The sequence below is a fragment of the Cytobacillus sp. C11.1 genome (genome assembly GCF_058145115.1).
On record NZ_CM176935.1, the window covers coordinates 2,130,570 to 2,245,912 of the forward strand.

Annotated in this window: 117 protein-coding genes, 3 pseudogenes and 1 other annotated feature (1 of these 121 only partly in view); of the genes and pseudogenes, 98 read left to right on the plus strand and 22 right to left on the minus strand. The window is 40.6% G+C overall.

Annotated features, from left to right (window positions below; genetic code table 11):
- The first annotated feature begins 91 nt into the window (after positions 1-91).
- From alaS to AC3ZVC_RS10540, 13 genes are all read left to right on the plus strand, one after another.
- Positions 92-2,725 (plus strand): alanine--tRNA ligase, encoded by a 2,634-nt coding sequence (gene alaS / locus AC3ZVC_RS10480; protein ID WP_490068308.1) that lies wholly within the window; start codon positions 92-94, stop codon positions 2,723-2,725.
- Between the two features lie 34 nt (positions 2,726-2,759).
- Positions 2,760-2,969 (plus strand): hypothetical protein, encoded by a 210-nt coding sequence (locus AC3ZVC_RS10485; RefSeq protein ID WP_490068310.1) that lies wholly within the window; start codon positions 2,760-2,762, stop codon positions 2,967-2,969.
- Positions 2,970-2,999: 30 nt separating this feature from the next.
- Positions 3,000-3,266, plus strand: coding sequence for an IreB family regulatory phosphoprotein (locus tag AC3ZVC_RS10490; protein WP_009333061.1), 267 nt, complete (start codon positions 3,000-3,002; stop codon positions 3,264-3,266).
- 2 nt (positions 3,267-3,268) lie between these two features.
- Entirely contained in the window at positions 3,269-3,685 is a 417-nt protein-coding gene (ruvX, locus tag AC3ZVC_RS10495; RefSeq protein WP_490068312.1) for a Holliday junction resolvase RuvX, read from the plus strand.
- Positions 3,686-3,698: 13 nt separating this feature from the next.
- A complete protein-coding gene (locus tag AC3ZVC_RS10500) occupies positions 3,699-3,983 on the plus strand; it encodes a DUF1292 domain-containing protein (RefSeq protein ID WP_026583774.1) in 285 nt (94 codons plus the stop codon).
- A 463-nt stretch (positions 3,984-4,446) separates the two neighbouring features.
- Positions 4,447-5,580, plus strand: a complete 1,134-nt coding sequence (gene mltG, locus AC3ZVC_RS10505; protein WP_490068315.1) for an endolytic transglycosylase MltG — start codon at positions 4,447-4,449, stop codon at positions 5,578-5,580.
- Between the two features lie 443 nt (positions 5,581-6,023).
- The gene (locus tag AC3ZVC_RS10510; RefSeq protein ID WP_490068318.1) at positions 6,024-6,713 is read left to right on the plus strand and encodes an O-methyltransferase; all 690 of its coding nucleotides are present in this window, start codon (positions 6,024-6,026) and stop codon (positions 6,711-6,713) included.
- 5 nt (positions 6,714-6,718) lie between these two features.
- Positions 6,719-7,648, plus strand: a complete 930-nt coding sequence (locus AC3ZVC_RS10515) for a peptidase U32 family protein (RefSeq protein ID WP_490068320.1) — start codon at positions 6,719-6,721, stop codon at positions 7,646-7,648.
- Positions 7,649-7,702: 54 nt separating this feature from the next.
- Entirely contained in the window at positions 7,703-8,971 is a 1,269-nt protein-coding gene (locus AC3ZVC_RS10520) for a peptidase U32 family protein (RefSeq protein ID WP_490068323.1), read from the plus strand.
- A gap of 4 nt (positions 8,972-8,975) precedes the next feature.
- Positions 8,976-9,611 carry a uridine kinase gene (gene udk, locus AC3ZVC_RS10525; protein ID WP_214724843.1) on the plus strand — a complete coding sequence of 212 codons (636 nt, stop codon included), beginning with the start codon at positions 8,976-8,978 and terminating at the stop codon, positions 9,609-9,611.
- A 360-nt stretch (positions 9,612-9,971) separates the two neighbouring features.
- The gene (gene greA, locus AC3ZVC_RS10530) at positions 9,972-10,448 is read left to right on the plus strand and encodes a transcription elongation factor GreA (RefSeq protein WP_490068325.1); all 477 of its coding nucleotides are present in this window, start codon (positions 9,972-9,974) and stop codon (positions 10,446-10,448) included.
- Positions 10,449-10,513: 65 nt separating this feature from the next.
- A complete protein-coding gene (locus AC3ZVC_RS10535) occupies positions 10,514-12,304 on the plus strand; it encodes a peptidoglycan D,D-transpeptidase FtsI family protein (RefSeq protein WP_490068326.1) in 1,791 nt (596 codons plus the stop codon).
- A 245-nt stretch (positions 12,305-12,549) separates the two neighbouring features.
- Positions 12,550-13,233 carry a YrrS family protein gene (locus tag AC3ZVC_RS10540; RefSeq protein WP_490068327.1) on the plus strand — a complete coding sequence of 228 codons (684 nt, stop codon included), beginning with the start codon at positions 12,550-12,552 and terminating at the stop codon, positions 13,231-13,233.
- A gap of 101 nt (positions 13,234-13,334) precedes the next feature.
- On the opposite strand, the gene AC3ZVC_RS10545 is transcribed toward AC3ZVC_RS10540, so the two are convergent.
- Positions 13,335-13,541, minus strand: coding sequence for a YrzA family protein (locus tag AC3ZVC_RS10545; RefSeq protein ID WP_214724834.1), 207 nt, complete (start codon positions 13,539-13,541; stop codon positions 13,335-13,337).
- Between the two features lie 266 nt (positions 13,542-13,807).
- Here AC3ZVC_RS10545 and mtnN point away from each other — a divergent pair, with 266 nt between their 5' ends.
- The 4 genes from mtnN (at position 13,808) to sigK (ending at position 16,964) form a co-directional block, all read left to right on the plus strand.
- Positions 13,808-14,512 carry a 5'-methylthioadenosine/S-adenosylhomocysteine nucleosidase gene (mtnN, locus tag AC3ZVC_RS10550; protein WP_490068888.1) on the plus strand — a complete coding sequence of 235 codons (705 nt, stop codon included), beginning with the start codon at positions 13,808-13,810 and terminating at the stop codon, positions 14,510-14,512.
- Positions 14,513-14,673: 161 nt separating this feature from the next.
- A complete protein-coding gene (locus AC3ZVC_RS10555; protein ID WP_490068330.1) occupies positions 14,674-14,934 on the plus strand; it encodes a YrhC family protein in 261 nt (86 codons plus the stop codon).
- A 387-nt stretch (positions 14,935-15,321) separates the two neighbouring features.
- Positions 15,322-15,462: a YrzI family small protein gene (locus tag AC3ZVC_RS10560; RefSeq protein ID WP_490068332.1), complete on the plus strand. Its 141-nt coding sequence runs from the start codon at positions 15,322-15,324 to the stop codon at positions 15,460-15,462.
- Between the two features lie 785 nt (positions 15,463-16,247).
- Positions 16,248-16,964 carry an RNA polymerase sporulation sigma factor SigK gene (gene sigK, locus AC3ZVC_RS10565; protein WP_110066085.1) on the plus strand — a complete coding sequence of 239 codons (717 nt, stop codon included), beginning with the start codon at positions 16,248-16,250 and terminating at the stop codon, positions 16,962-16,964.
- A gap of 21 nt (positions 16,965-16,985) precedes the next feature.
- On the opposite strand, the gene AC3ZVC_RS10570 is transcribed toward sigK, so the two are convergent.
- Entirely contained in the window at positions 16,986-17,963 is a 978-nt protein-coding gene (locus AC3ZVC_RS10570; protein WP_490068333.1) for a F510_1955 family glycosylhydrolase, read from the minus strand.
- A gap of 475 nt (positions 17,964-18,438) precedes the next feature.
- Here AC3ZVC_RS10570 and AC3ZVC_RS10575 point away from each other — a divergent pair, with 475 nt between their 5' ends.
- Together AC3ZVC_RS10575 and AC3ZVC_RS10580 are read left to right on the plus strand one after the other, a co-directional pair.
- Positions 18,439-18,588 (plus strand): hypothetical protein, encoded by a 150-nt coding sequence (locus AC3ZVC_RS10575; RefSeq protein ID WP_490068334.1) that lies wholly within the window; start codon positions 18,439-18,441, stop codon positions 18,586-18,588.
- A 280-nt stretch (positions 18,589-18,868) separates the two neighbouring features.
- Positions 18,869-20,668 (plus strand): M3 family oligoendopeptidase, encoded by a 1,800-nt coding sequence (locus AC3ZVC_RS10580; protein WP_490068336.1) that lies wholly within the window; start codon positions 18,869-18,871, stop codon positions 20,666-20,668.
- Positions 20,669-20,706: 38 nt separating this feature from the next.
- On the opposite strand, the gene pssA is transcribed toward AC3ZVC_RS10580, so the two are convergent.
- Positions 20,707-21,246, minus strand: a complete 540-nt coding sequence (gene pssA / locus AC3ZVC_RS10585) for a CDP-diacylglycerol--serine O-phosphatidyltransferase (protein ID WP_490068338.1) — start codon at positions 21,244-21,246, stop codon at positions 20,707-20,709.
- Between the two features lie 189 nt (positions 21,247-21,435).
- Between pssA and AC3ZVC_RS10590 the strand changes: the two are divergent.
- A pseudogene (locus AC3ZVC_RS10590) lies at positions 21,436-22,213 on the plus strand (phosphatidylserine decarboxylase).
- A gap of 334 nt (positions 22,214-22,547) precedes the next feature.
- On the opposite strand, the gene AC3ZVC_RS10595 reads toward AC3ZVC_RS10590, so the two are convergent.
- The gene (locus tag AC3ZVC_RS10595) at positions 22,548-22,688 is read right to left on the minus strand and encodes a sporulation histidine kinase inhibitor Sda (protein WP_026584554.1); all 141 of its coding nucleotides are present in this window, start codon (positions 22,686-22,688) and stop codon (positions 22,548-22,550) included.
- Positions 22,689-23,487: 799 nt separating this feature from the next.
- Here AC3ZVC_RS10595 and AC3ZVC_RS10600 point away from each other — a divergent pair.
- The 8 genes from AC3ZVC_RS10600 to AC3ZVC_RS10635 all read left to right on the plus strand — a co-directional run bounded on the left by AC3ZVC_RS10600 (position 23,488) and on the right by AC3ZVC_RS10635 (position 28,756).
- Positions 23,488-24,003: a YqeG family HAD IIIA-type phosphatase gene (locus tag AC3ZVC_RS10600; RefSeq protein WP_490068341.1), complete on the plus strand. Its 516-nt coding sequence runs from the start codon at positions 23,488-23,490 to the stop codon at positions 24,001-24,003.
- Between the two features lie 3 nt (positions 24,004-24,006).
- On the plus strand, positions 24,007-25,113 hold the full coding sequence (gene yqeH, locus AC3ZVC_RS10605; RefSeq protein WP_490068342.1) for a ribosome biogenesis GTPase YqeH: 1,107 nt from the start codon (positions 24,007-24,009) through the stop codon (positions 25,111-25,113).
- Between the two features lie 217 nt (positions 25,114-25,330).
- Positions 25,331-26,170, plus strand: a complete 840-nt coding sequence (gene aroE, locus AC3ZVC_RS10610) for a shikimate dehydrogenase (protein WP_490068344.1) — start codon at positions 25,331-25,333, stop codon at positions 26,168-26,170.
- Positions 26,164-26,454, plus strand: coding sequence for a ribosome assembly RNA-binding protein YhbY (yhbY, locus tag AC3ZVC_RS10615; protein WP_214727634.1), 291 nt, complete (start codon positions 26,164-26,166; stop codon positions 26,452-26,454). The genes aroE and yhbY overlap by 7 nt, the downstream gene beginning before the upstream one ends.
- Positions 26,455-26,493: 39 nt before the next feature.
- Positions 26,494-27,063 (plus strand): nicotinate-nucleotide adenylyltransferase, encoded by a 570-nt coding sequence (locus AC3ZVC_RS10620; RefSeq protein ID WP_490068345.1) that lies wholly within the window; start codon positions 26,494-26,496, stop codon positions 27,061-27,063.
- Positions 27,053-27,619 (plus strand): bis(5'-nucleosyl)-tetraphosphatase (symmetrical) YqeK, encoded by a 567-nt coding sequence (gene yqeK, locus AC3ZVC_RS10625; RefSeq protein WP_490068346.1) that lies wholly within the window; start codon positions 27,053-27,055, stop codon positions 27,617-27,619. Before AC3ZVC_RS10620 ends, yqeK begins: the two co-directional genes overlap by 11 nt.
- Positions 27,620-27,623: 4 nt before the next feature.
- Positions 27,624-27,980, plus strand: a complete 357-nt coding sequence (rsfS, locus tag AC3ZVC_RS10630) for a ribosome silencing factor (RefSeq protein ID WP_490068347.1) — start codon at positions 27,624-27,626, stop codon at positions 27,978-27,980.
- On the plus strand, positions 27,977-28,756 hold the full coding sequence (locus AC3ZVC_RS10635) for a class I SAM-dependent DNA methyltransferase (RefSeq protein ID WP_490068349.1): 780 nt from the start codon (positions 27,977-27,979) through the stop codon (positions 28,754-28,756). The genes rsfS and AC3ZVC_RS10635 overlap by 4 nt, the downstream gene beginning before the upstream one ends.
- Before the next feature lie 99 nt (positions 28,757-28,855).
- Here AC3ZVC_RS10635 and comER read toward each other — a convergent pair.
- Positions 28,856-29,679 (minus strand): annotated as a pseudogene (comER, locus tag AC3ZVC_RS10640) (late competence protein ComER).
- Positions 29,680-29,771: 92 nt separating this feature from the next.
- Here comER and AC3ZVC_RS10645 point away from each other — a divergent pair.
- From AC3ZVC_RS10645 to AC3ZVC_RS10655, 3 genes are all read left to right on the plus strand, one after another.
- Positions 29,772-30,410 (plus strand): helix-hairpin-helix domain-containing protein, encoded by a 639-nt coding sequence (locus AC3ZVC_RS10645; protein WP_490068350.1) that lies wholly within the window; start codon positions 29,772-29,774, stop codon positions 30,408-30,410.
- Positions 30,411-30,540: 130 nt separating this feature from the next.
- Positions 30,541-31,104, plus strand: a complete 564-nt coding sequence (locus AC3ZVC_RS10650) for a ComE operon protein 2 (RefSeq protein ID WP_490068352.1) — start codon at positions 30,541-30,543, stop codon at positions 31,102-31,104.
- 87 nt (positions 31,105-31,191) lie between these two features.
- A complete protein-coding gene (locus tag AC3ZVC_RS10655; protein WP_490068354.1) occupies positions 31,192-33,510 on the plus strand; it encodes a DNA internalization-related competence protein ComEC/Rec2 in 2,319 nt (772 codons plus the stop codon).
- 144 nt (positions 33,511-33,654) lie between these two features.
- Here AC3ZVC_RS10655 and AC3ZVC_RS10660 read toward each other — a convergent pair whose 3' ends face one another.
- Positions 33,655-33,789 carry a YqzM family protein gene (locus tag AC3ZVC_RS10660; RefSeq protein ID WP_019382872.1) on the minus strand — a complete coding sequence of 45 codons (135 nt, stop codon included), beginning with the start codon at positions 33,787-33,789 and terminating at the stop codon, positions 33,655-33,657.
- A 305-nt stretch (positions 33,790-34,094) separates the two neighbouring features.
- Between AC3ZVC_RS10660 and holA the strand changes: the two genes are divergently transcribed.
- Entirely contained in the window at positions 34,095-35,135 is a 1,041-nt protein-coding gene (gene holA, locus AC3ZVC_RS10665; RefSeq protein ID WP_490068355.1) for a DNA polymerase III subunit delta, read from the plus strand.
- Between the two features lie 78 nt (positions 35,136-35,213).
- On the opposite strand, the gene rpsT is transcribed toward holA, so the two are convergent.
- Positions 35,214-35,480: a 30S ribosomal protein S20 gene (gene rpsT, locus AC3ZVC_RS10670; RefSeq protein ID WP_026584475.1), complete on the minus strand. Its 267-nt coding sequence runs from the start codon at positions 35,478-35,480 to the stop codon at positions 35,214-35,216.
- Positions 35,481-35,748: 268 nt separating this feature from the next.
- Between rpsT and gpr the strand changes: the two genes are divergently transcribed.
- The 13 genes from gpr to deoC all read left to right on the plus strand — a co-directional run bounded on the left by gpr (position 35,749) and on the right by deoC (position 51,106).
- Positions 35,749-36,876, plus strand: a complete 1,128-nt coding sequence (gene gpr, locus AC3ZVC_RS10675; RefSeq protein WP_490068356.1) for a GPR endopeptidase — start codon at positions 35,749-35,751, stop codon at positions 36,874-36,876.
- Positions 36,877-36,945: 69 nt separating this feature from the next.
- Positions 36,946-38,151, plus strand: a complete 1,206-nt coding sequence (spoIIP, locus tag AC3ZVC_RS10680; protein WP_490068357.1) for a stage II sporulation protein P — start codon at positions 36,946-36,948, stop codon at positions 38,149-38,151.
- A gap of 14 nt (positions 38,152-38,165) precedes the next feature.
- A complete protein-coding gene (locus AC3ZVC_RS10685; RefSeq protein ID WP_490068360.1) occupies positions 38,166-38,510 on the plus strand; it encodes a YqxA family protein in 345 nt (114 codons plus the stop codon).
- 224 nt (positions 38,511-38,734) lie between these two features.
- Complete coding sequence (lepA, locus tag AC3ZVC_RS10690; protein WP_490068361.1) at positions 38,735-40,570, plus strand: translation elongation factor 4; 1,836 nt, start codon at positions 38,735-38,737, stop codon at positions 40,568-40,570.
- Between the two features lie 227 nt (positions 40,571-40,797).
- Entirely contained in the window at positions 40,798-41,931 is a 1,134-nt protein-coding gene (gene hemW, locus AC3ZVC_RS10695; RefSeq protein WP_490068364.1) for a radical SAM family heme chaperone HemW, read from the plus strand.
- Between the two features lie 124 nt (positions 41,932-42,055).
- Entirely contained in the window at positions 42,056-43,087 is a 1,032-nt protein-coding gene (gene hrcA / locus AC3ZVC_RS10700; RefSeq protein WP_490068365.1) for a heat-inducible transcriptional repressor HrcA, read from the plus strand.
- 163 nt (positions 43,088-43,250) lie between these two features.
- Entirely contained in the window at positions 43,251-43,811 is a 561-nt protein-coding gene (gene grpE, locus AC3ZVC_RS10705) for a nucleotide exchange factor GrpE (RefSeq protein WP_490068892.1), read from the plus strand.
- A gap of 26 nt (positions 43,812-43,837) precedes the next feature.
- Entirely contained in the window at positions 43,838-45,664 is a 1,827-nt protein-coding gene (gene dnaK / locus AC3ZVC_RS10710) for a molecular chaperone DnaK (RefSeq protein WP_490068366.1), read from the plus strand.
- A 314-nt stretch (positions 45,665-45,978) separates the two neighbouring features.
- A complete protein-coding gene (dnaJ, locus tag AC3ZVC_RS10715) occupies positions 45,979-47,097 on the plus strand; it encodes a molecular chaperone DnaJ (RefSeq protein WP_490068367.1) in 1,119 nt (372 codons plus the stop codon).
- 20 nt (positions 47,098-47,117) lie between these two features.
- Positions 47,118-48,056, plus strand: a complete 939-nt coding sequence (gene prmA / locus AC3ZVC_RS10720; protein ID WP_490068896.1) for a 50S ribosomal protein L11 methyltransferase — start codon at positions 47,118-47,120, stop codon at positions 48,054-48,056.
- Positions 48,057-48,151: 95 nt separating this feature from the next.
- A complete protein-coding gene (locus AC3ZVC_RS10725) occupies positions 48,152-48,901 on the plus strand; it encodes a 16S rRNA (uracil(1498)-N(3))-methyltransferase (RefSeq protein WP_490068369.1) in 750 nt (249 codons plus the stop codon).
- Positions 48,902-48,907: 6 nt separating this feature from the next.
- On the plus strand, positions 48,908-50,260 hold the full coding sequence (gene mtaB / locus AC3ZVC_RS10730) for a tRNA (N(6)-L-threonylcarbamoyladenosine(37)-C(2))-methylthiotransferase MtaB (protein ID WP_490068370.1): 1,353 nt from the start codon (positions 48,908-48,910) through the stop codon (positions 50,258-50,260).
- Positions 50,261-50,434: 174 nt separating this feature from the next.
- A complete protein-coding gene (gene deoC, locus AC3ZVC_RS10735) occupies positions 50,435-51,106 on the plus strand; it encodes a deoxyribose-phosphate aldolase (RefSeq protein ID WP_490068371.1) in 672 nt (223 codons plus the stop codon).
- Positions 51,107-51,336: 230 nt separating this feature from the next.
- Here the strand turns inward: deoC and AC3ZVC_RS10740 are convergent, their stop codons facing one another.
- Complete coding sequence (locus AC3ZVC_RS10740; RefSeq protein ID WP_490068373.1) at positions 51,337-52,257, minus strand: Na/Pi symporter; 921 nt, start codon at positions 52,255-52,257, stop codon at positions 51,337-51,339.
- A 234-nt stretch (positions 52,258-52,491) separates the two neighbouring features.
- Here AC3ZVC_RS10740 and rpsU point away from each other — a divergent pair, with 234 nt between their 5' ends.
- Both rpsU and AC3ZVC_RS10750 read left to right on the plus strand, forming a co-directional pair.
- Complete coding sequence (gene rpsU / locus AC3ZVC_RS10745; RefSeq protein WP_057771617.1) at positions 52,492-52,665, plus strand: 30S ribosomal protein S21; 174 nt, start codon at positions 52,492-52,494, stop codon at positions 52,663-52,665.
- Positions 52,666-52,680: 15 nt separating this feature from the next.
- Complete coding sequence (locus AC3ZVC_RS10750) at positions 52,681-53,124, plus strand: GatB/YqeY domain-containing protein (protein WP_490068374.1); 444 nt, start codon at positions 52,681-52,683, stop codon at positions 53,122-53,124.
- 77 nt (positions 53,125-53,201) lie between these two features.
- Here the strand turns inward: AC3ZVC_RS10750 and AC3ZVC_RS10755 are convergent, their stop codons facing one another.
- From AC3ZVC_RS10755 to AC3ZVC_RS10770, 4 genes are all read right to left on the minus strand, one after another.
- Positions 53,202-53,723, minus strand: coding sequence for a hypothetical protein (locus AC3ZVC_RS10755; protein ID WP_490068375.1), 522 nt, complete (start codon positions 53,721-53,723; stop codon positions 53,202-53,204).
- A 15-nt stretch (positions 53,724-53,738) separates the two neighbouring features.
- On the minus strand, positions 53,739-54,161 hold the full coding sequence (locus AC3ZVC_RS10760) for an alpha-helical endospore appendage domain-containing protein (protein ID WP_490068376.1): 423 nt from the start codon (positions 54,159-54,161) through the stop codon (positions 53,739-53,741).
- Between the two features lie 155 nt (positions 54,162-54,316).
- Positions 54,317-55,129 (minus strand): alpha-helical endospore appendage domain-containing protein, encoded by an 813-nt coding sequence (locus AC3ZVC_RS10765; protein WP_490068378.1) that lies wholly within the window; start codon positions 55,127-55,129, stop codon positions 54,317-54,319.
- Between the two features lie 149 nt (positions 55,130-55,278).
- Complete coding sequence (locus AC3ZVC_RS10770; RefSeq protein ID WP_490068379.1) at positions 55,279-55,638, minus strand: alpha-helical endospore appendage domain-containing protein; 360 nt, start codon at positions 55,636-55,638, stop codon at positions 55,279-55,281.
- A 300-nt stretch (positions 55,639-55,938) separates the two neighbouring features.
- Between AC3ZVC_RS10770 and AC3ZVC_RS10775 the strand changes: the two genes are divergently transcribed.
- The 25 genes and pseudogenes from AC3ZVC_RS10775 to AC3ZVC_RS10895 all read left to right on the plus strand — a co-directional run bounded on the left by AC3ZVC_RS10775 (position 55,939) and on the right by AC3ZVC_RS10895 (position 81,368).
- Entirely contained in the window at positions 55,939-57,270 is a 1,332-nt protein-coding gene (locus AC3ZVC_RS10775; RefSeq protein ID WP_490068380.1) for an NfeD family protein, read from the plus strand.
- 20 nt (positions 57,271-57,290) lie between these two features.
- On the plus strand, positions 57,291-58,289 hold the full coding sequence (gene floA / locus AC3ZVC_RS10780) for a flotillin-like protein FloA (protein WP_214727911.1): 999 nt from the start codon (positions 57,291-57,293) through the stop codon (positions 58,287-58,289).
- Positions 58,290-58,322: 33 nt separating this feature from the next.
- Entirely contained in the window at positions 58,323-58,796 is a 474-nt protein-coding gene (locus tag AC3ZVC_RS10785; RefSeq protein ID WP_490068382.1) for a YqfB family membrane protein, read from the plus strand.
- Between the two features lie 65 nt (positions 58,797-58,861).
- The gene (gene yqfC, locus AC3ZVC_RS10790; RefSeq protein WP_490068383.1) at positions 58,862-59,152 is read left to right on the plus strand and encodes a sporulation protein YqfC; all 291 of its coding nucleotides are present in this window, start codon (positions 58,862-58,864) and stop codon (positions 59,150-59,152) included.
- A gap of 18 nt (positions 59,153-59,170) precedes the next feature.
- Positions 59,171-60,364 carry a sporulation protein YqfD gene (gene yqfD / locus AC3ZVC_RS10795; protein ID WP_490068385.1) on the plus strand — a complete coding sequence of 398 codons (1,194 nt, stop codon included), beginning with the start codon at positions 59,171-59,173 and terminating at the stop codon, positions 60,362-60,364.
- Complete coding sequence (locus AC3ZVC_RS10800) at positions 60,361-61,323, plus strand: PhoH family protein (RefSeq protein WP_490068386.1); 963 nt, start codon at positions 60,361-60,363, stop codon at positions 61,321-61,323. Before yqfD ends, AC3ZVC_RS10800 begins: the two co-directional genes overlap by 4 nt.
- 273 nt (positions 61,324-61,596) lie before the next feature.
- Positions 61,597-63,789, plus strand: a complete 2,193-nt coding sequence (locus tag AC3ZVC_RS10805) for an HD family phosphohydrolase (RefSeq protein WP_490068388.1) — start codon at positions 61,597-61,599, stop codon at positions 63,787-63,789.
- Positions 63,786-64,256 carry an rRNA maturation RNase YbeY gene (gene ybeY / locus AC3ZVC_RS10810; RefSeq protein ID WP_490068389.1) on the plus strand — a complete coding sequence of 157 codons (471 nt, stop codon included), beginning with the start codon at positions 63,786-63,788 and terminating at the stop codon, positions 64,254-64,256. The genes AC3ZVC_RS10805 and ybeY overlap by 4 nt, the downstream gene beginning before the upstream one ends.
- Entirely contained in the window at positions 64,234-64,626 is a 393-nt protein-coding gene (locus tag AC3ZVC_RS10815; protein ID WP_490068390.1) for a diacylglycerol kinase family protein, read from the plus strand. Before ybeY ends, AC3ZVC_RS10815 begins: the two co-directional genes overlap by 23 nt.
- 293 nt (positions 64,627-64,919) lie before the next feature.
- Positions 64,920-65,312, plus strand: a complete 393-nt coding sequence (locus AC3ZVC_RS10820; protein ID WP_490068899.1) for a cytidine deaminase — start codon at positions 64,920-64,922, stop codon at positions 65,310-65,312.
- Positions 65,305-66,225, plus strand: coding sequence for a GTPase Era (era, locus tag AC3ZVC_RS10825; protein ID WP_490068391.1), 921 nt, complete (start codon positions 65,305-65,307; stop codon positions 66,223-66,225). The genes AC3ZVC_RS10820 and era overlap by 8 nt, the downstream gene beginning before the upstream one ends.
- A 160-nt stretch (positions 66,226-66,385) precedes the next feature.
- Positions 66,386-66,529, plus strand: a complete 144-nt coding sequence (locus AC3ZVC_RS10830) for a YqzL family protein (RefSeq protein ID WP_214727896.1) — start codon at positions 66,386-66,388, stop codon at positions 66,527-66,529.
- Positions 66,530-66,559: 30 nt separating this feature from the next.
- Positions 66,560-67,312: a DNA repair protein RecO gene (recO, locus tag AC3ZVC_RS10835; RefSeq protein WP_490068394.1), complete on the plus strand. Its 753-nt coding sequence runs from the start codon at positions 66,560-66,562 to the stop codon at positions 67,310-67,312.
- Positions 67,313-67,389: 77 nt separating this feature from the next.
- Positions 67,390-67,573 (plus strand) — a binding site (T-box leader).
- Positions 67,574-67,720: 147 nt separating this feature from the next.
- Positions 67,721-68,611: a glycine--tRNA ligase subunit alpha gene (glyQ, locus tag AC3ZVC_RS10840; RefSeq protein WP_490068395.1), complete on the plus strand. Its 891-nt coding sequence runs from the start codon at positions 67,721-67,723 to the stop codon at positions 68,609-68,611.
- A complete protein-coding gene (gene glyS / locus AC3ZVC_RS10845) occupies positions 68,604-70,676 on the plus strand; it encodes a glycine--tRNA ligase subunit beta (RefSeq protein ID WP_490068397.1) in 2,073 nt (690 codons plus the stop codon). Before glyQ ends, glyS begins: the two co-directional genes overlap by 8 nt.
- A 285-nt stretch (positions 70,677-70,961) precedes the next feature.
- Positions 70,962-71,596: pseudogene (gene ccpN / locus AC3ZVC_RS10850) on the plus strand (transcriptional regulator CcpN).
- A 31-nt stretch (positions 71,597-71,627) separates the two neighbouring features.
- Complete coding sequence (locus AC3ZVC_RS10855) at positions 71,628-72,446, plus strand: pyruvate, water dikinase regulatory protein (protein ID WP_490068398.1); 819 nt, start codon at positions 71,628-71,630, stop codon at positions 72,444-72,446.
- A 456-nt stretch (positions 72,447-72,902) separates the two neighbouring features.
- Positions 72,903-73,343: a YaiI/YqxD family protein gene (locus tag AC3ZVC_RS10860; RefSeq protein ID WP_214988533.1), complete on the plus strand. Its 441-nt coding sequence runs from the start codon at positions 72,903-72,905 to the stop codon at positions 73,341-73,343.
- 40 nt (positions 73,344-73,383) lie between these two features.
- On the plus strand, positions 73,384-75,198 hold the full coding sequence (dnaG, locus tag AC3ZVC_RS10865) for a DNA primase (protein ID WP_490068399.1): 1,815 nt from the start codon (positions 73,384-73,386) through the stop codon (positions 75,196-75,198).
- A 128-nt stretch (positions 75,199-75,326) separates the two neighbouring features.
- Positions 75,327-76,451 carry an RNA polymerase sigma factor RpoD gene (gene rpoD / locus AC3ZVC_RS10870; RefSeq protein WP_026583852.1) on the plus strand — a complete coding sequence of 375 codons (1,125 nt, stop codon included), beginning with the start codon at positions 75,327-75,329 and terminating at the stop codon, positions 76,449-76,451.
- A 154-nt stretch (positions 76,452-76,605) separates the two neighbouring features.
- Positions 76,606-77,073: a hypothetical protein gene (locus AC3ZVC_RS10875; RefSeq protein WP_490068400.1), complete on the plus strand. Its 468-nt coding sequence runs from the start codon at positions 76,606-76,608 to the stop codon at positions 77,071-77,073.
- Between the two features lie 100 nt (positions 77,074-77,173).
- Positions 77,174-78,313 carry an acyl-CoA dehydrogenase gene (locus AC3ZVC_RS10880; protein ID WP_490068401.1) on the plus strand — a complete coding sequence of 380 codons (1,140 nt, stop codon included), beginning with the start codon at positions 77,174-77,176 and terminating at the stop codon, positions 78,311-78,313.
- Positions 78,314-78,785: 472 nt separating this feature from the next.
- The gene (gene cccA / locus AC3ZVC_RS10885) at positions 78,786-79,151 is read left to right on the plus strand and encodes a cytochrome c550 (protein WP_490068402.1); all 366 of its coding nucleotides are present in this window, start codon (positions 78,786-78,788) and stop codon (positions 79,149-79,151) included.
- Positions 79,152-79,548: 397 nt separating this feature from the next.
- On the plus strand, positions 79,549-80,256 hold the full coding sequence (locus AC3ZVC_RS10890) for a tRNA (adenine(22)-N(1))-methyltransferase (protein ID WP_490068403.1): 708 nt from the start codon (positions 79,549-79,551) through the stop codon (positions 80,254-80,256).
- Entirely contained in the window at positions 80,253-81,368 is a 1,116-nt protein-coding gene (locus AC3ZVC_RS10895; protein ID WP_490068405.1) for a Nif3-like dinuclear metal center hexameric protein, read from the plus strand. Before AC3ZVC_RS10890 ends, AC3ZVC_RS10895 begins: the two co-directional genes overlap by 4 nt.
- Positions 81,369-81,412: 44 nt before the next feature.
- Here the strand turns inward: AC3ZVC_RS10895 and AC3ZVC_RS10900 are convergent, their stop codons facing one another.
- Complete coding sequence (locus AC3ZVC_RS10900) at positions 81,413-82,363, minus strand: 4-hydroxy-3-methylbut-2-enyl diphosphate reductase (protein ID WP_490068406.1); 951 nt, start codon at positions 82,361-82,363, stop codon at positions 81,413-81,415.
- A 268-nt stretch (positions 82,364-82,631) separates the two neighbouring features.
- The gene (vrrA, locus tag AC3ZVC_RS10905) at positions 82,632-83,189 is read right to left on the minus strand and encodes a VrrA/YqfQ family protein (protein WP_490068407.1); all 558 of its coding nucleotides are present in this window, start codon (positions 83,187-83,189) and stop codon (positions 82,632-82,634) included.
- 364 nt (positions 83,190-83,553) lie between these two features.
- Here vrrA and AC3ZVC_RS10910 point away from each other — a divergent pair, with 364 nt between their 5' ends.
- Together AC3ZVC_RS10910 and AC3ZVC_RS10915 are read left to right on the plus strand one after the other, a co-directional pair.
- The gene (locus AC3ZVC_RS10910) at positions 83,554-84,864 is read left to right on the plus strand and encodes a DEAD/DEAH box helicase (RefSeq protein ID WP_490068408.1); all 1,311 of its coding nucleotides are present in this window, start codon (positions 83,554-83,556) and stop codon (positions 84,862-84,864) included.
- A gap of 29 nt (positions 84,865-84,893) precedes the next feature.
- A complete protein-coding gene (locus AC3ZVC_RS10915) occupies positions 84,894-85,787 on the plus strand; it encodes a deoxyribonuclease IV (protein WP_490068409.1) in 894 nt (297 codons plus the stop codon).
- A gap of 71 nt (positions 85,788-85,858) precedes the next feature.
- Here the strand turns inward: AC3ZVC_RS10915 and AC3ZVC_RS10920 are convergent, their stop codons facing one another.
- Entirely contained in the window at positions 85,859-86,113 is a 255-nt protein-coding gene (locus AC3ZVC_RS10920; RefSeq protein WP_490068411.1) for a DUF2624 domain-containing protein, read from the minus strand.
- A 172-nt stretch (positions 86,114-86,285) separates the two neighbouring features.
- Here AC3ZVC_RS10920 and AC3ZVC_RS10925 point away from each other — a divergent pair, with 172 nt between their 5' ends.
- From AC3ZVC_RS10925 to zur, 3 genes are all read left to right on the plus strand, one after another.
- On the plus strand, positions 86,286-87,071 hold the full coding sequence (locus tag AC3ZVC_RS10925) for a metal ABC transporter ATP-binding protein (protein WP_490068412.1): 786 nt from the start codon (positions 86,286-86,288) through the stop codon (positions 87,069-87,071).
- Complete coding sequence (locus tag AC3ZVC_RS10930) at positions 87,068-87,910, plus strand: metal ABC transporter permease (RefSeq protein ID WP_490068415.1); 843 nt, start codon at positions 87,068-87,070, stop codon at positions 87,908-87,910. The genes AC3ZVC_RS10925 and AC3ZVC_RS10930 overlap by 4 nt, the downstream gene beginning before the upstream one ends.
- Positions 87,911-88,011: 101 nt before the next feature.
- A complete protein-coding gene (gene zur, locus AC3ZVC_RS10935; RefSeq protein WP_110066145.1) occupies positions 88,012-88,422 on the plus strand; it encodes a zinc uptake transcriptional repressor Zur in 411 nt (136 codons plus the stop codon).
- Between the two features lie 58 nt (positions 88,423-88,480).
- On the opposite strand, the gene AC3ZVC_RS10940 is transcribed toward zur, so the two are convergent.
- Complete coding sequence (locus AC3ZVC_RS10940; RefSeq protein WP_490068417.1) at positions 88,481-89,044, minus strand: 5' nucleotidase, NT5C type; 564 nt, start codon at positions 89,042-89,044, stop codon at positions 88,481-88,483.
- 390 nt (positions 89,045-89,434) lie between these two features.
- Here AC3ZVC_RS10940 and AC3ZVC_RS10945 point away from each other — a divergent pair, with 390 nt between their 5' ends.
- Positions 89,435-89,776, plus strand: a complete 342-nt coding sequence (locus AC3ZVC_RS10945) for a hypothetical protein (protein ID WP_490068902.1) — start codon at positions 89,435-89,437, stop codon at positions 89,774-89,776.
- Positions 89,777-89,825: 49 nt separating this feature from the next.
- On the opposite strand, the gene ispG is transcribed toward AC3ZVC_RS10945, so the two are convergent.
- The 3 genes from ispG to AC3ZVC_RS10960 all read right to left on the minus strand — a co-directional run bounded on the left by ispG (position 89,826) and on the right by AC3ZVC_RS10960 (position 92,396).
- On the minus strand, positions 89,826-90,938 hold the full coding sequence (gene ispG / locus AC3ZVC_RS10950; protein ID WP_490068903.1) for a flavodoxin-dependent (E)-4-hydroxy-3-methylbut-2-enyl-diphosphate synthase: 1,113 nt from the start codon (positions 90,936-90,938) through the stop codon (positions 89,826-89,828).
- Positions 90,939-91,065: 127 nt separating this feature from the next.
- Entirely contained in the window at positions 91,066-91,392 is a 327-nt protein-coding gene (locus AC3ZVC_RS10955; RefSeq protein ID WP_490068418.1) for a hypothetical protein, read from the minus strand.
- A gap of 233 nt (positions 91,393-91,625) precedes the next feature.
- A complete protein-coding gene (locus AC3ZVC_RS10960; RefSeq protein ID WP_490068419.1) occupies positions 91,626-92,396 on the minus strand; it encodes a DUF1189 domain-containing protein in 771 nt (256 codons plus the stop codon).
- Positions 92,397-92,644: 248 nt separating this feature from the next.
- On the opposite strand from AC3ZVC_RS10960, the gene AC3ZVC_RS10965 reads away from it, so the two are divergent.
- Together AC3ZVC_RS10965 and AC3ZVC_RS10970 are read left to right on the plus strand one after the other, a co-directional pair.
- A complete protein-coding gene (locus AC3ZVC_RS10965; protein ID WP_490068420.1) occupies positions 92,645-94,273 on the plus strand; it encodes a Na/Pi cotransporter family protein in 1,629 nt (542 codons plus the stop codon).
- Between the two features lie 73 nt (positions 94,274-94,346).
- A complete protein-coding gene (locus AC3ZVC_RS10970; RefSeq protein WP_490068421.1) occupies positions 94,347-94,829 on the plus strand; it encodes a DUF456 domain-containing protein in 483 nt (160 codons plus the stop codon).
- A gap of 61 nt (positions 94,830-94,890) precedes the next feature.
- Here AC3ZVC_RS10970 and AC3ZVC_RS10975 read toward each other — a convergent pair whose 3' ends face one another.
- Positions 94,891-95,586: a Crp/Fnr family transcriptional regulator gene (locus tag AC3ZVC_RS10975; protein ID WP_490068423.1), complete on the minus strand. Its 696-nt coding sequence runs from the start codon at positions 95,584-95,586 to the stop codon at positions 94,891-94,893.
- Between the two features lie 403 nt (positions 95,587-95,989).
- On the opposite strand from AC3ZVC_RS10975, the gene AC3ZVC_RS10980 reads away from it, so the two are divergent.
- The 8 genes from AC3ZVC_RS10980 to phoU all read left to right on the plus strand — a co-directional run bounded on the left by AC3ZVC_RS10980 (position 95,990) and on the right by phoU (position 105,149).
- Complete coding sequence (locus tag AC3ZVC_RS10980; protein WP_490068424.1) at positions 95,990-96,598, plus strand: superoxide dismutase; 609 nt, start codon at positions 95,990-95,992, stop codon at positions 96,596-96,598.
- A 128-nt stretch (positions 96,599-96,726) separates the two neighbouring features.
- Positions 96,727-97,944, plus strand: a complete 1,218-nt coding sequence (locus tag AC3ZVC_RS10985) for an MFS transporter (protein WP_490068425.1) — start codon at positions 96,727-96,729, stop codon at positions 97,942-97,944.
- A gap of 270 nt (positions 97,945-98,214) precedes the next feature.
- On the plus strand, positions 98,215-100,395 hold the full coding sequence (locus AC3ZVC_RS10990) for a peptidoglycan D,D-transpeptidase FtsI family protein (protein WP_490068427.1): 2,181 nt from the start codon (positions 98,215-98,217) through the stop codon (positions 100,393-100,395).
- A gap of 244 nt (positions 100,396-100,639) precedes the next feature.
- The gene (locus AC3ZVC_RS10995; protein ID WP_490068430.1) at positions 100,640-101,593 is read left to right on the plus strand and encodes a PstS family phosphate ABC transporter substrate-binding protein; all 954 of its coding nucleotides are present in this window, start codon (positions 100,640-100,642) and stop codon (positions 101,591-101,593) included.
- Between the two features lie 126 nt (positions 101,594-101,719).
- Complete coding sequence (gene pstC, locus AC3ZVC_RS11000; RefSeq protein ID WP_490068432.1) at positions 101,720-102,694, plus strand: phosphate ABC transporter permease subunit PstC; 975 nt, start codon at positions 101,720-101,722, stop codon at positions 102,692-102,694.
- A 1-nt stretch (position 102,695) separates the two neighbouring features.
- The gene (gene pstA, locus AC3ZVC_RS11005; protein ID WP_214723111.1) at positions 102,696-103,580 is read left to right on the plus strand and encodes a phosphate ABC transporter permease PstA; all 885 of its coding nucleotides are present in this window, start codon (positions 102,696-102,698) and stop codon (positions 103,578-103,580) included.
- 27 nt (positions 103,581-103,607) lie between these two features.
- Complete coding sequence (gene pstB, locus AC3ZVC_RS11010; RefSeq protein WP_490068904.1) at positions 103,608-104,426, plus strand: phosphate ABC transporter ATP-binding protein PstB; 819 nt, start codon at positions 103,608-103,610, stop codon at positions 104,424-104,426.
- Between the two features lie 63 nt (positions 104,427-104,489).
- Positions 104,490-105,149, plus strand: coding sequence for a phosphate signaling complex protein PhoU (phoU, locus tag AC3ZVC_RS11015; protein ID WP_214723141.1), 660 nt, complete (start codon positions 104,490-104,492; stop codon positions 105,147-105,149).
- Positions 105,150-105,179: 30 nt separating this feature from the next.
- Here the strand turns inward: phoU and AC3ZVC_RS11020 are convergent, their stop codons facing one another.
- Positions 105,180-105,650: a hypothetical protein gene (locus AC3ZVC_RS11020; RefSeq protein ID WP_490068434.1), complete on the minus strand. Its 471-nt coding sequence runs from the start codon at positions 105,648-105,650 to the stop codon at positions 105,180-105,182.
- Positions 105,643-106,035 carry a hypothetical protein gene (locus AC3ZVC_RS11025; RefSeq protein ID WP_490068436.1) on the minus strand — a complete coding sequence of 131 codons (393 nt, stop codon included), beginning with the start codon at positions 106,033-106,035 and terminating at the stop codon, positions 105,643-105,645. Before AC3ZVC_RS11025 ends, AC3ZVC_RS11020 begins: the two co-directional genes overlap by 8 nt.
- Positions 106,036-106,676: 641 nt before the next feature.
- On the opposite strand from AC3ZVC_RS11025, the gene AC3ZVC_RS11030 reads away from it, so the two are divergent.
- From AC3ZVC_RS11030 to AC3ZVC_RS11075, 10 genes are all read left to right on the plus strand, one after another.
- Positions 106,677-107,318, plus strand: a complete 642-nt coding sequence (locus AC3ZVC_RS11030; RefSeq protein ID WP_490068438.1) for a DUF4912 domain-containing protein — start codon at positions 106,677-106,679, stop codon at positions 107,316-107,318.
- 3 nt (positions 107,319-107,321) lie between these two features.
- The gene (locus tag AC3ZVC_RS11035; RefSeq protein WP_490068440.1) at positions 107,322-108,557 is read left to right on the plus strand and encodes a glycosyltransferase family 4 protein; all 1,236 of its coding nucleotides are present in this window, start codon (positions 107,322-107,324) and stop codon (positions 108,555-108,557) included.
- A gap of 88 nt (positions 108,558-108,645) precedes the next feature.
- Positions 108,646-109,275: a hypothetical protein gene (locus AC3ZVC_RS11040; protein WP_490068442.1), complete on the plus strand. Its 630-nt coding sequence runs from the start codon at positions 108,646-108,648 to the stop codon at positions 109,273-109,275.
- Between the two features lie 64 nt (positions 109,276-109,339).
- The gene (gene rpmG / locus AC3ZVC_RS11045) at positions 109,340-109,489 is read left to right on the plus strand and encodes a 50S ribosomal protein L33 (RefSeq protein ID WP_053434400.1); all 150 of its coding nucleotides are present in this window, start codon (positions 109,340-109,342) and stop codon (positions 109,487-109,489) included.
- A gap of 119 nt (positions 109,490-109,608) precedes the next feature.
- Positions 109,609-110,184 carry a 5-formyltetrahydrofolate cyclo-ligase gene (locus AC3ZVC_RS11050; protein ID WP_490068444.1) on the plus strand — a complete coding sequence of 192 codons (576 nt, stop codon included), beginning with the start codon at positions 109,609-109,611 and terminating at the stop codon, positions 110,182-110,184.
- Complete coding sequence (locus tag AC3ZVC_RS11055) at positions 110,153-110,965, plus strand: DUF92 domain-containing protein (protein ID WP_490068445.1); 813 nt, start codon at positions 110,153-110,155, stop codon at positions 110,963-110,965. Before AC3ZVC_RS11050 ends, AC3ZVC_RS11055 begins: the two co-directional genes overlap by 32 nt.
- Before the next feature lie 79 nt (positions 110,966-111,044).
- On the plus strand, positions 111,045-111,998 hold the full coding sequence (locus tag AC3ZVC_RS11060; protein ID WP_490068448.1) for an L-lactate dehydrogenase: 954 nt from the start codon (positions 111,045-111,047) through the stop codon (positions 111,996-111,998).
- Positions 111,999-112,104: 106 nt separating this feature from the next.
- On the plus strand, positions 112,105-112,305 hold the full coding sequence (locus tag AC3ZVC_RS11065) for a hypothetical protein (RefSeq protein WP_490068451.1): 201 nt from the start codon (positions 112,105-112,107) through the stop codon (positions 112,303-112,305).
- Between the two features lie 117 nt (positions 112,306-112,422).
- Positions 112,423-113,967, plus strand: a complete 1,545-nt coding sequence (locus AC3ZVC_RS11070) for a rhomboid family intramembrane serine protease (protein WP_490068452.1) — start codon at positions 112,423-112,425, stop codon at positions 113,965-113,967.
- Positions 113,968-114,144: 177 nt separating this feature from the next.
- Positions 114,145-115,343, plus strand: the 5' portion of a protein-coding gene (locus AC3ZVC_RS11075) for a spore germination protein (RefSeq protein WP_490068453.1). 262 nt of this gene lie beyond the right edge of the window; only the first 1,199 of its 1,461 coding nucleotides appear in the window; it begins with the start codon at positions 114,145-114,147; the stop codon falls past the right edge of the window.

Below are 115,343 nucleotides of genomic sequence, written 5' to 3' on the forward strand. Positions count from 1 at the left end.
CTCGTCCCTGTCCAGGGATTAGGGCTTTTTTTGTTGCCTTTTTTCAAGGCATGTGCAATAACTAGTACATAATTTTAGGAGGATGGATAAAATGAAACAATTATCTGGTGCAGAAATACGCCGAATGTTCTTAGATTTTTTCAAGGAGAAAGACCATGCTGTTGAACCCAGCGCATCACTTGTTCCGCATGACGACCCTTCCCTACTATGGATTAATAGTGGAGTAGCAACGCTAAAAAAGTATTTTGATGGGCGTGTTATACCTGAAAATCCACGGATTACGAATGCACAGAAGTCAATCCGTACAAACGATATTGAGAATGTCGGCAAGACAGCAAGACACCACACCTTCTTTGAAATGCTTGGGAATTTCTCGATTGGCGACTATTTTAAAGAGGAAGCAATCATTTGGGCTTGGGAGTTTCTGACAGATGAAAATTGGATTGGATTTGATGAAGAAAAACTTTCTGTTACGATTCATCCGGAAGATGATGAAGCTTTTAAAATTTGGCAGGAGAAAGTTGGAGTGCCTGAAGAGAGAATAATCCGCCTGGAAGGAAACTTTTGGGACATCGGGGAAGGGCCAAGCGGTCCGAATACAGAAATTTTCTATGATCGCGGACCTGAATACGGAGATGACCCAGAAGATCCTGAATTATATCCTGGCGGGGAAAATGAACGCTATTTAGAAGTCTGGAACCTCGTGTTCTCTGAATTTAATCATAATCCTGATGGTACCTATACGCCTCTCCCAAAGAAGAATATTGATACTGGAATGGGACTTGAACGAATGGCATCGGTTGTTCAGAATGTTCCAACCAACTTTGACACAGATCTGTTTATGCCAATCATCCGAGGAACAGAGGGGATCTCAGGCATAAAGTATGGTGCAGCAAAAGAAACGGATGTTGCTTTTAAAGTAATTGCTGACCATATACGTACTGTAGCCTTTGCAGTAGGAGACGGTGCACTGCCTTCAAACGAAGGGCGCGGTTATGTATTGAGGAGGTTGCTTCGCCGAGCAGTACGTTATGCAAAACAAATTAATATAAATGAGCCGTTCATGTTCGAGCTCGTTCCTGTAGTAGGAGAAATCATGCAGGACTACTACCCGGAAGTAAAAGAAAAAACAGAGTTCATTCAGAAGGTAATCAAGAATGAAGAAGAACGTTTCCACGAAACACTTCACGAAGGTTTGTCTATACTTTCATCTGTTATAAAGAAAGAGAAGGAAAAAGGAAACCGCACGATTCATGGTGAAGATGTTTTCCGCCTTTATGATACTTACGGATTCCCGGTAGAATTGACAGAGGAGTATGCAGAGGAAGAAGGCATGAAGGTTGACCATGAAGGCTTTGAAAAGGAAATGGAAAGGCAGCGTGAACGTGCACGTTCAGCACGTCAGGATGTAGATTCCATGCAGGTTCAAGGCGGTGTTTTAGGTGAATTGAAAACAGAAAGTGAATTTGTAGGGTATGATAAGCTCCAAACAGAAGCTACAGTGGCTGCAATTGTTAAAGATGGGCAATTGATTAAAGAAGCACCGGCAGGGGAAGAAGTTCAGCTGATCCTTAACGCAACGCCATTTTACGCAGAGAGCGGCGGCCAGATTGCCGACCAGGGGACTCTTGAAGCAGAAGGTCTAAGAGTTGCCATTAAGGATGTCCAAAAAGCTCCAAACGGGCAAAACCTTCATAGAGCAGTTGTGGAAGAAGGTACAATAAAAACGAATGCATCCGTATTTGCTTCTGTAAATGAGCAAATCCGTTCAAAGGTAATTAGGAACCATACAGCTACCCACTTACTTCATCAGGCTTTAAAGGATGTATTAGGCAGCCATGTAAACCAAGCAGGTTCATTAGTTGGCCCTGAGCGTCTTCGCTTTGATTTCTCTCATTTTGGGCAAATTTCGGCAGAAGAACTTGAAAAAATTGAGGCAATTGTTAATGAGCAAATTTGGCATAGTCTTGATGTAGATATAAATTACAAAGAGATTGAAGAAGCAAAGGCAATGGGAGCTATGGCTCTATTCGGCGAGAAGTACGGAAAAATTGTCCGTGTTGTACAGGTAGGAGACTACAGCCTGGAGCTATGCGGCGGATGCCATGTTCCTAATACAGCGTCAATTGGGTTGTTTAAGATTCAATCAGAAAGTGGTATTGGTGCAGGGACACGCAGAATTGAGGCGGTCACAGGTGAAGCTGCATACAAGCTGATGAATGATCAGATCAACATTTTGAAAGATGCTTCCGGCAAACTTAAAACAAATCCAAAAGACTTGTCTTCTAGAATTGATGTATTACTTGGAGAAATTAAACAGCTTCAGCGCGAGAACGAATCATTAGCAGCAAAATTGGGTAATATTGAAGCAGGAAGCCTTGTATCTAAGGCGAGGGAAATCAATGGCGTAACAGTTCTTGCTGAACAGGTTCAGGCAGCGGATATGAATAACCTCCGCAATATGGCTGATGATTTAAAACAAAAACTGGGATCAGCTGTAGTTGTATTGGGTACCGTAAATGAAGGCAAAGTGAATATCATTGCAGGTGTAACAGAGGATCTGATTAAGAAAGGTTTCCACGCCGGCAAAGCGGTTAAAGAAGTGGCTTCCCGATGTGGAGGAGGCGGCGGTGGCCGTCCTGATATGGCACAAGCTGGCGGCAAAGATCCTGAAAAACTTGAAAGTGCACTGCAATTTGTAGAAGAATGGGTAAAATCCGTTTGATATCCCGGAAAAGTAGTGTAAAATGTAGGTAACCATGAGAGATTGTTCAAAATCAGGAAGAGGGCAGCTTGTTCTACACCATGTTTTCCTGTCAGGAACAAAATCATTAAAGATCGCTCTGTATTTTCAAACGGCTTCCACAGGCCAAACCGTTATGAAGGCATGGATGTTTAAAAGGCTGAAAGCTGACCGGACATTGCAGTCAGGAACAACTGAAATAAATCCGGTGAGATTAGGCTCCTAACCCTTCATACAGAAAAGCGAGGTGTAAGAAGTGAGCTCATTTGATAAAACAATGAGGTTCAATTTTCCTGAAGAACCAATCGAACAAGATGTGAATGAAGTCCTTTTTCAGGTTTATGGCGCGCTTCAGGAAAAGGGGTATAACCCGATTAACCAAATTGTCGGTTACCTGTTGTCCGGGGATCCAGCCTACATTCCCCGCCATAAGGATGCACGTAATATTATCCGCAAACTTGAAAGGGACGAGATCATCGAAGAATTGGTTAAATCATACTTAAAACAGCAGCGTGAGGGATAAACATGCGGACTATGGGATTGGATGTCGGCTCTAAAACAGTCGGTGTCGCTCTAAGTGATGCGCTGGGATGGACGGCGCAAGGCTTGGAAACCATCAAAATCAACGAAGAAGAAAAAAAGTTTGGTTTTGAAAGAATTGGTGAAATAATAAAAGAGCATGAAGTCAGTAAAATTGTCGTCGGCTTTCCTAAAAACATGAATGGAACCATTGGTCCGCGCGGAGAGGCAAGCAAGTTCTATGCTTCAGAGCTGGAAAAGATATTCGGCCTGCCTGTTGTGCTATGGGACGAGCGTTTATCCACAATGGCAGCTGAAAGAGTTTTACTTGAAGCTGATGTCAGCCGCAAAAAAAGGAAAAAGGTCATTGATAAAATGGCAGCCGTCATGATTTTACAAGGCTTTTTAAATAGCCAAATTTAATGAGGTGAAAAGAATGAACCACGGAGACAACAACATTACAGTAATTGATGAAGAAGGCAACGAACAGCTGTGTGAAGTATTGTTCACGTTTGATTCTGATGAATTCGGAAAATCATATGTCCTTTACTATCCAGTAGGGGCAGATGAAAATGATGATGAAGAAATTGAAATCCACGCATCTGCTTTCAGTCCTAGCGAAGACAGCAAGGACGGAGAATTGCAGCCAATCGAAACAGAAGAGGAATGGGACCTGATTGAAGAAATGCTTAACACATTCCTTGAAGAGCAAGAAGACTAAAAAACCGGCCTGCGGGCCGGTTTTTTTATGGTCATAAAAGCTAATTATTGATTTTGGCACATTGTTGATAGGTACTGAAGATGAAGAACTTCTATAAAGCATTCGCAATTCCTTCATGATGAATTCATTATAATTATTCAATGTCCGCCAAGAGGCACCAGCAGCGCTCGCTGTTCGTTTAGCGTGGAGCGGCAATCAACAAACATATATAACAGACCTTTTTAATTATCTTCTATCAAAAGTTGTGGAAAAAAATGGCGAATTATATGGTTTTTTGTTATATCCTGCGACTTCAAAAAGAAAATATAGTATAATAATCCGAGATGTATTGGAAATAAAGAGAACTATTACGCAGTTTTTTCTTAGGCCTGTTGGCAAGCATTACTGGAAAGATCAAATAAGAGATAAGGATATATCCTGTCTTTTGATAGAGCCAACGTCTATGGAACGGAGGGGATTTGTGATGTCTACAGAAGAGAAAAAAGGAAAGAAGGAAGTCATTCGAGAGAAAATGATTGAGCGGCAAAGTGAAGCGAAAGTTGTCCGGAAGATTGTTCTTATTGTTGCAATCATTTTATTTATTTCAGCTATTGCGGTCATCGGCGGAGGTTATTTTTATATTAATTCCGCTTTGAAGCCTGTCGATCCGGAAAGCGATCAGCAAAAGAAAGTGGAGATTCCCATCGGTTCCTCTGTTACAGGAATCGCAAATATTCTTGAGGAAAATGGGATCATTAAAGATGCCCGCGTTTTTAAATACTATGTGAAATTTAAAAACGAAGCTGGATTCATGGCCGGAGAATATGAATTGAAGCCTTCCATGACCATGCCGGAAATTCTGGATAGCCTAAAAACAGGGAAAGTCATGGAGGAGCTGGCCTTTAAGATTACCATTCCAGAAGGAAAACAGCTTGAACAGATCTCCGGAATAATTGGCGAAAAAATTAATCAGCAGCCTGAAGAAGTTTTTAAGAAGCTTAACGATAAGGCTTTCATTGAATCATTAATGGCTGAGTATCCTGATTTGCTGACAGATGAGATATTAGCTGAAAATATTAAATATCCACTGGAAGGGTATTTATTTCCTGCAACTTATCCTTTCTATAAAGAAGATCCGGCAATAGAAGATGTTGTAAAAGTAATGCTGGATAAAACAGACGCAGTCATCAATGAATACCGTGGAGAAATGGAACAGCAGAAATTCACTCCGCATAAATTACTGACAATGGCCTCGTTGATTGAGGAAGAAGCAACAGAAAAAGTTGACCGTGACCAGATAGCCAGTGTGTTTTATAATCGGATCGAAACGGGCATGCCGCTGCAGACAGACCCAACTGTCCTTTATGCCAAGGGAGAACACAAATCAAGGGTTCTATATAAGGACTTAGAAGTTGATTCTCCATACAACACATATAAGTATCCAGGCCTGACACCAGGACCTATTGCAAATGCGGGCGTTTCATCCATTGAAGCAGCTTTGCTGCCGGCTGAAACAGATTACTTGTACTTCCTTGCTACATCTACAGGAGATGTATTATTCTCTAAGACACTTAATGAACATAATCAAAAGAAATCACAGCACATTACTAACAATTAGATGCCAAAAAAGGGGAACGCTGAAATATAGCATTCCCCTTTTAATTATGGTAAAATAGATCAGGTGTTTTAATAAAGCATTGCAATAGCGTGAATCACGGACAAGCATGGATAAGGCTAAACGGCCGGAATGCAGCACTGCGCATTTTGACATCCTATCTGTGAACGCTATTTTTTCATGTCTAAATTGAAAGAGTTTTATCAAAATGTACTCTAGCTTTAATATAAGCTTTGATAATGCTAAATAATTATTTGCACAGTGTTGATTGGAGCGGAAGGCGCGACACTCCTCTAAAATGCATTCGCATTTTCTTCGTGCGGGGTTTATTCGGTGGAGAGTTATTCAAAGTCCTGCAGGAGAAGCGAACCCGAGGAGGCTCCCGGAAGCCCGCGGAAAGGGAGTGCCAAAAGCGTAAATCACCACCAAGGGTAACAGCAGGCTAAATGATTTTTAAAGGTGATAATAAAATTACGTTTAATCGAGGTGATGCCAGCTTGATGAACGATAAGCTGCATGAGTATATAGAGGAAATGGTACCGGAAAGGCCTGAATTGTTAAGCAAAATGGAACACTATGCCAAAGAGCATAATGTGCCAATTATGGAGCTGGCAGGAATAGAGGCTATGCTTCAGCTATTGCGCATACAAAAGCCAAAGACTATTTTAGAAGTAGGTACTGCAATTGGCTATTCCGCACTAAGAATGGCATATGCACTCCCTGAAAGCAACATTGTTACGATTGAGCGGGATGCTGAACGCTACCAGCTTGCAGAGCAGTATATAAATGAGTCGGGTAAAAATGGACAAATTCTCATTATAAAAGGAGATGCTCTGGAAGTAGAGGAAGACGTTCAGAAACATGGTTTATATGATGCCATTTTTATTGATGCGGCAAAAGGTCAATATCAGCGCTTTTTTGAAATGTATTCCGGTTATCTTGCTCAGGATGGAATGATTATTACAGATAACGTCCTTTTTAAAGGCCTTGTGTGCGAGCCTGAAATTGAGAGTAAGCGTATCCGGAATCTTGTAAAAAAGATAGATGGTTTTAACAAATGGTTAATGAGTCATCCTGAATACTACACAGTCATACTGCCTGTAGGGGACGGAGTGGCAATTAGTAAAAAGAGGTGAAAGAAGTGAAAAAACCTGAACTGTTAGTGACACCAACAAGTGTCGAAGATATTCTTCCATTAGCTTCTGCTGGTGCAGACGCCTTTGTGGTTGGAGAACAGCGATACGGCTTGCGGCTTGCAGGAGATTTTTCAAAAGAAGATATGAAAAGAGCAATAGAAATCGCCCATGGTCATAGAAAAAAAGTATATGTGGCCATGAATGCATTATTCCATAATGATAAAGTGCCGGAGCTTGAGGGATATATCAGCTTTTTAAAAGAGATAAATGCTGATGCGATTATCTTTGGAGATCCAGCAGTTTTAATGGCTGCCCGATCTGCTGCACCTGACATGAAGCTTCATTGGAATACTGAAACGACAGCCACAAACTGGTATACATGCAATTACTGGGGAAGAAAAGGTGCTGCACGCGCAGTTCTTGCACGCGAGATTAATATGGATGCCATCGTTGAAATCAAAGATAATGCTGAAGTTGAAATTGAGGTGCAGGTTCATGGTATGACAGCGATGTTCCAATCCAAACGTTCCCTTCTTGGAAATTATTATGAATATCAGGGGAAGGCACTGGAAGTAGAGAACCGCCAGCAGGAAAAAAATATGTTCCTTCATGACAAAGAACGTGAAAATAAATATCCGATTTTTGAGGACGAAAACGGCACTCATATTATGAGCCCAAACGACATCTGCATTATTGATGAGCTGCAGGATATGATGGAGGCCGGCATAGATTCCTTTAAAATTGATGGGGTATTAAAGAGTCCCGAATATATTATTGAAGTCACTAAACTATATAGAAAAGCAATCGATACATTTGTCAAAGACCCGGATCAATATGATGAAATAAAAGATGATCTTTTAACAGAAATAGAAAAGATTCAGCCGGCTAACCGCCCGCTTGATACAGGGTTCTTCTTCAAAGAAACCGTATATTAATCCGTGCTGGATGTAGAAATTTAAATAAATCAATATGAAAGAGGAGGCAGCTTTATGACAGCGGTTAAAGCTAATATTTCTGAAATTGTCAATGGCAAAAGGGTTATTGTGAAGAAGCCTGAATTGCTAGCTCCGGCTGGAAACCTTGAAAAGCTGAAAATTGCCGTTCACTATGGTGCCGATGCTGTGTTTATTGGCGGGCAGGAATACGGGCTGCGCTCAAATGCCGGCAATTTCACCTTTGAAGAAATGAAAGAAGGCGTAGAGTTCGCCAAAAAATATGGAGCAAAGATTTATGTGACAACAAATATTTTTGCACATAACGAAAATATTGAAGGTCTGGAGGATTATCTTCTTGGACTTAAAGAAGCGGGAGTTGCCGGAATTATTGTAGCAGATCCGCTAATAATCGAAACCTGCCGCCGTGTTGCTCCTGAAATCGAAGTGCATTTAAGCACACAGCAATCCTTGTCCAACTGGAAAGCTGTTGAGTTCTGGAAGGAAGAAGGCTTGGAACGAGTTGTTCTTGCACGTGAAACAAGTGCAGAGGAAATTAAAGAAATGAAGGAAAAAGTTGATATTGAAATCGAAACCTTCATCCATGGTGCAATGTGTATTGCTTATTCTGGTCGCTGTACGCTCAGCAACCACATGACAGCCCGTGATTCTAACAGGGGAGGCTGCTGTCAATCATGCCGCTGGGATTACGACTTGTATCAGCTTGAAGGCGAAAATGAAGTTCCTTTATACACAGAAGGGGATGCTCCATTTGCTATGAGCCCTAAAGATTTAAAGCTAATCGAGTCTATTCCGCGTATGATTGAACTGGGAATTGATAGCCTGAAAATCGAAGGACGCATGAAATCCATTCATTATATTGCAACAGTAGTAAGTGTATATCGAAAAGTGATTGACGCTTATTGCGCAGATCCAGACAACTTTATAATTAAGCAGGAGTGGCTTGAAGAGTTGGACAAATGTGCTAATCGTGAAACTGCTCCAGCGTTCTTTGAAGGGGTTCCGGGGTATAAAGAGCAAATGTTTGGAAATCATAGCAAAAAGACGAATTTTGATTTCGTTGGTTTAGTATTGGATTACAATCCAGACACACAGATGGTTACTCTTCAGCAGCGAAATAATTTTAAGCCGGGGCAGGAAGTTGAGTTTTTTGGCCCTGAAATTGAGAACTTTACACAAGTCATCGATAAAATTTGGGATGAAAAAGGCAATGAATTGGATGCAGCACGCCACCCGCTCCAAATTGTTAAATTCAAGGTTGAAAAGCCGGTATACCCTAACAACATGATGCGAAAGGAGCTCTAACCGAATGAAACGCAAACCCGTTGTAATTGGGGTAGCCGGCGGTTCCGGCTCCGGAAAAACGAGTGTAACAAAATCGATTTACGATCGCTTTAAAGGGCATTCTATCTTGATGATCGAACAGGATTACTATTATAAAGACCAGACGCATTTGCCATTTGAAGAAAGATTGAAGACTAATTATGATCATCCGCTTGCATTTGATAACGATTTGCTGATAGAGCATGTTGAAAGCCTGCTGAGGTATGAGCCAGTGAACAAGCCAGTATATGATTATGCGATGCATACAAGATCCGAAGAAGTGATCAAAGTCGAGCCAAAGGATGTCATTATCCTTGAAGGGATCCTTGTTCTGGAGGATGAAAGGCTCCGTAACTTGATGGATATTAAATTATATGTCGATACGGACGCAGATTTGCGTATTATCCGCCGCCTCTTTAGAGATATTAAGGAGCGCGGCCGTACAATGGACTCAGTCATTGAACAGTATGTAAATGTAGTACGTCCGATGCATAATCAATTTATCGAACCAACGAAAAGATATGCGGATATCATTATCCCTGAAGGCGGACATAATTATGTCGCTATCGATTTAATGGTCACAAAAATTCAAACAATTCTTGAACAAAAGTCATTTTTATGAAACAATAGCATAGAAAATGTTCAATAGGATTCATTATTTTTAACACTTAGGCTGTGTTAAAGCTTCTTGATGATTTTGGCACCCTGGTGATTGGAGCGAAAGAAACTCCAGCGGGAGAAGCGAGTCAAAGGGAGACCCTTCTGACGGGAATGCGCCTTGGAGGCTCCCGGACCGCCTGCGATTCGCTAAGCACCGAGCGAAATCAACAGGCAAGGTTAACAAAGCTAAAAATATTTCATGCGCGCCCTTTAACGAGGACGCGCTCCTATTCATTTTCCTAAAAATCTGATATAAAGAAGTACATACACATTATAGAAACACAAACCATAAAGGAATGTGTAATTCGAAGGAGTGAAGGTTTTGGCTACAGAAAAAGTTTTCCCTATGACACAAGCAGGTAAAGAAAAGCTTGAGCAGGAACTTGAGTATTTAAAATCGGTTAAACGTAAAGAAGTAGTTGAACGTATAAAAATCGCTAGAAGCTTCGGCGATCTTTCCGAAAACTCTGAGTATGATTCTGCTAAAGAAGAGCAGGCTTTTGTAGAAGGCCGTATTACAACACTTGAAAATATGATCCGCAATGCGAAAATCATCCAAGAGGAAGAAATGGCTGGAGATACTGTTGCACTTGGCCGTTCTGTTACTTTTGTTGAACTTCCAGATGGAGACGAAGAAACGTATACTATCGTAGGAAGTGCAGAGGCAGATCCTTTCGAAGGAAAAATCTCAAACGATTCACCCATCGCAAAAAGCCTGATTGGGCGTACGATTGGGGACGAAGTAACTGTACAGACTCCTGGGGGAGAAATGAACGTACGTATTGTATCCATTAAATAATATTTTTAAATTCGAATAGTTTGAAATCAGAAAACCTCGTCAAGACTTTTGACGAGGTGTTTTTTATGTGGAGAAAAAGAGCAGTTGGCTGGCTTATTATAAGTTTTGCAGGTCTATTTTTGCTGGTGGGAAGGCTGATTCAGCTTCAACTCATATCGACTGAACATTTTACAGACAGGGGAATAAATCTGCTCGAAGCAAGCGTTCGCCAAAGATCACAGGAAATGGTCATTGATACTGGAAGGGGAAACTTTTTGGATCGCAACGGCAAGCCCCTCACTCATAAAAATATTCCTGTCCTTATTTTATTTCCGTTCCTGGCAAAAATGGATTGGGATATAGAACGGGTTTCGGAAATTACAGGTGCATCGGATTATTCTCTCCGATATTCAGTTGAAAACGCCAAGGAGCCTTTCGCTTTTGGCAAGCCTGAACCGCTCCAGTTGACTGAGGAACAAATGGAGAAAATAAATGCGCTAAAGATCCCAGGAGTTTTTGCTGTTGAGAAGAAGTACAACATTTTAGAGAGTCCAGCTGCACAGTTAATCGGAATTACAGGAGAAAATCAAAATCTCGTTAAGGAAAGGTACCCCGATAAAGAGTTATCCATCAGCACAATGGTGGGTATAACAGGCATGGAGAAGAGCTTCGATGAATTTTTGCTTCCTGAAGGTGCTTCTAAGCTAGTCTACCATGTTGATGCAACTGGAGGCCCCTTATTCGGCATCAATGTGAAATATGTAGAGCCTGCTAATCCTTTCTATCCTGTCAATATAAAGACAACCTTGGACTATGATCTTCAAATGATGGCGGAAAATTTGGCTGATCAGCATGGCATCAAAAAAGGAGGAATTGTTCTCCTGGATATTGAGACGAATACTGTATTGGCGATGGTATCGCGCCCTGCCGTTAATAAAGATAATCCATTTGAGAAAGAAAGCGGCGGAGCCGTCAATCAAATGATAAAACAGCAAATTATGGGGTCAGTATTCAAAACTGTCGTTGCTGCAGCAGCCATTGATCATGGATTGGATGATCCTGCAAGGCAATTTGATTGCAGCAAGAAAATTAATGGGCAGCCAGACCTGAAGTACCAGCATGGAATGCTTAATTTCAATGATAGCTTTGCAAGAAGCTGCAATAATACATTTGCTACCGTAGCAAATGAATTAAAAGATATTGATTCCGAATTGCTGGAGGTTTATGCAGAGAGGTTATCGCTGACGGGTCCTGTAAGCTGGCAAGGCGATATATACCATTTTAATGACTTTAGGCAGCTCCAGGATGAAGAAAAGGGCCGTGTGTTTTTATCAGAAGATGCCAAAAAGGACCGCAATTATGTTGCCTTAACAGGGATTGGCCAGCACGAAGTCAGAGCCACCCCTCTTGCTGTTGCCAATATGATGGCAACAATAGCGCGAGGCGGACAGAAAGAAATGGTTCGGGTTGCTTCAGAAATTGAATATAAAAACAGTACATCTCTTTTGGAGTTTAAGAAACAAAAGCTGATCGGAGAAACGGTTGCTCCTTATACAGCTATGAAACTTCAAAAACTTCTAAGAGAGGTTGTGATTAATGAGGATGGAACCGGGAGATGGTTCAAAGAACTTCCGTATGAGGTAGCCGGCAAATCCGGTACTGCCGAGACAGGAAGAATAGTGGGCGGCAAGCAGCTCCATAATAAATGGTTTGCGGGTTATTTCCCTTATAAAAACCCGAAATATGCGCTTGTTACAGTAAATCTTGGCGTAACAGAGGATACAGGCGGTGTGAATCCCCTATTTGCAGACTTGGTGAAAGGGATATACAACTTTAATCATAAAGAAGAAGTTCCGCCCTTTGGCTCTGCAGATTAATAAACAACTATGATATATTGTAACTTTCCAAATGGCTTCAGCGTCCATTTTATTGAAAGAAATAAACGTACTGCTGCTTTTTTCATGGAAAAGGTTATTTCTTTTAAGATAACCTTATGTCGTGTTAGAATGTTCACAGCCGCAGTTTGGGAAGTAACGACTTAAATGAGGCGTGGCTAAATAGTTTTATGCCTTTCATTAGCATTATTGTGTAATCCTGATAAAAGTTTGGGGAGGAGAAAGCCTTGAAAGGGAATGAGCATTCATCAAGAGAGTCCCGGTTAGGTAAACGGGAAAAAAGAAAAAAAACCAATATCATTTTAAATAGTTTAATCGCGCTTGTTGTATTACTAATAATCGTTGTGTCAGCTAAAATTTTCTTTGGCGGGAACAATGATGAAGAGCTACAGGCGGAGGAACAAACAGCATCTGAGAATGAGATAAAAGAAAATGAAAAGAATAAAGATAATCAAGCCAGTGATTCTGAACAGGAAGAAGCAGAAATAGATAAGGCTAAAGAAGACGAAGAAAAAGCAGCAGCAGAGAAGGAAGAAGCTGAGGAAGCTGAAGATAAATCAAAAGAAGAAAATGAAAAAGTTGTAACGGAAGGCGGAAGCTCGCCGGATGTTGAAAAAACAATCGAAAATCCAGCATGGAAACCGGTCGGCACGTCCCAATCAGGTGAACATACTGCAGTCTATGACCAGAATGCCGTAGACTGGCAGGAAATGCTTCAGGCAATCTCTTATGCTACTGGAGTCGATCAAAGCAATATGACGGTATGGTTTCTTGGCAATAATGGACAAAACAAATCTGTAGGAACCATATCAACAAAGGACCAAAGCGAAAAATATCGTGTCTATATTGACTGGGTGGACGGTCAAGGCTGGAAGCCGGTAAAGGTAGAAGTGTTAAATGAAATTAATTAAAAAATAGACTAGGTTATTGTTAATTGCTGCTCCTGGCACTATGCACCTAAAATCAACAGACATGTTTAACATAGCAAAAAAATAAGGACGTCTAAGCGCCCTTATTTTTTTGCCTTGAAATGTACAACGGCAGAGTAATAAGTTCTTCCATTCTCGTCAAGGTGCATTTGATGGGAAACATGATGGACAGATAAAAGAATCGCCTTGTTATGTTCGATTTGGCTATTTATCTTCTTTTCAAGCTCCTTTAATGAAGGAGCCTCATAAAATTCAACTTTATCTTCAATTAAATCAAACTGAAAATTCATAAACAAAATCATCCTTCCTTATGCAAAGTTCAAACAAAGATTTTCTATCATTTATTTTAGAGCCGGCAGACTGTTCTGGCAAATATCTGCAGTATTTATTTCTTGGGAGCGGTTTGCACATTCGATAGATGGAAAAATTCCTGGCAGTGATGGTAGAATAGTCTTTGCAGAAGCAAATAGCACGTTCCTGAAGTTTTTACATAAAGCATGGTGCGTTCCACCCGGCTATAGAAAAAGCCATAGAAAATATGAAAAGAGGTTTTATGATGAAAATAGCGATTATTGGAGCTATGGAAGAAGAAGTTACTTTACTCAGAGATAAAATAGAAGGCAAAGGACAGGAAACCATCGCCGGCTGCGAGTTTACAACAGGAAAGATGAATGGAACGGAAGTAGTCCTGCTGCGTTCTGGAATTGGGAAAGTGAATGCTGCCATGTCTACCGCTATCCTTTTAGAGCGGTTTAAGCCGGATTATGTTATTAACACTGGATCGGCTGGCGGTTTTAACCCTGATTTAAATGTGGGGGATGTTGTAATTTCCACAGAGGTAAGGCATCATGATGTAGACGTTACCGCTTTTGGCTATGAATATGGACAGGTGCCGCAACTGCCGGCCGCGTTTGAAGCTGATAGCAGTCTGGTTAAAATTGCAGAGGAGTGCGCGAAGGAGATCCAGGATATTCAGGTTGCGAGAGGATTGATTGCGACGGGTGACTCCTTTATGAATGATCCGGCAAGAGTCGACTATATCCGTGATAAATTCACAGATCTGCAGGCGGTAGAAATGGAAGCAGCGGCTATCGCCCAGGTCTCTTACCAATTTAAAACTCCTTTTGTAGTCATTCGCTCTCTGTCAGATATTGCAGGAAAAGAGTCCGATATTTCTTTTGATCAATTTTTGGAAAAGGCCGCACTCCATTCGGCCAGTCTGGTTATGAAGATTGTTGAGGCCATTAGCCAAAATAAATAAGAAAGCAAGACAAATTATTAGGCGGTTTTCATTGAGAACCGCTTTCTCTTATTGGATGATCCTAAAGTGCTTACAATATTTACATCACCTGGACTACTGCTTTCTATGTTAAAGTAGGATTATAGTCTTAAAAAAGATCTATAAAATAGAAGGTGATAAAAATGAAAAAGGAAGCAAAGCTCTTGTTTGAAAAAATGGTGGACTTCAAGCGGTTTGCTATTGCTCTGCTTGCTGTCGGTTCATTTTTTTACCTGGGTTTAATTATTCCCGACACTGCAAATACAATGTTGGATTTATATATAATGGCTGGATCTTCTTCCGTTTTCCTGTTTGGATCCATTTATTTCTTTGCGCTCTCCAAGCGTTTCCGCGCTAAGCTTAACGAAATGGACGAAGGCCAGGAATTCCTGATGAAAAAATAAAAGGATGTAAACGCCCTGCTTCAGGGTGTTTTTTTTTATCGACTTATACTTTCTAAAAAAAAATTTAAAAAATATCCAAAAAAAGGTTTACAAACCATTTGTGCGTGGATATAATTACCAGTGTAAGTGAAAAATTCAAACAAGGAGGTCGAATGAAATGATGATCAAAGGTATTGCATTAGAAGCAGAATTAAATATTTATTTTACCGAATTCGACCTACATGGAATGGATCGCTTGACTTTTTGACAGTACATATCCATGCCGCAGGGAGGAATCGTGCTCTGCGGCTTTTTTATGCCTTCATGATCAAGCTGCAGAGAGTGTATATCTCTTTGCGGCTTTTTTGTGCCTTTAGGCGGGATATGAAAGAGGAGGTGGAAAATCTAATGACCTTAAATATATTATTTTTGACTGTAACCATTAAAAAACGTAAATTATCTGCAGAAGATATTATGCATGAACAAATGGTCAAAAAAATTCAGGACCAAAACCGTGACCGTCAGTTTTCAATGTATCGCCCGTTTTAATAAAAATGACTTTAAAAAAACATGAAAGGTGGTTAGGAAAATGATTTTTCGTATTCAAGGACGTCAGGCAATTTTCTGGGTGGAGAAAGACTCCACCTAACAATACTGTGTTAGGAGGAAATTGGGTATGTCACTGCATGTTTTAATTTTGACTCTTCGATTCCGGAAAAAAAAGAAATAACCTTTTCTGTTGCTGTGATTAACAGAATGTTCACATTCACCTGCTATTTAGAAGGGAAAAACATGGTACATTAAAGGAAACCAGGAATTTCTAAAGGGGTGTGGGAGATGTTCTCGATTGTTATGGGATTGGTTATTTGCGGAGCAATTGGCTGCATCATTGCCGCGGAGGTAAGCGTAACAGAGTAGCAAGATAAAAAGAGCCAGGCAATTGCCTGAAAAAAGGACTGACTGCTAATTTGTCAGTCCTTTTTACTTGGAAATAACCATAGAAATACTACAATTGCGGCTGTTGCCAGTAATAAAAGTAAAGGCTTTAAAGAAAAGCCGTCAAAAATGAATTTTGCCAGGCTATCCAGCAAAACAATGAAAAAAACGAGTGCCAAAATTATACGCTGCGCGTTCAAAAGTAAGACCTCTTTCTCTTTTTATATAATCTCATCATAAAAAAAAACCTATTAAATGTCCATTGGATGACCGCGAAGTAGAAAGGGGAAATTTTCCTTTTGAAAATATCTATATGGGACAGACAAAAACAACTCCATGCTTACATAGGAATTAGTTATAGGCCTTTTTGAACACGCATTAAAAGCGGGGGTGGAACAATGTCCGGAATTTTAACTGCACTTGGTTATTTGGTTAAGGAAATTGTGTTCCTTGTATCTTATGTAAAAAATAATGCATTTCCTCAACCGCTGTCACCTGCAGATGAAAAAAAATACCTGCGATTGATGGCTGCTGGAGATGCGCATGCCCGTAATATGCTGATCGAACATAATCTCAGGCTGGTTGCTCATATCGTAAAAAAGTTTGAAAATACCGGAGAAGATTCTGAAGATCTGATATCTATAGGGACGATCGGGCTGATAAAAGCAATTGAGAGCTATTCAGAAGGCAAAGGAACAAAACTGGCCACATATGCAGCCCGGTGTATAGAGAATGAAATCCTTATGCATTTGCGGGCTTTAAAAAAGACAAAGAAGGATGTATCGCTTCACGATCCAATTGGACAGGACAAAGAGGGTAATGAAATATCCCTTATTGATGTACTCAAGTCAGAATCCGAAGATGTTATAAATACGATTCAGCTTAATATGGAACTTGAAAAAGTGAAGGAATATATTGATGTTTTGGATGACAGGGAAAAAGAGGTCATTGTCGGCAGGTTTGGGCTGGACTTGCAAAAAGAAAAAACCCAGAGAGAAATTGCAAAAGAACTTGGCATTTCAAGGAGCTATGTTTCCCGCATAGAGAAGCGGGCACTAATGAAGATGTTCCATGAGTTTTATCGGGCAGAAAAAGAAAAGCGTAAAAATAACTAAAGGGACAGCCTGGCTGTCCCTTTAGTTATTTATTCTGCCATTTTTTAATAAAAGCTCCCAGTTCTCGCCGTTGTCTGCTGACTCATATAAATCCTTCAGGTAGGTCGAGAAAGCAACCCTGCCGCTATTATTATAATCTGCTGCAATATATGTAATAGGGTTGTCATAGCTAAGAAATGGAATTTCGACCATGGAGGTTTCCATTGTTTCAAGATTCAGCTTGTTCAGTAATACCTTTTCCTGCTTAACAAATGCATAGTACAAACTGTCTTCCGTGAATGCCAAAGCTGTAGCCATGATTGGTTCAGACACTAAGTCTACTGTTTCTCCTTTATCACGGGAAAAAAAGATTCCGCTTCTCGTAGACATTGCCATTATATTTGCATAATCAGGGTGGGCTGCTATCATCCCGAGTGTGTCAGCATCCAATCCTTTTAAACTGACTGGGTCCCAGGTTTGCCCTTCATTTTCTGAACGATATACCCCGGCATCAAGCTCAGTGTTTTCCTCCTGATTGATAATATAAATTATACCCGTGTTGTAGCCAGCTGATAAAAAAGGAAATGTACTCTCACCGTAAAACATCAGATCTTCAATCGATTTGCCTTTATCTGTGCTTTTTACAATGCCAAGGGGGTCTTTTAAATCAGAATCTTCGTCTGGATGGCCACTGGCAATATAACCGTCTTTTACTGCCTGAAACCCCATATAGTCGTGGTTCTGGGTGGAAGTTTCATGCCATGCCCCATCTTTGAAAAGCTTTAATCCGTCACTGGATGAGAGGTATAGCCCTGTATCATTTCCAGGATAGCCTATCCCCTGGATGTGTTCAATTTGCTGGGCTGAGGCACTGGTAAATTCATAGGGAGTTTCTTCAACAGCCTTTTTAGAAGGTAGCTCCTTTGGACTTTCACTTTTTTGCTCCTCTAAAGAACAGCCCGCTGCAAACAAGACAAGTAAGGTTATTAAAAGAAGTACCCCATTCCTGCAGAGTTTCATTTTTTTCACTCCAATTGACCGAAATAAAGATGTTTCTATCCGTTGTCATTATAAATCATTTAAAGTCAAAATAAAAAACCCTTGCCTGCGGAAAGGGTCCATAGCTGATATAAATTCAATGTTATGCTTCCTAATGGGGAATAAGCGAAATTTTTTGTCTTTTCTCTTTCTTGATATCCGAAATGTTTTTTGTCATTTTTCCTTTTCCATTACAGACAGGGCAAGTTTTCTTTATAAATTTATAAGCTTTTATGCTGCCTGTTCCTTTGCATTTATTGCAGATGGATATGATTTTCATTTAACACTCCTCCCTTAATTTTCCTCTTGCTATTATTATATGATGCGTTTTTTTAGCGGTGCTCAGGAAAATATGGATTTTGCTAATCTATCGCAGTGAATTTGATGTAATCGCCTAAACGCTCCTCCTGTTTGACACATATCTTAATAATAGAAGACGAAGGGAGGTAGAAGCATTATGCCTTATGGTTATTACGGCTATCCGGTTCCACCTTATACTGGAGGATATTACGGGGGTGGAGGATTCTGGCTGGCACTGTTGGTGGTGCTGCTGATTCTGCTGCTAGTCTTTGGAGGATTTGCCTATTATGGCGGTTATTATAAATAGTGAATTACAGCCTAGCTCATACCGCAGTCGGTATGGGCTTCTTTTATCAGGATAAAAGATTTTGCTATGTTACAGCCATTGTTGATTTTGGCACCCTGTTGATTGGAACGTAAGGTGCGAATAAACAGGCAAGTCCAGTTTTTTTAGAGCCAATATTTTAGATGCACTGAGTTCTAATGCTTCGTTTTTTAATAAACTATTCGGTCATTTTGATAGAAATTTCCGAAAAATTAATTTATAATACTTCTGTATACGAAATATTTTTTACAGGGGGAAAATCATGACTGCTACAGCATATTCGACAGTTTGGGATTTGGATGCCTTTTTTAAAGGCGGAAGTGCTTCAGAGGAGTTTGGACAGCACTTGCAAGAAACAAGAAAATATATAGAATCATTCTATAATCAGGTACATAAATGGCAGCCTTCTAATTCAGCTGCAGATGCACAGGCAATCAGTGAGTTTATAGATTTATTCCAGCAAACTGCTAAAAAGCTTCGTCAGGCAGGAGCCTTTGTCAGCTGCCTGCAGGCTCAAAATACAGAAGATAAGAAAGCAAAAGCCCTTAGAGGATCTACTACTGAGTTAAGTGCATCTTTTCAAACTGCCTTAACGATTTTTGATCAGAAGCTCGCGGGTTACGGTCAGGAAGTATGGGCCGAAATTCTGAAGGACGATAGCTTGAATGAACTGGCATTTGTATTAACAGAGCGGCGTGAGAGTGCAGCAGAAAAGTTATCTCAAGAGGAAGAATCTGTGATTAATGCTTTAGCAATTGATGGTTACCATGGCTGGGGCCAAATGTATGATGTGATTGTAGGGAATATAAAAATCCCCCTACTTGAAAATGTGGAGGAAAAGCAGCTTTCAGTGGGCCAGGCAGCGAATAAATTTTCAAATCCGGACAGAGCTCTCCGGAAGGAAGTTTTTGAAAAATGGGAAGAAGCATGGAGCGGCCAGGCTGATTATCTATCCAAAACTTTGAATCATTTAGCTGGCTTTAGATTAAATACTTATAAATTAAGAGGATGGGATGATTTCCTGAAAGAGCCCCTTGATCTGAACAGAATGAAAAAAGAAACCTTAGATACAATGTGGGAGGTTATCTCTAAAAATAAATCTCCTCTTGTTAAATACCTAAATCGAAAGGCAGAGCTTCTGGGCATTAAGAAATTAAGCTGGTATGACCTGGATGCACCGCTTAGTAAAACAGAGACGAAAGTATCCTATCAGGAGGGTGCAGAATTTATCCTGGAACAGTTTTCTCTTTTTGGGGAGGAAATGACGGCTTTTTCCAAAAAGGCATTTGAAGATAAATGGATTGAGGCAGATGATCGCCCAGGAAAGGCCCCTGGCGGTTTCCATACCTACTTCCCGGAAAGCAGCCAGTCAAGGATCTTTATGACCTACTCGGGAACACCCTCTAACATTTCTACCTTGGCCCATGAACTTGGACACGGATTCCACACTTATGCAATGAGAGACCTCCATTTATTGAACCGCAGCTATGCGATGAATGTAGCGGAGACAGCATCCACTTTTGCTGAAATGATTGTTGCAGATGCAGCCGTTAAAAATGCCAAGTCAGAGGAGGAAAAACTTGCACTTCTGGAAGAAAAGGTTCAAAGATCGGTAGCTCTTCTAATGAACATCCATGCCCGTTTCCTTTTCGAATCCCGTTTTTATGAAGAAAGAAAACAGGGCAATGTGAGTGCAGAACGATTGAATGAGTTAATGGGCGAAGCTCAAAAAGAAGCTTATGGAAACGCGCTGGATGAATACCATCCATCTTTCTGGGCTTCAAAGCTGCATTTTTATATTACAGGCGTTCCATTCTATAATTTCCCATACACCTTTGGCTATTTGTTCTCACTGGGCATTTATGCACAGGCTCTTACAGAGGGAAAAGGATACGAGGAAGATTATATTGCTTTATTAAAGGATACGGCTTCCATGACGGTTGAGGAATTAGCGATGAAACATTTAAATGCTGACTTAACAAAACCGGAATTCTGGGAAAGTGCAGTTCAATTGTGCATTGATGATGTAGAGGAGTTCCTTTCATTAACGGAAAAAAAGTAAAAAAGAAAGAAGCCGTGCTCAATTGAGACCGGCTTCTTTTACATTTTTTTTAGTTTAAAAGGACTTATCATTAAAAAGGAAAGGGTCAGCATGATAAACAGAAATAAAGGTTCGGGCCAATAAGGGACAGCAAGAAAACTCAATGTAGCAAGACAGCCGGCAGCAGTAATGGGAAGGCCGGTAAAATATCCGTTATTTTCACTAATGTTGAACCGTGCAAGCCGAAATGCTCCGCACCCGATATAAAGGATTGTGAAGAACGAACCAGGTGCTCCAAATTCAGACAATAACCCCTGATACAATAAAAGTGCAGGAGCTACTCCGAATGATATGATATCACTCATAGAATCAAGCTGCTTTCCCAATTCCGATTCAATATTCATTTTCCTTGCTGCCATCCCGTCAAAACGATCAGCAAGAGCAGCCACAAAGATAAGCAGCACACTTAAATTCAAATTTTCATTAATAGCAAATAAAATGGCGAAGCCTCCTAAAGACAAATTAGCCAGTGTAAGGACATTGGCTGTCTGTGTCTTTAGCTTCTTGATGGTTAAATCAAGAACATCAGATAAAAACATTTTATACACTCCTTGTAATGTTAAAGGGATAGCAACAGGTTTGACAGATAGATATACATTCTACAAAATGGTGGCAAAGCTGGGGGAGTTTGTGGCAAACTTAGTTTAATTTGTTATATAATAATATTTTACTCTATGTTTTTTATGCCTGTTCGTAAAGAACATATTTCATTTTAGGGGGCCTGCCAGTTGATTAAGTCTTTATATCGCCTGATGATTGAGCTTACAAATGGGAGATGGACATCCGCACTGCTGCAAAGTTTTGCACGATCAAAATGGAGCAGATGGGCCATTCCTTCATTTTCAAAGATCTATAACATAAAAGAGAGTGAGATGGAAAGGGAGTTAAAGGAGTACCCTTCCCTTCATGAGTTTTTTATCAGGAGGCTAAAAGCAGGGGCACGAATCACGGATGAAAGCCCTGATTCGGTTGTCAGCCCTGTAGATGCTGTTATTGAGGATATAGGGAGCATCCAAGCCAGGCGTATTATCACTGTGAAAGGAAAAGATTACTCCATCTCAGAGATGCTGGGTGAGAATAAAGCGAAAAAATATACCGATGGCACTTTTATGATATTTTATTTAAGTCCCAGTCACTATCACCGGATTCATAGCCCTGTAACCGGAAAGGTAGCAGACCAATGGGTACTCGGTTCAAAATCTTATCCGGTGAACAAATGGGGATTGAAATATGGAAGGAGCACCCTTTCAAAGAATTATCGAAGCATCACAGAGGTAATGCATGGAACTGCATCTATTGCAATTGTAAAAGTGGGTGCCATGTTTGTTAATTCCATTGAGCTTATCCATGAAGGAGATCGAGCTGGAAAAGGGAAAGGAAATGGCTTATTTTTCATTCGGTTCAACTGTCATTCTTCTTTTCGAGAAAGGAAGGTTTAAGCTGAATCCATCCATTAAGGCACCGGCTCACATAAAAGTAGGGGAGCGAGTAGGAAATATTTTATAGAAGAAGGCTGTTTTCGCAAACTTTGTTGCTTTTTAAAAAAGTAGTAAGGAGTGGTCGATTTCCGCTCCAGGATGCACAGTGAACCCCGGGGCGAGCGGTGAGCATCCTCGGTGCGCAGCACCTGTGGGGTCTCACCTGTCCCACTCCTCCCGCTGGACTTTGAATAAACACCGCACCAAGGAAATACGAATTTTCATTTTCGAGGAGTCTCGCACCTTGCGCTCCAATCAACCAACCTTATTTATCAAGGTTCTTATTTACAACATCAACTTAAAAACAACAATCTTTTGGAAAAAGAGCCTAGAAAAAAAGCCCTGTTCAGGGCTTGTACTTTTTAAGAAGAGACTTTTATTCTGTTAGATAATGAGCGCCGGTGGATTTCTGTTTCTATTAAACGGATAAAGTCTTTGCTGAGCTGCAGTTCCCTTGCTTTATGATAGGATTCAATAAGTAATTCATCTGACAGTTTACGCATGCCTGCCCCACCTCCAGGAAAAAGGAATATACGGTTCTAACTGATTATTTTTATACATATAATGTAAGATTTTATGTTGTACCCCTACTCTAGCAAAATTAAACGATTAGAACAACTGTTCTGTTATCCACAGGTGATGGTGGATAACCTGTGATTATTTTGTTTATAAAAAGGGGAAAAGTATAAGAATCACATTGGATTATGTGCATAAAGTTATCCACAGCTATCAAAGGAAGTTGGGTTTTGTCGAAAAATTTTTAAATTTAGGTAAAAAATCCTATGTTTCTCATAGAAATTCCCTTTGTTTGAGTGTCTTTCACCTTTTTGTGGAATCGTATAAAATAGTACTCGCTGGAATAGTGCTGGTTTTCTTGGTGTGGATAAGTGTTTTTTATACATTGATGGAAGGCATATTGGTGTTTGTTTTTGAAAGAGCGGATAAAATTGGTTATGATGTAATCGGTAATTGTCTTTTGTGAACAATAATAAGGAAATACTCTTTTCAAAAAGTTGTTGTTTTTAACTAGCTTTAATGAATAACATGGATAAATAAGGTTGTTTGATTGGGGCGTAAGGTGCTAATCCCGCGAAAATGCATTCGCGTTTCCTTCGTGCGGTGATGATTCGAGGACTGCTTATTCAAAGTCCAGCGGGAGGCTCCCCGCCCACCCCGCGGTTCGCTGAGCATCCTGGGGGGAAATCAACCTCGCCTCACTACTTGTTTAAAAAGTAACAAAGTTTGTGAAATCAGCTTATGGAAAAAATGGACAATACGAATAATGATTGAGGTGTAAATACAGTGTTAAAGCATTTTTTGCCTGACCAGCATGTGAAAAGTATCTTTGAGATTACTCCGCATAGTTTAAAGGAAAAAGGTATTAAAGGAATTATTACGGACCTGGACAATACTTTGGTGGAATGGGACAGGCCCAATGCAACTCCCAAACTGATTAGCTGGTTTGAAGAAATGAAGCAAAGCAATATAATGGTAACAATTGTATCAAATAATAATGAAAGCCGTGTAAAGGCATTTTCCCACCCTCTTAATATTCCGTTTATTTATCAGGCAAGAAAGCCAATGGGGCGGGCATTTCGAAGAGCTCTTTCAGAAATGGGGCTTAAAAAAGAAGAAACTGTGGTCATAGGTGACCAATTGCTGACGGACGTACTGGGCGGAAACCGCAGCGGCTTCCATACCATATTAGTTGTGCCTGTTGCACAAACAGATGGATTCATTACAAGGTTTAACCGCTTAGTTGAAAGAAGAATTTTAAATTGGTTTAGAAAAAAGGGAATGATTCAGTGGGAGGATTAAAAAGTGAGTGAAGAGCAATATGTTTGTATAGGATGCGGGGTTAAAATTCAAACGGAAAACCCTGAAGATTTAGGCTATGCCCCTCATTCAGCGCTGCAAAAGGAAGCGATCATATGCCAGCGCTGCTTCAGGCTAAAACATTATAACGAGGTTCAGGATGTGAGTCTCACTGATGATGACTTCCTGAAAATCCTGAACGAAATTGGACAAAGTGATGCGCTCATTGTCAAGATTGTTGATATCTTTGATTTTAATGGCAGCTGGCTTCAGGGGCTGCACCGTTTTGTTGGAAATAATAAAATTCTTTTAGTCGGAAACAAGGTGGATCTGCTTCCGAAATCAGTGAAGACAAATAAGCTGATTAATTGGATGAAGCAGGAGTCAAAGCAGCTTGGATTAAAGCCCGAAGAGGTGTTTTTGGTAAGTGCGGCGAAAGGCCAATTCATCACCGAGGTTACAGAGGCTATTGACCAATACCGTGAAGGCAAAGATGTGTATATAGTTGGCTGTACAAATGTAGGAAAATCTACTTTTATTAACCGGATTTTAAAAGAAGTAACAGGTGAGGGAGATGTCATTACCACTTCTCATTTTCCTGGTACCACATTGGACATTATTGAAATTCCTTTATCGGACGGAAAAGCTCTGGTCGATACACCAGGAATTATAAACCATCATCAGATGGCCCACTATGTTGATAAGCGGGATTTAAAGGTTATTACACCCAAAAAGGAAATTAAGCCTAAAGTTTACCAATTGAATGAAGGCCAGACTCTGTTCTTTGGAGGGCTTGCAAGGTTTGATTATATTTCAGGAGGCCGCAGTTCATTTGTTTGCCATTTTTCTAACGAAATAAATATACATCGCACAAAAATGGAGAATGCTGATGAATTATATCAAAACCATGCAGGTGAAATGCTTACCCCTCCAAGAAGGGAACAGATGGATACTTTTCCGGAGCTTGTTAGGCATGAGTTTACAATTAAGGAACCGAAAACAGATATCGTTTTTTCCGGGCTGGGGTGGATTACAGTTAACGAAGCAGGTGCAAAGATAGCTGCATATGTTCCTAAAGGTGTTCATGCAATAGTGAGAAAGTCTTTGATATAGTTTATTTCCATACATCAAAAGCTGCATGTGTTACCTATGATAACAGTCTAGCTCCATTGGTACTACATTGGAGAATTATCTACGCACGACAAAAAGCGCTAGCTTTTAGGAGGAGGCGCCCAGCTCGAGGTCTTAAGCGAGGCTAGCTGCGGCTTCCAGGGACTAGAAGTCATGGGCGATTAGCGGCGCCTTACGCTTTTCAAAAGGGGAGAGGAATTTGAAAAAGTTCTATGGTGTTATAGGCGATCCTATATCACATTCAATGTCGCCTGCCATGCATAATGATTTATTTCAAGCTTATGGCATTGATGCCCATTATCAGCCGTTCCATGTAAAAAAAGAAAACCTGGGGGATGCGATAAAAGGGCTCAGGGCGATAGGGATATCGGGATTTAATGTTACTGTACCGCATAAAGAGGCGATCATACCTCTTTTGGATGAGCTGGATCCCTTGGCAAATGCCATTGGAGCTGTCAATACGGTTGTTAACCATAATGGCAGGCTTAAAGGCTTTAACACAGATGGAAGCGGATATGTGAAAGGGTTGCTAAAGGAAATTTCGACTTTAAAGGAAAAGAAGGTGTTAGTAGTGGGTGCAGGTGGAGCTGCCAGAGCCATCTATTTTACAATGGCTAAAGAAGGGCCTCCATTGCTGGATATCTGCAACCGTACTGTTACTAAAGCTGATCTTATCGTGAAGGATTGTCCTTATCCTGTCCCAACTCGGGCATTCGATATACAGGAAGCTGAGGGGAATTTAGAGGCATACGATCTAATCGTTCAGACTACGCCAATTGGAATGCATCCGGACATTCAAAAGAGTCCGCTTTCCATACATAATCTTAAATCCGGATCCTTTGTGAGTGATATTATTTACAATCCGCTTGAAACACAGCTTTTGCGGGAAGCCAGGAAAAAGGGAGCCGGAACCCAAAATGGACTGGATATGTTTGTTTATCAGGGAGCCCTGGCTTTTGAAAAATGGACTGGCATTTCACCGGATATAAAAAGAATGAGAGATAAAGTCTTAAAACAACTGGGAGGATTATTATGCTAACAGGAAAGCAAAAACGTTTTTTACGTTCTAAAGCCCATCATTTAAACCCGATTTTTCAAGTAGGCAAGGGCGGGGTAAATGAAAACATGACTAAACAAGTAGGAGAAGCCTTGGAGGCACGTGAATTATTGAAAGTCACTGTCCTGCAAAATTGTGATGAAGACAGAGATACAGTTGCAGAGCAGCTGGTAAAAGGCACAAAAGCGGAGCTTGTTCAAGTTATTGGGAATATTATTGTTTTATATAAAGAATCAATAGAAAACAAACAAATCGAACTGCCATAAGAACAGTTTCATTCGGCATGCGGAAATGGAGGGGCGCAAATGGACAAAGTAGGCATACTGGGAGGTACCTTTAATCCTCCTCACCTGGGACATCTTATTATTGCAAATGAGGTTATGTGCTCACAAGGCTTGGATGAAGTATGGTTTATGCCGAACCAGGAGCCACCTCATAAGGAGAAATCCAATGCTGCCAGCAACCGTGACCGGATAGAAATGCTTAAGCTTGCAGTGGATGACCATCCAAGATTCAAATTGGAACTGATTGAGCTGGAAAGGCAAGGGCCTTCATTTACCTATGATACGATTAAGCTTTTAAAGGAAAACTATCCTCAAAAGCAGTTTTACTTTATTATCGGAGCTGACATGGTAGAGTATTTGCCTAAGTGGCACAACATTGATAAGCTTCTTGAAATGATTACTTTCATCGGCGTGCAGAGGCCTTCCTACAATCTCGTAACTTCCTATTCCCTTCTTTATTCAGAGGTTCCGGAAATGGGGATTTCATCGAGTATGATCAGGAGCAGGCTGAAGAAAGGCGGATCGATCCGCTATCTAGTCCCTGATCCAATTAGGAACTATATAAAGGAGAATCATTTATATGAATCGTGATCAGGCCCTGGCTATTGTTAAAGAACAATTAACCGAACATCGCTTTCTTCATACTATTGGTGTAATGGAAACGGGCATAAAGCTTGCGGAAAAGTATGGTGCAGATGAAAAAAAAGCAGAATTGGCTGCAATCTTCCATGATTATGCAAAATTTCGGCCAAAAGATGAGATGAAGGAAATCATTATTAGCAATCGTATGCCCGTTGAGCTCCTTGCATACAACAGTGAGCTTTGGCATGCTCCTGTCGGCGCTTATTTGGCTGAAAAAGAAGCGGGAATTACTGATAGCGAAGTTCTCGACGCAATTAGATACCATACTTCTGGAAGGGTAGGGATGTCATTGCTTGAAAAAGTCATCTACCTTGCTGATTACATTGAGCCCGGAAGGCATTTCCCAGGTGTAGAAGAGGTGCGTGAGTTGGCCAATTCTAGTCTGGATAAAGCACTAATAAAATCTGTACAGAATACCATTATGTTTTTAGTAAAAAAGGGGCAGCCTGTTTTTCCGGCTACCTTCCATACCTATAATGATCTTTTAATGAAAACGGAGGATTGATTGAATGAGTGAGAATACATTGCTGATGACTGCAGTAAAGGCAGCGGATGATAAAAGAGCAGAGGATATTACTGTCCTGAATATGCAAGGTATTTCCTTAATCTCTGACTACTTTATTATTTGCCATGGGAACTCTGACAAACAGGTGCAGGCCATTGCGCGGGAAATGAAAGAGAAATCGGAAGAAGAAGGATTTATTGTTAAAAGAATGGAAGGCTTTGATGAAGCCAGGTGGATTCTTGTTGATATGGGGGATGTCGTAGCACATGTTTTCCATCGTGACGAAAGAAGCTATTATAACCTGGAAAGGCTTTGGGGCGATGCGCCAGTTGAAAACGTCCAAAGCATGCTTAATCAATGAGCTATGGCAAGTTTGCTTATCTTTATGACCAGCTAATGGAGGATGTCCCATACGATAGCTGGGTGGAATTAATCAGCCAAAAGGTGGGTAAGTATGGTGTTCCAGGCAAAAAGCTGCTGGATCTGGCATGCGGAACAGGTCAGCTTGCGATTAGGCTTGGAAAACGGGGATATGATGTTACTGGTGTGGACCTGTCAGTGAATATGCTGGCTGTAGCTCAGGCTAAGGCCGAACAAAGCGGCCTGCGAATTCCTTTTTATCAGCAGAATATGGCTGAGTTGGAGGGATTTGGAGAATTTGATGTTATTGGGATTTTTTGCGATTCATTAAACTATCTAGAGACAGAATCAGAGGTCCAAGAAACCTTTCAGCGCGTTCATGGACACCTTAAAGATAATGGCCTCTTTATATTTGATGTTCATTCTATTTATAAAATTATGCAAATCTTTATGAATCAGACATTTGCTGAGAATGATGAAGAAATTTCTTATATATGGCATAGCTATCAGGGGGAATACCCCAACTCTGTTGAGCATGATCTCTCCTTTTTTGTTTTGGATGAAGCAACGGGAAGATACGATCGTTATGATGAACTTCACTTTCAGCGGACCTACCCTGTTGAAACCTATGACGGATGGCTACGGGAATGCGGTTTTGAGCTTTTGGAGGTTTCAGCTGATTTCCAAGATGCAGCTCCGGGAAGCCAGGCGGAACGGATTTTCTTTATTTCTAGAAAAAGTGCAGACACTAAAGGTGAAAAAGGTTCCGCTTCTTAGAATATCCATGATCATTAAAAAGGCCAGATTGCCAAAAGGCAATCTGGCTATAATTTTTTATTTGAATAGGAAGGATTTTTAATAGCTGATAAAGAATTATTATTGGAGTGTGTACTGTTTTTTTACCTGTATAGATCCTCGTCAAATTTCGAATGTGTTGCCTGAAACAAGTGTTCAAATACTTTTCCAAGCTCACTTTCAAGCACCCGGATTCCTTCACCGGTAATTCCGCCTTTGACACATACCTTCTCCTGCAATGTCGGCAAAGTATAAAACCCTTTCTTTAGCAAATCCCCCAGTCCGATTAACATTTCGCCTGCAAGCTTAGTGGCAGTTTCCTGGTCAATTTCTGTTTCCGAAACTGCTGCGTTTATGAAGCGCTGTGTCAAATAGCTGAAAAAGGCTGGTCCGCAGCTGACGATATCAGAAGAAACCCTTGTGATGTTTTCCTCAATAGATACCGGCGTTGAAATACTCTCAAAAAGCTCCTGGAGTCGTCTTTTCCATTCCTCCTGGCATTGTTCCCCAAATGATAATAATGAGACCCCCGATAAAGCCCGATTAGTGATACTGGGAATAGCTCTTGCAGCAGAACAAGGCAGTACAGATTCAAGCTGTTCTACGCTTATGGGACTTGTGATTGATACCACACACTTATCTTTTGACAGGAACGGCTGGATATCCTGAATCACCTCATAAACATCATGGGGCTTTACGCATACGAAAATAAGAGTAGAGTGCCGTGCAGCCTCCCTTGCATCTTTCGCAACCGCAATATCAGGGTATGTTACCTTTATATCCATCGCTTTCGCAATTGTCCTATTGGTAATAGTCATGGAGGAAGGGGAAACGGCTCCTCCGTCGAGGAATGCCTCTGTCAATATTCTCCCCATATTACCTGTACCAATGATTCCGATTTTCACTGTTCCATCCCTCCTTCAAAAAAGCAGGCTCTCTCGTATAACGATATGTGTTGAAAAAAACAATTATGCCAAAAAGAAAGGATAGGACGCCTATGGTTGAATGGGTAAAGAACAATAAAGCATATTTTTTTGGAGGTGCGTTTGCAATCTGTGCTTTCCTATATTATTTATTTATGCCCCCTCAAGAAACAAAAGCCCTTCCTGATATTGATCAAGCGGTATTAGCAGAAAGGGAGGAAAGTGTCAATACTGGCCTTGAAGATAAAGTTTCGGCAAATGGACAGCCTCAAGTGATAATAGTCGATTTGAAAGGGGCAGTTAAAAAGCCGGGTGTTTATGAAACACTGGAGGGCGACAGGGTTATAGATGTTTTAGAAAAAGCAGGCGGGCTGCTGGAAAATGCTGATCGCAATCAAATAAACTTTGCATTAAGGGTAGCGGATGAAATGGTTATTTATATTCCTGAAAAAGGAGAGGGACTCTCTGAAACGAATAGGGCTGAGGGAATGACTTCAATATCAGTCCAACAAAATGATGGGAAAATTAATCTGAATAAAGCAAGCGAGGCTGAATTGCAAACGCTGCCGGGAATTGGTCCTTCCAAGGCTGCTGCCATTCTTGAGCACCGGGAAACAAATGGATCATTTAAGGCTATAGAGGATCTGAAATTAATTGCAGGGATTGGGGAAAAGACCTTCGAAAAACTGAAAGAACGGATAGAGATAAAGTAGAAATTCTTCCTTCCATTGACCTTGTATCATTTGGGGCTTAAACTTATGTTGAGAAAATTAGAATTTCCTATAAGATTATAGCAGTGACTGGCAACAGCTTGCGAAAAGATGGAAGGGAGAGGCAAACAAAATGGAACGTATATCCTGGAATCAATACTTTATGGCTCAAAGCCATTTGCTTGCTCTAAGGAGTACATGTACAAGACTGGCGGTAGGCGCAACAATAGTCAGGGATAAGAGAATTATTGCAGGGGGATATAATGGTTCAATTGCAGGCGGTGAACATTGCATGGATGAAGGCTGCTATGTTATTGATAACCATTGTGTACGCACTATACACGCAGAAATGAACGCGATTTTGCAATGTGCTAAATTTGGTGTGCCTACAAGTGATGCAGAAATCTATGTAACACATTTTCCTTGTCTTCAATGCTGCAAAGCTATTATCCAGGCAGGTATTAAAACAGTCTACTACGCACAGGACTATAAAAATCACCCTTATGGTATTGAACTCTTTGAGAAGGCCGGGGTTAAAACGGTTCAGGTTGAAGCTGAAAAGGTTTCATTTGATGAAAGCAGGCAAGAAAAACGTGATCTTATCGAAGAGATGATGAGCGAACTTGAGAAGAGTGGAACAAATCGGGAATTATTGAAAGTTTACAAGGGAAAAAAGGACAAGCTATTTACTCCATGATTTGATTGCAGGAGTAAAACCCAAGAAAGAGCGGATTTTATTCCTGCATTTTAAACGGAAGAAATTAGTAGAAAAGGAGCAAATTTCATGAAAGGCAGATGGATTTATGCAGCTGCTGCCTCACTCTCTGGAATATTAACAGCTTTTTTCAAACCGGTTATTATTATTTTCATTATGTTTGTCTCAGCGTTTTTGTTATATAAAAGAAGTATCCTCACAAAAAAACAATCTGGCCTGCTCTTAATCCTCTTCCTTCTCTTTCTCATTCGAAGCGTAATAGCGGAAGACCATAATTTAACCAGTCTGGCTGGCGGCGAAACACTTTTTGAAGTAAGGATTAAAGAATCTGCTAGAATAGATGGAGACCAACTTACCGTCCTTGTTGAAACAGTTTCGAATGAACGATTAATGGCTAAATATAAAATTAAATCTGATAAAGAAAAAAAGATCCTCAGCAACTATTTGCGGGTTGGACTTTCATGCAAGGTAAACGGAACTTTGCAGACGCCGCCAATAGCCACAAATCCCAACGCATTCAGCTATAAAGAGTACCTCAATCATAACAAAATCTTCTGGATACTTGAAATTAAGCAGTTAATCCTCTCCGATTGCAGTTACCGTGAAAATAGCCTCCCATTATCACTTCTGAAAATAAGAGAAACAGGAATAAATTACCTGATGGGAAATTTTCCTGAAAAGACAGCTTCCATAGCAGCTGCCCTCATATTTGGTGATCGAAATTTCATTGAACAAGATATTCTTGAATCTTATCAAAAACTGGGGATAATCCATTTACTTGCTATTTCCGGCCTGCATGTAGGATTGCTTGCCGGCATGTTTTTTCTTGCGGGAATTCGGGCAGGGATAACGAGAGAGAAAATGACGAGCGCTCTAATTCTGATTTTGCCAGGATACGCGCTTATTACAGGTGCAGCACCATCTGTCATCAGAGCTGTTTTTATGATGCTTTTAGTGTTGTTTGCCAGGAAGTTAAAATCAGCTGTGCTGATCATTGATATATTCTCCATTGTGTTTATTATCTATGTCTTTATTTCCCCTTATATCCTATTTAATGCCGGCTTTCAGCTTTCATTTGCTGTTAGTTTATCGCTCATCCTGTCAGCACCGCTCCTATTAAAACGATTTACCAACCCCCTTGTCATCATTGTCGCTGTGTCCTTTATTTGCCAAATCGCAGCAATGCCGATATTGTTCTGGCATTTCTTTGAAATGTCCATTATTTCTGTATTTGCCAATTTAATTTTTGTTCCATTATTTTCCTCTGTTGTTCTGCCGGCCATACTAATTATTTTTCTGCTTCATTTATTAACAGGCGGGAAGTCTGCTTTTTTGCTTGCTCCTTTTGATGAATTTATAAATCTCATTGATTATATAGCAGGAAAACTTTCAGATGTCCCTCATACATCTATTGTTTTAGGGCGTCCTTCATTACTGGTCCTGCTCCTATATGTTTTGCTCATACCCGCATTTTTCGCCTTATGGGAAAGGGGAAAGGGAAAGAAAGCGTTTTTCTTAAGTTGTTTACTCCTCGTATTTGCGTTATTGCTTCATTTCTTTACCACTTCTATTTCCCCAAAAGGAGAAGTCACATTTATTGATGTTGGACAGGGGGATAGCATATTGGTTAAGCTTCCATATGGAAAAGGGAACTATTTAATTGATACAGGCGGCACAGTCAGTTTTCAAACGAAAGAATGGAAGATACGGAGCAATCCATTTGAAGCAGGGAAGGACATAGTTGTCCCTTTTCTTAAGAGTAAAGGAATCAGTTCAATTGATAAGCTTATTTTGACTCATGGGGATATGGACCACATTGGCGGAGCTGCAGCGGTCATTGACGAAATAAGGGTTAAAGCCGTTATTTTGCCAATAGTCAGTGAGATTTCTGAGCTCGAGCAAGAAGTTATTCATAAAGCAAAGAGGAGAAATAGTAAAGTCGAATTCAGTAAAGCTGGAGACAGATGGACAGAGGGAGAAGGCTTTTTTCAAATTCTTTCTCCGCAAGAAGATATTAAAACAGAGAGAAATGACGGGTCCATTGTGCTATTTGCCAAATTGGGCGGCTTAAGCTGGCTTTTTACCGGAGATATTGAAGCGGAAGGAGAAGAAAGGCTGGTTCAAAATTATCCCAACTTAAAAATTGATGTATTAAAAGCGGGGCATCATGGAAGTAAAACCTCATCAACAGATCTATTCCTCTCAAGCGTTGAGCCGAAGATAGCCATAATTTCAGCAGGGGATAACAACCGATACGGGCATCCCCACACAGATGTAATTTCCAGGTTTCGCAGCAATGATATTCGAATTTTAAGAACAGATGAGCATGGGGCAGTTACCTATATTTTTAAAGGCAATTTAGGAACCTTTTATGTTCAGCTTCCATAGTATATCTTAGAAAGTACTTGAGCCCGCTACTAACAACAATCTTTTAGATAGCAGCCAAAAGTAAAAAAGAGACTGCAAATATGCAGCCTCAATGTTTTGGCCTGGCACAAAAAATTGCCTGGACAATACATTTTTATGTAGCCATTAAGCTCCTAAAAATTTAATGACTGTTGCAATAACAAATAACGTTGCGAAGAAACCGAATGATACGATAAATCCTACGCCAGAGTCGATAGCATCATTTCGTTTACTTTGGACGTTCTTTTCAAATTCGTTCACAGTCTACCCCTCCTATTTCCTATATAGTATAAGACATTCAAATAAAAAAATCTAGCGTTCCCCTGCCCTTTTCCTGGATTAACAAGAGTTGTCACAAATAAGGCTGAACATCAAGGGGAAAATAACCAAACAAAGGGTGCACCGCAGCTTCCTGAGTATCCCGGGTCTCAGGTAGCTGCGTTCTATATAGATCAGGAATTGGCGTTCGTAGCGGACGCCAATTTCTTATGAATAACTTGTCAAAACGTTTTAGCTTCTTTAGGATAGAAAGAGAATAAAATGCAAATTGAACGGAGCGAAAGAAATTGGTTTTTGATATATGGAAACAAATAAAAGCAAAGCGGTTTGCTCCTGTATATTTATTATATGGAACAGAACCCTATCTTATAAACGAAACAAAACAGCTGCTTATCAATTATGTGTTAAGCCCAGAAGAAGCTGATTTTAATTTATCCTCTTATGACCTTGAAGAAACGGCAATTGATACAGCGCTGGAAGATGCCGAAACATTTCCTTTTATGGGGGAAAGAAGGCTGATTTTTTTACATAACCCAGTATTTTTGACCTCTGAAAAGTCTAAAGCGAAAATAGAGCATAATCTGGCTAAGCTTGAAGCCTATATTAAGGAACCTGCTCCATACTCGGTTGTGGTTTTGGCAGCTTCCTCTGAAAAGCTGGATGATCGGAAAAAATTAACAAAACAATTAAAAAAAACGGCTGCTGTTCTTGAAGCAAAGAAGCTAAACGAAGGTGAGCTGAAAACATGGATTAGGGAACGGGCGGCTTTAAACGGGGTTCAGATTGATGAAGCTGCAGTTGAACTGGTATTGACCCTTGCAGGAACCAACTTGTTTATTCTGACTAGTGAAATAGATAAATTAGCTTTATATGCAAATGATACAAAGCGAATAGACGAACAGATGGTTGAAAAGATGGTTTCACGGTCACTGGAACAGAACATTTTTTCTCTTGTGGATAAAATAGTCCATCGCAAAATAGAAGAGGCGTTAAGAATTTATTATGATTTACTTAAGCAAAATGAAGAACCGATAAAAATTTTATCCGTGATAACCGGGCAGTTCAGGCTTATATATCAGGTGAAAGAGCTCGCAAGACGGGGGTATGGACAGCAGCAGATCGCGGGCTATTTAAAAATCCACCCTTTTCGCGTAAAGCTGGCTGCGGGGCAGGCGCAGCTTTTTGGCGATGAAGAACTAACGATCATCATGAGCTTGCTTGCAGATGCCGATTACCAAATGAAAACGGGGGGCATGAATAAAACCATGCTGATTGAAATGTTCCTGTTTCGCCTTCAAAGCCAAGCTTTGCAAAAACATACGCAATAAAAAAGCGGTCCTGGCAAGGACCGCTTTTTAGTGCATTATAAAAGGCTATCCCTTAAAGATAGCCGATATCTTTAAACATTAAGCGTTTAAAGAGTTCATTTTTTTCATTAAACGAGACTTTTTACGAGCAGCAGCGTTTTTGTGGATTAGACCTTTTGCAGCAGCTTTGTCTAGTTTACGAGCAGCATCAGCGAAAGATTCAGTTGCAGCAGCAGCATCGTTGTTTACGATCGCAGCATCAACTTTCTTAACAGCTGTACGCATTGAAGATTTAATTGTAGCGTTATGAGCGTTACGAGCTTCGCTAGTTTTAACACGCTTAATAGCAGATTTAATGTTTGGCATTCCATTCACCTCCTGAAAAAGCATCGAGATTCTATAACTCGACATTCACATTCATTAACAATAATTAAGAACAAGTGATATTTTATCAAATTCGAGGCCATAATGCAATACTCTGTAATTAAAATTGCTGATTGGGATTCTGTTATCAAGATAATCCTTCCTATGCATGTTTTTGCCTTTTGCAGGCAATGATAGTACATAACCGAATTCTAGTATTTTATGGGTTATTTTCCATAAAACCAAAAAGCAGAGAATGTGAGGGATTATCTTGAAGGAATCAATAGATTTAAGCAAGTACTCGGTCCGAACGGATATGGCAATTGAAGCAAGGGAAATGGTTATAGCGGACAGGCAGAAAGACGATGTCCACGCGCAGGAAAACCTTTCGCAAATAGAGGGCGTAATTATAAAAGAAAAAGAAGAAAACGATATAAAGATCTCTTTTGTGGAAGTGACAAAACAAGGTGCAGAGGCTTTAGGAAAAAAGGAAGGCAAATATTTAACACTTGAAGTGACAGGTATCCGCCAGCAGGATACCGAACTGCAGAAAAAAGTAGAGTCTGTTTTTGCAGGTGAATTTTCCCAGTTCATCAAACAATTAGGAATAAAAGAGAACGCCTCATGCCTGATTGTAGGCTTAGGGAACTGGAATGTCACTCCTGACGCCCTTGGGCCGCAAGTTTGTGAAAACCTTCTGATTACAAGGCATCTCTACCAGCTGCAGCCTGAAAGCGTTGAAGAAGGCTATCGTCCGGTAAGCGCAATATCCCCTGGAGTAATGGGGTTAACCGGCATTGAGACAAGCGACATTATTTATGGAATTGTTGAAAAAACAAAGCCTGATTTTGTCATTGCCATAGATGCGCTTGCATCCCGCTCAATTGAAAGAGTTAATTCCACTATCCAAATATCGGATACGGGCATTCATCCCGGCTCCGGTGTAGGAAATAAACGGAAGGAAATCAGCCAGGAAACCTTGGGCATTCCTGTCATCGCTATAGGAGTTCCAACTGTTGTGGATGCCGTGTCCATAACAAGCGACACCATTGATTTTATTCTGAAGCATTTTGGAAAGGAAATGAAAGAGGGGGACCGCCCGTCCCGGTCACTTGCACCAGCGGGCATGACCTTTGGAGAAAAAAGAAAGCTGACTGAGGAAGATTTGCCTGAGGAGCATCACCGAAAAACCTTTTTAGGCATGATTGGAACCTTGCCGGAAGATGAAAAACGAAGGCTGATCGATGAAGTGCTTTCCCCGCTCGGCCATAATCTAATGGTTACGCCAAAGGAAGTTGATGTATTTATTGAGGATATGTCAAACCTGATTGCAAACGGCTTGAATGCAGCACTCCATCAAAAAGTGAACCAGGAAAATGCTGGTTTTTATACTAGATAAAAAATATTTTGTTCTATCTTCTCTAGCATAGTCATAACATTTACTAGACTTGCAAAGAGAGGTGGAACAATGAAACCTTTGAAGACAAATGGACTTGTTGTAACAATTCAAGGGACAACCCTGTTAAAAGCCGCAGGCGGGTTTTTGCTCTTTCTATTTATGGTCTTTTCAATAAGCGGAGCTCTTACATCTTTAAAGCCGGAATATAGGATCAGCTCCGCTTCCGTAAATACAGCTGCAACCAACCTTACTGGAGAATCGCTTTACTATTTCCTTGGATGGGAAAACCACTCCTTTCTGAAGGGAATGCCTGAAAATAGCTCTCCTCCCAGCTTAGCCAATATGGTTTTTAAGCTATCAACCAATGTAAATCTCGATGACCCAAGAAGTTTATTAGGAAGAGAACTGCCCTACTTCTCCATTTATGACAGCAAAATTCTGGTTGCGGGTGAAGGAACGGATTATACCAACATGCCTGTTGAGTCTTCACCGCCATTGGAAGTTTTGAAAGCTGAGCAGGAAGCCGCGCTGCAAAACACGGAGGGGCTAGACTCAAATGAAAACAGCAGCCAATCGGGTACACCACCTATGACTACTGGCGATAAAAAGGCAGTATATGTTTATTTCAGCCATAACCGCGAATCGTTTCTTCCTTATCTCAAAGGTGTGAATGACCCGAATGCAGCCAGCCATTCTCAAATTAATGTGACAAAAATAGGGGACAAGCTTAAAGAGGAACTGGAAAGCAGAGGCATCGGGACAACGGTTGATAAAACGGATATCCAGGCAACTTTAAACAAAAAAGGGTGGAGTTATGCACAATCCTATGAGGCTTCACGGGAAGTCGTTCAGGCAGCTACTACCACTGACCGGGATTTAACATATTTCATTGATATTCACAGGGACTCGCGAAGAAAAGAGGATACGACAAAAGAAATTAACGGAAAGCCATATGCAAAGCTTGCATTTGTGATCGGAGCGGAGCATCAAAGCTACGAGAAGAATTTAAAGTTTGCAAATGAATTGCATAAAAGGCTTGAGGAAAAATACAAGGGTTTGAGCAGAGGGATTATCCAGCTGCAGGGAGAGAGGACGAATGGGAAATTTAATCAGGACCTTTCTGAAAATGCAATCCTGGTGGAATTTGGAGGGGTCGATAATACCTTTGAGGAATTGAATCGTTCAGCGGAAGCCCTTGCGGAAATTTTCAGTGAATATTATTGGCAGGCTGAGGAAGTGAATTCACCTGCAGGCACGGACTCGGAAAAGAAATAAAGGTGTGATTTGTAATGAAGATGTTTATGTTAAAAGCGATTTTTCTGGCTTCCATAATGTTTGTATCTGTCTTGTTTGGGATGCAGCAGGCCAATGAAGGAATACAGAGAATGAAGGGCTACTCTGATGATGATTTCAAAGCTGCACTTACCTTAAGCGAAAGCGAGGAAGGTGAGCTTCAGGCTTCTGTACTGGGAAATGATGTATCCAGCCATGATCTTCAGCAGAAGAAAGAAAAGCTTGAAGAAATGAAAGCATATAACTTCTTTTCGTCTTTGGGTAAAAGTATCTCCGAAGGCCTGTCTGGATTAACAGAAGAATCGATCGCTTTCATTACAGAATTATTAACCGGAAAATAGGACTGCTTCAGGGCAGCCCTATTTTTTTGTACTTGGTGAGTTTAACAAAGCCTTGCATTAAAAAGGCCCATACAGCTTAGCATTGAATCTTCATAAACGTACTGCTATAATCAAAAATAGTGTATAAACTAATAGGACTAACTAAAAATAGATTAACACTTGGCTCCAGACGCCCATTAAAGGCGTCTTGCGCTTTTCTTATAGTAGGAGTTGAATTATAAACCATGAACAGAGAAGAGAGACTTAAAAGGCAAGAGAAAATAAGGAATTTTTCGATAATCGCCCATATTGACCATGGAAAATCTACTTTGGCTGACCGGATCCTTGAAAAAACTAATGCGCTTACAGCCCGTGAAATGAAGGATCAGCTCCTTGATTCAATGGATCTTGAAAGAGAACGCGGCATCACTATCAAATTAAACTCCGTCCAGTTAAAATATAAAGCGAAAGATGGAGAGATTTATACTTTCCACTTAATTGATACTCCGGGACATGTTGATTTTACATATGAAGTATCCCGCAGTCTGGCAGCCTGTGAAGGAGCAATCCTAGTGGTGGATGCAGCCCAGGGCATTGAAGCTCAAACCCTTGCAAATGTTTATTTAGCATTGGATAACGATCTGGAAATCCTTCCGATCATCAACAAGATTGACCTTCCGAGTGCAGACCCTGAGCGAGTTCGCAATGAAATTGAGGAAGTAATCGGTCTTGATGCTTCTGAGGCTGTACTTTGCTCAGCAAAGGCTGGAATCGGAATCGAAGAGATCCTCGAACAGGTTGTTGAAAAGGTACCTGCACCTGTTGGCGATCCAGCCGCTCCTTTAAAGGCGCTAATCTTTGATTCCCTTTATGATGCCTACCGCGGGGTTGTTGCTTATATCCGTGTAGTGGAAGGAACGGTAAAAGTTGGGGATAAAATAAAAATGATGGCAACAGGAAAAGAATTTGAAGTAACAGAGGTTGGTGTATTTTCACCCAAATCTACGCCGCTGCCTGAATTATCTGTTGGTGACGTAGGGTTTCTGACAGCAGCCATTAAAAATGTTGGCGATACCCGTGTCGGTGACACCATTACAAGTGCTAAAAACGGTGCATCCGAAGCTCTTCCAGGTTACCGAAAGTTAAATCCAATGGTATATTGCGGTTTATATCCGATTGACAGCGCCAAATTTAATGACTTGAGGGAAGCTCTTGAAAAGCTTGAGCTTAATGACTCTGCACTTCAGTTTGAACCGGAAACTTCCCAGGCACTTGGCTTCGGATTTCGCTGCGGATTCCTTGGACTGCTTCACATGGAAATCATTCAGGAGCGCATTGAGCGTGAATTCAAGATTGACTTAATTACAACGGCGCCAAGTGTAATTTATGATGTCATTATGACAGACGGCACTGAGATTAAAGTAGATAATCCATCCAACATGCCTGACCCGCAAAAGATCGATCGTGTGGAAGAGCCCTATGTAAAAGCCACAATGATGGCACCGAATGCCTATGTAGGTGCCATTATGGAACTTTGCCAGGAGAAACGCGGCATATTCATCGATATGCAGTACATGGATGAAACAAGGGTTAATATTATTTATGAGATTCCTTTATCTGAAATTGTATATGATTTCTTTGACCAGCTTAAATCCAATACTAAAGGATACGCTTCTTTCGATTATGAACTAATCGGCTATAAGCCTTCCAAGCTTGTTAAGATGGATATTCTATTAAATGCTGAAAAAGTTGACGCACTAAGCTTTATTGTCCATAGAGACTTCGCTTATGAAAGAGGAAAGGTAATCGTTGAAAAGCTCAAGGAACTTATTCCGCGTCAGCAGTTCGAGGTGCCAATCCAGGCGGCTATCGGGCAAAAAATCGTTGCCCGCTCAACGATTAAAGCTATCCGCAAAAATGTATTGGCAAAGTGTTACGGCGGAGATATTTCCCGTAAGCGCAAGCTATTGGAGAAGCAGAAAGAAGGTAAAAAACGGATGAAGCAGGTTGGTTCTGTTGAAGTTCCGCAAGAAGCTTTCATGGCTGTTTTGAAAATGGACGACAATAACTCTAAAAAGTAATATATTTGCTTTGTTTAAAGAGGTTAGATATGCTGTCTTAATAAAAGCAGCACTAGCCTCTTTTTTATTTGGCATTGTTAAACTTTGATGTTGATTTCCGCTGCAGGCACTGACCTCGGGCTTTCGAAGCGTTTGCGCCTTCCGCTCCAATCAGCACGGGGCTAAATCAAAATTTAACATTAACATAGCTTTTAATTAATGATGTTTATATGAAGGTAGTGAAATTAATGATTAAAGCAGCTTATATACACATCCCATTTTGTGAGCACATATGTCACTATTGCGATTTTAATAAAGTCTTTCTTAAGGGCCAGCCAGTTGGGGAATACCTTGATTCTCTTGAAAAGGAAATGGAACTTGCCCTGCTTGAAACGCCAACAAGTCATTTGGATTCCATTTTTATTGGAGGCGGCACGCCAACAGCTCTAAATGAGCAGCAGCTTGAAAAGCTTTGTGCCATTATTAAAAAGCAGCTTCCTTATGACAGTTCGACAGAGTATACATTTGAAGCAAACCCTGGCGATGTTTCTGATGAAAAACTTCAATTATTGTATGACGCGGGGGTCAACAGGCTTAGCTTTGGCGTACAGACTTTCAATGATGAGCTTCTAAAAAGAATTGGAAGGGTTCACAGAGCCAAAGATGTTTTCCACTCCGTAGAAGCAGCAAAGAGAATAGGGTTTAAAAACATCAGTATTGATCTTATCTACAGCCTTCCGGACCAAACTTTAAAGGATTTTAAAGAAACACTTGAAACATCATTCAATTTGGATATTGCCCATTATTCGGGTTACTCCCTGATTATTGAACCTAAGACTGTATTTTATAACCTTATGAGAAAAGGCAGGCTGCCAACCCCAGGAGAAGATGTTGAGGCTGAAATGTATGCTTTGTTAATGGAGCAAATGGATAAACATGGATTTAAACAATATGAAATCAGCAATTTTGCGAAACCTGGCAATGAAAGCCGGCATAATATTACTTATTGGGACAATGAATGGTATTTTGGATTTGGCGCAGGTGCTCATGGATATGTAAATGGAATGCGCAGGTCAAACCATGGTCCGCTCAAGAAATATATGGAGCCAATAGCAAATGGGCAGCTTCCTTTGCTTGAAGAGCATAAAGTTACACTGGAAGAACAAATGGAAGAGGAGATGTTCCTCGGACTGAGAAAAACGGATGGTGTCTCCATCGGTCGATTTAAAGAGAAATTTGGCAGAGATCCTTTAATTTTGTTTGAAGTACAAATTGCTCAGCTGGCTGACAAAGAATTAATTGCTGTTCATGACAATCATATAAAGCTGACAAGGCAAGGACGATTCCTTGGAAATGAAGTATTCCAGTCCTTTATAGGATAATTGGCAGAGTAAACTTATATGTTGTAAAAATGGAAGCCAAATTATTGACACTGCACGCTTGATTTGTTAATTTATTAGTAGAATTAGCACTCGCAAACAAAGAGTGCTAACAGAGGTGATAACTGTGTTAACAGATCGTCAATTATTAATTTTTCAAGTGATTGTTGATGATTTTATTCAAACTGCACAGCCTGTCGGGTCGAGAACCTTGTCGAAAAAGGAAGAGATTTCTTTTAGTTCCGCAACGATCAGAAATGAGATGGCTGATTTGGAGGAACTTGGGTTTATTGAAAAAACACACACCTCATCGGGGAGGATTCCTTCTGAGAAAGGCTACCGCTACTATGTGGACCACCTTTTATCCCCGCAAAAATTAAATCAGCATGACATCTATAAAGTAAAGTCAATCTTTGCGGAAAGAATTTATGAGCTTGAGAAAATTGTTCAAAGATCAGCCAAAATTCTGTCCGAACTGACGAATTATACATCCATCGTGCTTGGGCCTGCAGTAAGGGACAACAAGCTTAAAAAGATTCAGATTGTTCCTTTGAATAATGAAACAGCAATAGCTATTATCATTACCGATACTGGCCATGTGGAAAACAGGATGTTTCACTTGCCGGAAAACATTGATGCCGGCGATTTGGAAAAGGTAGTCAACATCCTAAACGACCGATTGGCTGGAGCGCCGATCGAAAGCCTGAACAATAAGCTATATAAAGAAGTGGCTATGCTTTTGCGGCAGCACATCAATAATTATGACTTTATGCTGAACTCGATTGCTGATACGATTAAGATTCCAACATATGAAAAATTATTTTTTGGCGGAAAAACCAATATGCTTAGCCAGCCGGAATTTCATGATATTGAAAAAGTTAAAAATCTCATGAATATGATTGAGCAAGAAGATGGCATATATGATTTAATCCGTAAAAATAAGGCTGGGATCAATATCAAAATTGGCCGGGAAAATAACAATTCAGCAATGGAGAACTGCAGTCTGATTACAGCGAGCTACTCTATCGGTACCGAGCAGCTGGGTACAATAGCCATCCTCGGACCTACCAGAATGGAGTACTCAAGAGTCATAAGCTTGCTGGATTACATCAGCGCAGACTTATCTGCTGTTTTATCGAAGCTGTATCAAAACGGCTGACGGTGGAAATATTGATTAAGGGTGGAATGGCCTTTTCCATCCCTTTCCCTGTGTTTTTTTTATATAGTGTGGTGCTGTGATGCACTGGAACATCCATTCTTTAAGGGAGGTGAACAAGTTGGCAGAAGAGAAAGAAACACTTAATGAAGATTTAAATGAACAAATGCACAAAACTGAAAGAACTGAAAATGATGCTCCTGTTGAGGAAGTATTTGCAGAGGCGGAAGAAACAGGCGCTGCCCAGGAAGATACGGATTCCGAGCTTACCGCTGCTCAGGAAAGAATTGCTGAGCTGGAAGGTAAGCTGGAAGAAGCAGAAAATCGCATTTACCGCCTTCAGGCTGATTTTGAAAATTCCCGGCGCCGTGCAAGGCTTGACCTTGAAGCGTCTGAAAAATATAGAGCACAAAGCTTAATCTCTGATCTGTTGCCTGCAGTTGACAACTTTGAGAGAGCTCTTCAGATGGAAGCTGAAAGCGAACAGGCAAAATCCATCCTCCAAGGAATGGAAATGGTTTACCGAAGCGTACTTGAGGCTATAAAAAAAGAAGGTGCAGAACAGATCGAAGCGGTTGGGAAGGAATTTGATCCGCATTTGCATCAGGCTGTCATGCAGGCGGAGGATGAGAATTTTGATTCCAATATTGTAGTCGCAGAGTTCCAAAAAGGCTACAAGCTAAAGGACAGAGTCATCCGTCCAGCAATGGTTAAAGTAAATCAGTAACTACATATTTTGGGGAGGTAAAGAACATGAGCAAAATTATCGGAATAGATTTAGGTACAACAAACTCATGTGTCGCAGTTCTCGAAGGCGGCGAACCAAAAGTAATTCCAAATCCAGAGGGTAATCGTACAACTCCTTCAGTTGTTGCGTTTAAAAACGGTGAACGCCAGGTCGGTGAGGTGGCTAAACGCCAGTCCATTACAAACCCGAACACAATTATTTCCATTAAGCGCCACATGGGGACAGATTTTAAAACTGAAATTGAAGGCAAAGAGTATTCACCTCAAGAGGTCTCTGCTATTGTTCTTCAATATTTAAAATCTTATGCTGAAGACTATCTTGGCGAAAAAGTAACAAAAGCTGTTATCACAGTTCCAGCATATTTTAATGATGCTGAACGCCAGGCTACAAAAGATGCAGGGAAAATTGCAGGACTTGAAGTCGAACGTATTATCAACGAACCAACAGCTGCGGCTTTGGCTTATGGCCTTGATAAAATGGATGAAGACCAGACCATCCTTGTTTATGACCTTGGCGGCGGTACTTTTGACGTTTCCATCCTTGAACTTGGCGATGGCGTTTTTGAAGTTAAATCAACTGCTGGCGATAATCGCCTTGGTGGAGATGACTTCGACCAGGTTATTATCGATTACTTGGTAGAACAATTCAAAAAAGAAAATGGCATCGATCTTTCTAAAGATAAAATGGCACTTCAGCGTTTAAAAGATGCAGCTGAAAAAGCGAAAAAGGATTTATCTGGCGTAACTTCAACACAAATTTCCCTTCCTTTCATTACTGCTGGGGATGCGGGTCCTTTGCACCTTGAAGTAACATTATCCAGAGCAAAATTTGAAGAGCTGTCTGCTGATCTTGTAGAACGCACAATGGGTCCTACACGTCAGGCATTAAAAGATGCAGGCTTGACCCCTTCAGAAATCGATAAAGTTATTCTTGTCGGCGGATCAACACGTATCCCTGCGGTACAGGAAGCAATTAAGAAAGAAACAGGCAAGGAGCCTCATAAAGGTGTTAACCCTGATGAAGTTGTAGCAATGGGTGCAGCAATCCAGGGCGGAGTGATCACTGGCGATGTTAAGGATGTTGTCCTATTAGACGTAACTCCATTGTCTCTTGGTATTGAAACAATGGGCGGTGTATTTACAAAGCTGATCGAGCGGAATACAACTATCCCAACATCTAAATCACAAGTATTCTCAACAGCTGCAGATAATCAGTCAGCTGTTGACATCCATGTTCTTCAAGGGGAACGTCCAATGGCAGCAGACAATAAAACGTTAGGCCGCTTCCAGCTTGGCGATATTCCTCCTGCTCCGCGCGGAGTGCCGCAAATTGAGGTGTCTTTTGACATCGATAAAAATGGTATCGTTAATGTGCGTGCAAAAGACCTGGGCACAAATAAAGAACAGGCCATTACGATTAAATCATCCACAGGGTTATCGGATGAAGAAATCGATAAAATGGTAAGAGAAGCGGAAGAAAATGCTGAAGCCGATAAGAAGCGCAAAGAAGAAGTTGAGATTCGCAATGAAGCAGACCAGCTAGTATTCACTACTGAAAAGACCCTAAAGGATCTTGAAGGCAAAGTGGACGAAGCTGAGGTTACAAAAGCAAACGAAGCTAAAGACGAACTAAAAGCTGCAATTGAAAAGAACGATCTGGATGAAATCCGCACGAAGAAAGATGCATTACAGGAAATTGTCCAGGCGTTAACCATGAAGCTGTATGAGCAGGCTCAGCAAGCACAGGCGGGCCAAGGCGCAGAAGGCACAGGCGGTAATAATGACGACAATGTAGTTGACGCAGAATACGAAGAGGTTAAAGACGATAAATAATATCTAGATAACCTTTAGTCTTTTAAAAGTCAAAGTCAGGTATTTCTTGGCTTTGGCTTTTATTTCTGTTTATGGAAACTTAGTTTTTTAAAGAGAATGCAGCGGTTTAAGCCATTTGAGAGAATTTCCTGAGGTGCTTTCTTTTTTGCCCCTTGCCCGATGAGCGGATGCGGATCCGGATCCTTTCTTTGGAGAAGCGGCAAATCGCCTAATTGCGGATCTTCTTTTCAATGGACGAGTGAATGGCGGTTGCGGAACATATTTAGAGAATGATACAATAACCTTTATGTGAAATGAATCGGGGAGTGGTAATCATGAGTAAACGGGATTACTATGAAGTTCTTGGGATTAGCAAAGGTGCCTCCAAGGATGAAATAAAGAAAGCTTATCGAAAGCTTTCAAAAAAATATCATCCTGATATTAATAAAGAGCCTGATGCTGACGAGAAGTTCAAGGAAGTAAAAGAAGCGTACGAAGTACTTAGCGATGATCAAAAAAGAGCTCATTACGATCAATTCGGACATACAGATCCGAATCAAGGCTTTGGCGGGGGCGGTTTCGAAGGGTTTGGCGGATTCGAGGACATCTTCAGCTCATTCTTCGGAGGCGGTTCTCGCCGGCGGGATCCTAATGCTCCAAGGCAAGGCGCAGATTTGCAATACACAATGTCCCTGGCTTTTGAAGAAGCTGTCTTTGGAAAAGAAACGGATATTGAGATCCCTCGTGAGGAAACATGTGAAACATGTAACGGATCAGGGGCGAAGCCTGGCACCAAGCCGGAAACATGCCGTCACTGCCATGGATCAGGCCAGCTGAATGTTGAACAAAATACGCCATTTGGCAAGATTGTAAACAGAAGAGTATGTCACTATTGCAGCGGTACGGGTAAAGAAATTAAGAATAAATGCTCTACATGCGGCGGCTCTGGCAAAGTGCAGAAACGAAGAAAAATTCACGTTAAAATTCCTGCCGGCATTGACGATGGTCAGCAGCTTCGTGTAGCTGGACAAGGTGAACCGGGTGTGAATGGCGGCCCTTCTGGAGATCTTTATGTAGTGTTCCATGTTCGATCGCATGAGTTCTTTGAACGGGATGGCGATGATGTATATTGTGAAATGCCTATTACTTTTGTGCAAGCAGCCCTTGGTGATGAAATCGAAGTGCCAACCCTGCATGGGAAAGTAAAACTGAAGGTTCCTGCGGGTACACAAACGGGAACAAAATTCCGTTTGAAAGGGAAAGGTGTTCCGAACGTAAGAGGCTACGGCACAGGAGATCAGCATATAATAGTTCGCACTATCACACCGACAAAGCTGACAGAAAAACAAAGGCAGCTGCTTAGCGAATTTGCGGATGTAAGCGGAAAAGTTCCTCAAGGGGAGCAGGAAGAGAGCTTTTTTTCTAAAGTAAAACGAGCCTTTAAAGGTGAATAAACGAAATGGGGTTGGTAGAAGTGAAATGGTCAGAAATCAGTATTCATACTACAAATGAAGCTGTTGAACCGATTTCGAATATTTTGCATGAAGCCGGAGCAAGCGGAGTCGTTATAGAAGATCCTTTGGAACTTGTAAAAGAAAGAAAGGACCAATTCGGCGAAATCTACCAGCTCGATCCACAGGATTATCCTGAAGAAGGCGTTATCGTAAAAGCTTATTTGCCTGTAAACAGTTTTTTGGGTGAAACGGTTGATGAAATAAAAGAGGCTATTAATAACCTGATTTTATTTAATATTGATATTGGGGCTAATAAGGTCAGCATTAGTGAAGTTAACGAAGAGGAATGGGCGACAGCCTGGAAAAAATATTATAACCCTGTGAAAATATCAGAACGGTTTACCATTGTCCCTACTTGGGAGGAGTATACTCCCGTGAGCAGTGATGAGCTTATCATTGAACTCGATCCGGGCATGGCTTTTGGAACGGGGACACACCCAACCACTGTCATGTGTATCCAAGCCTTGGAAAGAACAGTAAAACAAGGTGACAACGTAGTGGATGTTGGGACCGGTTCAGGTGTTTTGAGCATTGCGGCAGCTATGCTTGGAGCTGAAAGTGTAAAAGCACTTGATTTGGATGAAGTCGCTGTAAATTCAGCTAGATTGAATATTAAGCTGAATAAAGTTCAGCATATTGTTGACGTTTCCCAAAATAACCTTCTTGATGGAGTGGAGCAAGGTGCAGATGTCGTAGTGGCAAATATCCTTGCTGAAGTGATTCTGCGATTTACGGATGATGTTGCATCTGTCGTAAAGAAAGGCGGATACTTTATCGCCTCTGGTATTATTCAGCAGAAAAAGCAGGAAGTAAGAGATGCAATTGCCGGAGCTGGCTTTGAGATTGAAGAGACAATTCAGATGGAAGACTGGGTCGCGATAGTAGCGAAAAGAAATTAAAAGCTAAACAGGTTTTTTTAGGGGGTATTTCATTACCCCCCTTTTACAGTTTAGAAGGATAGCGGACAGATAAGTTAGGAAAGAAGGTGCCGATTGTGCAGCGGTATTTCGTTGAGAAATCAGCAATTGATAATCGCTTTAATATTTTGGGTGAAGATCGCCATCATATTGCAAAGGTTATGCGGATGAAAGAAGGCGACAAAATTATATGTGTGGACCCCCATAAAAACAGTGCGCTATGCACAATTGCAGAAATTACCGATGAACAAGTGGCGGCAGAAGTTGTACAATGGATTGAAGGGTCCTCTGAGCTTCCTGTTGATATTACAATCGTGAGCGGACTGCCTAAAGGGGATAAACTGGAATGGATTATCCAAAAAGGTACTGAGCTGGGAGCTCACCGTTTTATCCCTTTTACTTCAGCTCGTTCAGTAGTAAAATGGGATGCGAAGAAGGCTGCGAAAAAAGTAGACAGGTGGCAGAAAATTGCCAAAGAGGCTGCAGAACAGTCTCACCGCAACATGGTTCCTGAAGTTGTTGCACCGCTAGATTTGAAGTCGTTGCTGAAGCTTTGCGGGGATTTTACACATAGATTGATCGCCTTTGAGGAAGAAGCAAAACAGGGGGAGGCTACTGTGCTTTCCAAAACCTTGTCTTCTATGAATAAAGGTGAATCGCTGATTATATTTTTTGGACCTGAAGGCGGGCTTGCTGACCAGGAAGTTTCATTGCTGCAGGAGCATGGCTTTCTTGCTTGCGGACTTGGCCCGCGTATTTTAAGAACAGAAACAGCACCGCTTTATTTGCTTTCGGCTGTTTCCTATCATTTTGAATTAATGGGGTGAAATAATATGCCTGCAGTTGCATTTCATACACTTGGTTGTAAAGTCAACCATTACGAAACAGAAGCTATTTGGCAGCTGTTTAAAGAATCTGGCTATGATCGGACAGATTTTGAATCGGTTTCAGATGTATATGTCATTAATACTTGTACGGTTACAAATACAGGCGATAAAAAAAGCCGACAGGTTATTAGAAGAGCTATCCGGAAGAACCCTGATGCTGTAATTTGTGTAACAGGCTGTTATGCACAAACATCTCCAGCTGAAATAATGGCGATCCCGGGGGTTGATATTGTTGTAGGTACCCAGGATAGGGTTAAGATGCTCGAATATATTGAGCAGTACAAACAGGAACGCCAGCCTATCAATGGCGTGGGCAATATCATGAAAAATCGTGTATATGAGGAACTTGATGTTCCAGCTTTCACAGACCGGACGCGTGCTTCCCTTAAAATTCAGGAGGGCTGCAACAATTTCTGTACCTTCTGTATTATTCCATGGGCGCGCGGTTTAATGAGATCCCGCGATCCACAGGAAGTAATTCGCCAGGCACAGCAGCTTGTCGATGCAGGGTATAAAGAAATTGTCCTGACAGGAATCCATACAGGTGGCTACGGGGAGGACATGAAGGATTATAATCTTGCGATGCTTCTGAGAGATTTGGAAGAGCAGGTCAAAGGCCTAAAACGTCTAAGAATCTCCTCCATTGAAGCTAGCCAAATTACAGATGAAGTAATTGAAGTAATGGATCAGTCCAAAGTGGTTGTAAGGCACTTGCATATTCCTCTTCAATCGGGTTCCAACACGGTTCTAAAGAGAATGCGCCGCAAATACACAATGGAGTTCTTTGCGGAGCGTCTTGAACGTTTGAAGAAAGCTCTTCCAGGCTTGGCGGTAACCTCAGATGTTATCGTTGGATTTCCGGGGGAAACAGAAGAAGAATTCATGGAAACCTATAATTTTATAAAGGAACATAAATTCTCCGAGCTTCATGTATTCCCTTATTCCAAGCGTACAGGAACACCAGCTGCAAGAATGGATGACCAGATTGATGAAGAAGTTAAAAACGAGCGGGTGCACCGCTTGATTGCATTATCTGATCAGCTTGCAAAAGAATATGCCTCCCAATATGAGGGCGAAGTGCTTGAAGTGATTCCTGAGGAAAGCTTCAAGGATGACCCTGATAGCAATTTGTTTGTCGGATATACTGACAATTACTTGAAGGTTGTCTTCCCGGCAACCGAAGAAATGATTGGCCAGATTGTCAAAGTGAAAATTACAAAGGCTGGCTACCCTTATAATGAAGGTCAATTTGTCCGTGTGCTTGATGAAATGGAAGAACAAAAAGAGGCAGCAGTCTAATTAAAGGGAATTACCTTAGGGTAGTTCCTTTTTTCAATCCTAATTGAATAAAGTATTTTGGGAAAAACTAGTCTCGAAAACGATTACAAAATTGCTGAATTCTGCTCGATATTTTTTTATTTCAATGGTATTATGTAAGAGGTACGGACAACTTGTTTTAAAGGAGTAGTTAAAATGACAAATAACGTAGCTAGAATGATCGATCATACATTACTTAAAGCCGATGCAACAAAAGACCAAATTGAGAAAATATGTGCAGAGGCAAAGGAATATAACTTTGCATCCGTTTGTGTTAATCCAACTTGGGTTAACCTTTCAAGCGAATTGCTAAACGGAACTGAAGTAAAGGTATGCACAGTAATCGGTTTTCCATTGGGAGCTTCCACTCCTGAAACTAAAGCGTTTGAAACTAAAAACGCCATTGAAAACGGTGCATCAGAAGTGGATATGGTAATCAACATTGGGGCTTTAAAAGGCGGAGATAATGAGCTTGTTGAAAGAGATATTCGCGCGGTTGTCGATGCTGCTAAAGGTAAAGCATTAACAAAAGTTATTATCGAATCATGCCTTCTTACTGAAGAAGAAAAGGTTAGAGCCTGCGAACTTTCTGTTAAAGCAGGAGCTGATTTTGTTAAAACATCTACTGGATTCTCTACTGGAGGAGCAACTGTTCAAGACATCGCCCTTATGAGAAAAACAGTAGGTCCAGATATTGGCGTTAAAGCTTCTGGCGGAGTAAGAAGCGCTGAAGATGCACAGAAAATGATTGAAGCGGGTGCCACAAGAATTGGTGCAAGCTCAGGAGCAGCTATTGTCAACGGTTTGACAAGCGATTCTGATTACTAAAAAAATGCCGGGATACCCGGCATTTTTTTGTTTTGGCAAAATTAACTGCTAAATTGTATCAAATGTTAGATAAATCCGGAATGTTGCTACATAAAGTTCAATTAATGCTAGAAAAATTATAAATGATGCAAGATAATTTGAACAAGATGCAAGATAAGCCTTTAATAAGAGCATTGGCCAACAAAAAAATGCTTGCTGCAAAAGGAGAACAATAATTATACAGAAATACATTATCTGTCATGCAGCTTGATAATAAACCTTCCAAACTGATTGGCAAATGGCAGCACTAACAAAGAGGATATAACATTAAAAAATACGCTAATATGGGCAAGCTGCACGTCTGCATGGGCAGCAGCATTTTGTCCAAGGGCAGCCAGCAAATCAATAAAAGGATAAAAAGCGGCTACACCTATACAATTTAGCCAAATATGTGCGTAGGCAGAAAGCTTGGCTTCCCTGCCTGAACCAATGGATGCCAAATAGGCATCAACGCATGTTCCAATATTTGATCCAAGCATAATGGCAATGGCTGTATTTAAATCCATCGTACCAGCAGTCAGAAATCCCATTATTATTCCAGTTGTTGCGGTGCTTGACTGGATAATGGCTGTAATGATGATCCCGGCAAAAACAGCATACAAATGGCTACCATCAAGAGCAAGCAGCATTTGATTGACCATATCATTATTTTTTAGGGAACCTGCCAGATATTCAAAGCCTCTCATTGCTGCAAATACTGCAGATATACCCAGCAAAGCGAGGCCGGTACTCTGAAGGTTTTTTCTTTTCGTAACTGCAAGGATACTTCCTGTCAAGGCAATTGGGATAATATAAGATTCTATATTAAAAGTAATTAGTTCTGTCGTAAACGTTGTTCCAATATTTGTTCCTAAAATAATGCCTATGGTTTGCGGAAAAGTGAGCATTCTTGCTGAAACCATGCCTATAGTAATGATCATTACAGCAGAGCTGCTTTGCAAAATAGCAGTAATCAATGTACCGATAAGCAGGCCTTTCCAGGGAGCATTTGTCAGCACTGCCAGCCAATTTTTCAAAGAATTGGCGGATAGATTAAAAAGTCCTGATCTTAAAAGTGTCATCCCATAAATAAATATCCCGATAAGCAGTAAAAATATTAACAGCTGGGTCAAGCCCTCACCCCCTACATCTATTACTATGGTGAATAAGGCAAGGACATGCCTGAGACAAAAAAGTTTAGTTTGTCCGCGTGCTGGGTAATAAAATATTATAATTAGTTAAAAACAAATGCCAGTGCAGGCTAATTACTGTTGACCTTTATAAGCTGTTATATTATAATTGCAAGGTACATGGAATAAACCATGTTGTTGATGTAAGTGTGTTGTGCTCGGAGGGAGGGAAAGAGAATGTCTAAAACCGTCGTTCGTAAAAACGAATCGCTTGAAGATGCTCTTCGTCGCTTCAAACGTACAGTATCAAAAACTGGTACTTTGCAGGAAGCAAGAAAGCGCGAATTCTACGAAAAACCTAGTATTAAACGTAAGAAAAAGTCTGAGGCTGCTAGAAAGCGTAAGTGGTAAGAGAGGGTGTATGTAATGAGTCTTCTCGAGCGTTTAAATGAAGATATGAAACAAGCGATGAGGAATAAAGAAAAAGAAAAACTCACTGTCATTCGTATGATTAAAGCTTCACTTCAAAACGAAGCCATCAAGCTCGGTGAAGAGCTTAACGAAGAACAGGAGTTAACTGTCCTTTCTCGCGAAGTTAAACAACGCAAGGATTCCCTCCATGAATTTGAAAAAGCAGGTCGTGAAGACCTTGTTGAAAAAATTCGTACTGAACTTCAGTATGTCGAATTATATATGCCAAAACAGCTCTCTGAAGAAGAGGTTTCCAAGATCGTTGCAGAAACGGTTGCAGAAACTGGTGCATCCTCAAAGGCTGATATGGGAAAAGTGATGGCTGCCATTATGCCTAAAGTTAAAGGCAAAGCAGACGGATCACTAGTAAATAAACTTGTACAACAACACCTTTCATAAAACTATGTAATAAAAGACCGAAGGCCCCTGGCTGACGGTCTTTTTTATTTTGTATGTCAGCTGGCGGCAGAGATAGCTCAGCATGGCATATCTCTGCATTTTTTATTTCTAATATCGGCGCCGGAAATCATCCATAGTGTTTTCGTGTGATTTTTAAATGAGCGAAAACTTCTTAGCAGTTTCTGCCTTTTGTTAAAATACTGAAATGCCTTTTCTGCTTCAGTTTTTATTTCCATCCGCTTCCATTCTTTTAAAGAACAGCGGTTAGTCATTTCGTTAATAAGTTTAATAATCTGCGGGAAATCATTCTCCTGAAGAAATACAATTTCATCGTGTCCTTCATATACAGAGAAGATTTCCGCCTCAGAAAAACGGTTAGAATAGATAAGAATTTTTTGATACATAGACTTTTGCAATTCATTGGTGTTTTTAAGCAGGTTTAAAAGAGTTTCACCTGCGGACTCGTCATGTCCTATCTCTAACTGACATTCCAATAATAAACAAGTTTTTTTTACATAGCTCAAAAGCGCACTTTCAAGAGAGAAAACGGACCGGAGTGTTTTAAGCATATTATCATCATTAATGGGGCAGCAATACATTTTCATCACATCCCATCAGCAATCATCTTTATGGTGCTTCGGTTTTGGACAGCAGCACTCGCACTTAGGGCAGTGGCAGTGCATACATTTTAGGCAGTGGCAGCCGCAAGTGCATTTCTTCGGCTTAGCCTTCTTACAGCATTCATCCTTATCTTCAAACTCCAGCACATTCTCCAATTTTCTCAAAAGCAGCCACTCCTTCATTACGACTGTTTCGAGGAGTTGATTGACACTTTTATTAAATTTAATGATCTCTTTATTTGTAGGATCTGTGGGAAAGTCAAGGCATTCGCCGACAAAAGCCTGAATCTTTTCTGATTCTGCATTCATAATATGTGAAAGAGCAATTTCCTCAAGGGCAATTGACTCTAAAAGATCTATAACCACTTCTTTCCGGTCGGGCCGATGGGGCTCAGGTGGAATAGTTGGCATACTCATAATCCGGGGACCTCCTTTTATCTTCTGTATATTTTAGACTATGGAATATAGAAGCTTGTTGTGCGATTTGGGCAAGCCTGAATACAGGGCAATTAAATAAATTGCAATCTTATGAAACCAAAAAAGGCTGGAATTAATTCCAGCCTTTTTTGGTCTTAGTCCTCATCACAATCTTCTATCACAACATTTGATAATTCAGTAATAACGCCAGGATTAATAACGAATGACGTTGGAGCTTCAGGATCATCACTTGTAATTGCCAGGTTAACAATAAAATTGCCTTCTTCATCAACTGTGACTGTACCTGTTGCTTCTCCAATGCCTTGTACATTCCATATTCCAGTAATTGTTGCTGAAGTTGGTTCATCTTCAGGCGAACAAGTTAAATCTACCAGGTCCAGCTGATTAAATGTTAATGTTATTTCTTGTTCTCCCTGCTGTCCTTCAAAATTGAAGTTTGCAACTGGATTTGTCAGGTTGCAGTTGTTGCAAACACTGATTAAGGCTACGTTTACTTGGCCTGTTGCTGGTTGACCATCAATGAGTACAGTAACATCGAAAATATTATTTCCAGTGACTCTTACACTACAAGGGCATTCTAGGATTGGCGGAGGTGTTACGGTCGGAGTTGTCGTCGGCCCTGGCGGGAATTCTTCGGCAAAGTCAATAACATCTTCAAGTTTTGTCAGAAGGATGAACTCCTTATGCATAGCAAGCTTTAACACCTTTGCTACGTCCCGGTTCACCATCAGCAATTCCTCAAGAGTTTCTACCATTGGATCGCCTATAGGAATTCCTGCATCATCAACAAGGGTTCCGAGAGCTCTTTGAAGCTTTTCTGCTTCTGCATTCACCAGATGTGCTAAACTCAGCTCTTCCAAACCAATGGAAGCAAGCAGCAAATTGATAACCTCTTCACGATCAATTAAAATATCAGGCGAAATGTCTGGTATATTTGGATATCCCATTTCATTCACCTCCTTAATATAAGTTATTCATCATGATTTATAGTGCCTGTTTACCAGCCCAGAGTAATGCAAATACGGCAATAGACTAGGCAAAAACCCGGATAAGTTCCGGGTTTTATCTGGATTTATAACCTTAATAAAAAATAACTTTATTCTGCACCATTCGTGCCAGTTGGTGTAGCTGGTGGTGTGAACTCTTCTGCAAAGTCAATAACATCTTCCAGCTTTGTTAAAAGAATAAATTCCTTATGCATGGCAAATTTTAAAACCTTAGCCACATCACGATTTACTTGCAAAAGTTCTTCCAATGTATCCACCAATGGTAAAGGTACTGTTCCATCGGGAAGCTCTAGAGTACCTAACGCTCTCTGAAGTTTTTCTGCTTCAGCATTTACTAAGTGAGCTAACGCAAGCTCCTCGAGGCCGATAGATGCCAATAAAAGATTAATAACATCTTCACGATCAATAGTTATATCGGGATTAATGTCTGGAATGTTTGGATATCCCATTAAACAATCTCCTTTCTAATTTTAGGTTCACTTTAGGGTATTCATTTTAAATATTTGAGTAAGTGCCTTTTACCTATTTTTCAGAGAAAAATCTGTACAAATGCATAGAAAAAGTACAATTGTTGGTAGCATTGAAATTAGATAATTGTAATCATAGCTGATCATATTTTACTGGTGAAAGAGGGTTATACTAAAATAAGGATATACAGGTTGATTTTTTCTTTTAAAAGTGAAACTTTTTCAGAGTTCAACCGTAGATACATACATCTATTCTAATTAAACTTCGAAGGGGGGAAAGAGATGACTGCAAGAAGGCTATTGACTGTCTTTTCCTTTTTGCTTGCTTTTGTGCTGCTGGCAGTCCCTTTTCAGGGAAAAGCCGAAAATGAAATAATCTATATCGCTCCTATTGAAGAAACGGTAGAAAAAGGGCTTTATGCTTTTTTGAGCAGGGCTGTCCATACAGCCGAGGAAGAGAATGCTTCTGCCATTATATTTGAAGTAAATACTCCAGGAGGGGCAGTAGATGCAGCAGGTGAGATCGGAAAGCTTTTGACATCCACTAAAGTGAAAACGATTTCGTTTGTTAACAAGCAGGCTTTATCAGCTGGTGCCTATATTTCATTAAATACAGATGAAATTTACATGGTTCCTGGCTCGACAATGGGTTCTGCAGCCATCATCGACCAGCAGGGCAACACGGCAGGAAAGAAAGCTGAATCATACTGGTTTGCTGCTATGCAGAGCGCGGCAAAGCAGACAGATAGAGATCCTATTTATGCACTTGCTATGGCAGATGATTCAGTGGATTTGCCAGAGCTTGGCGCTCCAAAAGGAAAACTGCTCACCCTAACAGCAGATCAGGCTGAGGAAGTGGGCTATTCGGAAGGTACCGTTAATTCGAGGGCTGATTTATTAAAAAGGCTGGGATATGAAAACGCTGAAATAAGAACAATTGATGAAAGTTTTGCAGAAAAGCTTGCTCGCTTTATTACCCATCCGGTGGTGGTGCCAATTCTTTTATCCATTGGGAGCCTGGGGCTGGTACTTGAGCTGTATTCGCCGGGTTTTGGTATTCCAGGTTTTATGGGGCTATCAGCATTGTTGCTTTTCTTCTACGGGCATATGGTTGCGGGATTAGCAGGGTATGAAACGCTTATCCTATTTGTAATCGGCATTGGCTTAATTATTGCAGAGTTTTTCCTCCCGGGCGGCATTGCGGGAATAGCGGGCATAGCATCTATACTGGGCAGCCTGTTTTTGGCGACTGACAATGTTGCCCATATGGGAATGTCAATATTAATCGCTCTCGGAATATCAGTTTTGGCGTCTATTTTAATGATAAAGGTGTTTGGTAAAAAGATGAAATTCTTTAAAAAGATCATTTTAACCGATAGCACGAATACGGAAAAAGGCTATATTTCGAATAAAAGCAGGCTTGAACTGATTGGACTCGAAGGATATGCACTCACTGCATTGCGTCCTTCAGGGACGGTAGTCCTCAAGGATGAACGGATTGACGTTGTCAGCGAGGGAGGCTATATTGCCAAAGGAGCCAAAGTAAAAGTGGTTAAGGCAGAAGGTTCCCGTATTGTTGTAAGGGAAATATCTAATCTTGATTTAGATAAATAAAAATTTCAGGAGGTAGGAACATGCTAGAAGCAGGAACAGTATTTGTCCTGGTTGCCGTCGTACTGGGTGTCATTTTGTTGGGAATATTATTCACCTTTGTACCGGTCATGCTGTGGATTTCAGCCTTGGCAGCCGGAGTAAGAGTCAGCATATTTACATTAATTGGGATGAGGCTTCGCCGGGTTATACCTAGTCGCGTGATTAATCCGTTAATTAAGGCCCATAAAGCAGGGCTGGATGTTTCAACAAACCAGCTGGAGAGCCATTATCTTGCGGGAGGTAATGTTGATCGCGTTGTTAATGCTTTGATTGCGGCACACCGTGCAAATATTGATTTAAGCTTCGAACGCAGTGCGGCCATTGATTTGGCGGGCCGTGACGTTTTGGAAGCCGTTCAGATGAGCGTTAACCCTAAAGTAATCGAAACACCTTTCATTGCTGGTGTAGCGATGGATGGCATTGAAGTGAAGGCTAAAGCAAGAATCACAGTAAGAGCCAATATAGACCGCCTTGTTGGGGGAGCCGGCGAGGAAACGATTGTGGCACGTGTCGGCGAAGGGATTGTCTCTACAATCGGTTCATCCGACAATCATAAAAAGGTTCTTGAAAATCCAGACATGATTTCTCAAACAGTTCTTTCAAAAGGTTTAGATGCAGGAACTGCCTTTGAGATTCTCTCGATCGATATTGCGGATGTGGACATCGGCAAGAACATTGGAGCAGAATTGCAGACTGAACAGGCTGAGGCGGATAAGAAAATTGCCCAGGCAAAAGCGGAAGAAAGACGTGCAATGGCTGTTGCGCAGGAACAGGAAATGAAAGCTCGCGTAGAAGAAATGAGAGCAAAGGTTGTTGAGGCAGAGGCACAGGTACCGCTAGCTATGTCAGAAGCGTTGCGTTCCGGAAATATCGGTGTTATGGATTATATGAATATCCAAAACATCTCTGCTGATACGGAGATGAGAGATTCAATAGGTAATATGAGTGAAGATCGCAAAGACGGCCGCAAAAACGACTAAATGATCCCTTAGGGGGGAAGGGAGGAAACTCTCTTGGAAATATTATTAGAGAATCCATTTATTCTCATAGCTCTATTAGCGTTTATCTCCTCCTTCTTTAAGAAAAAGAAGGGACAACAGCCTGAAAATAATAATAAACGTCAACAACAGAGGCCGCAGCAGCAATCAGAGCATCCTGTTCTGGAGTCTTCAATGGAAGATGCGCTGAAGGAAGAAAAGAGGCAGCAGGCTGAAAGAGCAAGCAGGATAGAAGAAGAATACAGGCGGAGGAAACAGCAGGCTGAGGAAAGCATGAGGGCCCTTCAGATCCAAAAGCGAGCTGCTGAAAGGCAAGCAAATTTATTAAGGGAGCCATCTGCAAAGCCAGTGGAGCGCTCTCAAACCCAAATGCAAACATCAGGACAGTTTACGCATCAAAAGCAGGCGATTGTCGATGGAATTATTTGGGCGGAGATCCTCGGTCCGCCCAGAGCGAAAAATCGCCATCGGGCGATTAAAAGGAAGTAATCAAAAATAAGTGCTAGAACCCCCTTTCATTTCATACATATGAGATGAAAGGGGGTTCTTATTTTATGGCAAAAAAATGGGGACATTTCGTCCGCGGCTGGATGACTAAAAATATGGAGCTTCCTCAAGATGTCATGATGGATTTACCCCGGATCACTATGATTGGACAAATCCATATATATATTGAAAACCACAGAGGATTACTTGCCTTTTCAGATAAGGAACTAAGGCTGCTTTTAAAGCAGGGGCAGCTATTAATAAAGGGTAAAGCGTTTGTTATAAAAACGATTTTGCCTGAAGAAATACTGCTGGAGGGGAAAATTGACTCAGTAACCTATATTACAGACAATGATTAATTATTCAGGGGGAAGGAAATGAAGAACCAGTGGATTGAGTTTTATAGGGGTCTTGTAACAGTTAAAGCAAGCGGGAATGGAATTGAACAGTTTATTAATACACTTACCCGAAGTGGTATTTACATTTGGAATGTAAAAAATCATGGCACACAGGCCGTAACCTTTAAAATGAAGCTTGAAGATGCAAAAAAAATCAGAAGCCTTGCCAGGAACAGCGATTGCAAAATCGAGTTCCTGCAGCGGGCGGGGGTCCCTTTTCTTTTTAAAAGGCTTCTTAAAAACAGCGGGTTTGTTGCCGGAGCTTTGGCTTTTCTCGCAGTGATTCTCCTTCTATCAAATATGGTATGGGGAATTGAAATTAAAGGGGCAAACCCTGCCACTGAATATCAAATTCGCAAGGAATTGGACAAGATGGGTGTTAAAACAGGAAAGCTGCAATTCTTTGTTAATAATGTGGAGTCGATTCAGCGAAAGCTATCCAATAATATTGAGGCCATTACGTGGGTTGGTGTGGAGTTAAAAGGGACAACCTACCATTTACAAGTTGTAGAAAAGAATGAACCTGATAAACCGGAACATTTAAGCCCGCGTCATCTAGTTGCCAAAAAGAAGGCCGTCATAGTGGACATGTTTGTTGAAGATGGCCGGCCCGTTGTAGACATACATGATCATGTTCAGCCCGGCCAGCTGCTGGTATCTGGCATAATCGGCAAAGAAGGGGAAACAGAGACCATTCCTGCAAAAGGGGAAATTTTTGGGGAGACATGGTACAAGTCAACAGTTGAACTGCCGCTTAAGAGCACTTTTCAGGTTTTTAATGGGAATGAAAAAATAAAGCACTCCATAACAATTGGGTCGTTAAACATTCCAGTATGGGGTTTTGGCAAGCCGGAGTTTAAAGAATATGAATTAGAGGAAAATGAAAAGAGAATCAGGTTCTTGAAATGGGAACTTCCTTTTTCATATAAAAATGTAACTTACAGGGAAAGGGAGCAGGTAACCAGAATTTATTCAAATGAAGAAGCATTTGATGTTGCGAAAGTTATGGCACGAAATGATATAAAAAACCGTTTAGATGAAAATGCTAAGGTTAAGGGTGAAAAAGTTTTGCACCAATCAGTCGACAATGGTAAAGTAACAATAGCAATACATTTCCAAATTATTGAGAATATTGCAGAAGGACAACCAATTATTCAAGGAGATTCGGAATGACAGAAGACTTGAAAACAATGAACGTGCAGCTGGAAGACCCAAATGAAGCAATTGCCTTATTGGGGAATTCGGATGCTAACCTAAAAATTATTGAGCAAGAACTGAATGTTTCCATTGTGACCAGAGGTGAATCGGTTTATGTATCTGGAGAAATGGATAAGGTAGAGCTGGTCGGCAAGGTTTTGGAAAAATTGTTGTATGTTATTCGAAAAGGAATAAATATAAGCCAGAGAGATGTTATGTATGCACTTCAAATGGCGAATAAAGGAACACTTGAATATTTCAGCGACTTATATGAAGAAGAAATAACGAAAAACGCCAAAGGCAAGTCCATTCGCGTCAAAACACTGGGGCAGCGCCAATATATCAATGCCATCCGTAAGAATGACCTTGTGTTTGGCATTGGTCCGGCTGGAACAGGAAAGACGTATTTGGCGGTTGTCATGGCAGTCAACGCATTAAAGAATGGGAATGTGAAGCGGATTATCCTTACTCGGCCTGCTGTTGAAGCAGGGGAAAGCCTCGGGTTTTTGCCGGGGGATTTAAAGGAAAAGGTCGATCCTTATTTGAGGCCATTATATGATGCATTGCATGACATTTTAGGTGCAGAGCATACCCAAAGGATGATTGAAAGAGGTACGATTGAAATTGCCCCGTTGGCTTATATGCGGGGGAGAACATTGGATGACGCCTTTGTTATCCTGGATGAAGCACAAAATACAACTCAGGCACAAATGAAAATGTTTTTAACCCGCCTGGGATTCGGATCAAAAATGATTATAACCGGAGATCAAACACAAGTGGATCTTCCAAAGGGAGTAAAATCAGGGTTAATTGTTGCCGAGAACATTCTTGGCGGAGTAAATGGTTTATCATTTGTTCATCTGGAACAAAGTGATGTTGTGCGCCATCCGCTCGTAGCAAAAATTATCCATGCCTATGAAAAAGACAATAGCTAAAAACCGCCGCCCTTGGCGGTTTTTTAATTGGAGTTAGGATCATTGCCTAACTTCTCTATGCTTTAAAACCTTGTGGCAGGATTTGCACTTTTCCTTGAAGACTATGGAATTATTTGCTATTAGTGAAATGTTTAGGTAACCTGTTACTAAATAGACATTTTTCTTGGTGAAACTTAGTAAAAAAACTGTTATGATTTTACATAATTAAAGAGAATCCATTGAGTTGCTAATAAAGCTATCTGGCAGCTTTTAGCCAAGATAGGAGGGGTAATTGTGGCAAACCTTCAGCAGAGTATGACTAAAATCAGGAATTTATTAAATATGACTTTTTTTCGGGTGCTGTTATTTCTTCTTTTGGGAATTGTTATGTATTTTTCCATGTATAGCAATGTTAAACCGGAAAAATTGGATCTTAGTTTGTTCTCTGTAGCTGAACAGACCATCAGATCCCCGATTACGATTGAAGATAAAGCGAGCACAGAGAGAAAGAAAAAAGATGCCGAAAATAATGTTAAGGATATATATGTTGTAAAAAAAGAAATAGCCCAAAACCGGGTCGATTTAGTCACCTCCATTTTTGGATCTGTTTCTGAAGTGAATGAAGAAGTCCAGGAAGAGATGGAAGAAAAGGAGAAAGAGACATCTGCATCTGATCAGTTGGGGGAAGAAATACCGGAGCCATCTGTTCCTTCTCCCAATGAGAAACTGGCACGGGTAAAAGAAAAATTGACAGAAGATGTAACAAGGGAAGTATCTGATGGAGTATTTCTGGCATTGCTGCAGGCAAAAGAAGGGGAACTTTCAATTGCCAAGGACCTCACGGTAACAGCCATTAATAAGATTATGAATAGTGAAATACCTGCAGAGCAGGTAGAGAATGCTAAAAAGAGGGTCGAGGAAGAACTTCGATTTACCAGTTTAAGTGCTGATTTAAAGCAGGCTGCAATTGAATTGGGTCGTTATGCCATTTATCAAAATCAATTTTATGACCCGGTTGCAACTGAAGAATTGCGCCAGCAGACTGTAGAGAGTGTTGAACCTGTTAAAATTCTTCAGGGTCAGATCATCGTTGAAGAAAATCAGCTGATCAGCAGAGATATTTACAGACAGCTTGAGCTTGTCGGGCTGCTCGACAGCGTTACTTCACTGCAGCCTTTCATCGGATTGTCACTGATCATCGTGATTGTTCTTTCTGCTCTGTACTACTACTTCCATGAATTAAATGTTCAATCTGATGTCAAGCAAAGTTATTTGCTGCTGTTCAGCCTCGTATTTATCTTGTCCCTATTGCTTATGAAGGTCATTAGCATTTTCCAGGACTACGATTACTCGGAAATAGGCTACATCTTCCCTGCTGCTATGGGTGCAATGCTAATTAAGATTTTAATCGATGAAAAACTGGCGCTTTACTATACAATCATAATGGCAATTTGCGGCAGCATTATTTTCAACGAGGGAATAACAGGCACATTCCAGGTTACCGCGGGAATCTATATCATATGCAGTGGTTTAGCGGCAATTCTGTTTTTAAGCAAGCAAAATCGCCGATCGAAAATTCTGCAGGCAGGGCTGTTTGTATCAGCAGTAAATATTGCCGTTATTTTTTCGCTGCTGTTTCTAAGAAATGGCCATTATGATACTGTTGAATATGGTTTTTATTTTGTGATTGCTCTTATTTCAGGCATATCCTCCGCAGTACTTACGATTGGGCTGCTGCCGTATTTTGAAGCCGGCTTTGGCATTTTATCAACCATGAAGCTGATCGAGCTGTCGAATCCAAATCATCCGCTGCTGCGAAAGATTTTGACGGAGTCACCAGGAACTTATCATCATAGTGTGATGGTTGCCAATCTTTCAGAATCGGCCTGTGAAGCAATTGGTGCAAATGGACTTTTGGCAAGGGTTGGCTGCTATTATCACGATATCGGCAAAACGAAGCGCCCGCAATTTTTTATCGAAAACCAGGTTAATATTGAAAACCCTCATGACCGGCTGCCGCCGCAGACCAGCAAAAATATCATCATTGCCCATGCAGCAGATGGTGCGGAAATGCTAAGAAAGCATAAGATGCCGAAAGAGATTGTCGATATTGCCGAGCAGCATCATGGGACTACGTTGCTAAAATATTTTTACCATAAAGCAAAACAAAATGGCCTGGAAGTCAAAGAAGAGGATTACCGTTATCCCGGACCGAAAGCGCAATCAAAGGAATCCGCAGTTATTGGGATCGCGGATAGTGTGGAGGCTGCAGTTCGATCCATGTCACACCCTACTACTGAACAAATCGAAGGGCTGGTCAGAAGTATCATTGCAGACCGGCTTCAGGATGGACAGCTCAATGAATGTGATTTAACCTTAAAAGAACTGGAAACCGTTTCGCACTCATTTTGCGAAACGTTAAACGGAATATTCCATTCTCGAATAGAATATCCTGAAATGACAAAACAGAAGGTGAAACAAGCATGAGTTTAAGCATTGACTTTTTAGATGAGACAAATGAACTGACGGAAAAAGATATAGCACAGATAGAAGATTTAATTAACTTTGCTGCTTCAAGAGAAGGAGTAGAAGCGGATAGCGAAGTATCAATTACATTTGTGGCGAATGATCGTATACAAGAGATCAATAGGGAATACCGTGATAAAGATCGGCCGACGGATGTTATTTCTTTTGCTATGGAAGAACTCGGTGAAGGAGAAGTCGAGCTTGTTGGTGTGGATATGCCAAGGGTTTTGGGTGACATTATCATATCTGTTGCGAAAGCAAAGGAGCAGGCAGAGGAATACGGACACTCTTTTATGCGGGAACTTGGTTTTTTGGCGGTTCATGGCTTCCTTCATCTCCTGGGGTATGATCATGAAAACCAAGAGGATGAGGAAAAAATGTTTTCCCGCCAGAAGGATATTTTAGATGACTTCGGGCTCACGAGGTAGTAAGAAACGTACCCACAGTGTCCTAAAATCCTTTACTTTTGCATTTTCCGGTATCAGATCAGCTGTGAAGAAAGAAAGGAACCTGCAAATACACCTGTTTATTTCCTTAGCTGTTATTTTGCTTGGATTAATATTTGCAATTTCCCGGTTTGAGTGGATTATCATCCTTTTCGCCATCGGTGGAATGCTCTCACTTGAATTAATGAATACGGCTGTTGAAAGAGTTGTCGATCTTGTAACTGAAGAGTATCATCCCCTTGCAAAGCAAGCGAAGGATACTGCTGCCGGAGCCGTTTTTATATATGCCTTTTTAAGTGTAATTATTGGAACCATCATTTTTTTGCCTAAAATCATTGCTTATATGAGCTGAACGAAAGCTGTCCTATTGGGCGGCTTATTTTTTCTAACCAGTTAATTTCGAGTGCAGCAAAGAAGCTGGTCAGGCTAACAGCACAAAATTGTTATTTCCGAGTTTGAAAACGCTCACTCAATCCGCTAAAATGACAGAACAGCCAATAAAAAATTTTAAAAGCTGATATATTTTTAGAAAATTCAATTTTTTTATTACGATTTTGCTACAAACGATGAAAATGACGGCAAAATGTTGTAAAATAAAAGGGAGGCGGCAGCCTTCTTACTTGAAAGGAAGAAATAATTGTGAAAATGGATCAACTAATTGAAGAAGCAAAGATAGCAAGAGATAGAGCATATGTACCTTATTCAAAATTTAAAGTAGGAGCAGCGCTTTTAAGTGATGACGGGCAGGTCTTCCATGGCTGTAATATTGAGAATGCAGCTTACAGCATGTGCAACTGTGCCGAAAGGACTGCTCTGTTCAAAGCATATTCGGATGGAGTTAAAAACTTTTCGGCCATTGCCGTAGTCGCTGACACAGATCGTCCAGTGCCTCCATGCGGTGCTTGCAGGCAGGTAATATCAGAGTTATGCCCCCCAGATATGAAAGTGGTTTTAACAAATTTAAAAGGGGATATAAGTGAATTAACAGTAGAAGAATTATTGCCAGGAGCATTTTCACCGGAGGATCTACATGAATAACGAGACAACAGCAAAAGGCCACAAATCAGGGTTTATTTCCATAATTGGCAGGCCAAACGTTGGTAAGTCAACCTTTTTAAATCGCGTAATCGGACAAAAAATTGCCATTATGAGTGATAAGCCGCAAACGACACGCAATAAAGTCCAAGGTGTCCTGACAACAGATGATGCACAATTTATCTTCATCGATACACCTGGAATCCATAAACCAAAGCACAAGCTGGGAGACTTTATGATGAAAGTTGCCCAAAACACGCTTAAGGAAGTTGATGTTATCCTGTTTATGGTTAATGCCCAGGAAGGTTTCGGCCGCGGTGAAGAATTTATCATTGAAAAATTTCAGTCAGTTCGTACTCCTATTTTCCTTGTTATCAATAAAATTGACCAGGTACATCCGGATGAACTACTGAAGTTAATTGATTCTTACAAGGAGAAGTACGAATTCAGTGAAATTATCCCCATATCTGCTCTTGAGGGAAATAATGTTGAGACACTTTTGGGACAGATTAAGGAATATATTCCGGAGGGACCGCAGTTTTATCCTGCCGACCAGGTGACTGACCACCCTGAAAGATTTATTGTTTCCGAACTGATCAGAGAAAAAGTACTGCACCTTACAAGAGAAGAAATTCCGCACTCGCTGGCCGTAATGATCGATAAGATGGAGCGCCGTGAAGAGAAAGATGTCGTTCATGTGATGGCCACCATTATCGTAGAACGTGATTCGCAAAAAGGCATTGTAATCGGAAAGCAGGGAAAAATGCTGAAGGAAGTTGGTAAACGGGCAAGGGTGGATATTGAAAATCTGCTCGGGTCAAAAGTCTATCTTGAGCTTTGGGTTAAGGTTCAAAAAGATTGGCGAAACAAAATGTCCCAGCTTCGCGATTTTGGTTTCCGTGAGGATGAGTACTAATTTACCAGCCCTAATTAAAGTATTAACGGTTTTTGGTTAATATGCATGATACTGATTGACAATATTTTCGTCTCATGATTTTACAAAGACAGGCTATGATATAGATAAAGTATTGGGATAAATAAATTGCTAGTTGAATAACGGAAAGGTGGGGTTTTCGATGATGGATTTTACCTGGAAAGTGTTTTCCCAGACAGGTAATATTGACACATATCTTCTCTTCAAGGAGCTAGAAAAGGAAACTCAAGATATACCCGGAAATAACGATGAAGAGCTAGCAGAAGCTGATTTTCCCATCTCATAGGTTTGTCGAAAGACAGGGATGGTGTCAAAGGTGCTTGATAAATGTGAAGGCATCGTCATAAGAACTACTAATTATAGCGAAACAAATAAAATAGTCACCCTATACACCCGTGAGTGGGGAAAGGTTGGTGTGATGGCACGCGGGGCGAAAAAGCCGAACAGCCGCCTTGCTGCTGTCACCCAGCTTTTTACATACGGATACTTTTTAGTACAAAGAGGAAGCGGATTAGGGACTCTTCAACAAGGAGAAATGGCTGCGTCCATGCGTTCCATCAAAGAAGATATATTTCTGACCGCTTACGCAAGCTATATTGTGGATTTAACTGATAAAAGCACAGAGGACAAAAAACCAAACCCTTTTCTATTTGAATTGCTTTACCAGTCCCTGAATTTTATTAATGAAGGATATGACCCCGAGATAATAACAAACATTTATGAAATGAAAATGTTGAATAGTTTGGGATTATATCCTGTTCTTGATCAATGTTCTGTCTGTGGAAGCACTGACGGGCATTTTTCATTTTCTATCCGGGAAAACGGCTTAATTTGTCACCGTTGCCTCGAAAAAGACCCGTATCATTATAAGGTTACACAGGGGACTATCAAGCTGCTGCGCCTGTTTTACTTTTTTGACTTGTCCAGGCTTGGAAATATCTCTGTCAAGCCAGAAACAAAAGCGGAATTGAAAAAAATTATTTCAGCTTATTACGAAGAATACTCGGGCCTCAACTTAAAAACAAAAAAATTTCTAAACCAGATGGCCAAGTTTGATGATCTTATGTAATTTAAACGCACCTTAGCTTTGGCTGCCCCTGAATATTGACAATCAATATTGTTTCCGCTATGATTCAAATTAATTAAATAATTGCAGTGAAGGAGAAGAGTACTTAACTCATTCTATAAAAGCGAACCTGGGACGGTGGAAGCCAGGCATGGAAGGTTGAGGAAGGGCGCTCCAGAGCAATATTGTCTTTTGATACAAAAGAGGCTGCGGCAAAGGCTGCAGCAAATAGGGTGGAACCGCGGGTAAACTCTCGTCCCTATGCCTTGAGCATAGAGACGGGAGTTTTTTTATGTTCAGCTCCATTAAAGCTTATTGTGGCTTTTAACACCCTGATAGCAGAGATCAACAGACAAGGTTAATAAAGCCAAATATTTAATACTAAAATCAGGAAAAAGGAAGAGGTGTCCTATGAATATTCAAAATATGATATTAACACTCCAAAAACATTGGTCAGCCCAGGGCTGTATTCTAATGCAGGCGTATGATGTGGAAAAAGGCGCAGGTACGATGAGTCCCTATACTTTTTTAAGAGCAATCGGACCAGAGCCGTGGAATGTGGCCTATGTAGAGCCTTCACGCCGCCCTGCTGACGGACGCTATGGGGAGAATCCAAACAGGCTTTATCAGCATCACCAATTTCAAGTGATTATGAAACCTTCTCCGGATAACATCCAGGAGTTATACCTAGATTCCTTAAAAGCATTAGGTATAGATCCGCTGGAACATGATATCCGCTTTGTGGAAGATAACTGGGAAAACCCATCCCTTGGCTGTGCTGGCTTAGGATGGGAAGTGTGGCTTGATGGAATGGAAATTACCCAATTCACGTATTTCCAGCAGGTGGGCGGATTAGAGTGCAAGCCGGTTTCTGTTGAAATTACATATGGAATTGAAAGACTTGCATCCTACATCCAGGATAAAGAAAATGTGTTTGACCTTGAATGGACAGATGGCTTTACGGTAAGAGATATATTCCTGCAGCCTGAGTTTGAGCATTCAAAATATACGTTTGAAACTTCAGATCCAGATATGCTTTTCAATTTGTTCAATATCTATGAAAAAGAAGCGCACAGGCAAATGGATGAAGGCCTTGTCCATCCGGCATATGATTATGTTTTAAAATGTTCGCACACTTTTAACCTGCTTGATGCCAGAGGAGCTATATCTGTAACAGAAAGAACTGGTTATATAGCCCGCTGCAGAAACCTGGCCAGAAAAGTTGCCAAAACCTTCTATGAAGAAAGAGAGAAGCTTGGTTTTCCAATTTTAAATGCAAAGGAGGAAGGAACCCATGAATAAAAAAGATCTGCTGTTGGAAATTGGCCTTGAAGAAATGCCGGCAAGATTTGTGACTAATTCAATGAATCAGCTTTCAGATAAAGTAAGCTCCTGGCTTAAAGAGAAGAAGATTTCTCATGAAGAAATAAAAACCTATTCATCTCCACGCCGTTTGGCTATTCTTGTAACTGGCGTAAATACTGCACAGGAAGACATAAATGAAGAAGCAAAAGGGCCTGCCAAAAAAATTGCATTAAACGAAAATGGCGAATGGTCAAAAGCTGCAATTGGATTTAGCCGCGGCCAAGGTGCCTCTGTAGAGGACATCTTCTTTAAAGAAATTAATGGGATTGAATATGCTCATGTCAACAAATTTATTAAGGGACAGGAAACAGCTGCCCTTCTGCCAGAACTGCAGCAGCTTATTACTTCTTTAACATTTCCAAAGAATATGAAATGGGCAGACCAGGAGCTTCGTTTTGTAAGGCCTATTAAATGGCTAATGGCCTTATTCGGAAACGAAGTCATCCCTTTTGCCATAACAAATGTCCAAACATCGAATTGGACAAGAGGACACCGATTCCTGGGTAAAGATATTGAGCTCAGCAATCCGGCTGATTATGAAAAAGCTTTGCTGGCACAATATGTGATTACGAACCCGCAGGAAAGAAAAAATGCCATTCAATCACAGCTGGAAAAGATTGAAGAAGAAAACGGATGGGTTATACCTGTAGACGAGGATTTATTAGAGGAAGTAAATAATCTTGTTGAATACCCTACTGCTTTATATGGCCAATTCGAAGAGGAATTTCTTGAACTTCCAGAAGAAGTTTTGATTACATCTATGAAAGAACATCAGCGTTATTTTCCGGTGAAATCAAAAGATGAAAAGCTGCTTCCTTATTTCGTGACAGTCAGAAATGGCGGACATGAGCATCTGGAGAAAGTGGCTAAAGGAAATGAAAAAGTTCTAAGAGCAAGGCTTGCTGATGCTGCATTCTTCTATAAAGAAGACCAGAAAACGGATATTAATGTTTCATTGGCTAAGCTTAAAAGCATAGTATACCATGAAGAAATCGGTACGCTTGCGGAAAAAGTCGCTCGTGTGCGCCAATTGGCAAATAAATTAAGTGATGAACTAGGTTTCAGTGACGAGGAAAAAGCAGTCGCAGACCGTGCTGCTGAAATAAGCAAATTCGACCTTGTTTCCCATATGGTTTATGAGTTTCCAGAGCTACAGGGATTCATGGGAGAAAAATATGCTCTCCAAAAAGGCGAAAAAGAAGCAGTTGCACATGCCATTAATGAGCATTATATGCCGCGAAATGCAGAAGATAAAACGCCTTCAGGCAATGCTGGGGCTGTACTGGCCATTTCTGAAAAAATGGATACAATCGTCTCTTCCTTTGCGATTGGCATAATTCCAAGCGGGTCGCAGGATCCTTATGCTCTAAGAAGACAGGCGACAGGGATCATCCAAACATTATTGGCAAAGAATTGGAATGTTAAGCTTGAAAACCTGATTGATTTATCACTGGAAGCAGTCCTTAATGCGAAGATCGGCAAGAAGACAAAAGAGGAACTTTTTCAGGAATTGGTTTCATTCTTTAAGCTAAGGGTCAAGTATATGCTACAGGAAAAAGCCGTTCGATATGACTTAATTGACGCTGTTTTAGGCGGAAAAATCGGCTCGGTGCCATCCATTGTAGAAAGAGCTGAAGTCCTTGAGTCCAACAAGGATTCTGAAGGCTTTAAAGAAAGCATAGAAGCGCTTAGCCGTGTTATTAATATTTCTTCAAAAGCGGAAGAAAAGGGCGAAGTCGATAGCAGCATGTTTGAGAATGAGTTTGAAAAAGCTCTTTTTAATAAATACCTATCAGTGAGTGAAGAATTGCGTAAAGAGGTTTCAGAGGAAGAAGCTTTTAACTTGCTCATAAGCATGAAGCCAGAGATTGACCAATACTTCGAACATACAATGGTTATGGCCGAGAACGGGGCAGTCAGGACAAACAGACTGAATCAAATGACACTTTTAGCCGAATTAATTATGCAGTTTGCCAATATGAATGAAATTATTGTTAAATAACGAGCTAAAATTTTGCCTTTCATGATGGAATAGGATTAAATTTGAATAAGGAACGGCAGCAGGATGCTGCTGCCAGGTATAGGAAGAGCCTGTTATATCTGCGACGGGCTCTTTCATATTTTTGACACAATGTGCTGGCAATAACTGAATATGTGTGAAACGCACCTTTTCATTTATGGCAAATAGTATATAATAATTATATAAAAGTATAACCTTATTTATATTGAATTCAGAAGGTCTGGCAATGTATACCCTTTAAAATAGACCGGATCTTTCCCATGTTAGGTGGTGAGGAAAATCGAATTAAATAAAAGGCAGGAAAAGATTATTGAAATTGTGAAGGAAAATGGTCCAATCACTGGCGAGAGCATAGCAGAACAATTAAACTTGACCAGGGCAACTTTAAGGCCGGATTTGGCCATTTTGACAATGGCAGGCTATTTGGATGCCCGTCCTCGTGTAGGCTATTTTTATACGGGCAAAACAGGTGCCCAGTTATTAACGGAAAACCTTCAAAAGCTGTATGTAAAGGATTATCAGTCAATTCCGGTTGTGGTCAATGAAAATGTTTCAGTATATGATGCTATTGTTACGATGTTTCTGGAAGACGTAGGCACATTATTTGTTGTCGACCAGGATTCTTTGCTTGTTGGAGTTTTATCCAGAAAGGATCTCTTCGTGCAAGTATTGGAAAGCAGGAGCTGAACTCAATTCCTGTGAACATTATTATGACTAGAATGCCGAATATAACGATGTGCGAGAAAGAGGATTTACTTATAGAGGTAGCTAAAAAGCTGATCGAAAAGCAAATTGATGCACTGCCGGTAGTAAAGAAGTCTGATAAGGGATTTGAAGTTAACGGCAGAATAACAAAAACCAATTTAACGAAAGCATTCTTAGCCCTTGCGGGGGAAAAGTAGATTAATCGATAGAAGGAGATGGTGTTGAAGAATGGGAAAAATGCCGATCATCTACGTCGTTTCTGACTCAGTTGGGGAAACAGCCGAACTTGTTACGAAGGCTGCCACGAGCCAGTTTAATGGCAGTGATATAACCATCAAGCGTTTTCCGTATGTTGAAGAAAAGGTACATATTGATGAAGTCATTTCTCTTGCTAAGCTGGATAATGGGATGATAGCTTATACGATGGTTAAACCAGATATGAGAAAATATATTAACCAAAGAGCAGCAGAAGAAGGGATTTATGTATTTGATATCGTGGGTCCTTTAATGGATCAAATCCAAAAGGCGTGCGGTGTAACGCCGCTTTTTGAACCAGGTTTGGTCAGAAAGCTTGATGAGGATTACTTTAAAAAGATTGAAGCCATCGAGTTTGCGGTTAAATATGATGATGGCCGCGATCCCAGGGGAATCTTAAAAGCAGATATTGTCTTAATTGGGGTTTCGAGAACTTCCAAGACGCCACTTTCACAATATCTTGCACATAAAAGGCTGAAGGTCGCAAATGTCCCTCTTGTGCCGGAAGTAGATCCTCCTGAAGAGCTGTTTCTTGTACCGCCTGAAAAATGCTACGGCCTAAAAATCAGTCCTGAAAAATTAAATTATATCCGCAGAGAACGTTTGATATCTTTGGGATTAAGCGATAGTGCAAGCTATGCAAATATAGAGAGAATTAAAGAAGAAATTTCTTATTTTGAAAAAATTGTTTCCAAAATTAAATGTCCGGTTATTGATGTTACCAATAAAGCGGTTGAAGAAACGGCAAATATGATTTTAAATCAATACCGTAAAAGCTTTCCAAGAAGCTAGCACATAAATTTTTTATGTGCCTTTTCTTTTGCCTGAATTACATTATATAAAGCCGCAAAAAGTACTTCCTCATCTAAAATCAGGAATCTTTCCAGCAAATGCTGAATACTTATAAAATCGGACATTTATACTTGCTTTAGTAAGCAAACAGGGTAAAGAAAATGCAGGTTCGTAAGCCTCCACTAGCCAAGTGAAAAAATTGCAAATTTAAGTTTCTGATTATAGAGATAAAATAATGGCAAAATAGACTTTAATGTACTATAATAAAAAATTGTGATAAAAATGTACCCGAATAGGTTTAGAGTTCATTCCGAACGAATAAACTATTTATTGTGGCATGTCAAGGTTTAGTCCAAGAAAAAATTCGACATATATCTCTATGCAAAAGTTATTCTTGGAAAGAAGGAATATGCGGAGTGATGTAGAATAATTAGAACATTAGGCAAACCAATCGTTATGGTGGATGCTGATTCCTGTCCCGTGAAAGAAGAAATTGTCGAAATTGCTAATTCCTTTTCCGTGGACGCAGTTTTTGTTGCTTCTTTTGCGCACATGAAAAATGATCTTAACGGGGCAGTTTGGAAGTTTGTTGATTCCAGTAAGGAAGCAGCTGATTTATTCATCATGAATAATGTCAATTCAGGAGATGTGGTTGTTACACAGGATATTGGACTGGCGTCAACTCTTTTGTTAAAAGGAGTTTATGTCCTTTCACCCAAGGGAATTTTATTTGAAGAAAATGAAATTCGCACTGCGCTTGATATGAGATATTTATCAGCGAAAGCGCGCAGAAAAGGAGTATACGGGAAAGGCCCCAAACCTTATAGTCGGGAGGACCGGTCCAGGTTTGTGGAACAACTGACAAACATTTTGTCGAATTTTGAAGGGATTCGGTAACATTTTATAGAATACCTCAGTAAGTAATGGAGTTGTTCTCATGGCAGAGCGGATCGCCGAGGAAAAAGTTAATGAAATTCGGCAAGCTGTAGATATTGTTGATGTCATTGGCGACTATATTCAATTAAACAAGCAAGGGCGCAACTACTTTGGTCTTTGCCCTTTTCATGGCGAGAATACCCCTTCCTTTTCTGTCTCACCTGAAAAGCAAATCTATCATTGCTTTGGGTGTGGAGCGGGAGGAAATGCCTTTTCATTTTTGATGGATTTAGAAGGCTATTCCTTTCAGGAAGCTGCATTAAAACTCGCTGAGAAAGGAAATATCAAGCTCGAGATTGATGCCTCATCCGTAGCGTCAGCAAAATCAGTGCCTATTGATTTGCAGCAGATGATGGAAGCTCATGAGCTTCTACGTAAATTCTATCACCATCTGCTCGTAAACACAAAAGATGGTCAGCATGCTCTTGAATATCTGCTAAACAGAGGCTTTTCAATGGAGTCAATAGAAAGGTTCCAAATTGGCTATTCATTGAAGTCATGGGATTTTGTATTTAAGTTTTTGACAAAAAGAAAATTCCCCGCAGATGTTATGGAAAGAGCCGGACTGATTATCAAACGGGAGAAAGATGGTAACTATTTTGACCGCTTCAGAGAAAGAATCATGTTCCCGATTTTTGACCGCAGCGGAAATACGATTGCTTTTTCAGGAAGATCACTCGGGGACGATGAGCCCAAATATTTAAATAGCCCTGAAACAGCAATCTTTAATAAAAGTAAAACTTTATATAATTTTCATTTGGCGAGGCCTCAGATAAAAAAATTGCAAAGAGCCGTTCTTTTTGAAGGGTTTGCTGATGTAATCGCCGCTGATCGTGCCGGTGTCGGAAATGGTGTCGGTACAATGGGTACAGCTTTAACTGAGGAGCATGTTGCTTCCTTAAGAAGAAATGTTCAATCTATCACGATCTGTTACGATTCCGACAATGCAGGCATAGAAGCAGCTTATAGAGCAGCAAATCTGCTGACCGAATCGGGCTGCCATGTAAGAGTTGCTTTAATGCCAGATGGATATGATCCTGATGATTATATTAATGAGTATGGCGAAGAAAAGTTCCGCAATGAGGTAATTGACTCAAGCGTAACATTTATGGCTTTCAAGCTGCTTTATCTCCGCAGGGGCAAAAGGCTTCAGAATGAAGGAGATCGCCTTCTTTATATCGAAGAAGTATTAAAGGAAATCAGCCAGCTGGATAAAGCGGTGGAAAGAGACCATTATTTACGCCAGCTTGCAAGTGAATTTTCGCTTTCCCTTGAAGCTTTGAAAGAGCAGCAAAAACAAGTTTTTTACGCTGAGAAGCGTAAGAACCAGCAGGGCAAAGGGGCTATTGAGCCTCAGAAAAGGCTTCAAGTGCCGAAAAGGGCAGATAACCTTAAACCCGCATACCATACAGCGGAAAGAAGATTGATCGCCCACATGCTTCGGGATAGTGACGCAGCTTTTAAAGTTCAGGATATGCTTCAGGGAAATACTTTTAACATCGATGAGCACCAAGCCATCATCACCTATCTTTTGGGCTTCTACGAAAATGGCCATTCACCTGATCCAAGTGCATTTATAAATTTTATAAACGATGAAAAGCTTAAACGAATCGTGGTGGATATCGAAATGATGTCCATAAATGATGAAATAAGCGAACAGGAATTAACTGATTATATTAAACAGGTGTTGAATTATCAAAAGATGTTAAAAATAAAGGAAAAACTTAATGAAGAAAAAGAAGCAGAGCGACAAAAGGATTATGCAAAAGCAGCATTAATCGCAATGGAAATTATCCAATTGCGCAAGTCACTATAGATGGCATATTGAAACAGGCCTTGAAATAGCGCCTGGCACAAGTTACTTGGGACAAACGTCTCCTATAAAAATTTTCCAAGTGCTTGGTGGATGACGAATGTCTGTGATTTTTGGAAGGAGGGGGACATATGGCTGAAAAATCGGCCCGTTCAAAAGAGGTTGATACAGAGTTGACCCTTGAACAAGTAAAAGACCAATTAGTTGAAATAGGAAAAAAGACAGGTGTCCTTGCCTACGATGATATAGCGGAAAGAATGTCTCAGTTTGAGGTCGATTCCCATCAGATGGATGAATTTTATGAGTTCCTTGGCGATCAGGGTGTAGAATTGGTAGGCGATAACGAAGATGCCGATCCAAATGTGCAGGAACTTGCCAAAGGTGAAGAGGAATTCGATTTAAATGATTTAAGCGTGCCTCCAGGAGTTAAAATCAATGATCCGGTCCGTATGTATCTAAAAGAAATCGGACGCGTAGATTTACTCTCAGCAGAGGAAGAAATATCGCTTGCCAAGAGAATCGAGGAAGGCGATGAAGAAGCGAAAAGACGATTGGCAGAAGCTAACCTTCGGCTGGTGGTTAGTATCGCTAAAAGATATGTAGGCCGTGGAATGCTTTTCCTTGACCTGATCCAGGAAGGCAACATGGGATTAATCAAAGCAGTTGAAAAGTTTGACTACCGCAAAGGTTATAAATTCAGTACTTATGCAACATGGTGGATCCGCCAGGCCATTACGAGAGCCATTGCCGACCAGGCAAGAACGATTCGTATTCCTGTGCATATGGTTGAAACCATTAACAAATTAATTCGCGTTCAGCGACAGCTGCTACAGGACCTTGGTCGTGAACCAACTCCCGAAGAAATCGCTGAAGATATGGACTTGACTCCTGATAAGGTACGTGAAATCCTTAAGATTGCACAGGAGCCTGTATCCTTGGAAACGCCTATAGGAGAAGAGGACGACTCTCATTTAGGCGATTTCATTGAAGACCAGGATGCGACATCCCCATCTGAACATGCTGCATATGAGCTACTGAAAGAGCAGCTGGAAGATGTTCTTGATACACTTACAGACCGTGAAGAAAATGTTCTTCGCCTTCGTTTTGGATTAGACGATGGCCGCACAAGAACATTGGAAGAAGTGGGTAAGGTATTTGGTGTAACCCGTGAACGAATTCGTCAAATTGAAGCCAAGGCCTTAAGAAAATTAAGACATCCAAGCCGCAGCAAGCGCTTAAAAGACTTCTTAGAATAGAAAAAAGATTGCCGGGAAATAGTTTACTTCTTAAAATGGAAGTAAACTATTTTTTTTGCAGAATTTGCATATAAGTGATTGGATGTGCTAAGGGTTGAAAGACAGCAGAAAACAGATCATTGTAAATGAGCTATTGTATTGGAAGAAAAGCCGAATGCTTCCTGAACAATATTGCGATTACTTACTAGCTCTCTACACGGAAGGAAATCAGCCGAAGGAAATAAGAAAAGAGAAAATAGGAATGATGACAAATTTAATAAATCTTATTTTCTTGCTGCTTATTCCAATATCTGTGTTTTTAATTTATTTTACTGAATTGTCTATTATTTTGCAAACCGCCTTTTTGTTGCTTTTTGTTTTTGCTGGTATTTTAGCAGTTTTTTACTTTTCTAAAAAAAGAATCTCTTTTCATTTACCTATTATTTCAGCGGCTTTCATTCTGCTGGTTGGAACTGTTGCACTGGTCTCTGGTTTATATGGAGAAAGCCAAACAATGCTCTATTTTGCTTTATTTTTAAATTGTTTGCTTTGGCTGGTGTCAGGGTGGAAGCTAAGGCTTCATTACCTTTGGATTTCGGGTATATTTGGTTTTTTGCTCACAGTTATTTCTATATTCGTATAATAAAATATTTTAAAAAGTTTTTAAATGTTGAGAAAACTTCTACATCCCTTATATAATGGTAATGAAAGCGGATACAGAAAACGCAATGAGGGGGATGTATATGAACTTCGATTTAACCGCGGAACAGAATATGATACTTAAAACAATAAGGGAGTTTGCTGATGAGGAGGTTGCGCCAGGAGCTCTTGAAAGAGATCGCACGAAAGAATTTCCTGTGGATGTTTTTAAGAAAATGGCCGACCTTGGTTTAATGGGACTTCCTTTTCCAGAAGAATATGGCGGAGCAGAGGCAGATACAGTTAGCTTTGCGATCGTTACCGAAGAACTAAGCAGAGCATGTGCTTCTACTGGAATTACCTATTCAGCCCATATTTCTCTTGGAGGTGCGCCACTTTACTTATTCGGAACAGAAGAGCAAAAGCAAAAATATCTTGTACCGATTTGTACTGGTGAATCTTTTGGAGCTTTCGGTCTTACCGAGCCCAATGCAGGGTCGGATGCCGGCGGGACAAGGACAACTGCAGTTGAGAAGGACGGAGAATATATAATCAACGGAAATAAATGCTTTATCACAAATGCCAGCTATGCCAAGCATTTGGCCTTAACAGCTATAACTGGTGAAAAGGATGGCAAAAAAGAAATCAGTGCGATTATTGTGCCGACGGATGCTCCAGGCTTCACAGTCATCGATAATTATGAAAAAATGGGGCTAAATGCCTCCAATACCACAGAACTTGTTCTTGAAGATGTGCGCGTACCGACTGAGCACTTGCTCGGCAAAAAAGGAGAGGGCTTTAAACAGTTTTTAATTACGTTGGATGGAGGCCGTATTGGCATTGGTGCCATGGCTTTGGGCATTGCCCAGGCTGCATACGAAAAAGCCCTGCAATATGCTAAGGAGCGCCAGCAGTTTGGGCGTTCACTATCAAGCTTTCAGGCTATTCAGTTTAAGCTGGCTGATATGGCAATGAAAATCGAATTGGCAAGAAATATGGTATATAAAGCTGCATGGCTAAAAGACCAGGGTAGACCTTTTGCGAAAGAGGCCTCTATGTGTAAGCTATATGCTTCGGAAATTTGTATGGAAATAGCCGACCAGGCAGTACAAATTCATGGGGGTTACGGGTATATGAAAGATTATCATGTGGAACGATATATGAGAGACGGAAAGCTAACCGAGATTGGAGAAGGAACATCTGAAGTACAGCGAATGGTTATTGCTCGTCAAATTGGGTGCTAAGAAACCTTATGCTATTTGAGCCTGATTGTCATCATTCAGTTATTAAGCTGTTATAATGCCAAAGTCTTAATTAGCATGTGTTGATAAATCAGAAGATGCGAGGTCCTCCAAAAAACATTTGCATTTATTCGTGCGTTGTCTATTCGGGTATGCTCATTCAAAGGCCTGCGAGGAAGTGTACAAAGAGAGACCACGCAGTTTCAGCGCGCCGAGGAGGCTCCCGAATCGCCTGCGGTTTGCTGAGCTTCTAAAGCGGAAATCAGCATGCAAGTTTAACAGAGCCTTAAATTTTAAAAATAAAAAGATTAAGTTCGAAAAACTCCATCCTTGGATGGAGTTTTTGTCTAAATTATGAACAAGATATGACAAAGTTTACTTTAGGGCTTTTCCTTCTGGTCTTTTTAAAGTAAAATAGAAATTGTTTGTATACTTACGTTAAACTGAAATGTGCTTACATAAGGGAGGTTAAATCATGAATCGCAATCCAATCATTCCATTTGTATTAATTATGGTTTTCGGTGTGGTAGCAATGTTCCTTGTTTCTTTTAAAGGTCTTGGCGATATGGACGATCTTGCAAAAGAACAGGAAGGCGGCGGTGCTGAAACTGAAGAAACAGCAGCAGCAAGCCCTGAAGAAATCTATCAGAAGAGCTGTATTGGATGTCACGGTGACCAGTATCAAGGTGGAGTCGGCCCTGCTCTTACTGGTGTAGGCGAACGTTTATCTCAGGATGAAATTGCAGATATCGTTGTGAATGGTAAAGGCTCTATGCCTCCAGGGTTAGTGCCTCAAGATAAGGCTGCAGAAATGGCCGAATGGTTAGCAGGTCTGAAGTAACCTATAATGAAAGTCCTTTGCATATGTAAAGGACTTTTTTTATACTATAAGAAGGCTATCGTAATTCGATAGCTTTTTTATTGAGGAGTGGTTGATTTCCGCTCCAGGATGCTCGCGAACCGCGGAGCGGGCGGTGAGCCTCCTCGGTGCAAGCACCTGTGGGGTCTCACCTGTCCCACTCCTCCCGCTGGAGTCTCGCACCTTGCGCTCCAATCAACCAATCTTATTTATCAATGTTTTATTTACAAAATTTATTTAAAAACAACCATTTTTAGAAAAGAGCTTAGCTAGTTGAAAAGCAACAAAGGTTGCGAAAACAGCCTTTAACTAAATCGCTCCAAGAGCTGATTAGAATGCGCATAAGCGCTTTCTTAATACATAGATAAGTGGTGACAGAATGAATACGGACAAATTATCACAGCGGCTTGAAGCTGTAACAAATTATATCCCCAGTGGCGCACGTGTAGCTGATATTGGTTCAGACCACGCATATTTGCCATGTTATGCAGTTAAAAAAGGGATTGTCCCTTTTGCCATAGCTGGTGAAGTAGTGGAAGGCCCATTTCAATCTGCCAAAAGACAGGTTGAAATGGAAGGGCTTGTAGGTCAGATATCGGTCCGCAAAGGAAATGGATTAGAGGTAGTTAACCATGACGAAGTAGACTGCATTACCATTGCAGGTATGGGAGGCGCCTTAATTGCGGCCATTCTTGAAGAAGGAAAGAGCAAGCTTTCTTCTGTTCAAAGACTTGTTCTGCAGCCAAATTTAAGTGCAATTTCAATTAGAACCTGGCTAATTGAACATGGATGGGAGCTTATAGCCGAAGAGATTCTTGAAGAAGATGGAAAGATTTATGAAATACTCGCAGCTGAAAAAGGGGAAGCGCTTAAGCCTTATAAAAACGCAGAGCAGGGTTTGCTTATGGGACCCTTTTTAATGGAAGAAAAATCAGCGGTCTTCCAAACGAAGTGGCTCGGGGAATTGAGAAATTGGGAACGTATTCTCATGCAGCTTGGGAAGGCAGCAGACACTGAAGAGACCGAAAAGAGAAAAAAGGAATTAAAACAGAAAATTAAAATGGTGGAGGAGGTCTTGTACCAGTGAAGAAAATAAACGGGTATGAAATCATTCAATTGTTTGAACAGTACTCTCCAAAAGGATACGCGATGGAGGGTGACAAAATCGGCCTGCAAATCGGAAAGCTCAGCAATCCTGTTCAAAATGTCATGATAGCCCTTGATGTCTTGGAGGAAGTTGTGGATGAAGCAATTGAAAAAAATGTGCAGCTGATTATTGCACATCATCCGCTTATTTTCAGGCCTTTACAAAAGATTGCGACAGATTCTCCGTCAGGAAGAATTATTGAAAAGCTTATTAAACATGATATAGCGGTATATGCAGCACATACGAATCTTGACGTAGCCAAAGGCGGTGTCAATGATATGCTTGCGGATGCTCTGCAGCTTTCCAATACAGAAGTTTTATATCCAACTTATGAAACTGTTTTGAAAAAGCTTGCTGTGTATGTGCCTGAAGAAAATGCAGAGGTGCTGAAAAAGGCTCTTGGCGATGCTGGGGCAGGTGCAATTGGAAACTACAGCCATTGTACGTTTTCTTCAACAGGTACTGGCCAATTCAAGCCAAACGAACAAGCCAATCCTCATATAGGCCAACAAGGTAAGCTTGAATCTGTTGCCGAGGTTCGAGTAGAGACCATTTTTCCTGAGCATCTGGAGAAAAAGGTGCTTTCTGCGATGTTTAAAAACCATCCTTATGAAGAAGTAGCCTTTGATATTTTCAAACTTGAAAACAAAGGAGAAGTTTTAGGCCTCGGCAAAGTAGGCAAAATCCGGGAGATGACATTGGAGGAATTTGCCGGCCATGTAAAAACAACTCTCGACGTAGAGAGAGTCCGCGTGGTAGGAGACCTTTCCTCAAAGGTTAAAAAAGTTGCTGTTCTTGGCGGTGATGGAAATAAGTATTTTATGTCCGCAAAAATGAAAGGTGCGGATGTTTATGTTACTGGAGATATGTATTATCATGTTGCGCACGATGCTATGATGGCGGGGCTGAATATAGTAGATCCAGGCCATAATGTGGAAAAGGTGATGAAAAAAGGCGTCGCAAGAAAATTGGAACAGCTTTGTGCGGAAAAAGGGTATGAAGTATTGATTTTTCCTTCAGAGATACATACGGATCCTTTTCAATTTATGTAAAGGTAAAAAAGAGCCGGTTTTCCTGAAAACCGGCTCTTTTTACATCATATCTTAGTGGCTTTCTTCACTTTAGGAAGAATTTTATTTAATGGTACTTTTTTCTCTCGCGTCCATGTAGACTCTTCTTTTGGATCATATTGTTCCAGGAAAGTGATGACTTCCTTTGTAATGGGTGTTGGCGTTGAGGCGCCTGCAGTAACAGCAACGGTTGAAGCGTCTTTAAGCCAATTTACATCAAGCTCAGTAATATCGGCAATCCGGTAGGCTTTCGTACCTGCAATTTCCTCGGAAACCTGGGCAAGGCGATTAGAGTTATTGCTCTTTGGATCTCCAACCACGATCAGAACATCAGCCTGGCCTGCTTGTTCTGCGACTGCCTCTTGCCGTACCTGGGTAGCCATACAGATTTCTTTGTGAAATTCTGCATGAGGGTATTTTTCCTTTATTTTCTCCATGACATGGCCAACATCCCACTGGCTCATTGTCGTCTGGTTTGTTACCAGAATTTTATCAGCTTGGATATTTAACTCGTTAACGTCTTCGATTGTTTGTACAAGGTGAACAGCATGAGGCGCTACCCCAACAGCCCCTTCAGGCTCAGGATGCCCTTTTTTGCCGATGTAGATGATCTGAAAACCTTCTTTTTCTTTTTCTCTGATCAGATCATGAGTCCTTGTTACATCCGGACATGTAGCATCAATTGTCACAAGGCCTTTTTGTTTGGCTGCTTCTCGTACTTGCGGAGAAATGCCGTGGGCAGTGAAAATGACTGTCCCTTTATCAACCTTATCCAAAATTTCTTTTCTGTCTTTTCCATCAAGAGTAATGATTCCCTCATCTTCAAAAGCATCCGTTACATGCTTGTTATGGACGATCATTCCCAGAATATAAATCGGTCTTGGCAATGATGGGTCGAGTGCTGCGTTTCTGGCAATCACCATCGCATCAACCACACCATAACAATATCCCCGAGGAGAGATTTTTATGACATTCATCCGCGTATCCTCCCTATTACAGCCTTTATCTGAATTGTGTAATGGTAATATGTTTAGGTTAAAACACCTGGGAAATCCCAGCGTGCTTATTCTATTATATAAGAGATATCAGGATATTACAAAAAGCAAAAAGGGAAAGAAAATGAAATTTACTAAGCTTTAATGACACTAATCCTTGGGCAGAGAATGGCGTGTATAGAGCCATTCTCTAGAAGGTACAAGGTCTTAGAAAGTAAAAAAACAAAGAATGCCAGTGCATTCTTTGCAATTAAATATATAATTTTGGCTTGGATTCCCGACTTCTGGAACTTCTGGAAACTGACGGTTCTGGTTTATTATCCGTTTCTGCCTTTTTTCGCTGTAATGGAGCCTGCTTTGCTGGGGCTTTAACTTCTGTGTTTGTTTTGACCTTTTCTTCAGAAGCCTGCTCCTCGGGAACGTCCTTCAAACCTCTGTAAAGCTTCCACATGGCCGGCAGATTTCTAACCAGCGGTCCGTACTGCTGAACCATGGGACCGATCTGCTGAGCAGTATTTAATACCTTTTGGGTATTGTTTAAAAAGCCGTTTATAGAACTGGGATTGCTTATTGCCTGCAGTATGCCCCCGCCTGCACGGGTTCCACCTGCTGCTCTGGCAGCGCCCATTCCGCCTTGAGGCTGGGCATTGCCTTTGCCTAATAGTTTGGAGAGCAATCCCCCTCCTCCACGGCGCATTCCCGGAGCGCCTCTCATATTTGGCCCCATGGGAGGTCTGCCTTGCATCGGGTTCATAAATGGGTGAGGGGGCATTCCACCGCGCATGGGAGGTCTTGGTCCTGGCATCATTATTAGTGGCCTCCTTTCAAAGAAACACTTTTACCTGCACTAGAGGCAGGCAGTGGAAATGGTCTATTTTTATCCATATATTAAAGTATGCGTTTATCCCATTTTGGTTTAGGTATTATGCGGAAGATTCTTATTTTCTTGTTAAAAATCATTTGAATAGCCCATCATAAAAATATATATGCCTGTATGAGTGGTTATTTAGAAGAAACTTTATTATAATAACAGGATGTAAGAAAAGCTCGAAGCTGGACACTTTTAGTTGATACAAGTATGTTTCTTACTTTTAAATAAATGAATCGGTTGCATTCAATACTGCTGAAAATCAAGCAGCATTTGCTAACCTGAATCACTGAGGAGTTTTTATATGAACGAAACGAAATTTGACCGATTTAACCTTAAGCCATTTATTATAGAAGCGGTGAAAGAATTCGGCTTTTACGAGCCAACAGAAATTCAGGAAAGAATGATTCCAGCTGTACTCAAGGGGGAAAGTGCCATTGGCCAGTCTCAAACAGGTACGGGGAAAACCCATTCCTACGTTTTGCCTATTTTGCAAAAGGTTGATCCTTCCCGCCAGGAGGTACAGGCCATTATAGCCGCGCCAACAAGAGAACTTGCCAATCAGATCTATCATGAAATCCTCAAGGTGACTGAGCATTGTCCAGAGGGAGAAGAAATAACAGCACGCTGTTATATCGGAGGAACGGACAAGCAGAGGACGATTGAGAAGCTGAAAAAACAGCCCCATGTTGTAGTTGGGACACCTGGCAGAATTAATGACCTTGTGAAGGAACAGGCTTTGTATGTCCATACTGCAGAAATCCTTGTTGTTGATGAAGCGGATTTAATGCTTGATATGGGATTCATTGAGGATGTTGACCAAGTTGCCGCAAGAATGCCGGAAAAACTGCAAATGCTTGTTTTCTCAGCTACGATTCCTGAGAAACTGAAGCCATTTTTAAAGAAATATATGGAAAATCCAAAGTATGTTCATATTGAGCCAAAGCAGGCAGCTGCCGCCAATATTGAACACTGGCTGCTTCCATCCAGGCATCGCAATAAAGTAAATTTGGTATATGAAGCACTGACTTCTTTTAATCCTTATTTAGCTATTGTTTTTACTAATACGAAGAAAAAAGCGGATGAAGTCGCAGATGGATTAATCAGCAAAGGCCTAAAAGTCGGCCGTATACACGGGGACCTTAACCCGCGTGAACGGAAAAAAATGATGAAGCAAATATTGGATCTTGAGTTTCAGTACATTGTGGCGACTGATCTTGCAGCAAGAGGAATTGACATTAAGGGAATAAGCCATGTGATTAACTATGAGCTTCCGACTGATTTGGACTTTTATATTCACCGAGTGGGACGTACAGCCCGTGCAGGCTTTTCAGGAATTGCCCTGACAGTGTATGAGACTTCAGATGAAGATTCATTAAATAGGCTTGAAAAGATGGGGATTGAATTCAAACATAAGGATCTGCAAAAAGGGGAATGGACAGATCTCGAAAATCGCAATAAACGAAAGAACCGTCAAAAACAAACAGATGATATAGATAAAAAGGCTTCATCTATGGTGCAAAAACCGAAAAAAGTAAAGCCAGGCTATAAAAAGAAAATGAAATGGGAAATGGATAAAATTAAAAAGCGCGAAAAAAGAATAAAGCGTAAATAAATTTTACTACGGGAGAGGTAGGTATCATCATGCTGAAAATTGGTTCACATGTTTCCATGAGCGGGAAAAAAATGCTATTAGCTGCAAGTGAAGAAGCTGTTTCATACGGCTCCAATACTTTTATGATTTATACAGGCGCCCCGCAGAATACAAGAAGAAAAAAAATCGAGGATTTAAATATTGAAGCCGGGTTAAGGCATATGGAAGAGAACGGTATAGCTGATATCGTTGTACATGCTCCGTATATCATCAACATTGGCAATACGACAAATCCATCGACTTTTGAATTAGGTGTTAATTTCCTGCGCTCTGAAATTGACCGTACTGAAGCGATTGGTGCAAGACAGATTGTTCTTCATCCTGGGGCACATGTAGGCGCAGGAACGGAAGAAGGAATAAAGAAAATAGTCGAAGGCCTGAATGAGGTGCTAAATGGCGAAGAAAAGGTCCAGATCGCGCTTGAAACCATGGCCGGCAAAGGTTCGGAATGCGGAAAATCTTTTGAAGAGCTTGCTATGATTATGGATGGGGTCAATTATAATGACCATCTTTCGGTTTGCTTTGATACATGCCATACGCATGATGCAGGATATGATATCGTTAATGATTTTGATGGCGTACTGGAAAACTTCGATAAAATTATCGGCTTGGACCGTTTAAAGGTTCTTCATATCAATGACAGCAAAAATGAACGAGGTATGCGCAAAGACCGCCATGAAAATATCGGCTTTGGCCATATCGGCTTTAAAGCATTAAATTATATCGTGCACCATCCGCAATTAAAGGATGTCCCAAAAATTCTTGAGACACCATATGTTGGAGAAGACAAGAATAATAAAAAGGCGCCATATAAGCATGAAATAAATATGCTCCGCAATAAGGAATTCGATGAAAACCTATTGGATGCAATTATGGAAGGGTAGTAATTGGCAAAAAGCTGTGTAGATTACACAGCTTTTTGTATGGGAAATTAAGTATAAGAAAAAACAAAAGGCTATTTTGTGAATTGCAGGAATAGGCGGTTTACTTCCCTGGCCGTTTCCGGTCCGGCAACTTTGGCAATTTCCTTTATTAATTTAGTTCGCTCACGATCTGCGAAAATATTTATTTGCTTTCCTCGCAGGTAGTCAGCAATCTTTTGTGCCTGCGGTTTTGTAATGCTGATGTTGAATTGCTCTCCATATTTTAATAATTCATCTGCAGTTATATTGCTCAATTTATGATTTATGATGTTTTCAAAAATTTTCATGCTCATCACTCCTCCCCTGTACTTTATGAGGGAAGAAGGGAAATCGTGACATATATGTATTTGAAAATGATTGCTTCCTTTTTTAAATCCTTGTTTCCTTTACTTTAAAAGCAAATTCCTGTATACTACCTTGTGTAAATCGGAATGATTCTTAATATTATAGGTGATAAAAATGACAGAGCCAATAATTGAAATTAGCCACGTTTCTTACAGATATGAAAAAGAAAATGTCCTTGAGGATATAATTTTAACCATACATGAAGGTGATTTTTTGGGCATTGTAGGACCAAATGGTTCCGGCAAATCCACCTTGATGAAGCTGATATTGGGTTTGCTTAAAGTTCAAAAGGGGAGTGTTAAACTTTTTGGACAGGAAATAAACCGTTTTAAGGATTGGCAAAAAATAGGATTTGTTTCGCAAAAGGCCAATTCATTTAATACAGGTTTCCCCGCTACTGTCTTTGAAGTAGTATCCAGCGGACTTACAAAGAAGCTTGGCCTTTTTAAGTTCTTGGGAAAAGCAGAGCATCAAAAAGTACTGCAGGCGATTGATTCAGTAGGCCTGCTTGAGTTTGCGAAACGGAATATAGGGGAACTTTCCGGCGGACAACAGCAACGAGTCTTTATCGCACGTGCACTAGTGAGCGACCCGAAGCTGTTAATACTTGATGAACCGACAGTAGGAGTGGATGCAAAAAACGTCCAATCCTTTTACGAAATGCTTGACGACTTAAACAAGAAGCTTGGCATTACTCTTTTGCTGGTTACGCACGACATTGGAACAATTTCGGATAAAGTTACGCATGTTGCATGCCTTAATAAAAATTTACATTTCCATGGGGATACAGCAGAATTTGAAAGCTTGAATATTAGTGAGATGTCTGAGATTTACGGCCATGATGTCCATGTTTTGACCCATAATCATGACCATCACACCCACGGAGGGTCAGCACGATGATAGCAGGGATTTTACAATATGAGTTTTTACAAAATGCATTTTTAACTGGAATCATAATTGGAATAATTGCTCCTTTGCTGGGGGTTTTTATTGTTGTCAGAAGGCTATCCTTAATTGCTGATGCTTTGAGCCATGTAACGCTTGCGGGGATTGCTGCCAGCCTTCTTCTTGAAAAAAAAGTGCTCGGTTTGGCCGGTTTAAACCCTCTTTACATGGGAATGGCTTTTTCAGTCGCTGGGTCTTTGTTTATTGAAAAGCTTAGGGCTGTTTATAAGCATTATCAGGAACTGGCAATTCCCATCATATTGTCAGGAGGGATTGGACTTGGCGCAATTTTTATTTCTTTGGCTGACGGGTTTAATACGGATTTATTCAGCTATCTATTTGGAAGTGTAAGTGCGGTGAGCCGTCTTGACTTATGGACCATATTAATCATTAGTGTTTTTGTTATTGCACTTGTCATTTTGCTGTATAAAGAATTGTTTTTGCTATCTTTTGATGAAGAGCATGCAAAAGCATCTGGCATTGCAGCAAAGAGTGTTCATTTTATTTTTATTATCATGGTGGCTTTGGTTATTGCTGCCTCTATGAGAATTGTAGGTATACTTCTGGTTTCCTCTTTAATGACATTGCCGGTTGCAGCAAGCATCAGGATTGCCAAAGGCTTTAAACAAACCATTTTCCTTTCCATGCTGTTTGGAGAAATTTCTGTTTTGGGCGGATTAACGATTTCTTATTATATTGACCTGGCGCCAGGAGGAACAATAGTTATTATCACAATAATCATATTGATTATCACCATTCTGGCAAAGAAGATTTCAAGTATGAGGCCAGCCTGAAAGCTGCAAAAGAGGTATTATTCGAATATGGGTTAGCGTCATCATTTAGGCTGTCTTCGGTAATAAGCTTTATTGTTGAAGCAGGACACGAGGTGAAAAGAATGAATGTAAATGAAGCAATGCAGCTTTTAAAAGATAAAGGCTATAAGCATACAGGGAAAAGGGAAGAGATGCTTCAGCTATTCGCTGATAGTGATAAATATTTAACTGCCAAAGATGTTTTGGAAAAAATGAAGGACAATTACCCCGGGCTAAGTTTCGATACAATATACAGAAATTTATCATTGTTTGTGGATTTGGATATTTTTGAGATGACAGAGCTCTCAGGAGAAAAACATTTCCGTTTTACTTGTTCACATGAGCATCATCACCATCATTTTATATGTTTGGACTGCGGGAAGACGAAAGAAATAGAAGTGTGTCCCATGAAACAGGTTCAGGAAAACCTGAAAGGCTATGATGTCTCCGGCCACAAGTTTGAAATATACGGAAAATGTCCGGAATGTTTTTAATAAGGATAAAAAAAGCATGGGAGCTGTTATAGGCCCATGCTTTTTTTATCGGTGTATTTTATTTTAGCCACATTTCTACCCAGTTAAAAGCTTCCTGCCAGCTGCTAACTCTAATGACTCCATCTGGGATAGGGTCTTGATTATAGGGGGTGTCAAATAAAATAACAGGGATTTTGCAAGCCTCATGAATCATAACTGCATTATCATGTTTATCTTCAAAAAAGATGTCTACCTCAAACTTCTTTGCTGCCTGAATTTTATCATGTGTCCCAATCAGTTCGATATGATCAAATTCTAAAGCGTTCTCCAAAAACCATTCCTCTGTAATTTGCTGGAGATGGGAACCGCGTGCACTAATAAAATATAAATCATGGTCAAGTTTCCATTTTGTCAGGATTTCTTTTGCTCCTTCTGCAAGGGGCGATTCCCTGTAAATTACTGGTTCGTTTTCTTTAAACCATTTCGCAAATTCCTTTTCGGATATATCGACAAGTGGAGTTAAATCATATTGCTTAATATCATCCAGGGTTATATTAAGATTAAATGCTTTATTTAAGTATGGAATCATGGATGATGGACATGTAACCGTGCCATCAATGTCAATTCCAAAGCGCTTCTTCATAATGGTTGCTCTCCTTTAAATACATATATCCCTTATCTTAACAAAAGTCTATTCCAGGCAAAAGAGTAATGGCAGGTTTTGCTGTCCGGGGGAGCATTATTTGATAGTCAAACATTAACATCTTAAAAAGAGCGCATATCGCAAACACTATAAATGCTCCATCAAGCAAAACTTTTGGAAGGAACACAGCAAAGAAAGCGAGGGATCATGATGGCAGACCAAGAGCGCACCAAAGAAGAGTACGATCTTCGCCATAGCGAGCGAATTGGGGAAGCTAATACAGATTATATAGAAGAAACCTCTGCTGAAATCGCAGCTCCTGGTGTTTATAACAGGGATTTGGACAGGGATGAGGCTAATACTGTTTATACAGAAGAAACCTCTGCTGAAATCGCAGCTCCTGGTGTCTATAACAGGGATTTGGACAGGGAAGAGGCCAATACAGATTATACAGAAGAAACCGCAGCTGAAATTGCAGCGCCAGGTGTCTATGACAGGGCGATGGACAGGGAAGAAGAGAGTGAAACAGCTGCTGCCGGCCGGGGAGTAGGATACGCGGCCCTGGCATTGTCCATTCTGTCTCTGTTTGTATTGCCGGTCCTGTTTGGAGCAACAGGCATTGTCCTTGGTTTTATAGCACGCCGAAGAGGATCAGAAAGCCTCGGCGGATGGGCTATAGGAATTGGAGCCATATCGATTATTGTTGGCATGTTTATCTTGCCGTTTTTTTAAAAGAATATTGAACAAAGTAAAAAGCCTGGCATCTTGCCAGGCTTTCTTTTTATGATTGAATGCTTTCTGCTTTTGTTTTTTCTTCTTCTTGTTTTGCGAAGTATTCTTCAGCAATTTTATCGATTTCGATCTTTAGTTCATCGACCATTGTTGCTTCAGGAACCTTCCTTACAATCTGGCCTTTACGGAATAGAAGACCTTCACCGCGGGCACCGGCAATGCCGATATCAGCCTCCCGTGCTTCACCCGGACCATTAACCGCACAGCCAAGCACTGCTACTTTAATCGGTGCTTTAATCTTTTGGATATATTCTTCCACTTCATTTGCGATGCTGATTAAATCAATTTCAATCCGTCCGCAGGTTGGGCAGGAAATCAGTGTGGCTGCATTCGATGACAGGCCAAATACTTTTAGAAGCTCCCGGGCTACTTTTACTTCTTCAACTGGATCAGCACTTAATGAAATTCTTAAAGTATTGCCGATTCCTTTGCTTAAGATTGCACCAAGTCCAGCAGCACTTTTAACAGTACCCGCAAAAAGTGTGCCTGATTCTGTTATTCCCAAATGCAAAGGATAGTCAAAGGCTTTTGACGCTTTTTCATATGCTTCAATTGCCAGATTAACATCCGAGGCTTTCATTGATACGATGATATCATGAAAGTCGAGGTCTTCTAGAATTTTAATATGATGAAGTGCGCTTTCGACCATCCCATCGGCAGTAGGATATCCGTACTTCTCCAGAATCCGTTTTTCAAGGGATCCAGCGTTTACGCCAATACGGATCGGTATTCCTTTTTCTTTTGCAGCCTTAACGACTGCTTCAACTTTTTCACGTTTGCCGATATTGCCAGGATTGATCCGTATCTTATCTGCTCCGCCTTCAATGGCTTTTAAAGCAAGCTTATAATCAAAATGAATATCGACTACAAGCGGTATATTTATTTGCCTTTTAATATCTGCAATAGCATCTGCAGCTCTTTCATCAGGGCAAGCCACCCGGACAATTTGGCAGCCGGCTTCCTCAAGCCTTTTTATCTCAGCTACAGTAGCTTCAACATCATGTGTTTTAGTTGTGGTCATACTTTGGATGAACAGCTCATTGCTGCCGCCAATAGTTAAAGGCCCAACTTTAACAGGCCGTGTTTTAGTACGATGTATAATTTCACTCAATGGAGATTCGCTCCTTTTTATCTATTCATATAACTGCATGACATTTTGGATGCTGTTAAAGAAGGTTCACTTTATTGTATCAATGAACCGCTGCGGTTGACAAGAATGATGATAAATATTAGTTGTTCGTATTATATTTCGGAAACTTGTAGGTTTTTCCTGATTTGATTTCTTCCGGCTTTATGCCGCTGTTTAATTCAGAGAAATCTGACACAACCTCATCTATGCTGACAGGTATTCGCCCATCAAGGTTTAATTCCACAATCGAAAGAACGGTCTCTCCCGGACTCACTTCTTTTTCAAAAAAAGAAATTCCGGATTCAGCTGGCTGTGTGCTGGCTTCTAATACTTGTTCTTTTCCAGCGGGGAGTGTGCCCTGGCTTAAATCATAATAAATAACATAAATTACAAGTACTGAAAGCAGGACTCCAGCAATTCGCTTCATATTGGCCAAACCCCCTGTAATTAGCGTGTTTACCCAATATGTATGCTTGTCCTATTTTGAATAGAACATAATTTGGCAGCAATAAGGAGAACTTTATTAGTTAATTGAGACTTTCACCCGCGAATGAAGGGCTTTGATCCATTTCACTTACTTAGTTTATCCTTCAAACTCCTAATAATGGTGATTTCTCTTAAAATACAGCCAAAATAAAAAACGCGTCCATATGGCGCGTTTTATTTTTGGGCTTGTTGTGGAACTTCTTTAACAGCCAGCAGGAGAATGATCAGTGAGACAAACCAGTTTATGAAGGCTCCATTCGGTACAGTGGTCTGCAAGGCCGCCATAATTGTAAAAAAAACAGTCGGCAAGGTGATGCTATAGGCAGACATTCTCCATAAATGCCGGTATTGCAAGTTTTTTCCTAAAACATTTTTAATAAGCAGGCCAATTAATGCGAGAATGGATATTTCAATAAATCTCACCCCTGCTGTAAAAATATAAATGACAAGCGCTATTAAGGGGATAATAATCGGCATCAGAGATTTAGCAGATGCCAAATAGTCTGATAGGCTTTCTTTTGTAAGTGTGCCATTGGTTAATATGGAGTAAGGATAAGATTGTTCCTGCCCCGCAGCGATTATGTATAAATCATTTTTCAGAAGGGCGATTGTATTGTCGCTGTTGGAAAAGGCAGAGGGCTTTATAGTTCCCGTAGAATCTAGAATAATTGCAAAACCATTTTTGTTAATGGTAACAGGCACTTCTTGATCAGTAATCAGTTCTCCGTCTTTAATCAGGAAATCCGGCAATTCGCTATCAATCGTTTCATCTACAGCGTTTAAACTATCCACTATGGCTGTGCTTGAATAAAAAACGGTTGGGATAATGGATAATAGGGTAAGAAAAAAAACATAAAGAATGGTTTTCCCGATTCCTTGAAAGCGGAACAAAGAGATGTCTTTTGGAGAATATAAGCTTTTATAAAATTGCAGAAAAATATTCATTTTAACACACCTTTTCAAAAGATTTGCCCTAATAGTTTAGCCGCAATTTGAGGTCTCTACAAGTAACTCAGCTTATTTAAATAAACAAGGGATTTTCCGCATTTGTAACAAAACTGTAATATTTAAAAGAAATGTTAAGCTATTGTAAATTTGATAAAATAAATCTTTACTTTTTGTTCGATTTTCATTAATAATTGTATGGGGTTTGATGAAACATGTCGAATAAACAGTTATAGGGGTTGAAAATTGTGGAACTAGATGTTCAACAAATGCTTTTTGAGTTTCTTGGCGGACTTGGTATTTTCTTATATGGAATCAAGTTCATGGGTGATGGACTGCAAAAGTCAGCGGGCGACAAGCTAAGAGACATCCTGGATAGGTTTACTACCAATCCAATCATGGGTGTAATTGCAGGTATTATTGTAACTATACTTATTCAGAGCAGCTCGGCAACGACGGTCATCACTGTTGGATTGGTTTCTGCAGGATTCATGACTTTGAGACAGGCTATTGGGGTTATTATGGGAGCGAATATCGGAACCACTATAACTGCCTTCATTATTGGTATAGATATAGGTGAATATTCATTGCCGATTATCGCTGCAGGTTCTATTTTATTATTCTTCTTTAAGAATAAGAAAGTCCATAACTTCGGACAAATTGTTTTTGGTTTTGGTGCTTTGTTCTATGGGTTAGAGTTGATGAGTGGAGGGATGAAACCACTCCGCAGCCTTGAGGCTTTTCATGATTTGACTGTAAGTATGAGCTCCAACCCGATTTTGGGCGTTGTAGTCGGAACCGTGTTCACGGTTATCGTACAAAGCTCCAGTGCAACAATCGGTATCCTTCAGGGCTTATTTGCCGAGGAGCTGATTAACCTGGATGCGGCATTGCCAGTTCTATTTGGAGATAACATCGGTACCACGATTACAGCTGTTTTAGCCGCCATTGGAGCTTCTGTTGCTGCAAGAAGAGCAGCTGCTGTTCATGTAATGTTTAACCTTATTGGTACAACAATATTTTTAATTTTATTAAAGCCTTTTACATTATTAGTCGAAACCCTACAAGCAAGTTTGGGTTTAAACCAGGAAATGACCATTGCCTTTGCACATGGTATTTTCAATACATCAAATACCTTGATCCAATTGCCTTTTGTTGGATTACTGGCATTAATTGTTACAAAGCTGATACCAGGTGAAGACTCGGTATTTGAATATAAAGCAAAGCATTTGGACCCTGTTTTTATTGAACAATCACCTTCAATTGCTTTAGGACAAGCTAAGGAAGAAGTACTCCGCATGGGTAAATTCTCTGTACGCGGACTTGAAGAAACTGTTCAGTACTTGAATACAGGACATCAAAAACACTCAGACAGTGCGTACCAATTAGAGGACGCCATTAACAATTTAGACCGCAAAATTACTGACTATCTTGTAAGCCTGGCGACAAGCTCACTTTCAGAACATGAATCAGCAGAACATACAGTACTAATGGACACTGTAAGGGATATTGAGCGGATTGGTGACCATTTCGAAAACATTATAGAACTTATTGATTATAAGCAGGCAAATAAGGTAGCAATTACAGAATCTGCCATGGCTGATCTTGAGCAAATGTTTAACCTGACTATATCTACTGTTAAAGAAGCTCTTCAGTCACTTGACCATAACGATAAAGAAGTTGCAAAGCATGTTGTGGAAAAAGAAGAAGAGATCGATAAAATGGAAAGAAAGCTTCGCAAACAGCATATTCTTCGTTTGAACGAAGGTATTTGCTCCGGACAAGCAGGCATTGTGTATGTTGACATTGTCAGCAACCTTGAGCGTATTGGTGATCATGCTGTGAATATTGCCGAAGCTGTTTTAGGAGAAGAATAAGTGGTAAAATAAGCAAGGGGAAATCCTCTTGCTTTTTGCTTTTTAAGCGCAATTTTAAAAAAGGGTGCTGATAATGGAAATTATTTATTGGACTTTGATTATTATTTTATTTGTTATAGCTTTTGCTGGGTTGATCTTTCCGATTATTCCCAGTGTCCTGTTTATTTTGGGCGGATTTATACTTTATGGTTTTCTTTTTTCTTTTGAGCCATTTAATTGGCTGTTTTGGACCATCCAGGGCCTTTTTGTTGTTTTGCTTTTCGGGGCGGATTATATAGCCAATATGATTGGGGTAAAAAAATATGGAGGATCTAAAGCCGGCGTTTGGGGAAGTACAATCGGACTTCTAATAGGGCCTTTTGTGATTCCGGTGTTAGGAATTCTGATCGGGCCATTCCTTGGCGCGATCCTTGCTGAACTGGCGGTAAATAGAAAAAACCTGAATGATGCAATAAAAATTGGGTTTGGCTCTGTTATAGGATTTGTCAGCAGTGTGGCGGCAAAATCAGTTATTCAAGGAGTAATGATTATTTATTTCCTGATTATGGTGCTGTAAATAGTTCATGAAAGGAACAGTCATAAGGCATTGCTATGACTGTTCCTTTTTTATGGCACTCCTAATTCACTCCGCATATTTCACTGGGGCAGTTCTGGCAGTCTGTTTCCAGTTTTAAATAGCTCAAATTTTTAATAATAATTTTCTGCTCATGATAAAGAATGATATCCTTATCCTTTAACTCCTTCAGCATTCGCTGAACGACTTCCCGGGTACCGTAAATAAGGTTAGCCATTTCCTGGTGGGTTAGGGATAAATCAATTAGGATTCCTTCTTTAACTCGCTTGCCTTGCCTGTTGGCAAGCCTTATTAAAATGGAGTACAATCCGCCTTTCTTTCCATTGATCATTAAATCCTGGCATCTTAGCTGAGATTTAATATATCTGGTGCTAAGCCACTTTGTAAAATAGCTCATAGCCTGCATGTCGCCCAACAAAAACTCTTCGAAATCCTCCTTTTTAATTTGGAGGAATTTGCATTCCGTTACAGCTTTAGCATGGAAATGATATCTCGGTGACTCCTTAAACATTTGATATTCAATTAATACTTCTTCGTCATCAAGGATTTTTAAAGTGAATTCCTTCCCTTTTTTATGGACTCTTCCTAAAGCCATACATCCTTCCAATAGGAGGTAAATATTTTTTACCTGCTCAAATTCCTCAAAAAGAGTATTTCCGGGTTTTACTTTTAATATTTTTCCCTTATCAATAAAACGCTGCAATAAGAAACTGTATAGTGAAATTCTGAAGCCATCCATTATCTTCACTCCTTTTCTCCCTCACCTTGATTTAAAGAAAATATAGGAAGACTGTCAATTAGCTGATAGTGGGCTTCAGAATAAAATGGATGAATAAAGGCATGAGAAAGGGTTGATACAATTCACTTTTAAACACTATTGACGATTTTATGAATGTTGATCTGGAATGCTGTTTTCTAAACAGTTCCTTTTCTAAAAAATTGAAGGATTGGCAGGTAAACTCTTGAATAATAAAAAATAAATAGGCAATTGTATATATGTAGCAATGCTTTTTGTTTGAAACAAAAATCCAACTTTGGTAATCTTAAGCTAAAGGCCTTTAGAAACATTCTAATATCAGAATTTTGTAAACGATCGGATGTTTCGGGGACTAACTAAACAGATACATAGGGAGGAATTTTTTATGGCATTCGAATTACCGCAATTACCTTACGCTTATGATGCATTGGAGCCAAACATCGACAAAGAAACGATGAATATCCACCACACAAAGCATCACAATACTTATGTAACAAACCTGAACAATGCTTTGGAAGGAAACGAGGAACTTCTTTCTAAAACAGTTGAAGAAGTTGTATCCAACCTTGATGCTGTTCCTGAAGGTGTACGCACAGCTGTCCGCAATAACGGCGGCGGCCATGCCAACCACTCATTATTCTGGCAGGTTATTTCTCCAAATGGCGGAGGAGAGCCTACTGGTGAGCTTGCTGAAGCAATTAACAGCAAATACGGAAGCTATGACAGCTTTAAAGAAGAATTTGCCAAAGCTGCAACAACTCGTTTTGGTTCCGGCTGGGCTTGGCTAGTTGTGAACAACGGCCAAGTTGAAGTAACAAGCACTCCGAACCAGGATTCTCCTCTAATGGAAGGCAAAACGCCTATCCTTGGACTTGATGTATGGGAGCATGCTTACTACTTAAAGTATCAAAACCGCCGTCCTGAATACATCAATTCTTTCTGGAATGTTGTAAACTGGGATGAGGTTTCCAAGCGTTACAGCGCAGCAAAGTAATAAAGGATTAAAGCGCGGCAGGAAATCTCTGCCGTGTTTTTTTTGCGTTATTTTCTAATCTTTAAATATTGCATAAGCACACAAACTTTGTAGGAAACTACCCTTTAGAACCAAAGGGGAGTTTTTTTATGAGCAGATTTAAAAAACTGATCGGAGATGTGGATTTAACCAGGGATTTAACATTGCTTCTGATTATTGGAGGGCTCTATTCATTAAGTGCTGCCCTTTCAAACACATTCGTAAATATTTACCTTTGGAAGCAATCTGGTGAGTTCAGCGATCTTGCGCTTTACAATTTATCCATCGTAATCATGCAGCCTTTAACGTTTATTTTGGCAGGGAGATGGGCGAAGAAAATTGACAGAGTTATTGTACTAAGGATAGGAGTTATCTTTCTTGCATCCTTTTACCTAACTGTGCTATTCATTGGTACGAATGCTTCGAAATTTCTGCTGCTGCTGGGTGCTTTGTTAGGTGTTGGATATGGTTTTTACTGGCTTGCGTTTAATGTGCTGACTTTTGAAATAACGGAGCCGGAAAATAGGGATTTCTTCAATGGCTTCCTTGGAATACTCACATCCGTTGGAGGAATGATTGGTCCGATTGCAGCGGGTTTCATTATTTCAAGGATGGAAAAGTTCACTGGATATTCTGTTATTTTTGGGATATCGCTGACGCTCTTTTCAATAGCCGTCTTTTTAAGTTTTTTTCTTAAACGGCGGCCCGCAAATGGAAGGTATTGGTTTAGGAGAATTCTTACTGAACGAAAAAACAACCCTAATTGGCGCATGATCACCAATGCCCATTTCTTTCAGGGGCTGAGGGAAGGGACATTTGTTTTTGTGATTTCGGTATATGTATTTATCTCAACAGGGAGTGAGCTTGCCCTGGGAACTTATGGTCTGGTTAACTCGAGCATATCCTTTATTGGATACTTTCTGGTATCAAGGCTTCTAAAAAAGCAGCATCGGAAAAGGGCAATTCTCATAGGCGGGTTATTATTGTATGCCGCCATATTCTTTATCATATTCGAAGTTACTTATCCAAAGCTGCTTATGTATGCTGCTACCATAGCCATTGCATACCCATTATTGCTTGTCCCTTATATTTCTTTAACTTATGATGTAATCGGCCGCGGTTGGAAGGCTGCAGAAATGAGAATAGAATATATCGTTGTCAGAGAAATTTTTCTTAACTCAGGAAGAATTGTTTCCATTCTCGGCTTTTTAACTGCTGTCACTTTTTTTAATGATGACAAAAGCATCCCCATATTGCTTGTAATCATAGGAGCTGGACATGCTGTTATTTACTTTTTCGTCCGGAAAGTACATTTTCAATCAACATGAGAGGGGGTCTCCCTCTCTTTTTTAATTTAGTAATGATTACCGCTTCAGGCCTTGTTATCATCGGGCTTTCGGGAATGTCTTTGGTGTTCCGCTCCTGTGGATCGCCCTTGGTACGCTTTTCGACCCTAAAACAATTCCAAAGTTTTAAAAAAGTATTAGGATATTATTTCCAGTGTTTTATTTCTGTCGAAAAAAGGTTCTTTATAGAATTAATTGCCGATATCTTTTAGAATGGTAATAGAGACTTTTTTAAAGGAAGTGTGCGAAACCTTGAATAGAAAGAAAAAGAAGAAGACCCATGTTCCCTTTCGCCTGAATATGCTCTTCTTTGTGGTTTTTTTATTGTTTTCAATGCTGATCCTTAGGCTAGGGATGGTTCAGATTGTCTACGGTGATGATTATAAGCGTGAAATAGAAAGAACGGAGGATGTTACCGTCAATAGTCCTGTGCCAAGAGGAAAGATGTTTGACCGCAACGGAAAGGTTATTGTAGATAATACTCCGCAAAACGCAATTACCTTCACCAATAACGGCTACAATCAGGAAGAAATGCTTGAAGTAGCAGAAAGACTCGCCCAGTTAATTGAAAAAGATACGGAAAAAGTTCAGGAACGTGATAAAAAAGATTATTGGATCATGAAGAATCAGGATGAGGCAGAAAAGAAAGTTTCTGAAAAAGAAATTGAAGTACTTAAAAAGAAGTATGAAGGCAAGCAGAAGGAGCTGGATAAGGCTATTTACCAGCTTACTTTGGATCGGATTTCCGAAAAAGAGCTGGATGAACTGAAAGAATCTGATCTTGAAGTACTGGCAATCTTCAGAGAGTTTACAAGCGGATACGCCTTAACTCCGCAAATTGTTAAAAATAAAAAAGTTAGCCCTGAAGAGTTTGCAGTAGTCAGCGAAAATCTCCAGCTGCTGCCTGGCGTTGATACCACAACAGATTGGGAAAGGTATTATGCGTTTGGCGATACATTGAAGTCAGTCCTTGGAAAAGTGACAAGCTCTGACGAAGGGATTCCTGCTGAACAGCTTGAGTATTATATGGCACGTGATTACAGCCGCAATGACAGAGTAGGAAAAAGCTATATCGAAATGCAATATGAAGAAGTGCTCCACGGCCAAAAGGCCAAAGTGAAAAATATTACCGATAAAGCCGGAAATGTCCTGGAAACTGTGCCGATTACGGATGGGCAAAGAGGAAAGGACCTTATGCTGAGCATTGATATGGATCTGCAAAAAGAAGTAGAGAAAATCATTGAGGAAGAATTGCGTGCTGCTAAAGCATCTCCTGGTACAGCCTTGCTGGACAGGGCATATGTAGTTCTAATGGATCCGCATACCGGAGAGATCCTATCTATGGCCGGTAAAAGGATCGTGAAGGATGAGAAGACTGGAAAGTCAGAAATGCAGGATGATGCACTGGGCAATATTACAACTACCTATAATGTTGGTTCTGCCATAAAGGGAGCGACCATTCTTACAGGATTTAAAGAAGGCGTCATTCAGCCTAATTCTGTCATTTATGACCGTCCTCTCCAAATAAAAAATACACCCGTGAAAAAATCCTGGAAAAATTTTGGACCTTTAAATGATATTAACGCATTAAAATACTCTTCCAACGTTTATATGTTTGAAACAGCTATAAGAATCGGTAATGGGGAATATAAATTTGACCGCCCATTGCCTCTAGATCCAAAAGGCTTTGATACGATCAGGGATTCCTTTGCCCAATTTGGTCTCGGAGTCAGGACGGGAATTGATTTGCCGAATGAACAAACAGGCTTTAAAGGAATGAGTACCATGCCTGGTTTTATGCTTGACCTTGTTATTGGGCAGTATGATACGTATTCAAATATGCAGCTCGCACAATATGTTTCTGTTATCGCCAATGGCGGGAATAGAATGGAGCCCCATATTGTAAAGGAAATTCGTGAACCGTTAATGGAAAATAACGAACTGGGTCCAATTGTTCAAGAAATGGAACCAAAAGTTCTTAATAGAATTGAATTGAAAGAAGGCTGGATGGACCGAGTTCATGAAGGCTTCCGCAAAGTAATGCAAGAAAAAGGCGGAACAGCTTATACCTATTTTGCCGACAAAGAATATAAGCCTGCAGGAAAGACTGGAACTGCAGAGGCATTCTATGATGGCCCTGAACGCAGCAAATTTGGCAAAGAGCCTCCTGAAGTAATGAACCTTAGCCTGGTTGGCTATGCTCCGTCAGAAAATCCTGAAGTAGCAATGGCTGTAATGGTTCCATGGGCATATCAAGGCGGCCGGGATCACGGAGCGAACAAAAAAATCGGCGAACGTGTACTGGATGCTTACTTTGACCTTAAAAAAAATCGCCAGAAAGAAGGCAAAAATAGCGAAGATCCTGTCCAGAAAGTAGAAAATATTAATGAAGTGATTGAAGGGCAGGAAGAAGTGCGCGAAGAAACTGAATAACTATGGATAACTGTTTCCCAAATTTACGGGAGGCAGTTTTTTTATTTTCATGAAAAGTAAATGTATTTGAAACTGGCTAAACTGGAAAGCTAAATTTAACGTTATACCTCTATTTCGACATATTTACACATTAATCGCCGACATTTACAAAAGCTTTACAATTAGTTAAAACCGCGTTAACAGTAAACCCTTATTCTATTACTCGTAGGACAAAACAACCAATTTTCTTAGGGGGAATTCAGGAATGAAGAGTCTTAAAAAAATGAGCCTGTTTTTAATGCTGGCAGCTGTAATGGTATTTACTGCAGCTTGCGGTGGCGGAGATACAAATGAAGGTGCTAATGGTGAAGAGCTGGAAGGCAGTGTAGTTATTGACGGTTCCGGTACAGTTTATCCATTTATGGCACGCATGGCCGAGAATTATATGGGAGAACAGGAAAATGTCTCTGTTGAAGTAAGCCGCTCTGGAACTTCAGCCGGCTTCAAGAAATTCCTGGCAGAAGACGGAACAGACTTTAATGATGCTTCCCGCCAAATTAAAGATGAAGAAAAAGCACAAGCAGAAGAGCTTGGCATTGATGTACAGGAAATGAAGGTTGCATTAGATGGTATAACAATTGTAATTAATAAAGAAAATGACTGGGCTACAGAGCTTACACAGCAAGAGGTTATTGATATCTTCCTGGCAAGTGCCGGCAAGAAAAAGTGGTCGGACGTTCGCGCTGACTTCCCGGATGAAGAAATCCAAACTTATGGCCCGAATGAAAACCACGGTACTTATGAATTCATGTTTGAAAATATCCTTGGAGAACAAGATCTTCCTGAAAACATTAACCTGCAGCAGGATTACTCAACTCTTGTAGATCTTGTGTCTAAAGATAAAAATGCAATTGGATTCTTTGGATATGGATACTACGATAGCAATAAAGACAAGTTATCCGCTGTTAAGGTTGACTTTGGCAAGGGCCCTGTTGAGCCATCATTGGACACAATTAAAGAAGACGGCGATTATGCTCCATTTACACGCCCTGTATTCACATACTTGAATACAAATATGGCTAAAGAAAAGCCGCAAGTGCTTGATTACGCTATTTATACAATGGAAAATGCACAGGATGTTGCAGCAGAGACTGGCTTTGCCCCATTATCTGATGAAGATGTCCAAGCTTCTCTAGATGCTTTAAACGGATTAAAATAAGTTTTTAAAAGTGTTGAACATGGGAAGATGAGAAGTAAGCCTTCTCATCTTCTTGTTGGTGTTAAATGTTAATTTGGGTTTCCCTTGGGTAATATAAGCTAAAGAGTTCTTCCTTGGATGAGAAGGATGAAAGGGGTTTTACACTTGGCAAAAAGCGCTGTTCACGGCAACAACAAAAAGTTGAATGTACGTGAAATCATACAGGAAAAGAAAAAATCTCGAAGCGTTAATAACGTTACGGAAAAATTAATACCTAAAATTCTATTTGGAATAGCAGCCATTTCTGTACTAACAACTATTGGAATTGTACTTACTTTACTTACGGAAACAATCGCCTTTTTTAAAGACGTTCCTTTTATAGATTTCTTTACAGGTACAAAATTAAAGCCACTAGGGGAAAATGCAGTCTTTGGAGTAGTGCCGCTGCTGACCGGTACAATTATTTCATCTGCAATTGCCATGCTGGTAGCCATCCCGATCGGACTGATGACCGCTATTTTCTTAAGTGAATATGCGTCAGAAAAATTAAGAAGAATTTTAAAGCCTCTTCTTGAGATTCTGGCAGGTATTCCTACTATCGTTTATGGATTTTTTGCCTTTACATTTGTAACGCCAATATTAAGATCTATTATTCCTGGCCTTGAACCAACCAATATTCTAAGCCCTGGGATTGTAATGGGGATCATGATCATCCCGATGGTAGCGTCATTATCTGAAGATGCGATGAGTTCAGTGCCAAATGCTATGAGGGAAGGTGCTCTTGCATTGGGTGCAACAAAGCTGGAAGTAACCTGGAAAGTAGTGGTTCCAGCCGCAATTTCAGGTATCATAGCTTCCTTTGTACTCGGAATTTCGAGGGCGATTGGGGAAACCATGATCGTAACCATTGCCAGCGGAAGTTCAAAAAACTTTACATTTGACGTGACTCAATCCATGCAGACGATGACTGCTTATATAGTAGAAGTAACAGGCGGAGAAGCTGCGGCAGGTACCACTTTGTATTATAGCCTTTATGCAGTTGCTATGACATTGTTTGTATTTACACTGATTATGAATCTTATCGCTCAGTATATCTCTCGCAGGTTCAGGGAGGAATATTAATATGAAGTATGTTGACTCAACTCAAGTGCATAAAAAAATGGGCAGCCGCCTATTTGCCAATAACCTGGCAAAAACTCTCTTCTTTTTGGCAACATTGTTTGGCCTGGTTGTATTAGTTATTTTGATTTATCGGGTCCTTGCAGATGGATTAGGATGGATTAACTTTGATTTCTTGACGAATAGGCTATCAACCGATCCAGAAAGAGCGGGAATCTGGGGAGCTATATTGGGAACATTATGGCTCATGCTGGTTGTCGCTCCTGTAACGATGATTTTAGGGGTAGGTACAGCTATTTATCTTGAAGAATATGCCGCAAAGGGACGTATTTCATCATTTATTAAAACAAATATCTCCAACTTGGCAGGTGTTCCTTCCGTTGTTTTTGGCATTCTTGGATTAACTGTTTTCGCAAGGGCTTTGGATTTGGGTTCTGTTGTACTTGCGGGCGGCTTGACTATGGCGCTGCTCGTTCTCCCAGTCGTTGTCGTGGCAAGCCAGGAAGCAATCCGGGCTGTACCTCAATTTTTAAGGGAAGCCTCTTATGGAATGGGTGCTACAAAGTGGCAGACCATTAAAAATGTCGTTCTTCCCGCGTCCTTGCCGGGAATTCTTACTGGCGTTATTTTGGCGCTATCCCGTGCAATTGGTGAAACAGCACCGCTGGTCGTTATCGGTATACCGGCATTGTTAATTCCTGTTCCGGACGGAGTCTTTGACAAATTTACCATTTTGCCGGTGCAGATTTATTATTGGACAATTGATTCGGCCCTTGTAGCTGAATACGCAAACCTTGCAGCAGCGACAATTGTTATTTTATTAATTGTTTTGTTCGCGATGAACTCAATTGCCATTTTGATTCGGAATAAATTTCAAAAAAGATTTTAGTCTGGGAGGTTTTATAAAATGCCTGTAATGACAGAAAAAGCAAATCCAAATGTCAAAACAGATAAACTAAGCGCTGGAACGAAAGAAAACAAGAAGGTTGTTTATAATACGAAGGACCTTAACTTGTGGTATGGGGAAGGCCATGCTCTAAAGAATATTAATTTGGCGATTAATGAGAATGAGGTAACAGCCATTATTGGGCCTTCAGGCTGCGGTAAATCAACTTATATTAAAACATTAAACCGGATGGTTGAACTGGTCCCTACTGTTAAGATATCAGGAGAAATTTTATACCGTGAGCGAAATATCCTTGATAAATCGTTTAAAGTGGAAGACTTAAGAACAAGTGTCGGCATGGTTTTCCAAAAGCCCAATCCGTTTCCTAAATCCATTTATGAAAATGTAGCATATGGTCCAAAAATTCACGGAATCCGCGATAAGAAAGTCCTTGATGAGATTGTTGAAAAAAGCTTAAGGGGTGCAGCAATCTGGGATGAAGTAAAGGACCGTTTAAACCAGAATGCATATGGCTTATCTGGCGGTCAGCAGCAGCGCCTTTGCATTGCACGCTGCTTGGCGATTGAACCGGATGTCATCTTAATGGATGAGCCAACATCTGCCCTTGACCCGATTTCGACATTAAAGGTAGAAGAGCTTGTACAGGAACTAAAAGAAGAATTCAGCATCATCATCGTTACACACAATATGCAGCAGGCTGCCCGTATCTCTGACAAGACAGCCTTCTTCTTAAACGGTGAAGTGATTGAGTTTGCCGAAACTGACAAGATCTTCTCAACCCCTTCAGACAAACGAACTGAAGATTATATTACAGGAAGATTCGGCTAATTTCTAAAGCGTAAAATCATTGAAAATGAATCATATCGAATAGGATGAAGGGGGATAAAAATGATGGCAGTACGCGAAAGATTTGAATATGATTTACAGGAACTGCAAAAGAAACTTCTTGAAATAGGGAACTTTGCGGAAGAGGCCCTGCACAAAGCGATTGAAGCACTTGAAACTCAAAATATTGAATTGGCTCTTGAAATAATGGATGACGATTCCCACGCAGATCTGCTGTACGAGGAAATTAATGATTTGGCTATTCTTCTAATTGCTAAACAGCAGCCTGTTGCGATCGACCTCCGCCGCATCATCGTGGCCATTAAAATTGCAACAGATATAGAGAGAATTGCCGATTTTGCAGTTAATATTGCGAAATCTACAATTAGAATTGGTTCTGAACCTCTAATTAAGCCGATTGAGCATATTAAGCAAATGCATCAGATTTCAACAGAAATGCTTCGTTTATCTTTAGAAGCCTTCAATGATGATGATATAGCCAAAGCAAAAAAGGTAGCAGATATGGATGATCAGGTAGATGATTTATATGGGGAAACAATCAAGGAATTGCTGCAAATAAACCTTCAAAAGCCTGAGTTTTTGCCGCAGATTACCCAGCTTTCGTTTGTTTGCCGCTATTTGGAAAGAGCTGCTGACCATGTAACAAATATCTCAGAACATATTTTCTATATGGTTAAAGGCCGTCAGTATGATTTAAATAACTAAACAAAAAAAGCTAAAAGGAGAAAGTTCCTTTTAGCTTTTTGTTATGGTTTTTGCAATATCTTTAAAACTCATCTGATTTGTTAATTCAAACGTACCAAGCTGTATTTTTTTACTGTAGCCGTATTCCTCCAGATAATCTCCAAACTCGGCTGCATCCTCTACGATATTTTCCTTTTCAAGCTGTTCTGCTATTTCTACAGGGGTCATGCCGCTTGCAATTTCTAGCTGATAGGCTATGGGAGATTCCGAAGGCTCCTTTTCAGTTAGATCCACTTCGTGGGCCTTTGTTTCCTTAGAATCCTGGAGGGGTTTCTGCAAACTTGCATGCTCCTCTTCTGTTAATACAATATAACCCTTACGTATTAAAAATTCCTTTGCAGATGATTCATCCAATTTTGCATCCTCTGGCAGATCATCCTTATTGAAAAAATAAGCAAAGCCCATAATCAAAACCGAAATCAATACTCCAAAAGCAAATGCCCGGGTGTTCCTCTTATTCATAGCTCTGGCCTCTAAACTTCATTTCAGTTTGAATTGCTTTAACTTCTAGAGGGGAAAGTGAGGATTGTCTCGCGATTTGGTCAACGGATAACCCTTGCTGGGTAAGCAGCACTACCTGGTTCCTTATTATTTCGTGAACTTCCTTTTTCTCAATGGGCGGAGTAGTGCTTTTTACAGAGAATGGCGGCTGGAGACTATCGTCCGCGACAAGCAGTTCCTCCTCCAATACCTTTAGCTTCTGCTTGATCTGGTACATTTCCTGAATCTGCTGAATGGATATTTGATCTATTTCTTCCCGTATTTCTTTATATGGATCTTTTAAAAAGACCGAAATAAGGAATAAAGCGATCGATAATCCCAACAGTGCCAACATGATGTATTCCAAAAAAGTCACCTCATATTCATTGAACAGAAATATTTTACCATCATCGGCGACAAATTTCGATAATCAATCCAAAATCTTGGAAAATTTAAGTTATTTTGTCGTTGCCGCCCTGACAAAACTGTCGAAACGCAGCCTGAAAAAACGCATAAAAATTTTTTATGCTCCGATCCTCCTGCTATATAAAGCTCTCGCAATAAGCGACAATTTCCGTTCATTGTAGCAAGCCTGTTTCAATGCTAACATTAAGTTATAAAAAAATGTCATAAAATTTCGCCTTTATTCATATATTGCATTTTTCTTATAGGCTCTATTCGTATAGATTGTTGTTTTTGGACTATAAAGCTTGCCCGTTGATTTCCGCTCCAGTCACGCAGCGAACCCGCGGGGAGGAACGGGAGCCTCCTCGGCGTTTCACGCCTGCGGGGTCTCCCGCTCCCTCTCTTCCCGCAGGACATTGAATAAACACCCTTGAGTAACCATCGCACGAAGAAAATGCGGATGCATTTTCGAGGATCAAGTGCCTTCCACTCCAATCAACTCAGTAATTAAAACTAGTTTGTAAGCAACAAACTTTGCGAAAACAGCCTTCTTAAATGCTTAATGATATAGAAAATAGAAAATCGAAAACAAGAGGTGCCGGTATGATAGATGAAATTATTAAGCTGCGCAGGAGGGGCCTTTCTTTCCGGAAAATTGCCCTAGAGCTTGATACAACGGTGGGCAAGGTGCAATACCAATGGACGAAGCTGGTTCAAAACAAAGCTAAACGCAGCAGCGAAGAGCCCTTACAAACCAAATCGCCTAATCAGGGTGCGGATAAAAAGAATGCTTCTATACTTGAAGATAGCATTACCATAACTCGAATTTCAGCTGAAAAGATTAAGGTGGATTGGGAGATTTCTATTTATAAAGAAAATATGGTTGCACAGTATTTTAATAAGCCCAGCTCCTCTTGGAGGAAGGCATTGCGAATCTATGATGTAACAGGAGTTATATTTGACGGTGGAAATGCTCAGAGCGACCATGAAGTGGTTCTCCTGGACCACAATACGGAATGGATCTTCAAAGGATTAAAACCCAACAGGGTCTACTGTATAGAAATGGGAATGAAGCTTACAGAAAATAACTTCTTCCCTTTGCTCCGTTCAGACGCTTTGTATACATCGGAAACGGGATTTGAGAATATCTCCAGACCCCAAGAGCCCACCCAAAAGGCAGCAGAATGGACAGAAAGCGTGAGTACATACACCTACTACGAAACTGTAAATGAAGGAGAGGGATAAGTCATGAATGAAATAATTACGGCAGAACCTAAAGAATATGTGCAGAATGATGGGATGCCAAAAATCCTTCTCCTTACGTGGGAATATCCGCCCAATGTCGTGGGCGGATTATCAAGACATGTACACGGGCTGGCTGGAGGCTTGAACCAAAAGGGCTACGAAGTCCATGTGCTGACTGCAAATCCAGGTAACCTTCCAAGCTACGAAAGTAATGAGAGAATTCAGGTTCATCGTGTCAGTCCGCTTAAAGAAAAGGACCCTAACTTTCTGCACTGGATATTGGGTTTGAATCTGGCCATGGAACAAAAAGCCAGAGAGCTGTCATCCTATCATGATTTCGAGCTAATCCATGCCCATGACTGGCTTGTAGGAGCCTGCGGACTATCATTAAGAGAGAGCCTTAAACTGCCTTTAATCACAACCATTCATGCCACAGAGCATGGAAGGAATAATGGAATTTATACAGAGCTTCAAAAATTTATACACGAAAAAGAAGAGCAGCTGGTGAAAGGCTCGGATCGAGTGATTGTTTGCAGTGAATTTATGAAGGAAGAATTGATTCAGCAATTTAGTATAAGTAGCGAAGGAATGGCGGTTATTGCCAATGGGATTAACAAAGAAGTGCCATTGGAGAATCCTCAAAGCACACTAGAGGGCCTGCCTGTAAGGGAAAGCGGAAGGCTGATATTCTCTATTGGCCGGATGGTAAAAGAAAAAGGCTTTGAAACCGTGATTGAGTCTGCAAACTTGATCAAAGAAAGGTTTCCGGATGTTTACTTTATCATAGCGGGTAAGGGGCCAATGCTTGAAACATATAAGAAAAAAGTCAAAGAATCCAATTTGGAGAATTTCATCCATTTCCCGGGTTTTATAAACGATATGCAGCGTTCTGCTTTGTTTCGTAAGTGTACTCTTGCAGTCTTTCCAAGTTATTATGAGCCTTTTGGGATTGTTGCCCTTGAAGCAATGATATCGGGCAAACCTGCAGTAGTCTCCGACACCGGAGGCCTGAAAGGGATTGTTAAGCATGGCTTTTCAGGGCTGCTCATGACTCCGGGTGATCCATCCAGCTTTGCTGAGCAGGCTGCTTATCTGTTGGAAAATGCTGATAGAGCCAATATGATTGGAGCAAACGGCAAAAAGGTGGCTGAAAGCCTGTTCAGCTGGAGCCGTATAGCGGAAGAAACCAAACGGGTATTTGAAGAGACATTGATCAGCCAGAAACTTAAAGAAGTTTAACAGTTTGCAAAACCAGTTTTAATTTATGCTGCCAATCCATTGGAATACTTGCAGGACTTTAAAATACTATAGAAAAAGGTGCATGGAGATGAACACGTTAAACTGGATCAGATCTGATGTTTATGAAGAAATGGAGCAAGCTGCAAAAGGGAAGCTGAGGATGATTCCGGGATTATGGGTAGATGGGAAAACCTATTGGATGGAAAATGGGTTTAAGGAATTATTTCCGGAAGAAAATATTTCTGTCCATGTAAAGCGGGAACATATTCACTCCAAAATTTCTTTCTTCAAAAGTTATATTACCAATCATGACGATAAGCCACGCAATGTGAAGCTTTTAATACAGCATAAACACGAATATTCTTCTCGTGAACAGTTCTCATTTATATCGCCAGCGGAAAATGTCATTTTCCACATGGCTGATTCAAAAGTATTTCTGGTAAACGGCCAATTGAACGGCCAGAACATGGCAGAATGCTCGATTCAGCCGTACTGGAATTTATACAGTGATCAAATTTGGAAGTGCAGGCGTAAAGGTGTTTTAAAATACAACCCTATGGTTAAGGGGAATACTATAAGCATATTTGCCTTTAACGTTGGATTTGAAGGAAAAGGAACAGTTGAAGCAGATTCATGGATTGTGAGCGGTGACAGTAAATCAGAGCTTCTTCAGTATAACCGGCTACTTTTAAAAAAACGTACTAGCATTTCGATTTAAAAAATGATATTATAGAAAAGTCGTATGAACGAACTAGTTTGAACATAGTTTGGAGGGAAATTACATGCGTGTGAACATTACGTTAGCTTGCACAGAATGTGGAGATCGTAACTATATTTCTAAAAAAAATAAACGAAATAATCCAGATCGTCTTGAGCTTAAAAAATATTGCCCAAGAGATAAGCGTTCGACTGCACATCGCGAAACAAAATAAGCGGTAGGATAATTCCTACTGCTTTTTTTGTTGATTTTTTTATTGGGTAAACTTACCTGTATTGGTTCCTTTGTACGGGGAATAAATGTGTGTAAATTTTTCTGTTGGAGGTTTATAAAATGGAAACAGAAAAGAAGTTTCTGCGAAAAGAAATGCTGGGAAGGCTAAAAGAATTGGATAAGCCGGAACATGAACAACGCTCATATGAAATAGCCTGCAAGCTTTATCAAAATCCTCTTTGGCTGCAAGCTAAGACGATAGGGATTACCGTTTCCAACCCGCCAGAGGCTGATACCTGGGCAATTATCAAACAAGCATGGGACGAAGGGAAAAGAGTCGCTGTCCCTAAGTGCATTCCAAAAACAAAGGAAATGGTATTCAGGAGGCTTGACCGCTTCACCGACCTGGAGTCAGTGTACTACGGTTTATGGGAGCCGATTGAAGCAATAACGGAGGAAGTTCCAGGAGAAAAAATCGATATTGTGATAGTTCCGGGTTTGGCCTATATGAAAAATGGATATCGCCTTGGGTTCGGGGGAGGCTATTACGATCGTTTCCTAGAGGGCTATAAAGGCAATACAATTTCGCTGGCATTTGCTTTTCAAGTGATTAACTGCCTGCCGGTTGAAGACCATGACCGGCCGGTGGAAATGATTATTACTGATGAGCAGTTATGGAAAACCAACGATGCTTGAGCATGCTTTTATTTTAACCTTTATATTTATAACAGCGGTGGCCGGCTTTTCTTTAAATTTATTATCTATGTCAGGGAGCTTAGCAGCACTTATCATTGGCATTGCTGTTGGCTATGGCTTCGGGCTGCATGGCCTATTGGTGCTGGGTTTCTTTTTTGCCAGTTCAAGCCTCTGGTCGAAATTTAAAAGGAAACAAAAAATGAAAGTCGAAGACAGGCATGTAAAGGGTTCACGCAGAGATTGGCACCAGGTAGCTGCCAATGGCGGTATTGCCGGCATTTCAAGTTTACTCTATCTTATTTATCCCTCCTCCGTTTGGCTAATGGGCTTCCTGATCAGCTTAGCCTCAGCAAATTCGGATACTTGGGCATCAGAGATCGGTTCATTGAGTAAGAAAATGCCGTTGTCAATCCGTACTTTTAAGCCAATTGAAACTGGTACTTCCGGAGCAGTAAGTCTGCTAGGGACATTTGCTGCAATTGCCGGCGCTTCAGGAATTGCACTTTTGTCATTCTATTTGTTCAACATTACGCCATATGAGGCTTTGTTCATATTGGCTTTCGGATTTGCGGGAAATGTAATTGATTCCTTTTTGGGAGCTTACTTGCAAGCCGTATACAAGTGTAATGTTTGCGGAGAAAAAGTGGAGAAGCTAAATCATTGCGAAAAAAAGACTTCTTTAATAGGAGGCAAACAGTTTGCAGATAATGACTTTGTAAACCTCTTTTCAGGTTTAGCTTCAACTTCATTGGGAATGCTTCTATATATATTTATTCTATAACCGGACTAATGGCGGCTGGAATAGAATAAAGCCTTTCGCATTCATTCAATTACATAATAGAGGTAAAGGGGCGATTTAAGTGAGGAATCGGGTAAACAGAGTTGTATTAATTGGTACTGGGTTTGTGGGGTCCAGTTATGCTTTTGCATTGTTAAATCAGGGTGTTACAGAGGAATTGGTGTTGGTTGATTTAAATAAAGAAAAATCAGAAGGAGATGCAATGGATTTAAACCACGGGATGCCTTTTGCACCATCTCCTACCTCTATATGGTTTGGTGATTATTCTGATTGCAAAGATGCCGATCTGGTTGTGATCACGGCTGGTGCTAATCAAAAGCCAGGTGAAACACGCCTTGATCTTGTGGAAAAAAATACAAAGATCTTTAAAAGTATTGTTGGCCAAGTAATGGCAAGCGGATTTGATGGAATCTTTCTTGTAGCAACCAATCCTGTTGATATTTTGACATATGCTGTTTGGAAGTTCTCGGGGCTGCCTAAGGAGAGGGTTATCGGATCAGGCACAATATTGGACACTGCCCGTTTCAGGTATCTCCTTGGGGATTATTTTAAAGTGGATACACGGAATGTCCACTCCTACATAATTGGTGAACATGGGGATACAGAGCTGCCTGTATGGAGCCATGCTGATATTGCCGGAAAAAATATTGATGACTGGATAAGTAAAGAGGCGGCCTATAAGCAGGAGGATTTGGAATCTCTTTTTTTAAATGTGCGCGATGCGGCTTATCAGATTATCGAACGAAAGGGTGCTACTTATTATGGAATTGCTATGGGACTTGTTCGTCTTACAAAGGCAATCCTGCAAAATGAAAATTCGGTGCTGACTGTATCAGCTTACTTGGATGGACAATATGGACATAATGATGTTTATATTGGTGTTCCGGCTATCGTAAACAGAAATGGAATACGGGATATTGTTGAGCTTAATTTAAACGAAGACGAGCAGGAGAAATTTACCCATTCAGTAGAGGTACTTAAAAAGACAATGAAACCAGTCTTTAAGAATGAATAATCATCTATAGAAGATTTATGATATGGATATTTTATTTTTTACTTCTGCTGAAACATGGATAAAACCTTCTCCCTCTTCTCAAAATAATAAAGAGGAGGGATTTCGAATGTCTCGATTATTTTCCATATTCATGATTGGGCTGGGCGGTTATTTTGCCTACCAGAACCGCTATCGATTAATAAATATCCTTTTTGGCAATGCCTTTCTCCGCAGGTTCCTTGTCAGCTCAGTTATGAGTTTTCCAGGTATCCGTGATCGGATGATGAGCTCGGTTTTTTCATCAGGTGCTTCAGAAGGCAGTAGATAAGTAAAAAGACCGTAATAGGTCTTTTTATTTTGCTGTTTTTACAAAATGCTTTTTCTTTTACAATAGGAAGGCTCTTTGCCTATAGTTAAATAAAAGAAGTAAGAGGTGGGGGAAGAATTGGGCTTTCAAGAGGATTATATATTTTGGACACTGGCGCATTATTTTATCTCTGACCAAGAGTACAGGATGATCCAGCTATCAAAAGGCCAGGACGAACTGTGGCTTGAAAAGCTTGAACATAAAGAAGCAAAGGTATTAAGGCTGTTAAAGTATAATCTTGATTGGAGCAATTGGATGCAGCGGGATATTGAAAACACCGCCCAAAAAGCTGAATCAATCAGAAGGCAGCTTGGCAGAAAGGAACTGCCAATTTTAAATATATATATTACAGCCTACCCGCCTGTTGACGATTATGAATTCCGGATATCAGCACCTTTTAAGGCAGAAAAAGGAAAGGCTTCTGTTCAAACGCTGATTATTGATTCCAGTAATCCAGAGAGTATAGACAAGATTCAAGCTATCTTTCATGACCCGCTAACTCTGCCTGGCGGGGAGTATACTGAAGCTGACGCTGATGCAGTAAAGCATGCAGCCCTTTCAAAAGCCGTAAATAAAGCAAAAAAAGAAAAAGCGCTATTTAATTTTGGGAAGCCTTTTTTTACCTATATGTTCGTATTTATTCAAATAGCCATGTTTTTGTTTTTGGAATGGAAGGGCGGGAGTACAGATACTTCTACACTAATTAAGTATGGAGCTAAATTTAATCCTCTTATTTTGGAAGGGGAATGGTGGCGGTTCTTTACTCCAATTGTTCTTCATATCGGGCTTCTTCATTTATTAATGAATACCCTTGCATTATATTACCTTGGATCAGCAGTTGAAAGGGTGTATGGTAATTTAAGGTTCTTATTCATTTATATCCTTGCGGGATTTGGCGGGACTTTAGCCAGCTTTATTTATAGTCCTACTCTTTCAGCAGGTGCGAGTGGAGCTATTTTTGGCTGTTTTGGCGCACTTTTGTACTTCGGGCTCATCTATCCAAAACTCTTTTTTAGGACGATGGGGTTCAATATACTTGTGGTGCTGGCAATAAACCTGGCCTTCGGCTTTACAATCCCCGGAATTGACAATGCTGGCCATATAGGCGGGCTTATAGGCGGTTTTCTTGCCACAGGGATCGTTCATTTTCCAAAAAAGAAGAAATTATGGCTGCAGCTTCTATTTTTAGCCATCAATGTAAGCTTAGTTGCCGGGTTATTAAGATATGGATTCAGTGAACCGGGAAACTTGCTGAATGAACAGACAGCCATGGTTATGGCTCAGGAGTATATTAAGACGGAGGATTATAAAAAAGCGCACTCTTTGCTTGCAGATTTTATTAAAGAGAAAGAGGCTTCAGCTGAAGTTTATTTTCTTTTATCCTATGCAGAAATTAAAGAGGGAGACCTTCAGATTGCGAAGGAACATCTCGAACAAGTGATAAAACAACAAGCAGATTTCCATGAGGCACATTATAACCTTGCACTCATCTATATAGAAGAAGAAAATAGAACGAAAGCAAAGCAGCATGCTCAAAAAGCGGCTGATTTGAATCCGGGCCAGGAGGAGTATCATCAGCTTTTAGAGCAAATTGCAGATTGGGAAACGTCTGGACAGCAATAATGTTGAATTCACTAAAAGCTTTGTCTGTTTTTTTTCTCTTAATTCCTAGGAAATATCTGCTCAAATCAGGCATTTTTTAGAATCATACCATTTGCTGGTATGATTTTTTTTTTGCATGTCTATCCTGTTGAATAGTATGCAAGGAAAAGTATGGAATAGATTGCTGAGGTGGGGATTATGGAGCAGGGTAAACGTGAACCTGTAAAGGTGTCGCTGAAAGAAAATATTGCCTACCTGAGAGAGGCTCTTGGTGTAGAAAAAAGTTTTGATGTAATCCAGCTTGATGTAGAATACGCAGAGAGGGAAATGGCCCTCTATCTGGTAGATGGCTTTGTAAAAGACGATATTTTGCACTACTTGATGAAAATGCTGGCAGGCCTGGACAAAGAACAGCTGGAAGGAGACACGCTATCAAGGCTGATTAAAACATATATTCCGTATGTTGAGGTTGAGACAAGCGATGATTTAAATAAAGTGGTGGATATGGTGCTGGCAGGCCCTACTGCTCTGGTGGTAGATGGAGTGGACCAAGTCATCCTTATCGATGCACGTACTTATCCTGTCAGAGGGCCTCAAGAACCGGATATTGAGAGGGTTGTCCGCGGTTCGAGGGATGGCTTTGTCGAAACACTTGTTTTTAATACAGCCTTAACCAGGAGAAGGATTAGAGATCGGACTCTTCGTATGGAATATATGCAAGTTGGCCGGAGATCTAAAACAGATATTGTTGTCAGTTATATTGAAGACATCGCGGATCCAACAATGGTGGAGAAGGTAAAAGAATCTATATCGAAAATTGATACTGATGGATTGCCAATGGCCGAAAAGTCCATCGAGGAGTTTATATCGGGACGGCATTGGAACCCATATCCAATGGTGAGGTATACCGAGAGGCCCGATACGGCAGCTACTCATCTTTATGAGGGGCATGTTTGTATTATTGTGGATGGATCACCAAGTGTTATTATAACGCCAACTACTTTTTGGCACCATCTGCAGCATGCAGAGGAATACCGGAATAAACCTCTTGTAGGTGCGTATTTGCGATTTGTGCGCTTTTTGGCGGTTTGGGCATCCATCTTTCTTTTGCCGTTATGGTACCTATTTGCTGTTGAACCGCAATTGCTGCCTGAGGCTTTATCATATGTTGGTCCAAACGAAACAGGGCAGCTTCCTTTAGTAGTCCAATTTCTCATAATTGAACTGGGACTGGATATGCTGAGGATGGCTGCCATTCATACACCGACCTCACTTGCCACAGCCCTTGGACTGGTGGCTGCCCTGATGATCGGGCAGGTAGCTGTTGAGGTTGGTTTATTCATCAATGAAGTCATTCTCTATTTGGCGATTGCAGCAATTGGAACTTTTTCAACGCC

Bases quoted from the DNA above. Each gene is read 5' to 3' on its own strand.
- rpmG (WP_053434400.1), top strand. From the start codon at position 109,340: ATGCGTGTGAACATTACGTTAGCTTGCACAGAATGTGGAGATCGTAAC.
- pstB (WP_490068904.1), top strand. From the start codon at position 103,608: ATGACAGAAAAAGCAAATCCAAATGTCAAAACAGATAAACTAAGCGCT.
- AC3ZVC_RS10975 (WP_490068423.1), bottom strand. From the start codon at position 95,586: ATGGATGGCTTCAGAATTTCACTATACAGTTTCTTATTGCAGCGTTTT.
- pstA (WP_214723111.1), top strand. From the start codon at position 102,696: ATGAAGTATGTTGACTCAACTCAAGTGCATAAAAAAATGGGCAGCCGC.
- AC3ZVC_RS10820 (WP_490068899.1), top strand. From the start codon at position 64,920: ATGGATCAACTAATTGAAGAAGCAAAGATAGCAAGAGATAGAGCATAT.
- phoU (WP_214723141.1), top strand. From the start codon at position 104,490: ATGGCAGTACGCGAAAGATTTGAATATGATTTACAGGAACTGCAAAAG.
- AC3ZVC_RS10500 (WP_026583774.1), top strand. From the start codon at position 3,699: ATGAACCACGGAGACAACAACATTACAGTAATTGATGAAGAAGGCAAC.
- AC3ZVC_RS10815 (WP_490068390.1), top strand. From the start codon at position 64,234: ATGACTTCGGGCTCACGAGGTAGTAAGAAACGTACCCACAGTGTCCTA.
- dnaK (WP_490068366.1), top strand. From the start codon at position 43,838: ATGAGCAAAATTATCGGAATAGATTTAGGTACAACAAACTCATGTGTC.
- AC3ZVC_RS10955 (WP_490068418.1), bottom strand. From the start codon at position 91,392: ATGAAGCGAATTGCTGGAGTCCTGCTTTCAGTACTTGTAATTTATGTT.
- AC3ZVC_RS10900 (WP_490068406.1), bottom strand. From the start codon at position 82,363: ATGAATGTCATAAAAATCTCTCCTCGGGGATATTGTTATGGTGTGGTT.
- AC3ZVC_RS10860 (WP_214988533.1), top strand. From the start codon at position 72,903: ATGGTGGATGCTGATTCCTGTCCCGTGAAAGAAGAAATTGTCGAAATT.
- AC3ZVC_RS10875 (WP_490068400.1), top strand. From the start codon at position 76,606: ATGCTTCCTGAACAATATTGCGATTACTTACTAGCTCTCTACACGGAA.
- AC3ZVC_RS10570 (WP_490068333.1), bottom strand. From the start codon at position 17,963: ATGAAACTCTGCAGGAATGGGGTACTTCTTTTAATAACCTTACTTGTC.
- AC3ZVC_RS10910 (WP_490068408.1), top strand. From the start codon at position 83,554: ATGAACGAAACGAAATTTGACCGATTTAACCTTAAGCCATTTATTATA.
- AC3ZVC_RS10620 (WP_490068345.1), top strand. From the start codon at position 26,494: ATGGACAAAGTAGGCATACTGGGAGGTACCTTTAATCCTCCTCACCTG.
- AC3ZVC_RS10595 (WP_026584554.1), bottom strand. From the start codon at position 22,688: ATGCGTAAACTGTCAGATGAATTACTTATTGAATCCTATCATAAAGCA.
- alaS (WP_490068308.1), top strand. From the start codon at position 92: ATGAAACAATTATCTGGTGCAGAAATACGCCGAATGTTCTTAGATTTT.
- dnaG (WP_490068399.1), top strand. From the start codon at position 73,384: ATGGCAGAGCGGATCGCCGAGGAAAAAGTTAATGAAATTCGGCAAGCT.
- spoIIP (WP_490068357.1), top strand. From the start codon at position 36,946: ATGAAACCTTTGAAGACAAATGGACTTGTTGTAACAATTCAAGGGACA.
- vrrA (WP_490068407.1), bottom strand. From the start codon at position 83,189: ATGATGCCAGGACCAAGACCTCCCATGCGCGGTGGAATGCCCCCTCAC.
- AC3ZVC_RS10655 (WP_490068354.1), top strand. From the start codon at position 31,192: ATGAAAGGCAGATGGATTTATGCAGCTGCTGCCTCACTCTCTGGAATA.
- AC3ZVC_RS10980 (WP_490068424.1), top strand. From the start codon at position 95,990: ATGGCATTCGAATTACCGCAATTACCTTACGCTTATGATGCATTGGAG.
- AC3ZVC_RS10915 (WP_490068409.1), top strand. From the start codon at position 84,894: ATGCTGAAAATTGGTTCACATGTTTCCATGAGCGGGAAAAAAATGCTA.
- AC3ZVC_RS10545 (WP_214724834.1), bottom strand. From the start codon at position 13,541: ATGAATTTTCAGTTTGATTTAATTGAAGATAAAGTTGAATTTTATGAG.
- AC3ZVC_RS10920 (WP_490068411.1), bottom strand. From the start codon at position 86,113: ATGAAAATTTTTGAAAACATCATAAATCATAAATTGAGCAATATAACT.
- AC3ZVC_RS11030 (WP_490068438.1), top strand. From the start codon at position 106,677: ATGATAGATGAAATTATTAAGCTGCGCAGGAGGGGCCTTTCTTTCCGG.
- rpsU (WP_057771617.1), top strand. From the start codon at position 52,492: ATGTCTAAAACCGTCGTTCGTAAAAACGAATCGCTTGAAGATGCTCTT.
- AC3ZVC_RS10995 (WP_490068430.1), top strand. From the start codon at position 100,640: ATGAAGAGTCTTAAAAAAATGAGCCTGTTTTTAATGCTGGCAGCTGTA.
- AC3ZVC_RS11020 (WP_490068434.1), bottom strand. From the start codon at position 105,650: ATGAATAAGAGGAACACCCGGGCATTTGCTTTTGGAGTATTGATTTCG.
- AC3ZVC_RS10830 (WP_214727896.1), top strand. From the start codon at position 66,386: ATGATGGATTTTACCTGGAAAGTGTTTTCCCAGACAGGTAATATTGAC.
- udk (WP_214724843.1), top strand. From the start codon at position 8,976: ATGAAACGCAAACCCGTTGTAATTGGGGTAGCCGGCGGTTCCGGCTCC.
- AC3ZVC_RS10775 (WP_490068380.1), top strand. From the start codon at position 55,939: ATGACTGCAAGAAGGCTATTGACTGTCTTTTCCTTTTTGCTTGCTTTT.
- rsfS (WP_490068347.1), top strand. From the start codon at position 27,624: ATGAGTGAGAATACATTGCTGATGACTGCAGTAAAGGCAGCGGATGAT.
- AC3ZVC_RS10485 (WP_490068310.1), top strand. From the start codon at position 2,760: ATGAGAGATTGTTCAAAATCAGGAAGAGGGCAGCTTGTTCTACACCAT.
- AC3ZVC_RS11040 (WP_490068442.1), top strand. From the start codon at position 108,646: ATGAACACGTTAAACTGGATCAGATCTGATGTTTATGAAGAAATGGAG.
- AC3ZVC_RS10510 (WP_490068318.1), top strand. From the start codon at position 6,024: ATGATTTTTAAAGGTGATAATAAAATTACGTTTAATCGAGGTGATGCC.
- hemW (WP_490068364.1), top strand. From the start codon at position 40,798: ATGATTAAAGCAGCTTATATACACATCCCATTTTGTGAGCACATATGT.
- AC3ZVC_RS10580 (WP_490068336.1), top strand. From the start codon at position 18,869: ATGACTGCTACAGCATATTCGACAGTTTGGGATTTGGATGCCTTTTTT.
- deoC (WP_490068371.1), top strand. From the start codon at position 50,435: ATGACAAATAACGTAGCTAGAATGATCGATCATACATTACTTAAAGCC.
- mltG (WP_490068315.1), top strand. From the start codon at position 4,447: ATGTCTACAGAAGAGAAAAAAGGAAAGAAGGAAGTCATTCGAGAGAAA.
- lepA (WP_490068361.1), top strand. From the start codon at position 38,735: ATGAACAGAGAAGAGAGACTTAAAAGGCAAGAGAAAATAAGGAATTTT.
- AC3ZVC_RS10755 (WP_490068375.1), bottom strand. From the start codon at position 53,723: ATGTATTGCTGCCCCATTAATGATGATAATATGCTTAAAACACTCCGG.
- AC3ZVC_RS10685 (WP_490068360.1), top strand. From the start codon at position 38,166: ATGAAGATGTTTATGTTAAAAGCGATTTTTCTGGCTTCCATAATGTTT.
- yqeK (WP_490068346.1), top strand. From the start codon at position 27,053: ATGAATCGTGATCAGGCCCTGGCTATTGTTAAAGAACAATTAACCGAA.
- mtaB (WP_490068370.1), top strand. From the start codon at position 48,908: ATGCCTGCAGTTGCATTTCATACACTTGGTTGTAAAGTCAACCATTAC.
- yqfC (WP_490068383.1), top strand. From the start codon at position 58,862: ATGGCAAAAAAATGGGGACATTTCGTCCGCGGCTGGATGACTAAAAAT.
- AC3ZVC_RS10880 (WP_490068401.1), top strand. From the start codon at position 77,174: ATGAACTTCGATTTAACCGCGGAACAGAATATGATACTTAAAACAATA.
- pstC (WP_490068432.1), top strand. From the start codon at position 101,720: ATGAAAGGGGTTTTACACTTGGCAAAAAGCGCTGTTCACGGCAACAAC.
- ybeY (WP_490068389.1), top strand. From the start codon at position 63,786: ATGAGTTTAAGCATTGACTTTTTAGATGAGACAAATGAACTGACGGAA.
- floA (WP_214727911.1), top strand. From the start codon at position 57,291: ATGCTAGAAGCAGGAACAGTATTTGTCCTGGTTGCCGTCGTACTGGGT.
- pssA (WP_490068338.1), bottom strand. From the start codon at position 21,246: ATGTTTTTATCTGATGTTCTTGATTTAACCATCAAGAAGCTAAAGACA.
- AC3ZVC_RS10925 (WP_490068412.1), top strand. From the start codon at position 86,286: ATGACAGAGCCAATAATTGAAATTAGCCACGTTTCTTACAGATATGAA.
- AC3ZVC_RS10890 (WP_490068403.1), top strand. From the start codon at position 79,549: ATGAATACGGACAAATTATCACAGCGGCTTGAAGCTGTAACAAATTAT.
- AC3ZVC_RS11055 (WP_490068445.1), top strand. From the start codon at position 110,153: ATGAGCAGTTATGGAAAACCAACGATGCTTGAGCATGCTTTTATTTTA.
- cccA (WP_490068402.1), top strand. From the start codon at position 78,786: ATGAATCGCAATCCAATCATTCCATTTGTATTAATTATGGTTTTCGGT.
- AC3ZVC_RS10760 (WP_490068376.1), bottom strand. From the start codon at position 54,161: ATGAGTATGCCAACTATTCCACCTGAGCCCCATCGGCCCGACCGGAAA.
- AC3ZVC_RS10930 (WP_490068415.1), top strand. From the start codon at position 87,068: ATGATAGCAGGGATTTTACAATATGAGTTTTTACAAAATGCATTTTTA.
- zur (WP_110066145.1), top strand. From the start codon at position 88,012: ATGAATGTAAATGAAGCAATGCAGCTTTTAAAAGATAAAGGCTATAAG.
- AC3ZVC_RS11065 (WP_490068451.1), top strand. From the start codon at position 112,105: ATGTCTCGATTATTTTCCATATTCATGATTGGGCTGGGCGGTTATTTT.
- AC3ZVC_RS10855 (WP_490068398.1), top strand. From the start codon at position 71,628: ATGGGAAAAATGCCGATCATCTACGTCGTTTCTGACTCAGTTGGGGAA.
- AC3ZVC_RS10575 (WP_490068334.1), top strand. From the start codon at position 18,439: ATGCCTTATGGTTATTACGGCTATCCGGTTCCACCTTATACTGGAGGA.
- AC3ZVC_RS10750 (WP_490068374.1), top strand. From the start codon at position 52,681: ATGAGTCTTCTCGAGCGTTTAAATGAAGATATGAAACAAGCGATGAGG.
- AC3ZVC_RS10960 (WP_490068419.1), bottom strand. From the start codon at position 92,396: ATGAATATTTTTCTGCAATTTTATAAAAGCTTATATTCTCCAAAAGAC.
- era (WP_490068391.1), top strand. From the start codon at position 65,305: ATGAATAACGAGACAACAGCAAAAGGCCACAAATCAGGGTTTATTTCC.
- mtnN (WP_490068888.1), top strand. From the start codon at position 13,808: ATGAAAATAGCGATTATTGGAGCTATGGAAGAAGAAGTTACTTTACTC.
- AC3ZVC_RS10765 (WP_490068378.1), bottom strand. From the start codon at position 55,129: ATGGGATATCCAAATATACCAGACATTTCGCCTGATATTTTAATTGAT.
- rpsT (WP_026584475.1), bottom strand. From the start codon at position 35,480: ATGCCAAACATTAAATCTGCTATTAAGCGTGTTAAAACTAGCGAAGCT.
- AC3ZVC_RS10635 (WP_490068349.1), top strand. From the start codon at position 27,977: ATGAGCTATGGCAAGTTTGCTTATCTTTATGACCAGCTAATGGAGGAT.
- AC3ZVC_RS10645 (WP_490068350.1), top strand. From the start codon at position 29,772: ATGGTTGAATGGGTAAAGAACAATAAAGCATATTTTTTTGGAGGTGCG.
- AC3ZVC_RS10650 (WP_490068352.1), top strand. From the start codon at position 30,541: ATGGAACGTATATCCTGGAATCAATACTTTATGGCTCAAAGCCATTTG.
- AC3ZVC_RS10985 (WP_490068425.1), top strand. From the start codon at position 96,727: ATGAGCAGATTTAAAAAACTGATCGGAGATGTGGATTTAACCAGGGAT.
- ruvX (WP_490068312.1), top strand. From the start codon at position 3,269: ATGCGGACTATGGGATTGGATGTCGGCTCTAAAACAGTCGGTGTCGCT.
- AC3ZVC_RS11050 (WP_490068444.1), top strand. From the start codon at position 109,609: ATGGAAACAGAAAAGAAGTTTCTGCGAAAAGAAATGCTGGGAAGGCTA.
- AC3ZVC_RS10770 (WP_490068379.1), bottom strand. From the start codon at position 55,638: ATGGGATATCCAAACATTCCAGACATTAATCCCGATATAACTATTGAT.
- dnaJ (WP_490068367.1), top strand. From the start codon at position 45,979: ATGAGTAAACGGGATTACTATGAAGTTCTTGGGATTAGCAAAGGTGCC.
- sigK (WP_110066085.1), top strand. From the start codon at position 16,248: ATGTCCGGAATTTTAACTGCACTTGGTTATTTGGTTAAGGAAATTGTG.
- glyS (WP_490068397.1), top strand. From the start codon at position 68,604: ATGAATAAAAAAGATCTGCTGTTGGAAATTGGCCTTGAAGAAATGCCG.
- yqfD (WP_490068385.1), top strand. From the start codon at position 59,171: ATGAAGAACCAGTGGATTGAGTTTTATAGGGGTCTTGTAACAGTTAAA.
- yhbY (WP_214727634.1), top strand. From the start codon at position 26,164: ATGCTAACAGGAAAGCAAAAACGTTTTTTACGTTCTAAAGCCCATCAT.
- AC3ZVC_RS10520 (WP_490068323.1), top strand. From the start codon at position 7,703: ATGACAGCGGTTAAAGCTAATATTTCTGAAATTGTCAATGGCAAAAGG.
- rpoD (WP_026583852.1), top strand. From the start codon at position 75,327: ATGGCTGAAAAATCGGCCCGTTCAAAAGAGGTTGATACAGAGTTGACC.
- AC3ZVC_RS10940 (WP_490068417.1), bottom strand. From the start codon at position 89,044: ATGAAGAAGCGCTTTGGAATTGACATTGATGGCACGGTTACATGTCCA.
- AC3ZVC_RS10560 (WP_490068332.1), top strand. From the start codon at position 15,322: ATGACCTTAAATATATTATTTTTGACTGTAACCATTAAAAAACGTAAA.
- grpE (WP_490068892.1), top strand. From the start codon at position 43,251: ATGCACAAAACTGAAAGAACTGAAAATGATGCTCCTGTTGAGGAAGTA.
- AC3ZVC_RS10800 (WP_490068386.1), top strand. From the start codon at position 60,361: ATGACAGAAGACTTGAAAACAATGAACGTGCAGCTGGAAGACCCAAAT.
- AC3ZVC_RS10970 (WP_490068421.1), top strand. From the start codon at position 94,347: ATGGAAATTATTTATTGGACTTTGATTATTATTTTATTTGTTATAGCT.
- AC3ZVC_RS11035 (WP_490068440.1), top strand. From the start codon at position 107,322: ATGAATGAAATAATTACGGCAGAACCTAAAGAATATGTGCAGAATGAT.
- glyQ (WP_490068395.1), top strand. From the start codon at position 67,721: ATGAATATTCAAAATATGATATTAACACTCCAAAAACATTGGTCAGCC.
- AC3ZVC_RS10555 (WP_490068330.1), top strand. From the start codon at position 14,674: ATGAAAAAGGAAGCAAAGCTCTTGTTTGAAAAAATGGTGGACTTCAAG.
- AC3ZVC_RS10535 (WP_490068326.1), top strand. From the start codon at position 10,514: ATGTGGAGAAAAAGAGCAGTTGGCTGGCTTATTATAAGTTTTGCAGGT.